This window comes from Pseudomonas sp. PS1(2021) (assembly GCF_020405165.1).
Classification (GTDB): Bacteria; Pseudomonadota; Gammaproteobacteria; order Pseudomonadales; family Pseudomonadaceae; genus Pseudomonas; species Pseudomonas aeruginosa.
In genome coordinates this window covers 3,935,906-4,049,398 of the sequence record NZ_CP084484.1, presented here as the reverse complement: position 1 = coordinate 4,049,398, position 113,493 = coordinate 3,935,906, and the positions used below count along the sequence as shown (strand labels likewise).

The window sequence follows — 113,493 nt, the reverse complement described above, 5'->3', positions numbered from 1 at the left end:
GTCAATCATTCGTCGCTTGATTGTCGACAATCGTCTAATGCATCGCTGGTCTATGCTTTCCCCTCCAGCCGCTGTGCCAGGAGAGAGTTTCGTGGGCATCTATGACCGTTACGTGTTGCCGCGCCTGATCGACTTCGCCTGCGGCATGGGCGACGTGATGAAGCAGCGTTCGCTGCTGGTGCCGCGCGCCCATGGGCGGGTGCTGGAGATCGGTCTGGGCACCGGGCTCAACCTGGGCTTCTACGACGCGGCGAAGGTGTCGGCGATCGTCGGCGTCGACCCGGCCGCGCAAATGCAGGCGCTGGCCCGCGAGCGCGCGGCGCAAATCGGCATCCCGGTGGAAATGGTCGCCCTCGAGCTTGGCGAGATCCGCGCCGAGGCGGAAAGCTTCGACACCATCGTCTGCACTTTCACCCTTTGCTCCATCGCCGCGCCGCTGCCGGCGCTGGGCGAGATGCGTCGGGTGCTGAAGCGTGGCGGCGAATTGCTGTTCTGCGAGCACGGGCGCGCGCCGGACGCCTCGGTGCTGGCCTGGCAACGGCGCCTGACGCCCTGGTGGAAACCGCTGGCCGGCGGTTGCCATCTGGACCGCGACATGCCGGCCTTGCTGCGCGAGGCCGGCTTTCGCATCGACGAGCTGGAACAGGGCTACCTGCCCGGGCCGCGGCCGATGACCTACGTCTACCGCGGCGTCGCGCGCTGAATCCGGGCGGCCCTCAGAGCGCCTTGGGCAAGGGCGCGAACAGCGCGTCGATATCGGCCTCGTCGAGCTTCCAGCCGTCGCCGTTGCCTTCGCTGAACAGGCCGTCGGCGAGGGCGGCCTTTTCCTGCTGCAGGTGCTGGATCTTCTCTTCCACCGTGCCGCGGGCGATCAGCCGGTAGACGAACACCGGCTTGTCCTGGCCGATGCGGTAGGCGCGGTCGCTGGCCTGGTTCTCCACCGCCGGGTTCCACCAGGGATCGTAGTGGATCACGGTGTCCGCCGCGGTCAGGTTGAGGCCGACCCCGCCTGCCTTCAAGCTGATCAGGAACACCGGCACCTTGCCGCTCTGGAAGCGCTGTACCGGGGCGCGGCGGTCGCGGGTCTCGCCGGTCAGCAGGACGTAGTCGACGCCGCGCTGGCGCAGGGCGTCCTCGATCAGCGCGAGCATCGAGGTGAACTGCGAGAACAGCAGGACCCGGCGACCCTCGGCGATCAGTTCGTCGAGCATGTCGAGCAGGTAGGCCAGCTTGCCCGAGCTGAGCGCCCGGCCGCTGCGCGCGCCGTCTTCCTGGCGTTGCAGCAGGCGCGTGTCGCAGCAGACCTGGCGCAGCTTGAGCAGCGCCTCGAGGATCACGATGCGGCTGCGCGCCAGGCCGCGCCGGGCGATCTCCTCGCGGACCTTGCGGTCCAGCGCCAGGCGCACGGTTTCGTAGAGTTCGCGTTGCGCCTCGCTGAGTTCGACGAACTGGGTGAACTCGCTCTTCGGCGGCAGTTCCGAGGCCACCTGTTCCTTGGTCCGTCGCAGCAGGAACGGCCGCAGGCGCGCGGCCAGGTGACTGAGGCGTGCCTCGTCGCCGTGCTTCTCGATCGGCGTGCGGTAGTCCTGGGCGAACTGGCGGGCGTCGCCGAGCCAGCCGGGCATCAGGAAATGGAACAGCGACCAGAGTTCGCCGAGGTGGTTCTCCAGCGGCGTGCCGGTCAGGCACAGGCGATGCCGTGCCGCCAGCTCGCGGGCGGCGACGGCGGCCTTGGTGGTGGCGTTCTTGATGTTCTGCGCCTCGTCGAGGATCAGCAGGTGGAACCGCCGCTTGCCCAGCTCGGCGGCGTCGCGTGGCAGCAGGGCATAGGTGGTCAGCACCAGGTCGTGCTCGTCGATGCGGGCGAAGTCGCGGCGCCGGCCGGCGCCGTGCAGGGCCAGCACGCACAGATCGGGGGCGAAGCGCTCGGCCTCGTCCAGCCAGTTGGGGATCAGGCTGGTGGGCATCACCACCAGCGCCGGCGTGTCGAGCCGCCCGGCCTGCTTTTCCAGGAGCACGTGGGCCAGCGACTGCAAGGTCTTGCCCAGCCCCATGTCGTCGGCCAGCACGCCGCCGCTGTCGAGTTCGCGCAGGGTCTGCATCCAGCTCAGGCCTTCGAGCTGGTAGGGCCGCAGTTCGGCGCGCAGGCCTTGCGGCGGGGTCGCCGGACGAGCCTGGAAACTGCGTAGGCGGCGGGCGAAGTCGCGCAGGTTGTCGCCGCCTTCCCAGGCCAGCGGCAACTCGTCGAGATCGGCCAGGCGCGCCGCGTCCGGTGCGCCCAGGCGCAGCTTGCGCTGCGGTTCGGGGTCGCCCAGGTAGAAGTCGGAAAGCGCCGCCAGCACCGGCTTCAGGCGGCCGAAGGGCAGCGCCACGCGCAGCGGCGGGTTGAGTTCCAGGCGCAGCACCAGTTGCTCTTCGTCGGCGTGCCGGGCGAGGGCGCGCGGATCGAGCAGGGCCGGACTGCGGCGGATCAGTTCGGTCAGCGCCGGCAGCAGGCTGACCCGCTGGCCGGCGACCTGGATGCCCAGTTCCAGCTCGAACCACTGGCGGTCGTCGGCTTCCTCGACCTCGGCGTACCAGGCGTCGATGGGCGTCAGGTCGTAGGCGAAGTCGGCGCGGATGTCGATGAACCAGCCTTGCTGGCGCAGGCGCGGCAGGTCGTCCTGCATGAAGTGCAGCCAGGCGTTGTCGCCGGGCAGTTCGAACATCTCGCCGGCGCTCTCCTCGAGCGCGTCGCTGCGCCGGGTCGCCGGCTTGAAGCCGAGGCGGCGCAGGGTCTCGCGGTATTCCTGCTCGTGCGCCGGACGCCGTTCGATACGCCGCTGGGCCTCCCGTGGCTCGCTGCCGGGACGCCCGGAAACCGCCTCGCCGGCATAGATGAAGGCCAGCGCCGCACGGTGCCGGGAAATGCTCTGCATGCGTCCGCTGCGCAGGTCGTAGCCGCTGTGCACGTGGCTGCCGAGGGTCAGCCGCGCATACGGCCGGGCCGGGTCGATGGCCAGGCTGAGCTGGGTGTCTGGGGCGGAGGGTGAAGTCATCCGGTATGTCCTTCGGCGAAACCAGCCGAAACCGCAAACAGCCGATATTACCAAGCTCGGCGCGCTTGCGCAGAGCGGAGATGGACGTATGGCGCGGCGGACGAATGCGACGGGATACGACCCGCACTCGTCGGACCCCGGCAATCCCTGGCGCGACGCGACCTGGCGGTCGTCTGGAGCAAGTACAAATGCGAACGTAATTGAGATACAGTCGCAAACCTTCCGAATCGACGACCGCCTCGCCACCCGCGAGCGCGGCGTCGCCGTGCCAGCCAGACGAGGTAGCGACGATGCAAGGCCCTGTTTCCACGCGGGACGCCGCCCCATGACCAGCCAGGCCCTGGCCGGCGGACTGTCCGTCACCGGCCGCATCCTCGTCGCGGTCCTGCTTGGCTACGCGCTGGCCTATGCGGTCACCGCCTGCCTGAGCATCTACCTGCCGCTGCCGCGTCCCGACCGGGTCTCGTTCGGCAGCCTCGGCTGCTTCGCCGTGTGGGTCGCGGCCATCGTCTACGTCTTCGCCGCGCGCAGCGCCTGGCGCGCCTGCTGGGTGCTGGCGCTGGCCAGCCTGGCGCTGGGCGGCCTGGCCTGGCTCGGCCTCGACTACGGAGCGCGTCCATGAACCTGCGTCAATCGATGTCCGGCCTGCATACCTGGTCGGGGCTGCTGGTCAGCTGGCTGCTGTTCGTCATCGTCTTCGCCGGCAGCCTGGCCAGCTTCGACAAGGAGCTGACCCGCTGGATGCAGCCGGACCTGCACCTGCCCGGCGCGCAGTCGCTGGGCGCCGACCAGGTGCGCGACTGGTTGCGCCAGCGCGCCCCCGATGCCCATGCCTGGTGGATGCTGCCGCCGAGCGAGCGGGCGCCCTACTGGAACGCCGGCTGGGAGCCACGCGACGGCAGCGAGTTCAAGGTCTTTCAGCTGGACGCGGTGAGCGGCCAGCCGCTGCCGAAGACAGTCGGCGGCGAGTTCTTCTTCACCCTGCACTACGACCTGCACGCCGGCATGGTCGGCCTGTACATCGTCGGCATCGCCGGGATGCTGATGCTGGTGGCGCTGGTCAGCGGGACCATCGTGCACCGGCGGATCTTCAAGGACTTCTTCACCCTGCGCCCGCAGGCGGCGCGGCAGCGCGCCTGGCTCGACGCGCACAACGTGCTGGGGGTGATCGGCCTGCCGTTCCACCTGATGATCGCCTACACCGGCCTGGTGATCTTCATCGTCTACTACATGCAGGCGGGCCTGCAGGTGGTCTACCAGAACGATGGCGAGCGCTTCTTCCATGAAGTGCAGGGCTCCTACGAACGCGAGGAAGTCGGCCGCCCGGCGGGGCCGCCGGCGTCCATCGACGGCCTGATCGTCGAGGCCGGCAAGGTCTGGGGCGACGGCGGCGCGCCGGGCTGGATCAGCGTCCACCATCCCTATGACGAGGCGGCCACCGTGGACATCCGCCGGCGCGACGCCTCGCGCATCCTCGACGACCAGCGCACGGTCAACTTCGATGCCTCCAGCGGCGAACTGCTGCATGCCCAGCCGTCCTATGCGCCCGGCTACGCCACCTACGGCTGGCTGACCGGCCTGCACATGATCCAGTGGGGCGGCCAGTTGGTGCGCTGGATGTACCTGTTGCTCGGGCTGTCCGGGGCGATGATGATCTTCGGCGGGTTGCAGGTCTGGCTGGCCAAGCGTGAGGTCCGCGGCAGTCGTGGCGTTGGTCTGGTGCGGGCGCTGAACCTGGCGGTCTGCGGCGGCCTGCCGCTGGCCAGCCTGGCGCTGCTGTGGGGCAACCGCCTGCTGCCGACGCAACTGGCCGGCCGCGATACCTGGGAGATCCGCGTGTTTTGCGCCAGTTGGGCGCTGGTCGCGCTGTGGGCCATCGTCCGCCGCAACAGCGGGACCCTCGGTCGCACGCAACTGCGCCTCGCCGCCGTGCTGGCGCTGGGCCTGCCGCTGCTCGGCCTGCTGCGTAGCCCGGAAGGCAACCTGTTGGCCAGCCTGCAGCGCGGCGACTGGGTGCTGGCCGGCGTCGACCTCAGCCTGCTGGGCCTCGGCCTGCTCTGCGCCTGGCTAGGTTGGCGACGTCGGCAAGCGTCGAGCAAGCCCGTCCGGCGACGCCTGAACGTCCAGGAGGTGGCCTGATGCTGCTGGTCTTCGGCCTCAACCTGCTGGCCTTCACCGCTCTCTGCCTGGCCATGAACCGCCACCACAAGAACCTTCTCGGCCACGAGCCGTCGGTTTCCCGGGTGCTTCTGCTACGCGGCGTGGCGCTGCTCGACCTGGGCCTGGCACTGGCCTTCTCGATCCACCGGCAGGGCGTGGAGATCGGCATCGTCTTCTGGTCCTGCCTGCTGATGCTGGCGGCCGGCACGCTGGTCCTGCTGCTCGCCTGGCGGCCACGCTGGGCATTGCCTTGCGCCGCCGGAGTGCCGTTGCTCGGCGGGGTGCTGGCGCTGCTGCGCTGAAGGGCGCGCCGCCCATCCGTGCCTCGGGGGCGGTCCGGTCCAGCGTCTATGCTGGTGGTCGTGCTTTCCCCCGGAGGTATGCGCCATGCACACGCCCGCCAGCAACACCGTCGCCAGCGTCATTCCCTGCCTGCGTTACCGCGATGCGCCGGCCGCCATCGACTGGCTGTGCCGGACCTTTGGCTTCCAGCGCAAGCTGGTGGTGCCCGGCGAGGACGGACAGGTGCTCCACGCCGAGTTGACCTACGCCAGCCCGAACGGCGCCAACGGCATGCTGATGCTCGGCTCGAGCGTCCGCGACAACGCCTACGGTCGGCTGATGCGGCACGTCGACGAAGCCGGCGGCAATACCCAGAGCCTCTACCTGGTGGTCGCCGATCCCGACGCCCTGTTCCGCAGCGCCCAGGCCGCCGGCGCCGAGATCGTCATCGACATCAAGGACGAGGACTACGGCGGTCGCGGCTTCACTTGCCGCGATCCGGAGGGCCACGTCTGGAGCTTCGGCAGCTATGATCCCTGGGCATGAGGCCCCGTCCATTCACCACAGGAGACGCTGCATGAAAACGCTCACGCTGATCGATGGCCAAGAGGTCGCCGCCATCGGCCAGGGTACCTGGCATATCGGCGAGCAGCCCGGCGAACGCAAGCGCGAGGTCGCGGCGCTGCGCGAAGGCATCGAGCTGGGGATGACGCTGATCGATACCGCCGAGATGTACGCCGAGGGCGGCGCCGAAGACGTGGTCGGCGCGGCTATCGCGGGACGCCGCGAAGAGGTCTTCCTGGTCAGCAAGGTCTACCCGCACAACGCCAGCCGCGAGGGTCTGCCGGCGGCCTGCGAGCGCAGCCTGCGCCGGCTCGGTTGCGAAACCATCGACCTCTACCTGCTGCACTGGCAGGGCCGGTATCCGCTGGAGGAAACCATCGAAGCCTTCGAGCGGTTGCGCGACCAGGGCAAGATCCTGCGCTGGGGCGTGTCCAACTTCGACCTGGGCGACATGTACGAACTGGACGGCAGCGCCTGTGCCGCCAACCAGGTGATGTACAACCTGGAGGAACGCGGTATCGAATACGACCTGCTGCCCTGGTGCCAGGAGCGCGGCATGCCGGTGATGGCCTACTGTCCGGTGGGGCAGGGCGGCAGGCTGCTACGGCACCCGGCGCTCGGCGAGATCGCCGCGCGCCACGACGCCAGCAGCGCCCAGGTCGCCCTGGCCTGACTACTGGAGCAGGGGGTGATCGCGATCCCGAAGGCGGTGACGTCCGCTCACATTCGCCTGAATGCAGCGGCGGCCGACCTGGAACTGAGCGCCGATGACCTGCGGGCGCTCGACCAGGCGTTTCCGCCGCCTACCCGCAAGCGAAACCTGGCGATCGTCTGAGTGGAGTACGGGAGAAACGGCCTGCGCTTGTTTCCCCTGGCCGCGGGAATATGACGAAGTTGCCGAGGAAATATTTAAAAAGGAATAAGTAAATATTTATTTCCTGCGTGGGAACTTTCTTCAACTTAACCTGTATTTTTCGCTGTCCCACAAAAAAGCCCCGTCGGGGACGGGGCTTTTCCTTGCATTCGCGCTGATGCTTGCATGATTCAGGCAGCCAGTGTTTTCTTGCGAACTCGATTGATCACTTCTTCCATTTTGCCGGAGTCGTCGTACTGCTCCGGATACAGGCGCTCGCTGTGGCAGGCCACGCCATGCTGGTCAACGATGGTGAAACTGAAGTTTCCTTTACGAGTTGCCTGGATCAGGCAGTCGAACGGCGCAAATGCGGCGGTTAGGGTGCGAATTGCATCCTGAGTACGATGTTGAATAGACATATTCTTATGTTCCTTTACTTTCACGCTTATGGAGCAGCGTATATTGCAAATGTTCCCGCTCCGTGACAGTGCCAAGAAAGCTTTGTGTCGGGGGAACGTACTGGTTATGCCGGCTTTTTTCGAAAAGAGCAAGCTGGCAGTTCAGGTACTAATCAGAGGATCGATTGGCAGGAAAGTTTCCAGGCCAGGATCCTGATCAATCTGCGGGTGGTATTGCGGGACGCCGGTCTTCCCATCGGCCCTGCGTGGCAGGGGATTGCTTCAGAAGAGTGGCGACCGAAGAACCATCGGAAGGCTGTAACCCTGATGGTAGAGCCCTTTTCATCTGTGGGCCCGGTCGTGGGGTAAAGCCTGATTGACTTTCAGTTTGGTACGCAGTCCCGGATTGTATATCTTTCGACGAAGAAAGGCCAGGACATTTTTTGAGCAGATGTCGCCCCGGCGGCGGGAATGTTTGAGCATTTGTTTCGGCGGACGCCTGCCAACCGGGCAAAGGTTATGGGCCTGGCGTCGGCGGCGCGTGGCAGGATTGCCGTTCCATCGCCGCGCCGAGGTTATTCATGCCGTCGCCCGCTCGCACGCTGCTCCTGGCCTTCGTGTCCGCCTGGTTCCTGCTGGGTGGGCTGGGCCATTTCGTCTTCACCGATTTCTTCGTCGGCATCGTCCCGCCCTACGTGCCCTGGCCGCTGGCGGCGGTGTGGGTCAGCGGGGTCTTCGAACTGCTCGGCGCCGCCGCCCTGCTGGTGCCGGCATGGCGCCGGCTGGCGGCGTGCGGGCTGTTCATCCTGACCCTCTGCGTGACCCCGGCCAACCTCTACATGTGGCAGCACCCCGACCTGTTCCCATCCTTCCCGCCGACGCTGCTGGCCGCTCGCCTGGCGCTGCAGGCGTTCCTCCTCGGCTGCATCCTGGCGCTGATGCTGGCGCGGGACGAGGCGCCGCTGGCACGACGCTAGGCGCAGGCGAAAAAAAGCCACTGTGCGGGGGTGGACAGTGGCCGGGAATGCCAGGAGATGGAGGAGCAATCGGACCTGGCGTGGATAGAGTAGTAGCCGCTCTGTCGAGGGTCTGTATGGCTATTGGTGAACTTTGTGAAGAAGTGCAAAGTAGAGCGGCCAACGGACGAACGGTGTTGCACGCGGCGGGACGCTCGCGGTAGTTTTTTCCCATGATCACGTTTCCCGTGGTCGCCCTCGAAGCCCGGCCCCAGCGCCGGGCTTCGTCGTTTCCGCCCGCCGCGCAACCGGACGCAGCGGGCGGCGACCGCTGCGAAAGGCTCTGGGGTGCGCCCGCACGGCGTCCGGCCAACTTAAAGTTCGGTTGTGCCGACTGCTGTCATAACGCCATCGTTCAGTGGCCTCGGTGAGCCCCCGTACCCCCAGTTCGCTGGGGCTTGCCTTTGGTGTATCCCTTTTGCCCGGCCGCGTGCCGGGCTTTTTTATGCCCGGTCTTCTTCCTTCCGGTTTAGCCGGGGCCCGCGTTTCCTTGGCCGGCCCCTGAACCTCATCGCTGCATCGACGTCCCTAGCTACAGGCGAGCCTGTGGCCGGAGGCTTTCCATCATCCGCAAAAAGGTGAAAACCATGCTGACCATCGACTACAACAGCTATCGCACCACTACCCCCTACGGCAAACGCGTGCGCTTCCTGGTGCTGCACTACACCGCGCTCGACTTCGCCGCCTCGGTCAAGGCGCTGACCACCGGCGCCGCCAGCGCCCACTACCTGATCCCGGCGCCGCACGACCCCAGCTACAAGGCCGCCGGCTTCAAGGGCCAGCGCATCTTCAACCTGGTCGCCGAGGAAGACCGCGCCTGGCACGCCGGCGTCAGCGGCTGGGCGCGCCGCGACAACCTCAACGACACCTCCATCGGCATCGAGATCGTCAACCTCGCCCGCGACGACGACGGCGTGTTCACCTTCCCCGACTACGAGCGCTCGCAGATCAACGCACTCAAGCAACTGGCGAAGAACATCCTGCAGCGCTACCCGGACATGACCCCGAAGAACGTGGTCGGCCACTCCGACATCGCCGTCGGGCGCAAGTCCGACCCGGGTCCGAAGCTGCCCTGGAAGGAACTCTACGAGGCCGGTATCGGCGCCTGGTATGACGACGCCACCCGCGATCGCTATCGCGAAGGCTTCGAGCGCGACGGCCTGCCGCCGCGCGCCGACCTGCTGGAGGCGTTCCGCCTGTACGGCTATGCGCTGCCGGCGACGGTCGACGACGCCTACTTCGCCAGCCTGCTGCGCGCCTTCCAGATGCATTTCCGCCCGGAGAACTACGACGGCGCGCTGGATGTGGAGACGGCGGCGATCCTCTACGCTCTGAACGAGAAATACCCGGCCTGAGCCATTCACCGCGAGCGGCCGCTCGATGCGGCGGCCGCTTCCTTGCCCACCCCCATGGAGGACTTGCCATGACTGCCGTCGCACAGGTCGTCGCCAAGGCGGAAATGCTGATCCGCCGCCCCATCGCCGAGGTCTTCGAAGCCTTCGTCGATCCGGCCATCACCGCCAGGTTCTGGTTCAGCCGCGGCGATGCCCGCCTCGAAGCCGGGAAACGGCTGCGCTGGCACTGGGACATGTACGGGGTTTCCCAGGAAATCGAAGTGAAGGACCTGCAGACGAACCGCCGCATCCTCATCGAATGGCCGAATGGCGACAGCAACCCTTCCCAGGTGGAGTGGCTGTTCGAGGAACTGCCCGGCGCCGGGACCTTCGTCAGCATCCGCAACAGCGGTTTCGTCGGCACCCCGGAAGAGGTCATCCCGCGGGTGGTCGACGCCACCGAAGGTTTCACCCTGGTGCTGGCCGGGCTCAAGGCCTGCCTGGAGCATGGCATCGCCTTGAACCTGGTGGCCGACCGTTTTCCCCGCGGTCTCGATGGCTGAGCATTGCCTGAGTGCGCGTCCCGCACCGCGCAGCGTGCCCTCAGGCAATGCTCAGCCGAACGCGAAGTCGGCCAGCAGTTGCAGGTTCAGGCCGACGATCGCCAGCGCTACCGCCCAGGCCAGCCACCGGGTCCCGGCACCGATCGCCAGCGGGCCCATCAGGCGCCGGTCGGAAACGAACTGTAGCAGCGGGATCACTGCCAGCGGCAACTGCATCGACAGGATCACCTGGCTGAAGATCAGCAGCCGCGCGGTGCCATCCTCGCCGTAGAGCAGGGTCACCAGCAGCACCGGCAGCACTGCGACGCCACGGGTCAGCAGGCGCCGCGCCCAGGGCGCCAGGCGCAGGCGGAGGAAGCCCTCCATGACGATCTGCCCGGCCAGGGTGGTGGTGACCGTCGAGTTGAGGCCGGACGCGAGCAGCGCCACGGCGAACAGCAGCGAGGCGAGTTCCAGGCCGAGCAATGGCGAGAGCAGCGCGTGGGCCTGCTCGATATCGACCACCTCGGTGTGCCCGTTGCGGTGGAACACGCTGGCGGCGACGATCAGGATCGCCGCGTTGACCAGCAGCGCCAGGGTCAGCGCCAGGCTGCTGTCGGCCACCGCCCAGCGCAGCGCCTTGCGCTTGCCGGCAAGGCTGCGCGGGTAGGCGCGGCTCTGCACCAGCGAGGAATGCAGGTAGAGGTTGTGCGGCATGACGGTCGCGCCGACGATGCCGATCGCCAGGTACAGGGCAGCCGGGTCGCTGAGCACCCGCGGGCTCGGCAAGAACCCTTGGAGCACCTCGCCGAGTTCGGGACGCGAGAGCAGCAACTGTACCGCGAAGCAGGCGAAGATCAGTGTCAGCAACGCCACCACGAAGGCCTCCAGCGGCCGCTGGCCACGTCCGATCAGGACCAGCACCAGCAGCGCGTCGCCCACGCAGAGCAAGGCGCCCCAGGCCAGCGGCAGGCCGAACAGCAGCTTCAGGGCGATGGCGGTGCCGATCACCTCGGCCAGGTCGCAGGCGATGATCGCCGTCTCGCAGGCCAGCCACAGCAGGCGGCAGGTGCTCGGCGAGTAGCGTTCGCGGCAGGCCTGGGCCAGGTCCAGGCCGCTGGCGATGCCCAGGCGCGCGGACAGCGCCTGCAGCAGCATCGCCATCAGGCTGGAGAGCAGGATTACCGAGAGCAGCAGGTAGCCCAGTTGCGCGCCGCCGGCGACGTCGGTGGCCCAGTTGCCCGGGTCCATGTAGCCCACCGCGACCAGGTAGCCGGGGCCGGCGAAGGCCAGCAGGCGGCGCCACCAGTGGCCGCCGCCGGGGACTTCGACCGGCTGGGCGCGACCGGGCTCGGCGGCCTGGGGGGCCGGGGTATCCTTCGCGGACATGACGAAGCTCCTGCCGGACGCGTGCCGGCGCTGCGCGCGCCTTTCCCGGCGCGCCGTGGCGCGCGGGTTGGGCGAGCGGTTCAGGGGGCAGGAAGGAGGAAGTCGGTCAGGCCGAGGCCGCCAGTTGCCGGTGCAGGTCCAGCAGGTCGCTGGCGATCAGGTCCCAGTCCTGCTCGGCGGCGAGGTCCTGGGACTGGCCGGGGCCGTATTCCAACGGCCGGGCGATGAACGCGGTCTTCAGGCCGAGGGCGCGCGCGGCCTTGAGGTCGTAGTTGTGCGCCGCGCAGAGCATCACCTCCTGCGGCGGCAGGTCGAGCAGGCGGCAGGCGCCGAGGTAGACCTGCGGGTCGGGCTTGTAGTGGCCGAACAGGTCGGCGCACAGCAGCATGTCCCAGGGCAGCCCGGCGTGCCGCGCGACGTCGAGCATCAGCGCGGTGTTGCCGTTGCTCAGCGCGGCGAGCCAGTAGTCGGCCTTCAGCGCATGCATCCCGGCGAGCGTGTCCGGCCACGGCCGCAGGCGGTGCCAGAAGCCAGTGATACGTTGCAGCAGGGCCTCGTCCAGCGCCAGGCCGAACTCTCCGGCCAGGGCCTCGAGACTCTGCCGGTGCAACTGGTCGAGGTGCTGCCAGGGCGCCTGGCCGTTGCGTACCCGGTCCATCGCCGGCTTGTATTGCTGGCGCCAGCGGTCGGTCAGTTCCACGCAGGGCAGGGTCCCGCCGAGTTCGCGCTCCAACGCCTGGAACTGCTCGATCAGGCTGGAACGCCAGTCCACCAGGGTACCGAACACATCGAACAGGATCGCGCGCATCGTGCCTCCTCGGCCGTGGCCGTCATCGCTTCAGTGCTTCTGTGGCAGCGCCGTGGGCAGGCCGCGGCCGCTCCAGGCAGTGACCACAAGGGCTACCGCCGCCATCAGGCAGAGTGCCAGCCAGCCGGGGACGAAGCTGTGGCTGAAGTCCTTGAGCAGCCCCAGCGCCGGCGGCGCGAGAACGATCGCCAGCTGGTTGATGGCCATCGCCAGGCCGAGGGCGAAGCCGGTCTTGCCGACCGGCGCGGTATCCGCCACATAGGCCACCCAGGGACCGTACCAGCCGAAGCCGAAGAAGCCCAGCCAGGCCACTACCAGGCCCATCCCCAACGGTGATTGCAGGGGCAGCAGGACCAGCGCCAGCAGGCCGAGGATCACCGCGCCGAGGCAGACCATCACCGGGAAGTAGCGCCCGGCGCGGCAGCGGTCGCTCCAGGCGGCCAGCAGGATGCGCCCGGCGACGCCGCTGCCCTGGGCGACGAACAGCAGGGTCGCGGCCATGCCGATGCCGATCTCCAGGGTCTCGTGCAGGTAGAGTACGGTGAACACCAGGATGCCGTACTGCACCGAGATCAGCGCCACCCCGGAACAGACGATGTTCTTCATCGCCGGGTCGGTGATCATCGCCAGCCGCGACTTCACCACCGCGCCCAGGTCGCGTTCGGCGGGGTTCGCGCCGGGCGCCGGGGCGTCCGGCGGGGTGCGGTAGAAGAGCATGAAGGCCAGCGCGCCGAGGAACGCCACCAGGCCGCCGGCGAGGAACGCGCTGCGCCAGCCGTAGACTCCCGCCAGGTACGGCAGCAGCGCGGCGGACAGCGCGCCGCCCAGCGGCAGCCCGGCCTGGCGGATGCCCATGGCGAAGCCCAGCTGGGTCTTGGCGAACCAGCGCGACACCGACTTGCTGCCGCCCGGCTGCGCCGTGCTGTAGCCGGCGCCGACGACCACCAGGAACAGCAGGATGGTCAGGTAGTCGGTGGCCCACAGCGAGGCGCAGAGGGCCAGCGCGACGATCAGCGTGCCGAGGCCGACCACCAGCCGTTCGGAGTAGCGGTCGAGCAGCTCGCCGGCCACCAGCAGGCCGACGATCGGCACCAGCTGCGCCGCCGACACCAGCAGGCCGATCTGTAGCGACGAGAGTTGCAGGTCGTTCTGGACGAACACGGCGATCGCGCCGATGCCCTGGACGAAGAAGCAGGCGCAGGCCTGGGCGAAGGTGGCGATCAGCAGGATGACCCAGCGGTAGCGCTGGGTCGGGTTCGCGGCGAGGGCGGCGGTCACTGGACGAACTCCCGTGCGAGGGTGAAGTTGGCTTCGCCGAGCGGATGCAGGCGCTGCAGCGACAGGTATTCGCCGAGGGTGCGTTCCATGCCCATGCGCTGGAAGATCCGTTCGCCGTCGAGCTCGGCCTCGGCGCCGTTGGCGCGCAGTTCGTCGAGAGCCTGGCGCAGCAGCTGGCAGTTGTCGCTGAGCGTCACCCGGCCGTCATCGTCCACCGCGTAGGGCGTGTCCTCCATGCCGACCCGCAGCACGTCGACCTGGCTGTCCGCCTGCGCGGCATAGGCGGCCAGCCGGCGCACCGCGCAGAGCGGGGTGCCGGCACGAGGGCCGACGTCGAGCGGCCGGAAGTGCTGCGCGGCATGCTGCGGCATCACTGCCGCGCCGACCGTGATGCTGACCTTGCGCTTGCGCACGCAGGGTTCGCCGATGTCGTACTCCAGGCTCTTGGCGCTCTCGATCACCGCGCGGAACTGCTGGTAGGTTGCCGGGAACGGCAGGCGTGGCGAGAAGCCGAACAGCAGGATCACGTTCAACTGGCCGGAACCGCCCAGGCGCAGGCGCGGGTGCTCCACGGCGAAACGGGTCATGGCGTAGCTGCGCACATGCTGCACCCACTCCACCTCGTGGAACAGGCCGAGCTTCTGGCGCGCCTGGATGGCGTTGCGGTAGACCTGGAACTGGGTCATCGGCGAGGTCACCCCGTAGTCGGCGCCCTTGCTGGTGGAGTGGGTCTGCAACTCGGCCTTTTCCAGCGCCGTGGACGGCTGGTAGTCGCGCAGGTCGGCGAGGAAAGCCGGGCTCGAGGCATAGTCGAGGTCGAGCTTGCGCCTTTGCTTCTCCAGCTCGCAGATCACCTGCAATTCGATGGCCGCCTGGATCGTCACGAAGTGCGCACCACCCAGGTGCAGCGGGATGGCGCAGTGGCTGACCCGCTCCCACTCGCCGAAGCGGCGGATGTTCTCCTGCACCTCGCTGCCGTTGCGGCTGGCGCCGAAGCTCAGCATCAGGTCGGGGAAGCGGTTCTGCAGGGCGCGGCTGACCGCCTGGTAGATGTCGTTGTCGGTGGTCTGTTCCTGGGTCAGCGGGTTGCGCGCGTGATAGTGGTAGTAGCGGCAACCCATCTCGTAGAGCTGGCGCGCTTCGTCCAGCAGTTCGCCGGGGGCGGTGCGGATGGTGGCGCCGGTGCAGATGCTGTCGAGTAGGCGGTCGCCGGTGGCGGCGTGGTTGCGCGGGGTGAACTTGGCGCCGGTGGAGGCGCATCCGAGAATCAGGGTTTTCCGGGATCCGGTCATGGTCGTCTTTCCTCCATTCATCATTCCATTGAGGGCGGAGCGGTCCGCGGCGGACCGAAAGGCTGCCCAGGGCGTCGAAAGTCGTCGGTGTCTCAGGCAGGTGAAAGATGTCGCTGGCGGGATCGTTATGCGTTGTTCTACGAGAGGGATTTAAACCGCATGGCGGCGGCCGTGCGCGGCGCATTCGGCAACGCTCGTTGCCGCCGGCACAAAGACCTTGCGCAAATCGCCCGGCGTTGCGCCAACCGCCGGCACGGCGGCGCAACGTTGCCATTCGCGCAAGGTCGCTCAACTGGCGGCGCGCTGTCGCAGACAATCCTCCAGGGCCTCGCCGAGGCGCTCGATCTCGCCGTCGTCGGTCAGGTAGTGCGGAGTCAGGCGCAGGACCCCCGGCAGCGCCTGCTCGCGCAGCGCCCAGCGGGCATACTGCGGGCCGATGTAGGAGGCGTTCACGCCGCGCGCGTGGAGGCGCTTCAGCCATTGCTCGCCGCTCAGTTCGGGGGCCGCGTAGGTCATCAACGCGCTGGCGTGCGGCCCTTGTTCCAGCGGCGTCCAGCCGAGCCGGCGGTAGAGCTGCTGGGCGATGCGTTCGCGCAACTGGCGGTTGCGTCGGGCGATGCGCCGGACATCGGTCTGCAACAGGTAGTCGCAACTGGCCTTGAGCGCCAGGCGCAGCCCCGGGTTGAACTCCGAGCATTCGAAGCGCCGCGCGTCATCCCGCGCCTGCAAGGCGAAGGCGTCGCTCCATTGCGCGCCGCCGACGTCCAGCCCGTCGGGCAGGGCCAGGCGCTCCAGGGCACGTTCGCCGAGATAGAGCACGCCGAGTCCCTTTGGCCCGCGCAGCCACTTGCGTGGCGGGAACACCAGCACGTCGCAGCCGGTCGCCTCCACCGCCAGCGGCAACTGGCCGACCGCATGGCTGGCATCGAGGAAGAACAGCCCGTCATGGGCGCGGATGCGCTCGGCCACGCCCTCCAGCGCGGTAGCCGCGCCATGCCCGGTGGGCACCGCGCTGAGCGACAGCAGCGGCGTCTGGCCGGGGGCGAGGTCGTGCAACTGCTCGTCAAGCCGTTGCAACAGCTGTGCGGCGTCGCCGCGTGCGTCGATCAGGCGCAGCTCCAGCCCGCGCTGCTGGCGCGCGGCGAGCAGGCACAGGCTGTTGGAACCGTATTCGTCGAAGCTGCTGATCGCCCGTATCCGTGGATGGGCGGCCAGGGCCGCGGCAAAGGCCACCGACCATGCGCGGCTGGCGCAGTCGAGCAGGGCGATGTGCCGTGGCTGGGTGCCGAGCACTCGCGCGACGCTGTCGCGGACCGCCAGCAAGGGCTCGGCGAAATGCTCGGCGGCGCGCTGCACGCCCCAGCGCCGCTCGGCTTCCAGCCAGCTGTCGAGGGCCTCGTAGAGCACCTGCGGCGGCAGACTGGCGGAGCCGTGGGCGAAGTGCGCGTAGCTGCCCCAGGCCGGGGTCTCGCGGCGCAGGCGCAGCAGTTCGTCGGCACCGAAGGCGTCGGGGGCGGCGGGGAAGAGCGCGCTCATGGCCGCACCGCCGCGATCAGTTCCACCTCCACCGCGGCGCCGCGCGGCAGCTCGGCCACGCCGACGGCGGCGCGGGCGTGGCCGCCGCGCGCGCCGAGCACCTCGTCGAAATACTCGCTGGCGGCATCGATCACCGCCGGCTGCTGGACGAAACCCGCCGCGCTGGCGACGTAGCCGGTCACCTTGAGCAGCCGCTCGACCCGTTGCAGGCCGCCCAGCGCCTCCTCCAGCGCCAGCAGGCAGCACGCCGCGCAGAGCCGGGCGGCCTGGCGGGCCTGTTCCAGGTCGAGTTCGCTGCCGACCTTGCCGGTCCAGCGCAGCTCGCCGTGCTGGCGCGGCAACTGGCCGCTGACGTAGGCGATGCCGGCGTGGAGCACCACCGGCTGGTAGGCGCCGCCGGCGACGATGGCCGGAGCGGGGGATGTCTGCATGGTCCTGTCCTCGTGGCGGACCCGCCCGGCCACGATGCTCGGGCGGGTCGATGGCTGGAAAAGCGCGACCTCACTACTGTGGGCCGGTTTTCCCGGTCTGTTTTGCGGGAGTCGACGAGCTGCTTGCCAAATCGGCAAAACAAACCGAACTTTAGCCTTGCAACAGGCACCGCCGCGCGAAGTAGACTGAAAACGCCCGACCGTTGAGGAACGCGCAACGATGATCGACCTGGTGATGCTCAAGGACTTCCTCGTCCTCTGTCGGATCAAGAGCTTCAGCCGTGCGGCGCAGGAGTGCCATGTCTCCGTGTCCGGGTTGAGCCGGCGTATCCAGACCCTGGAACAGTGGCTCGGTGCACCGGTGTTCGAGCGCCACAAGCACGCCCTCGAACTGACCGAGGCCGGCCGCCAGTTGCAAGGCGTGGCGCAGGACGCGGTGCGCGCCCTGGACAACCTGCGCCAGTCGATCCGCGAGCGCGACGAAGACGCCCAGCGGCGCATCCGTTTCTGCGCCCCGCACATCCTCTCCTCGGTGTTTTTCCCGCACTGGATTCCGCGTCTGCAGGCGGACTTCCGCAGCGCCAAGTTCAGCGTCGACTGCGATTACCTGCCGCAATGCCTGTCGCGCCTGCGCGACGGCTCGGTGGACTACGTGGTGGCGTTGCTCGACGAAGGCGAGGCGGTGTCGCGCCGCCTGGGCATCGACAGCGAAGCCGAGTTCCAGCGCCTGGAGCTTGGTCACGAACAACTGGTGGCGGTCTGCGCGCCGGACGCCGCCGGCCAGCCGCTGTTCAACCTCGACCGCCTGCAGACCGAAGCGCTGTCGTTCCTCGGCTACTCCGAGGAATGCCACCTGGGCTGGGCCCTGGAACCGCTGCTGCGCGACAGCGGCCTGTTCCTCCAGCGCCATCACAGCTCCAGCCAGACCGAGGGGCTGCGCTTCTTCGCCCAGTCGCGTCTGGGCGTCGCCTGGCTGCCGCATACCCTGGTCCGCGAGGACCTCGCCAGCCGTCGCCTGGTGCGCGCCGGCGGCCAGCGCTTCGACGTGCCGTTGCGCTACACCCTGATCCGTCGCCGCCTGCCGCTACCCGGCGAGGCCGAACGCCTGTGGACCTTCCTCGGCGAGCTGGCGCGCCCGGCGCCGCGCTATGCGGTGGTCGGCGCGGCCTCCTGAGCCGCCGTCTCGGCCAGCAGGGCGCGGCGGAATTCACCGACCAGGTCGTCCTGCGCCGAACCGCTGCGGCTGACCATCACCAGCTCGCGCTGGAATTCCAGCGCGCCCAGTTCGATCACCCGTACCCGCGCCGGCTCGCGTAGCCACAGCCCGGCCCGGGGCAGCAGCGCCACGCCGAGGCCGTTCTCCACCATCCGCGCGATCGCGTCGATCTCGTCCAGCTCCATCACCTGGCGCGGCCTGAGCTGCTGCGCCTCGAGGAAATCGCCCACCAGGCGACCGCCGAAGGACACATGGTCGTAGCGGATGAACGGTTGCGTGCGCAGCAATTCCAGCGCATCCGTCGCGGTGCATTGCGGCGGCGCGATCAGCACGAACGGCTGGCGCTCGACCCGTTGCGCGGAGAGCCCGCGCGGCAGGTTGAACGGCGGGCGGATGAGGATCGCCAGGTCCAGTTCGGCGGCGTCCACCTGGTCCAGCAGGTGCAGCGAGACGCCCGGCACCACCTGCGGCTCGATGTGCGGCGCCTGTTCGGCGAGGCGCTTGAGCACCTCCGGCAGCAGCCCGGTCTGCGCCGTGTTCACTGCACCGATGCGCAGGCGTCCGCGCGGGCTGTCGCCCTGGCCGATGCCGTCGAACAGCGCGAGGATCTGCTCGGCCGTACGCACCGCCTGCCTCCCGGCCTTGTTCAGGTGTGCCGCGCGCGGCGTGCGCTTGAACAACTCGACGCCGACGCTGCGTTCCAGCGCGCGGATCTGCGCGCTCACCGCCGACTGCGTCAGCCCCACCTGTTCCCCCGCCGCGGCGAAGGAGCCCCGGCGCGCCACGGCGACCAGGGTGCGGAGTTCGCGGATCATCCAAGCCTCGAAAAAAGTGTTGCTCAGGCGAAATATTATGCGCTTTCCATCGAAATCGGCACGGCAAATAATCCCGGCACACCCACAGAGGAACCGCGCCATGAGCCTGATGCCCTTCCACCTCGCCATCCCTGTCCACGACCTGCCCGCCGCCCGGCGCTTTTACGGCGAGGTCTTCGGCCTGAGCGAAGGCCGCTCCGCCGAGCACTGGGTCGACTTCGACTTCTTCGGCCACCAGTTGGTCATCCACCAGCACCCGCAGACCGACTCCCAGCGCCACGCCGGCAGCAACCCGGTGGACGGCCACGACGTGCCGGTGCCGCACTTCGGCGTGGTCCTCGCCTGGGACGACTGGCACGCCCTGGCCGAACGCCTGCAGCAGCGCGGCACCCGCTTCGTGATCGAGCCCTACATCCGCTTCAAGGGCCAGGTCGGCGAGCAGGCCACGCTGTTTCTCTTCGACCCCTGCGGCAACGCGCTGGAGTTCAAGAGCTTCCGCGACATGGGCCAGTTGTTCGCCAAGTGAGATTGCCGGCGCTCCACCTTACTGTGCGCAGTCCGTGCAGAACTCCAGCGCCGCGCAGCTGGACTGCTCGTCCGGTAGGCTCGATGTCGCGCACTCTTTCTTGCGCACCACGCTGCCCAGCGGCGCCAGCTTGAACCGCTCCGGCGGCGGGCTGGCCGGCTTTGCGCTTGTCGTCCCGTCGAGGTCGGGCTTGAAGGCGTGTTCAAGGTCGCCCAGGCGTTCGTCCAGGGTGGCGGAGGAGGCGAGGGCGGGCGTCAGGGCCAGGATGAGCAGGAGAACGCGGTAGGGCATAGGGTTTCCGGTGTGGGTGGCGATGCGCTGGAGCCGAGCACGGCATCCCCGCATGACGAGGAATCGAAGCGGCCATTCAAGGCGATTGCGTGTTGGCGATGGGATGCGCTCGCCCTCTGTTTGGCATTTTGTGAAGCGCTTCGCACCTTGCCCGAGCGGCACCTTGTCCGGGCAAAACCGTCACCGCACAGTCCCCTTCCACCTTCATCCCCCTGCGACGCACCTCGCAATGCAACCAGCATCCCGGCTGCGCCACCCTCTACCTGGACTGCAGCGCAGCCAGCGAAGATCTGTTCGACACCGCCCGCACCCGTCTGGAGTCGGCGATCGGAACGCTGAGCGTCCTCGACCTGCTCGACGAAACCGAAGAACCCGGTGAAAGCACCTGCCGCATCACCGGCTCCTTGCTGTCGCTGTTCGAGGCGGAATACGCACGCAGACACCGATAACCGACGGAGGCGGTGCCCCCGGCGAGGCCGGGGGTTGGAGGAGTCTCTAATGTGAGCTGGTATGTCCATTGAGCCGAATTCACACAGGCCTTAACTATGAGCGTCTGTGCCGTACTATCCGCCTTGTCTGGCTAGGCTGTTGTGGTGAATTGGGCATGCCTTTTCGCTACATGCCTAACGATCTCAAGTAGGTATAGGTTTCTGGTAGAGGGGCATTGCTCCCGCTCTTTGCCAGGTTCGATTTTGGGCAGGTGCCTGATAGGCTGTCGCTCAACCATCATGAAAGGACTCTGCAGCTATGCCCGCCGTTATCGCTGAGAATGATGTGTCGATCTGGGACGACGAAACTGGAGCTGTCTACCACTACCCAAGGCGATACAGCGCCATCCTTAAGCCAGGGGTGCAGGTGGTTTACTACAAGGGCAAGCTGACAGATAAGTCTTTTGCTGATCAGCGCCTCAGTGCTCAGCCGCATTACTTTGGTATTGCGCGTATCGGCAAGGTTTACCCTGACCCTGAAAGCTCGAAAGGTGATCTCTTCGCGTTGATCGAGAGTTTTCAGCCATTTGAGCAGGCAGTCCTGGCAAAAGAAGGGAATAGCTACCTTGTAGTGGTCTACTGATCCCGGACACCGATTTAGGCGAGAATCCTCGCCGTGAGAGAGGTGTCTGATGAGCAAGCAACGACGTACGTTTTCCGCCGAGTTCAAACGAGAGGCCGCGGCCCTGGTGTTGGACCAAGGCTACAGCCATATCGACGCCTGCCGTTCGCTGGGGGTGGTGGATTCGGCCTTGCGCCGTTGGGTGAAGCAGCTCGAGGCGGAGCGCCAGGGTGTGACCCCGAAGAGCAAGGCGTTGACGCCTGAGCAGCAAAAGATCCAGGAGCTGGAAGCCCGGATCAACCGGTTGGAGCGGGAGAAAGCGATATTAAAAAAGGCTACCGCTCTCTTGATGTCGGACGAACTCGATCGTACGCGCTGATAGACCAGTTGAGTGAGCAGGAGTCGGTGGAAGTGGTCTGTTCAGCTTTCGATGTGGCGCGGTCTTGCTACTACGTCCACCGTCTTCGACGGCGGCGTGTCGATGCTCGCCGCGTGGCGCTACGCAGCCAAGTCAACCAGTTGTTCAGCCAGAGTCGGGGCTCGGCCGGCAGCCGCAGCATTCTGGGCATGCTGCGCGAAGAGGGCGTGACCATCGGCCGTTTCCGAGTGCGTCGGTTGATGCGTGAGCTAGGCCTGGTCAGCAAGCAACCGGGCTCGCACGCCTACAAACAGGCCACGGTTGAGCGGCCGGATATCCCGAATCGGCTGAACCGCGAATTCGCGACCGAGCATCCCAATCAGGTGTGGTGTGGCGACATCACCTACGTCTGGGCGCAAGGCCGTTGGCACTACCTGGCCGCGGTGCTGGATCTGCATACCCGGCGGGTGATCGGCTGGGCGTTCTCGGCCAAGCCGGATGCCGAACTGGTGATCAAGGCCCTGGACATGGCCTACGAACAGCGCGGCAAGCCACAGCAGGTGCTGTTCCATTCAGACCAGGGCAGCCAGTACGCCAGCCGCCTGTTTCGGCAACGGCTCTGGCGCTATCGGATGCAGCAGAGCATGAGTCGCCGAGGGAATTGCTGGGATAACTCGCCGATGGAGCGCCTGTTCCGCAGTCTGAAGTCGGAGTGGGTCCCGTCAACGGGTTACCTGACGGCGCAGGAGGCCCAACGGGACATCAGTCATTACTTGATGCACCGCTACAACTGGATCAGGCCGCATCAATTCAACGACGGGTTACCACCTGCGGTGGCCGAAGAAAAACTCAACCCACTGTCCGGGATGGGTTGACCACTACAACCTAGAGCCCATTCCGCCATCGAAGGCCAGCAACTACTGGCGTAGTGGTGTCCGGGAGATTGGACAGGTCACCTTTGATAGCATCCTGGCAAGGGCCGAGATTAAGCCTTTGCAGGTTGCCGAGAGTTGGGGCGATAGAGCTTTGGGGGGCTTCGAGTCTCGCACCGAGGGCAGTCTGTCCACCTACTACGGGGTCCGCTACGAGCGTGACCCAACGCTGCGTCTCCAAGCAATTGCGATTCATGGTGTAGCTTGCAAGGCGTGCGGTTTTGATTTCGGAAAGGCATACGGCGAGTACGCGAAGGGTTTTATCCACGTTCACCACACGCAGCCCATTTCTGAGTTCGAAGCCCCCAAAGCCGTGAACCCTGAAACTGACCTGGTGCCCCTCTGTGCAAATTGCCATGCAGTTGTTCATCGCAGGCGTGATCGAACTCTTAGCGTCGATGAGCTGAAGGGGCTTGTTCGTGGGAGGTGGGTTTGCGCGGAGGCTGATGTAGTCGTTTAGGTAAGGAAAAAGAAGGAAAAAGGGGACATATTTATTTTTCTGTCAGGCTCGCCTCATAGGGAGTTTAGCCTTGACGAGCACTTTTGATCCCAGAAAACGTAAGCCCCTACAGGCGCTCCGGCAGCGTATTCGTCGCGTCCAGGTAAGGCTCAGCGCTGAGCAGTTTGTCGCGCCACCGGGGAATCTCGCTGTCTTCCACATCCAGCCGTTTCAGCCATTGATCGGCCGCCCAGCCCACCAGCCGCAATTCGCCGTCGTGGGAGCCGCCGTGTAGCGAGCCGATGGTTTCATAGCGAATGCCTTTGAGCGCGTGGTTCAGCAGCACATACGGAGCGGGCCTGGAGTCTTCCGCATCACCCGCGATATAGGGATAGGCACCGGCCTGGATTACCACGCCATCGCCGTAGCGGTAGAAGGCAAAGTGGCTGGAGGGCAGTTGCGCACGCAGGGCATCGAGCCCGCCGGCCAGCGCCAGGCGCTCGTTGTTCAGGAGGGTTAGCCAACTGACAGTTTTGATTCTTGTAGGTTTGAACTCGGGAGTATTGGCCAGCAGACAAGCCGTCCCTACATCCAAACCCGGCATACGCGCCGCCATAAAGGCTTCGGAGGGCTCGTCATTGTCCCAACTGGTCGGCGAGAGATTGTAGGCATGCCCCGCATACCCCTGCTCCGGCTCTAGTCGCCGTGCGAAGTCAATAAACAGCTGTAGGAAATCCAATGGCTGCCGCTCTTGATATAGCAGAGGTACGGAGAACTCCAGAACACTAAGATCATGCCCCATTTTGGCTTGCCAGCTCCGCTTGCCGTAAATATCAAACAGCCAGGCGCCTGCATCGCGGGATTTCTTGCCGCTGGTGTAGCAGAAGCTGAGATGATCGTCTTCATCCATTGCCCCCATCATCTCGCGCAGTGGTTGGGTGTCACGGTATGCGGTCAGTGGCTTTCCTTGTGCAGGCTCTTCACGCCAGAGCCAGGTGAGGTGAGGCTCTGCCAGGCGCTCGAACTCATCGAAGCATTGGCATAATGACTCACGTACCAGTGGGGTATGGGCCTTTTTGAAGTAGAGAGTGCCGCGTAGGCAAAGCACAGCACCGATATAGTCTTCGGGGCCGCTCTTCATCAACAGGTTGCCGGCTATTTCCAGTAGATGGGGTTGCTTGGCTAACTCTGCAGCCAGATCGAATGGCTGTTCCATGGGCTTTTCCTCTTGATCAATAGGCGGGAATCATCGGGCGAGGGGAACGGCCTCGGGTCAAGACGAACATCACTCCACCTGCGATGGCGACGGCCCACCCTGCTTGCTCTACTGGCACCTTGGATCGTTGATTTTCCTGGCCACAGTCGCAGTCGGAGGGTTTCATTTCAACAATCTTGTTCTTGTTGCCGGCAATCGCTGCATAATCCTCAAGTTGTTCCCTATTATGTGGGTCAGGCGGAAACTTCATCTCCACCACCTGCTTGATATTGTCCTGGGTTGGCGGCCTGTTGGGATTCTGAACGATGATCACGTCGGGCCTGCGAATCATTCCTTTCCCTGGCTTGAACGGCGGATGCTCCGGATCTTCATCCCAATACTTGCTGATCCATCCCGGTATCCAGCCATGTGGACTGTTACCGGTCTGGCTATCGAGAATCGGCTGCGGTGGGTTCTTGGTCATGTCGTAGCTGACCTCGGGCTTTTAGGGGCTGCGTCCCTGGAGAACTTCGTCCAACTCTCCCAGCCGCTGTGCCACGCACGCCTGCTTGAGGCTTTTGCCATCCTGGCTGAGGTTGGGCGTGCTGCTGCAATGGCAGACCGCCGAGCACAGCACCTTCTTGTCCTGCGGATCGAGCCTGGGTTCCAGGGTGCCGACGGGGTTGGTCCTGCCTTCGGGGCTCATGCCTCCCCGGGACAGGCTGGGCTGGTCGCTCATGCGTCGCACCTCTGCACCAGGTCGATGTAGAGGATCTCCGCGGTGGGGCGCTCGATCCAGGAGGTCATGCCGTCGGCATCCGTGGTGTCGAACGCATTCCAGCCGCCACTCGACCAGACCCTGACCCGGCGTCCGGCGACGGGCTTGCCCGTTTCGTGGTCGATGAGCTGGAAGCGCCCGGAACAGGGCACGCTGTTGCGGTTAAGGGGAAGGGCGGGAGCGCGCGGGGCGGGCGTGAAGACGTCGCCGATGAGTACCGTCCCCGAGCCGCCGATCACCACGTTGCCGTGCGCCCCGATACTACCCAGCGTCACCGCCGGCAGGCCGTTGATGAGTACCGTCGACGAAACGGCTGAGATCATCGGGCTTCCGCAGGCTGAGGCGTCGCCTTGCCGTGCTGCCGGCAGGCCGTCGAAAACGACGTCGGGAGAGCCCTGGACGATGGGGTTGCTGCCATGCCCTGGCACTGGGCAGGTCGTTGGATCGGTGACGCGGGCGGCGGGTTTTCCACTCATGTGCGGGTCCTTGCATCAGTGAGATGTGCTGGCCGCTCTGGCGGCCAATTCGGGATTGAACGAGTCGGCACCTATCGCCAGCGGAAGAAACGCAGAAGGGGACTTCTCCTTGTCCCACCTCCCGGCATTGGTTTCTTCTCCGGCCCGCCGAGGACCGTAGCGAGGTGCGCCGGTCAGTCTTGAGGGTGCGACGCGGAAGCGCCGGCTACCTGCAGCGCTGCAACTTCCAGCCGGGCGTCGCGGCGGGTCTGCTCCGTATGGCCCTGGATGATGCCGGGAATCAGGAAGGCATCGACGATCCACCAGATGCCGGTAATGATCAGGGGGAACAGGGTGAAACAACCGATCAGCGTGATGATCAGTTGGGTAACCGCCGTGCCGGTTTTCCCCAGGTAGAAGCGGTGTGCGCCGAAACCGCCCAGGAAGAACCACAGAAGATAGGCGGTGCCGGTGGATTTCTGGGCGTTGGAAACTTTCTGCTCCACGAGCATTTCAGACTGTAGTGACATGAGTTTTCCCACTGATCCATGCGGAAGACATGGTGGGAATTGAAACGTTGCCAACGGTGTTTTTTCAAGCGTCCAGTCTGAGGATGTTTTTGATTTGTAGTTTTATTGCGGGGCTCTGGAAGAGTCGGCCAGGAGTCGGAACTCCTGGACTTCGTAGAAGTGCTTAAAACAAACTGGCGAGTGGCTGGAGTTTATTGGCGAAAGGCGTCCGGCCGGGCGCCTTTCGCTTTTGTCCGTTAACTTCATAGTGGCGTGGTTTCGAACTTTATCTTTTGATAGTTCTCGAAAATGAACCTGTCTTCCGGCGACAGGGCCGTTTCGTCGAAGGGCAGGATCGCGCCGTCATGCATGACCTTGTAGTCGCGAGAGGTGATTTTCGTCTCCGCCGTGGTGAATGTACTCATGAAGCGCTTATGGGCATCCTCCTGGAACTCCTTCCTGTGCTGGAGGAAGTAGGCGAAGTCCATGTGCCCAACCATGAAGACGATGCTCCAGTCCTTCCTGGCGGCTATGTCCCATTTCCACATGGCGGAGAGTTTCCGCCTAATGGCCTGGTCGGACTCCCTCAGGGCCTTCTTGAGACAGTCGAAGGCGTAGGTACTGTCTATGTCGAATTCGCAGATGGTCAGGTAGTTCACGAACTTTTCGCCGAAGACACAACTGGAGCCGAGGGTGAAAACCTCGTATCCCGGGTAATACCTGCGAAAGAAATCAAGTTCCGTCAGGAACCAGTCTTCCAGTGCGGGTCGGCTGCTCTTTCCGTAGACGTTCTTGACGATGTCTGGCGTATATTCGAACCCTTCGCTGGTGCAGGTCAGAACGTTCTTCTCATCTTTGGCAATGACTATCCTGTTTTTTGCTCCTTTCGGTTCCTTTTTCATTTTTCTTGTCCTTCGAGCGTCTGTGGAGGCCGGTTTATCGTGATTTGGAATCTCTGTTTTAGGTTTCGCTTTCCAGGGATATAAGACGCCTGCTTACCCTGGTAGTGAGTGTCTAGCTCAAATTCTTTTTCTGTGCTTGACGAAAAGTATGCGTCGGTTTCTCGGAGGCTCGTTTTCTTGGACGGGGAGTTTCGAACGTGAATCCATGAATGTTTTCCTGCCAGCGTTCCAGAGCCTTGTTGGCGGCGGAATCGAACGGTCTCATTAACAGATTCGGGAAATATCATTCCGCGCGTCCGCAGCCAAAAGGGCGGGCTGGCGAAGCTCGCCGGGTGCCGGTCACGGTAGGGGAGGGAGCAGCAAGGCGAGCCGGCAACAGGAAAGGCCCGGCGCTGGAGGAGCAGGCAAGGAACTGGGCAAAGAAAAAGCCCCTGAAATTCACTAGGAAAATCAGGGGCTTATCGTTTGCGTTTGGTGGAGCCGGGGGGATTTGAACCCGCGTCTAACCCTTATGATTCAAGACGTCCAGACGAAAAGCTGGCATAAAGCTGTCATATGTCGCGGAGCCATGTTGAATGTGCCATTCTTAGACCTCTTCAAGCTGCTTCATCGCCCTCAGCATCCAGTCGGAAGGAATCCAAATGGCCGTGCCCATCGCTGTAGCACCTGGCGGAGACAATAGTGGTGTACGTAATGCGTTCGACGACCACGGCGCATACCTGAAATCGCTCACACCAGAAATTGTCATAGCACTATGTGGCCCGATGGGCACTCCACTCCATGAAGTAGCCAAGACGTTCCAAGAGCTAATTCGTGGAACAGATTTTGGATACGAGGAGGTGAAAATATTACGTTTAAGTAAAGAAATTCGCCGATTAAAGGGCTTGGAAGAAGAGAAGTCGATTGAAAGGCTAATTGATGCCGGTAACGAGCTACGCCGAGATTATGGTAATGCTATTCTCGCGAAATTGGCGATTCAAGATATTTTGTTGTCGCGAGCAACTCATCAAGAGCTTCATGACTCAGAACTTAGGCAAAAAGATCCTAAGGCGGCAGCTGATCCAGCAGCAGTAATGCCTCGGGCCGCCAGGAAATGTTGTCACATAATTGATTCAATAAAAAATATTGATGAGCTGACACTTTTACGGTCTGTTTACGGGGACATGCTACATGTTGTCGGTGTGTACTCTCCTATCGAGATGCGACTAGAACGTCTAGCACGGATAAAAGGTCCTAGCGATGAAGTTCACAGGCTTATTGATCGGGACTCAGGGGAGGAAGTCAAATATGGCCAAAGCGTTGAAGATACATTCCCTAGATGTGACTTTTTCTTGAGGGTTGATTCGGCTACAGATTCGCAGCGAAACACACGGGTTCGACGCTTTTTAGAATTGATGCTAGGCACCAGGATTATAACCCCTACCGTCAATGAACGTGCTATGTATGCAGCATACTCGGCTGCGCGTAACTCTGCTTGTCTTTCTCGGCAGGTAGGTGCAGCCATAACAAATGCTGAAGGCGAGATACTTGCTTCTGGCTGGAATGATGTGCCAAAGGCATTTGGTGGTTTGTATCATACAGTCGATCAAAACTCTTCTACCGATGATGATCGCAGATGTTGGAACATTGAAGGTGGTCGCTGCTTTAATGATGATGAAAAGACTGCAATTGCTAATGCCATGGTTGACAGGCTCATTGTGAATGGCCTGGTTGAGGAAAAAAAGCGTTCATCTGCATTTGAAATGCTTAGAAAAGATTCTCAGCTCAAGAGTCTTATCGAGTTCTCACGTGCGGTTCATGCGGAGATGCACGCTCTTCTGACTGCAGGGGAGACAAAGGGCGGGCAGATTAGAAATGGGAAGCTATTCGTTACCACTTATCCTTGCCACTCATGCGCAAGGCATCTCGTTGCAGCAGGTGTCAAAGAAGTGTATTTCCTTGAGCCATACAGGAAAAGCTTAGCGACTAGATTGCACTCAGACTCCATCACAGAGCGAGAGAGCGACGACTCCAAGGTCCGAGTGATGCCCTTCGACGGTGTCGCCCCATCCCGATTTCTGCGGTTTTTCTCAGCACATCCAGGCGGCAGGAAAGACCCGAAAGGTATCATGCACGTCCACGAGGCTTCACCCGTGACAGCGATCACTCTTGAGGCTATACATACGCTTGAAGCATTCACCTTAAGGGCATTAGAATCCGCCGGCCTGAACAAACGGTGACCAACAATGTCAGACAGAGACCTGCCTCTTCTAGGGAATATCATGGAACAGCACGTGCAGCTTTCCTTGGATTTTCAGTCTGTTACGGCGCCGTCCGGTCAGTGCTTGTCGACTGTCCCAGCCACCGCTAGCGCTCCGCGCTACTCCTCCGGCGATGTGGCGCCGCGCTCGAATGTCGTGCAGTTCAGGAGTGATCGCGCCGTGACTGGCTCACATTCCGGATCAACGGCAGCAGCGGATCCCAGCGCAGATCTTATCAACCGGATCCTGAGTAGCGTTCGTTTCTACGAGTAACTGACTCTGCTTCATCGTTGGGAGCCCAAAGCCTTTCGGCTTTGGCTCCTGCATAGATATCTGCGTTCGGCATCCACCGTCCGTATACTCTCGCGATCATAGTCCAGTCGCCATGCCCCATCTGTTTTGATACCCACATCGGATGTTCTCCTGCGGAGAGCATCATTGAGGCGTAGGTATGCCGTGTCTGATATGGGCGCCGGTAACGGACGCCAGCCTTCTTCAGAGCATGCGTCCAGAGCGTCTTGCGTATAGGCTGGTCGCCAGTCCAACGCTCACTGGTTCGCGGGTTCTGGAAGACCTCCAGGCCAGCCAGGAAAGTGAACGTCTTCTGCGCTGTCAGTGCATCGAGCGCTGGCCCAAGCAGCTTGATGCTGCGCTTACCGGAAATTGTCTTGGTCACCTCAGCCTTGCCCTTAGCGTCTTGGGTCATCGCCCGACTGACGTGCACCTCGTTGCGGATCCAGTCGATGTCGCCCCAGTCCAATGCCACTAACTCGCTGGTGCGCATGCCGGTCCAGAACGCGAATTGCACCAAGTGTCGGCCCTGACCATCAAGCGCGGCTAGGATGGCTCTCTGCTCCTCGGGGGAGAAGGGATCAACGTCGTCCTCACGCACCTCGCCCTTACGTGCGTAGGTCCACCCGGCTAGCGGGTTGAGGTCGAGAAGCTCTTCGTCGATGGCCTCGTTCAGCGCCGAGCGAAGGCAGCTTTGAATGTTGCTCAAGGTCTTGTTGCTGACTTGCAGTGTGTCCAGCCAGTCCTTCACCGCCTTGCGCTTGAGTTCAACCACCAGACCGTCACCGAGCGCGGGAATCAATCGCAGCTCTACGATCTTCCTGTAGCCTTCCCATGTGCTGCTGGAGACGTGCTTTTTCTTTCCGGCTAGCCATCGGATGAGGAAACCGGCCACGTTTTCCCGGCAAGCCTCTGGCGAAAACTTTGCTGCACGTGGGGAGCCGGGGAAGGTAGCTGAATAATCAAAGACGCCTGTGGCGATGGCTTCCTCGATAGCAATCTTGTGCCGCTCGGCGAGCTTCAGATTAGTGGCGGTGGGCTTGCGCGAGATGCGCTCACGGCACCGAACTCCACGGTACATGAACGTGATTTCGATACTCGAGTCCGAGACCGCCCGAACTCCCCGCCCATCTCTACCCATGACTCATATCCCTCCACATCAATTAGTACCCGACCATCTGGGGCCTTGATCCAAATTTCCCCGAGTCGCCAAATTCCGTCGCGAAGCTTCGAGCGGATAGCGTCTTCGGAGTAGCCAGACTCGCTGGCAAATTTCCTGACGGTTACGTAGCGCATGCGTCGTTAGTCCTGGCTATTCAGGGTTAACGATTACGTGTAGGCCGCGTATCGATTTGCCGATGTTGGTTTGGATGAACACGTTGTCCGATTTGTCGTAGAGAGCTTGCTGGCGCAAGCAGCGTCTAACAGTACTGTTGGTCATATCCGACTCCCTTTAACTATTCGGATACAGCCTACGGACGGCTCCCAGGCGTGTGTTTCGCTTTCACGCAACAAAAGCGGCGGAAATTAGAAATCTGGGAATCCCCTACCAGGGGTATGCACAAGCCGCATGACGAAATCAGATTGCTTGCTGCTCTGGAAGCCCAAGGCCAAAGTCACCTCGGATGCAGCTTTTTCTGCTCAAATGCGATGCGGTTCATTACGCAAACTGGAATTGCGAACCCTTGGATATTGGTTTTGAGAGTTTCGTAGCCGTCTTCGACGATGCCGCAGGGCACTCCCCGCCGGAAGCGCATTCCTCTGCCGATGTAATTGCGAAGAATGATTTCCCAAGACTCATCGTCATAGTAGGCGCCCGTGATATCAGCCCAGTTGGCCGTAACACCGCATCCAACAATTCCATCAGATGTCAGGCAGAAAATTTCTACTTGATTTTCCTGTGTAACAGGTATGGCGTAAATTCGGCCGTTGGGCGCTATGGGAGGAAACGTCTGCCCGTTACCGAGATGACGAAATTCCATGGTGGATCTCCGGTGAACTGAGTTGCATAGCACCCTATGCCAGGTCATGGAAAACCCAAGCCGGTACAAATCGCATACAGGTTCAGTTGGGTTTCCAGAGGGCCTTCATAAGCTGTGGCAATCAAAACAGGGAGTGGCGCCATGGGTAACAAATCAACAACGATCCGAATCGTAAGCGTTCATTCCACGACGTACTGGACTTACTTTACGTCCCGAAGGGGCCTTAGCAATTCCGGTGAGACCTTGTACTGTTTCGTGCCGTTCTCGGCCAGGACGATCACGCTCTTGCGGTTGATCTTGGTGACGATCCCCATAGTCAAGCCAGTTCGGCTTTCGAAGGTCACCTTCAGCCCCACGTGCAGCCGACTCAGCGCCTGCAGGTTTTCTTGATCTTGCAGTTCATCAATGCGCCGGCAGATCATTCGGTTCAGCTCCAATAGCTGATCGATGCTCATGTCTTCAATGCGCATGGAGGGTGCCCTTTGGCTGTGCGGTCTGTCGATCAGAATGGCGCGGATCGATCAGCGAGCGTAACGGATTATCGGCGAACCGGGTCTTCCAGAGCCGAGGCGTCAGGTCAGCGACCTTGCTGGCCGGGTGCTGACTGATGCGCTGCAGCACGTCCACCAGATAGGTGTACGGGTTGATGTCGTGCAGTTTGCACGTAGTGATCAGGCTCTGGATGATGCCCACGTGTTCCGCGCCGAGTTCAGTCCAGCAGAACAGCCAGTTCTTGCGTCCCATGGGAATGGGGCGCAGGGCCCGTTCCAGGTGGTTGGTGTCTGGCTGGACGTCTGGGTCTTCCAGGAAGACGGTCAGGCTGGCTTCACGGCTGAGCACGTAGTTCAGTGCTTTGGTCAATAAATCACTGGGCAGCAGACCGCCCTGTGCCAGTTGATCCCGGCACCATTGGAAGAAGTCGCTGACCACCGGCTTTGAGTGGAGCAGCCGGTACTGGCGTTTCTTTTCGCCGGTCAGTTGCTGGACGCGGATCTCTTCTTCGTTGGTGTATAGCTTGGCAATCTGCTGAAGGGCTTCGGTGGCAGTTATCGGGTGGTCCTTCTGCGCCTCAATGAAGTAACGACGACTGTGCACCCAGCACTGCGCGTGGATGATGTTCTGCTGTGCGGCGGCATAGCGGGCATAAGCAGCATAGCCGTCACTGATCAGAGTTCCGCTGAACTGTTCGTTCAGTACCTGCTCGATATGGGCTCGGCCTCGACTGTTCGAGTAAGTGAACACCACTTCATCGGCATCGCCGTATAACGGCCAGAACCAGCCGGATTTCATCTTGCCTTTTTGTGGGCCTGCCCGACCCTGGTGGCCAGCTTTAATCGGCGTCTCATCCATCGCCAACACCCGGCTGCGCAGAACATTGTCGGTCTGGGCATCCACGATCGGCCGCAGCAGATCAATAGATCGCTTGATCAGATTGGTGAGGGTGCTGCGGCTGAGGGTAATACCCGCTTGCTGGATGCGTTGGTGTTGGCGATACAGCGGTAGGTGAAACTGGAACTTGTCGACCATCAGACCCGCCAACAAGCTGACGTCGGCCAGGCTGTTGTCCAGTACGTTGGACGGGGCCGGCGTGGTCACGGGCTTGTCGCTGCCCTTGCGCCGAAATACGGGGCGTTCCACTTGCAACACCACGTAACTGGACGTCCGCTGGGCCAGCCGATAGGTCGTTTTGGTGCCAAGGATGTCGTACTGGTCGGCGTCGGGGCCGCTTAGCTCCGGCGGCAGGTGTTCAACAACTTCCACTGGCACGTCCGCTGTAAAACGCAGACCCGTATCGTTCAGGCAGTCGTCGTCCCGCTGTTTCTTTCCGGTGCCTCGCTGATAAGCCCGAACCGGGCGTTTCTCCGCATCGAGAGGCTTCTCCGGGCTAGCCGCATCATTCGATTGGAACAGGCCGCCCTGCTCCGGGAGGTCATACACCTGCTTCTCGGACTTGGGGCCGAACAGCTGCTTCTTGAACCAGTCCAACTGCCGCTGCATGACCTGTAGCTGCTCACGCAACAGGGCATTCTCCTCGGCCAGTACCGAGTAGGAAGGGGCGTTGGAATAGGACGCGGAAGCCATTGAATTCATGGCCGATATTATACCGGAACACAACCCGCTACGTGCCCCGAAAACGCTTGAACTGACGGTACTTTTGCACCTCGATACCGTCAATCAGCAACTGGAGATCAGTCAGGTTTAAGGGCGCTGTCCCGAAGAAGACGGCCGTACCCGGAACTGCCCCTGCTCCAGTCGCTTGGCCCACAGGCAGTAGCCCGTGGGCGTGAAATACAACATCTTCATTTGGGTCTTGCGACGGTTAACGAAGACAAAATACTGCCCGCTGAGCGGATCTTGCTTGAGTTGATTGCGGACCAGAGCGCTCAGCCCCGGAAGGATTTACGCATATCCGTGGGCTCGGTGCACAGCCAGATCCGGGCCTGGCTATCCAGACCGATCATCTGATCTGGCTCAGCCTTAGCTCAACACCATTACCCAGGCTCAGCACGATATTCCAGCCGCTTCCGGGAGAGGCCGAGTCATCCATCAGCGATGACAGATCCAGGAAGCTGGCATAACCAGAATCCGCAGCCTCACCGACCGGCTGACTCAACAGGCGCTTGCGCCAACTACAGAAGCTGGCATAACCGAGTTTGTGCTCCTTGCAGAACTGCGTGGCCGACAGGCCGCTGTCACGCTGCTGACCGATTAGGACTTGCCACTGTTCTGCGGTGCGGTGTTTTCTCATGGAAATAACCTCGCGTTGTTGAATGCGAGGTCACTCTAGGGCGGAAGTCAGCGGGATGGCAGGATGTCTTGGAATGAACGCTTACCTCTTAGCAGCCTTGCGCTCGATATCGAGCAGCTCACTGTTGGTCCTGTACTCCTCCAGGGCTATGTAGTGCTGATTTCGCTCTCTTATCTCCAATGCGTCCAACGGACGAAGCGCTTGCTTGAGTGCTGGTGTTTTCATCGCAGACGGCCGTCCGATGATGACTCCCCACTGGTTGGGAACGACAGCCCAATCATCATGCTGTTTCGGGTGTATGGTGAATTTGCGCCCAACCACTGCGCTTACAGCAACTACAAGCGCGACCCCAACAAAATCCGGCGGGCATTGGGTGCGTTCAGCGACATCCCGCACGTATTCTTGAAGAACAGCAGGCAGTAGCTCTCCACGCCAGGGCATAACCCTGGCCAATCCGTTCGGCAGTGGCTTTGGCACAATGGTTGGGTTCAGATATGAGGCGCGTGCCGCCTTGGGCATTTCTGCCAAAAACGACGGTATCTGCTCGTGTGCGGTCATTGCTCATCTCTCTCGGAGAAAGCCCGAATGACTCCGTCACGCTCGCTGATCTTGCTCTCCAGCCAGGCTTCCACCTCTGCGACGACGAAATAAACTCCAGCCTGTTTGCTCGGACCGAATTTGATAGGGCGAGGGAAGCTGGGATCGGTTTCACGCAGCTTTTCGAGGCCAGAGCGGCTCTTGTCAAAACAATGCTGCAGCGAGGTGTGACTGATCAGGTACTTCTTGGGGGCATGTGTCGGCATGTGTGGGTCTCTGTGTGTAAGCCGACACAGATTTAATACCCCTGGCAGATCGCTGTGGTGCGATTTCAAACCGAAAAATCGTCGGAAATTACGATGCCGGTTGAGGCGAAGGGGACACAGCCGCAGATGAGGAATGGGTTGGGAAGGCTGTCATAAAGCTGGCATTACCCAGCCAAAACAGCCCATCCGGGCACAAAAAAGGCACTTGCGAAAATCGCTAAGTGCCTAATTTGTAAGGATTATTTGGTGGAGCCGGGGGGATTTGAATCCTAAGACACAAAGACCCAGCTCAAATCAGCGTTTCGGGCACTTGGCTCCAGAAAGCTGATTTGTAGGATTTCACTTAGTCGTTGAGCAGTATAGGAACCTTGAGCCTTCCGTCAAGAGCGCATCCAAATCGATTTTCACTTCAAAGGCTTAGCGCGGTACAGGGAGAGTTTTTTGCGTTCAAATCCTTTCTGGGGAGTTGAACTGACTGGATTGATCAAGGCGTTTTGGTTCAGGTGGTTGCCCCGATCAGTCCTCTAAACGCTTTGCTCATGACGTCATGCGACAGGCAGGGCAGCCAGTTCTGCCTGGTTGCCTGCTCAATCATCCGTAACATTCTGCACTTTTCCGAAGGTATCCCAGTGTCCGACCAGTTCATCAACGCGGTCTGGAGTGCGTTCAGTTTTGCTCAGCACTAGGCACCGCGTTGAGCCAACGTATTCCTCGACTAGATAAAGGGAGTCACCAACATCTACACCGAGCTCTTGGAGGACCTCATCGGGAATGCGAATGGCGCCATCACCATCCCAATCCTCGATCACGACTTTTAGCGTTTTCATGTAAATACCTTGCTCCAATTTCGGCTTGCCAGTGACTGGCAGGCTTCTCGCGTACCGCCAAAGCATCTCCGAGATACTGTCTGCATGTCGGCTTCAGTGACATAAGTGATGCTGTTCCCATCCTGGTCAATCAGCACGCCCCCTGCGCCAATTAGCAGCGCATGACCTGCAGCCACATCGTGTGCTGAAACCGGCACAAGCGATACGCCTGCATCCCCATCACCTGCTGCGACTCGTGCCAACCGATAGGCGATGCTGGGCATCGCCACAAAGCAACCTGGTGAGCACAATTCAGAATTGATTTCGGGCTTGTTCGTTGCCGCAGTGCTGACCATAACTCTGCTGTCTTGATTCCATTCTTTTTGGGTGAGTGTCGCTTTAATGGGGCTCCCATTGCGAAGCACACACGGTGCCCCTTTTGCCCATGCGACGCAGTCGGAATCACCATCCAGCAAAACAGGTGCATAGACCACGCCAAGCACCGGTTGGGCATCCTCAAGCAAACCGACAGATATTGCAGAGCCTTTGTGGCCTTTCAGGAAGTCTGCAGTCCCATCATTGGGGTCAACAACCCAGCAATACCTGGCTCCTGTGAGCCTATGGCCTGTTTCCTCACCCCAGAAATCACAGTCGAGCAGCTGCAGTAACCGCGGCTTTAGCAGTGATTCAATTTCAACATCGACATCTGCTTTATCGCCTGAGCCGCGAGGTCCTTCTGGGCGCTGCCATTCAGTAATGAGCAGCAGGCCAGCGTCTTCGACTAGTTGGACGACCTGTGCAAGAAGGCTTTCGTAATCCATAAGGCTTAATATTGAGTGTTCGCTTTCTGTCTGAGGGCGTGAATGGTTGGGTGTGAGATCATCAATTCCCATGGCGCGATTTCCAGAGGGTGAACTCGGATGGCCGTAATCCGTAACGCGCCAGCACCCCTTCGTGCAGTCGTCGGAGCTCTTCAACGATCAGGGCTTGTACTTCTGGCTGCTCAGTGTCTGAAACATGCTCAGCTACTGCGTGTTGAATGCAGGTCAGTGGATCAAGCTCAGGATGAGTGACGACCTCTCGAATGGTCGATTTGATGAAGTCCCGCCAGGTCAGTCTAAGTGGGTCTGGTTCAGCAAGGTCTTGCTTGATTGCCAGGTACTCCTGCGTTGAGCGTTCATAGGCCCAGAGGTACAGGTCGCGCAGCAGCTCTACCCGGGTCATTTCGTATACGCCCAACGTGGCGCGGCTGTAGGCCTGTTCGGGTACATCCAGAAATGTCAGCGGACATAGGTTGGCGCGAAACAGTGGCAGGTTCGCTGCCAGTCTGGAGGTGCGCTTGTTGATGTCGGCAAAGGGCTGCAGGTAGGGCAGGTGCACCATCATGAAGAACGACTGCTCGAACGGATCAGTAATCTGATTGGCCTTGCTAAGCAGAACCTCCAAGGTGTCCTCAATCTGTTGTGGTGTTGAGAGAGGGCGATAGGTGCTTTTCCCAATGTCGACGGCATGCTGCCGGATGCGGCCTTCATCTGCAGGATTTGGGAGCAGGTTCTCGGCCAAGGCGCTGTGCAGGTTCATCAATGTGTAGCGGTTGAACTCTGCACTTTCAATGTTCTCGACCAACAGCTCGATTGCCGTTTTATGGTTCAAGATCATCTGTGTTTCGATGGCTGCTTTACCTTGTGCGGCCTTTCCATGCTCAATCAGCTGTCGCGTATCGAGTCGCGAGTAGGTGTTCCCCTCCAGGTGACTCGATGCCCACGATAAATCAATCAGCAGGCGATTCAGGACTGCGCGGCTGTACGTGCCTGCAGGCTCCAAGGCATCTGTGGTTTTGCCCATTCTGTGCAGTTGGCGCCGCAGTGATTCTGGCAGGTAGCTCGTTGCGTTCGGCTGGTAGGTGTCAAGAAAGTCGCGCTGGTAGCCTACGGGCTTGCGCGCTTCAGGTGGTTGGTTGATGTAAGCGAGGATGTCTCGGCTGTCTGCCGACAGCGGGATAAAGGACGGAAAGCTATCAGTGTCCAGGGTGCTGGTTTCTGCTTGGATAGCAGTTCCGAAATAGCGCCGTGCTCTACCTTCACCCTGCGCTGAGATCTGACCGCTTGCTATCAGCTTTGCAATCAGTCGCTGCGCTGTTCTCCGAGCAATGTCGGGGTGTTTGGCCAATAGCTCAGTCAGCGTCAGACCGTTCCCAGATGCCTGGATACTGTTGAGTATGTCTGTGGAGGAGGGCATAGCTTAGGTGGCGCCGTTTGAATGCTGTTGGCGCAATTATGGCGCAGTTTTCTGAACTGCGCCAATTGGAGTGGCGAATTTGGCGCAGTTCTAGGCGATCTGCGCCATAGCGAGGGCCGAGGGGGCTGAGCGAGGGGTAGTAGTTCAGATGTGCTGGGGCCCTGGATATTGGTACGTCCATGACCAATGAACCCTTGTCGAGGTCATCCGTAGGTAGTTGGCCCTGCGCCTAATGCTTGGAGTCTATTTGGCCCCTCCCAGATCAGCCGGGTGGCAGTTGCCTAATCCTCTGTTCCAATTCGATTGCCAAGGCTTCCGCAGTAAAGTGAGTGGCATTCACTAAAATGTCTGCATGCGCCATTAGCTCTTCAAGTACGCACTTACGAAAGCCGGGATCAAATGTTTCCATATCCTCTGCGGTTGCACCACGAGCAAGGAGGCGTTGTTGGCGGTCAGGCTCGTCGAGCAGAAGCAGGATAGTGATATCTGGCTGGGGCAGGCTCTTGCTCAGAGCTCCCAGATCAGCCGATACACCACGAGCTTTTGCATAGGCCAGTGTCGAGGCCCAGTAGCGATCCATAAACACCCACTCGCCACGTTCAACCAGGCTGCGTGCATGACTCCCCTCGCTGGAAACGCTGGCTGCATAGAACAGCGCCTTGGCAAGTTCATCATGGGCAAATGCCTCTAGAATAGCTGGGCGGCTACTACGCAATGCGGGGCCAGGGGTACTCATTGCGTGGCCCGAAAAACGCGCGGCCAGTCTGTTCAGAATCGTAGATTTTCCCACGCCGTCGAGGCCCTCAATAGCAACAAATCCAGCCATTTCAGTTCTCCTCCAGCTGCTTGGCAATACGAGCCATTTCGGCATATTCCGTCTCAGAGAAGCCATTACTGGCGACTACGATGGGAATGGTTTGGTCATCGCTTTCCTTGAATCCATAGAGCTGTTTCTGCTCGTATAGTGGCGTCCCTCTCAGCAACATCAGTGGCCAGGCCCTTACCCGAGGCACCCGCCGCTGCACACACCAATCAACACTGCTACGGAAGCTGTCCAATGTTTGATTGGGCAAGCCGTAAATCAGTGAAACCTCAAAGTCTATTTGCCGTTCATGTAACTGACGGATTCGGCTGCAGACGATACCCAGATGGTTGGGCCTTTTGATTGCTCGGTACTCGGCCTCTATGGTGGTCTGCAGGCCGAACTCAAGGGTGACATTGAGCCCCTCAAGCGCATCCAGAAATTCCTGGGTGCAGGTCTCGAAGCGGCATTGCAGAGAAAGGTGCGCAGTTACACCCGCCGCTTTAGCGCTGTTGAGGATCTGAATGGCTCGCTTGGCATCATTGTGAAAAATCGGATCCAGCACCGAGATGCGCTTTACCTTCGCAGCAGCAAACATCGCGAGCTCTTTCTCCAGCCGATGGCCATCAAACCATTGGTGTTTGAGACGTATGCCTGGCTCGCGGTGCTGGCAGAACGAGCACTTGAACGGGCAGCCGCGCTGAGTCTCCCAACGGATGCTGCTCTGTAACCCAGCTGTTTCCAGCAGGTACGGTGAGGGTAGGGTCAGCAGATCGTGATCTGCCTTACGGCCTAGATCTGGAGTACCGGCGATGTGGATGCCGCAGTCATCGGGTGTGGTACCGCAGGCCAGTGCAACCATGGCCATCTCGCCCTGCCCACGAACGAAATATCTTACTAACGGATATGTGCATTCCAATTGGCCCTTGGCCATGTAGGAGATTTGCGGTCCGCCAAGGACAATCTCTGCTCCAGTGTCCTGAATCGAATGAGTCAGGGCGCGAACCTTTGCGTCGTTCCAGACAAAGGTACCGAAGCCAACCAAGCAACCAGGACCGGCCTGCGTGATGGCTTGCAGCAAACGAGCCTGTACCTGCCCCAGTGAGAAAGCAGGGCTGTTCACTTGTGCGTCGATGATCTGAAATGGCACACCGGCTGCGCGCAAAGCCGCAGCGATAGAGGCGATCCCTAATCCGGTTTTACCGTCCTGCGGCCGACGCCAATCCAATGAAACCAAGATTACCGGCCTCATGGCATCAGCTCCTGGCCAGCGTGCCGGTATCGTTCAGCGTGGCCACGCAAGCGTTGCCTTACATCGCGGCGGAAGTTCTGGAATGCGCGGCAATCTCCGGGCGTGCTAGGGATGGTCTGAAAAAGACTTCCCGAATCTGGTGAAATACGCCGATCCCGTTGCCCGAGTTTCCCGATGAAGCAAATGACCTTCGCCGACGCCGAGTACGCCGGCAAGCGCAAGCAGACCCGCAAAGAGTTGTTCCTGATCGAGATGGATCAGGTGGTGCCGTGGAAGGGTTTGATTGCCCTGATCGAGCCGCACTACCCCAAGGGTGAAGGTGGTCGTCCGGCGTATCAGCTGATGGCGATGCTGCGCGTACATTTGATGCAGAACTGGTTCGGCTACAGCGATCCGGCGATGGAGGAGGCGCTGTACGAGACCACAATCTTGCGCCAGTTTGCCGGGCTGAACCTAGAGCGTATTCCCGACGAAACCACCATCCTCAATTTCCGTCGCCTGCTGGAGAAGCACGAGTTGGCGGCCGGGATTCTGGCGGTGATCAATGGTTACCTGGGCGATCGGGGTCTGTCGCTGCGCCAGGGCACCATCGTCGATGCCACGCTGATCCATGCGCCGAGTTCGACCAAGAACAAGGACGGTAAGCGTGACCCGGAAATGCACCAGACCAAGAAGGGCAATCAGTATTGTGTGTCACGAACACAGGTCGGATGACCTGTGCTGCTGTGCCGAAGATGGAAGTAGGCCTTCCGAAGTCGGCTTGCAGGAGCGGACTTCAAACCACCCGGTGCTGCTGCATCCAAAAGGTGTGGTGGTGAGCGACCGAGGAAAAGTCATCCCTGAGGATGGCAGGTGAGTATGGAGAAGATGAGCGAAAGCAAACCGTCCGATGACGCATCGTTATGCCCAAGGTGCTGCCGAAACTGAGGTGGAGTACTGGCTTCAGGACAAGTCGGGGCGTTACCTGCTTACGGACCCGATGGCAGCCGGTGTATAGGCGGCATGATCTTCATACAGGCTTTGGTACGGAACGTGAGAACCTTGTTCCAGATGCGAAGGAAAATGACAAATGGCCAACACCATGAGGAAGAATACCGATGCTGGAACGAGGGGCGGAGCCTCCCGTAGTAGCGATGAAGTCTCTGTAATGGAGGTGGAGCGAAGGGGCGGCGTTATCCGGCCGACGAGCGTTGCCAACCTCCGGGGATGAGTGGCGTGAGCTCGGCGAAACCTTATGACATAGCGAAACGCACGGTATGGGACGCCTACCAGCAGGTCAGGGCCAACCGCGGTGCTGCCGGCATCGACGATGAAACCATCGCCGATTTCGAGCGGATCTGTCTAAGAATCTCTACAAGCTGTGGAATCGGATGTCGTCGGGGTCGTACTTCCCGCCTCCGGTCAAGCAAGTAGAAATTCCCAAGGCATCGGGAGGCACGCGCAAGCTGGGAGTGCCCACGGTTGGTGATCGTGTCGCGCAAACCGTGGTCAAGCTTCTCATCGAGCCGGAGCTGGACTCGATCTTCCACTCGGACTCCTATGGGTACCGGCCGGGACGATCAGCGAAGCAGGCGGTGGCGATCACGCGTGAGCGCTGCTGGCGATACGACTGGGTGGTGGAGTTTGATATCAAGGCAGCCTTCGATCAGATCAATCATGGGTTGCTGATGAAGGCGGTGCGCCTGCACATCAAGGAGGACTGGATACTTCTGTACATCGAGCGGTGGCTGGTTGCGCCGTTCGAAACGGATCACGGCATGCGCGTCCCACGCGAACGCGGCACCCCGCAAGGTGGAGTGATCAGTCCCTCCTGATGAATCTGTTCATGCACTATGCCTTCGACACCTGGATGCAACGTACCAGCCCCAACTGCCCGTTTGCCCGCTACGCCGATGATGCGGTGGTGCACTGCCGCAGTCGAAAGCAAGCGGAGTACGTGATGCGCTCCATTGCTTCACGGCTGGCTGCCTGTGGCTTGACGATGCACCCCGAGAAATCGAAGGTCGTGTACTGCAAGGACAGTAACCGTCGCGCAGGTTATCCGCATGTGAGCTTTACCTTCCTCGGCTTCACCTTTAGGCCGAGGAAGGCGCTCAGCAAACAAGACCAGCTCTTCACGAGCTTCCTTCCGGGAGCGAGTGCGGATGCCTTAAAGCGGATGCGGCAAGCGGTACGCAGGTGGCGACTCAATCGCCAAACCCACGTGACGCTGGTCGACGTGGCTCGGCTCTACAATCCAGTGATACAGGGGTGGTGGCAATACTATGGCTCGTTCTATCGGACAGCCATGCTTGGCATCTTCCAGCACATTGACCGCGCGCTTGAACGCTGGGCCCGACGAAAATACAAGGCTCTTCATAGGCGCAAGCGGCGCGTTAGCCAATGGCTGGACAAGATGCGGACTGTGGTACCCCGGCTGTTTCATCACTGGCGAGTGACCGGGCAGCAAGGTTGGATAACGGGAGCCGTATGACGCGAGAGTGTCACGTACGGTTCTGCGAGCGGCTGCGGGGGCAGTTCCCGCGGCCGACTCACCACTTTGGCATGAAGGCCCACATCGGCGTCGATGACGAATCAGGCCTGGTGCATAGCGTTGTAGGTACGGCGGCCAACGTGGCGGACGTCACCCAGGTCGACAAGTTGCTGCATGGCGAGGAAAACGTTGTCTGCGCCGATGCGGGTTATACCGGCGTCGAGAAGCGTGCCGAGCATGATGGCCGCGAAGTGATTTGGCAGGTGGCAGCACGGCGCAGCACTTACAAAAAGCTGGGCAAGAGCAGCGCGCTGTACAAAGCCAGACGCAAGATCGAGAAAGCCAAGGCTCAGGTACGGGCCAAGGTTGAGCACCCGTTTAGGGTGATCAAGCGCCAGTTCGGTTATGTGAAGACGCGCTTCCGTGGCCTGGCGAAGAACACCGCGCAGTTGATGACGCTGTTTGCTCTGTCGAACCTGTGGATGGCGCGCCGACATTTGCTGACCAATGCAGGAGAGGTGCGCCTGTAATGCAGGAAATGGCCGCCGCGAGGTGTTCTCGGCGGCTAGAAACACCGAAATAAGCGGGTTATCTGATCGTTTTTGATCGATTTGCCGCTTTCAAAATCGGCGGAGGCTGAAGTCAGCCAGAAATGCATGGCTACTTCAGACCATCCCTAGGCACTACATCAGCGCTGCTGGTGGGGTGTCAAGTTACGTAGGGAGGTTACTTGTTGCCAAGGTGAGTTGCCAGCCGCAATTAATGGTAACTGCTACAAGGTCATGAGGAGACGGGTGGCATGATTATAAAAAAGCGTTATGCCAGGATACTGGGGCAGGAGGGGCACAGCTGCTCACGTGATGTTGACAATGAGGGTGCGATAAGCCTGTTGAGCTTTTTTGCACATCGCCAAATTCTGCACATCCTGCCAACAGGACCGAAAAGAAGATAATAGAAGATATTTTCATGGGCATGTTTAGCTTGCTCTAGTTTTGTTGTTTTTTTTGGAAGCCTTGCTCGATGAAATATACCCTCATGGTAGTTGGAGTCAAGTGCAAATTTTGCCGCTCGTCGGGATGCTGGATTCTATTGCTTCAACGGGTCCACGCATTGCGGGGGATGCATGGAGGTGCTGTCTAGAGAGCGCTCAATGAAGGCTATCATGTCCAATGGGCGTGGACTCCTGGCTATGGTTATCATCAGCGTGCGATTATTTTTCGGTAGGCGTTTGGCGCAGCGGCGAGCGGTATTCTTTATGGCCCTGTGAGTTTGGTGAATTTGTGCGCTTAGCATTAAAGCAAATATTGCATCTTGATGAGTCATGGCGCTGTTCTCTACGGTTACGTCTTTGCCGATCTGTTCTTTGTGTTGGGTGTTTACTGTGGTGCTTAGGTTGTGTTGTGTGGCCGCGCTATATCAGGTATGCAGGATTCTAAGCGCAGCCTCTTGGAGTAAGGTCGTAGCATCTTCAATTGTGAGAGCGGCACTGCTTTTTGCTTGTTTGCTCATTTCAGTCAGCATTGACAGAATCAGGTGTGTGATTGCTTGGGGGAAGACGGGGCTGAATGATTGAGTCCGTATACCGTGCTGAATTATTTCGTCGAGTAGGGCGGTGTACTCTGCACGGGTGGCTTCAATGACCTTTTGTTGCCTTGGATGTAGGTTTCTGAATTCGAGTTGTGCAATGGAGAGACGTTGTGGGTTCGAAGCATTGAAGCTGAAATATGAACGGATGTAAGCAGAGAGCTTGTGGTCAGGGGAGCCACCTGTAGGTAGATCAATTTTAATGGCGTCGAGCAAGTCTGTTTCGTATTCGTCGATTAGCTCGAACAGCAACTCTTGCTTGCCCTCTATGTGGTTGTAAAGTGACCCGGGCTGCATCCCCAATGTGCTAGCCAGTTTTCGCAAGCTGACATTATGAAAGCCTAGTTCGCTGAACAGCGTCAGGGCAACCTGCCTCACCAGTTGATGTGAGGAGGCATGGTCTACGCTAGAAGGCACTCTTCCTGTCATTGGCAACAGGTTACAAGTCGCTGTAGCGGTGTTCATCACGACCGTCCAAGAGTTGATGAAGTGCCGACTGACTAATAAACCGCAATGTGTAATTAGCCAGTGTGGGCACTTAAGTAATGTTTAAGGCCTTGCAAGCGCCAATGCGATACCTTGACCTCCACCGATACACAGGGTGGCCAAGCCTTTCTTAGCGTCGCGTCGGATCATCTCGTGAATGAGGCTGACCAATACACGGCAGCCAGATGCACCTATTGGGTGACCGAGAGCGATAGCGCCGCCATTGACATTGACCTTGTCGATATCCCAATTCAGCTCCTTGCCGACTGAAAGAGCCTGAGCGGCAAACGCCTCGTTGGCTTCTATAAGGTCAAGATCGTCCAGAGACCAGCGAGATTTCTCCAGGCACGTTTTGCTGGCGGAGACGGGACCGATGCCCATGATCTGCGGGTCAACACCGGCACTGGCATAGGCCTGGATGGTTGCCAGCACCGGCAGGCCGAGAGTCTTGGCTTTTTCTGCACTCATCAAGAGTACTGCGGCTGCACCATCATTGATGGTTGAGGCGTTGCCGGCGGTTACGCTGCCATCCTTCTTGAATGCTGGCTTGAGCTTGGCGAGAGATTCGGCGGAAGTTCCGGCTCGTGGCTGTTCGTCAGTGGAGAAGAGCAGTGGCTCACCTTTGCGCTGAGGAATTGCCACCGGGGTGATTTCGCTCTTGAAACGACCGGCTTCGATGGCGGCGCAGGCCAGGCGCTGGGAGCGTGCGGCGTAGGTGTCCTGTTCCTCACGGGTCAGTTGGTAGCAGTCGACCAGATTCTCCGCGGTGATGCCCATGTGGTAGTCGTTGAAGGCATCGAACAGGCCATCCTGTAGCAACGAGTCGGCGAGCTGGGCGTGACCCATGCGCAGGCCAGTACGAGCTTTGGCCAGCACATAGGGAGCCTGGCTCATGCTCTCCATGCCGCCGGCTATCACTACTTCGGCGTCGCCGCAGCGGATCGCCTGGGCCGCCATGCTGACGGTTTTCAACCCCGATCCGCACAGTTTGTTCACGGTCAGGGCGGGCACGCTATGCGGCAGGCCGGCGTTGATTGCAGCCTGGCGAGCTGGGTTTTGTCCACAACCCGCGGTGAGTACCTGGCCGAGGATCACTTCATCGACGCTGGCCGGGTCCAGACCAGTTTTCTCCAGTAGGGCACGAATCACGATACTGCCCAACTCGGCAGCGGTAAAACTGGCCAGGCTGCCTTGGAAGGTACCGATGGCGGTACGGGTTGCGGCCACGATGACGACGTCCTGCATGTTTACCTCCGAATAAAAAGCGTGGTGCCATGTCTTTGCGGGAAGACACCACGTTCTGCCATACGGCAGAAAACTTGTTGTTTAGGGAGCCAGTTCTCTGGAGGACATGAGCTAGTGCCTGCCCAGCGCCCGTGCCACCCGCGAGCCGTTGGGCTTGTCCAGCACGGCGCAGATGCGCGCACCGGCGGCGACCAGCAGGTCCATGTCGATACCGGTGTGGATGCCGAGGCCGTCGAGCAGGTAGAGCACGTCCTCGGTGGCGACGTTGCCGGTGGCGCCCTTGGCGTAGGGGCAGCCGCCGAGGCCGGCCACCGAGCTGTCGAAGACATTGATGCCTTCCTCCAGGCTGGCGTAGATATTGGCCAGGGCCTGGCCGTAGGTGTCGTGGAAGTGCCCGGCCAGCAGGTGGCGTGGCACCTCGCGGCCCACCACGTTGATCAGGTGGCGGGTCTTGCCGGCGGTGCCGGTGCCGATGGTGTCGCCCAGGGAGATTTCGTAGCAGCCCATGGCGAACAGCTCGCGGGCCACGCTGGCGACCTGCTCGGGCGCCACTTCGCCTTCATAGGGGCAACCCAGCACGCAGGAAACGTAGCCGCGCACGCGGATGCCGTGGGCCTTGGCAGCCTCCATCAGCGGTACGAAGCGTTCCAGGCTGTCCTTGATCGAGCAGTTGATGTTCTTCTGCGAGAAGGCCTCGCTGGCGGCGGCGAACACCGCGACTTCTTCCACGCCGGCCGCGAGGGCGGCCTCGAAGCCTTTCAGGTTGGGTGCCAGGGCGGCGTAGGTGACGCCCGGCTGGCGCTGGATGCTGGCGAACACCTCGGCGGAGCCGGCCATCTGCGGCACCCACTTGGGCGAGACGAAGCTGCCGATTTCCACGTAGCTCAGGCCGGCGGCGCTGAGGTCGTCCACCAGGCGCACCTTGTCGGCGACGCTGATGGGTTGCTTCTCGTTCTGCAGGCCGTCGCGGGGGCCGACTTCGACGATCCTGACTGATTCTGGAAGGTTCACTCGATGCCCTCCAGCTCCACCAGTACGGTGCCTTCGCCGACCATCTCGCCTTCGCCGCAGTACAGCGCCTTGACCGTGCCGGCATGGGGCGCGCGGATGCTGTGTTCCATCTTCATCGCCTCCAGCACCACCAGGGCGCTGCCGGCCTCGACGCTCTGCCCAGACTCGACCAGCACGCGGACGATGCTGCCGTTCATCGGCGCGGTCAGGCCGCCATGCTGATGGTGGCTGGCCTCGGCTTCGGCGATGGGGTCGAAGCGGCTGACCGCGTGCAGCTCGCCGTGCCATTGCAGGTGCAGGGTGTCGCCCTGGCGGATGGCGTGCAGGCGGCGTTGCAGGCCCTGCTCGTCGACCTGGCTCAGGCTGTCGCCGTGCAGGCGGGCGCCGCCGTTGGCGCGCACCTTGCGCTCGTGGCCGTTGCAGGACAGGTGCAGCTCGATCTCCACTGGGCCGCCGGCGCGCCAGCCGCTGTTGCTCGCCCAGGGCGAATGGGCGTCATCGTGGCGCTGGCGCAGCGGTTCGCTCTGGGCGAAGGCCTCGGCGGCCGCTTGCCAGAAGGTCTCCGGCAGTTCGCCGGGGGGCGGCAGCAGCACGTCCTGGTGGCGCGGGATGAAACCGGTGTCCAGTTCGGCGGCGGCGAAGGCCGGGTGGGCCAGCACGCGGCGCAGGAAGGCCAGGTTGGTACGCACCCCTCCGACCAGGGTCTCGTCGAGCATGGCCAGCAGGCGCAGGCGCGCTTCCTCGCGGTTCTCGCCCCAGGCGATCAGCTTGCCCAGCATGGGGTCGTAGAAGGGCGACACAGTATCGCCCTCGGCCACGCCGCTGTCGGTGCGGCGGCCGGGGCCGGCGGCGGCCTCGCGGTACAGCGCCAGGGTGCCGGTGGCGGGCAGGAAGTCGTTGTCCGGGTCTTCCGCGTACAGGCGCACCTCGATGGCGTGGCCATTCAGCGGCACCTGTTCCTGGCTGATCGGCAGCGCCTCGCCACGGGCCACGCGGATCTGCCAGGCCACCAGGTCGAGGCCGGTGATGGCTTCGGTGACCGGGTGCTCCACCTGCAGGCGGGTGTTCATTTCCATGAAGAAGAAGTCGCCACGGGCGTCGAGCAGGAACTCCACGGTGCCGGCGCCGACATAGCCGATGGCCTGCGCGGCCTTGACCGCCGCCTCGCCCATGGCGCGGCGCAGCTCGGGGCTCAGGCCGGGGGCGGGGGCTTCCTCCACCACCTTCTGGTGGCGGCGCTGGATCGAGCAGTCGCGCTCGTTGAGGTACAGGCAGTTGCCGTGCTGGTCGGCGAATACCTGGATCTCCACGTGGCGCGGCTGCAGCACGTATTTTTCCACCAGCATGCGCGCGTCGCCGAAGGCGGCCTGGGCTTCACGCTGGGCCGAGGCCAGGGTCTCGGCCAGTTCGCTTTCGCGCTCGACCACCTTCATGCCCTTGCCGCCGCCACCGGCGGTGGCCTTGAGCAGCACCGGGTAGCCGATGCGCTCGGCGGCGGCGCGGAAGCTTTCCAGGTCCTGGGCCTCGCCATGGTAGCCGGGCACCAGGGGCACGCCGGCTTGCTCCATCAGCGCCTTGGCCGCGGACTTGCTGCCCATGGCGTCGATGGCGCTGGCCGGCGGGCCGAGGAATAGCAGGCCGGCTGCCTCGATGGCGCGGGCGAAGCCGGCGTTCTCCGAGAGGAAGCCGTAGCCGGGATGGATGGCCTGGGCGCCGCTGGCCTTGGCCGCGGCGATCAGTTTGTCGATCAGCAGGTAGCTGTCGGCCGGCTTGGCGCCGCCCAGGTCGATGGCCAGGTCGGCCTCGCGCACGTGGCGCGCGGCTGCATCGATGGCGCTGTGCACGGCCACGGTCTTCAGGCCCAGGGCCTTGGCGGTGTGCATCACCCGGCAGGCGATCTCGCCGCGGTTGGCCACCAGCAGGGTGTCGATATGCTTGAGGCTCATGCTTGGTGCTCCTGCCAGCTCGGTTTGCGTTTGTCGAGGAAAGCGCGCAGGCCTTCCTGGCCCTCGGCGCTGACGCGGATGCGGGCGATGGCGCTTTCGGTGTAGCGGCGCAGGGCCGGGCTCAGCACACCGCTGCCGACTTCGCGCAGCAGGTCTTTGCTGGCGCGCATGGCCTGCGGGCTGTTCTGCAGCAGGTTGGCGATCCAGGCTTCGACCTGGGCGTCCAGCTCGGCGGCCGGGTAGCACTCGGCGAGCAGGCCCAGTTCACGGGCCTGGCCGCCGCCGAAACGCTCGGCGGTGAGGGCATAGCGGCGCGCGGCGCGCTCGCCGATGGCCTGCACCACGAAGGGGCTGATCACCGCCGGAGCCAGGCCGATGCGCACTTCGGACAGGGAGAACAGTGCGTCCTCGCTGCCGATGGCCATGTCGCAGCAACCGACCAGGCCCACCGCGCCGCCGAAGGCCGCGCCCTGGACCACGGCCAGGGTGGGGATCTTCAGGCCGTGCAGGTTGTACATCAGCTCGGCCAGCTCGCGGGCGTCGCCGAGGTTGGCCTCGTAGTCGAGGCCGGCGGCCTGCTGCATCCAGGCCAGGTCGGCACCGGCGGAGAAGTGTTTGCCGCGTCCGCGCAGCAGCAAGAAGCGCAGCGAACTATCCGCCGCCACCGCGTCGAGGGCGAGGATCAGCTCGCGGATCATCTCGGCGTTGAAGGCGTTGTTCTTCTGGGCGCGGTTCAGCCACAGGGTGGCGAAACCGCGCGGGTCTTGTTCCAGTTGTACGGTGGTGAAGTCGGTCATAAAAGCTCCTATGGCTTCAGGCCACAGGCTTCAGGCGGCAAGCGGTTTGCCTGCGGCCTGTAGCCTGCAGCCTTACATCCTGAACACGCCGAAGCGGGTCGGCTCGATCGGCGCGTTGAGGCTGGCGGACAGGGCCAGGCCGAGCACCTCGCGGGTCTGCGCCGGGTCGATGACGCCGTCGTCCCACAGCCGTGCGCTGGAATAGAAGGCGTGGGCCTGGCGCTCGTACTGCTCGACGATGGGGCGCTTGAGGCGTTCCTCTTCCTCGTCGCTGTAGTGCTGGCCGGCACGCTCGGCCTGTTCGCGCTTGACCTGCACCAGTACGCCTGCGGCCTGCTGCGCGCCCATCACGCCGATCCTGGCGTTGGGCCACATCCACAGGAAGCGCGGGTCGTAGGCACGGCCGCACATGCCGTAGTTGCCGGCGCCGAAGCTGCCGCCGATGATCACGGTGAACTTCGGCACCTTGGCGCAGGCCACCGCGGTGACCAGCTTGGCGCCATGTTTCGCAATGCCACCCGCTTCGTACTTCTGGCCGACCATAAAGCCGGTGATGTTCTGCAGGAACAGCAGCGGGATACCGCGCTGGCAGGCCAGCTCGACGAAGTGCGCGCCTTTCTGCGCGGCCTCCGCGAAGAGGATGCCGTTGTTGGCCAGGATCGCCACCGGGTAGCCCTGGACATGGGCGAAGCCGCACACCAGGGTGGTGCCGAACAGCGCCTTGAACTCATCGAACTGCGAGTCGTCGACGATGCGCGCGATCACCTCGCGCACGTCGAAGGGCTGCTTGGCGTCCTGCGGGATCACCCCGTACAGCTCCTCGGCGGCGTAGCGCGGGGCGACCGGCGCGCGGCATTGCAGCTCGCCCAGCTTGCGCCAGTTGAGGTTGGCCACGCTGCGGCGGGCCAGGGCCAGGGCGTGCTCGTCGCTGTCGGCGTAGTGGTCGGCCACGCCGGAGACCTTGCAGTGCACATCGGCGCCGCCGAGGTCCTCGGCGCTCACGACTTCACCCGTTGCGGCCTTCACCAGCGGCGGGCCGGCGAGGAAGATGGTGGCCTGCTGGCGCACCATGATGGTCTCGTCGCTCATGGCCGGCACGTAGGCGCCGCCGGCGGTGCAGGAGCCCATGACCACGGCGATCTGCGGGATGCCCTGGGCGCTCATATTGGCCTGGTTGAAGAAGATCCGGCCGAAGTGCTCGCGGTCGGGGAACACCTCGTCCTGGCGCGGCAGGTTGGCGCCGCCGGAGTCCACCAGGTAGATGCACGGCAGGCGGTTGTCCAGGGCGATGGCCTGGGCGCGCAGGTGCTTCTTCACCGTCAGCGGGTAGTAGCTGCCGCCTTTCACCGTGGCGTCGTTGGCCACGATCATGCATTCGACGCCTTCCACCCGGCCGATGCCGGCGATCACCCCGGCGGCGGGCACGTCCTCGCCGTAGACCTCATGGGCGGCCAGCTGGCCGATCTCGAGGAAGGGCGAGCCGGGGTCGAGCAGGCGGTTGATGCGCTCGCGCGGCAGCAGCTTGCCGCGCGCGGTATGGCGCGCCTGGGCCTTCTCGCCGCCGCCTTCGTGGAGGCGGGCGAGCAGGGCGCGCAGTTCGTTCACCTGCTCGAGCATGGCCGCGCGGTTGCCGGCGAACTCGGGGGAACGGGGATTGATCTGGGTGTGCAGGATCATGGCTTCTCCATGAGCTGCAAGCTACAAGCCTCAAGCTGCAAGAGAGCAGCGGGGCTCTTGCTTGCAGCTTGTAGCTTGCGGCTTGTAGCTGCCGTTATTTCGTTTCGTTGAACAGCTCGCGGCCGATCAGCATGCGGCGGATTTCGCTGGTGCCGGCGCCGATCTCGTAGAGCTTGGCGTCGCGCCACAGGCGCCCCACCGGGAACTCGTTGATGTAACCGTTGCCGCCGAGGATCTGGATCGCTTCGCCGGCCAGCCAGGTAGCCTTCTCCGCGGCATACAGGATCACCCCGGCGCAGTCCTTGCGGACCTGGCGGACATGATCGGTGCCCAGGGCGTCGAGGTGCTTGCCGACCGAGTAGAGATAGGCGCGGCTGGCCTGCAGGGTGGTGTACATGTCGGCGACCTTGCCCTGGATTAGCTGGAACTCGCCGATACTCTGGCCGAACTGTTTGCGGTCGTGGATATAGGGCACGACCACGTCCATGGCCGCCTGCATCAGGCCCAGCGGGCCACCGCTGAGCACGGCGCGTTCGTAGTCGAGGCCGCTCATCAGTACCTTGACACCCTCACCGACCTGGCCGAGCACGTTCTCTGCGGGAACCTCGACATCCTGGAACACCAGTTCGCCGGTATGCGAGCCGCGCATGCCCAGCTTGTCGAGCTTCTGCGCCACGGAAAAACCAGGGCTGTCGGTTTCGAGGATGAAGGCGGTCATGCCCTTGGCGCCGGCGGCCAGGTCGGTCTTGGCGTAGACCACCAGGATGTCGCAGTCGGGGCCATTGGTGATCCACATCTTGTTGCCGTTGAGCACGTAGCGGTCGCCGCGTTTCTCGGCGCGTAGCTTCATCGACACCACGTCGGAGCCTGCATTCGGTTCGCTCATGGCCAGGGCGCCGATATGCTCGCCGGAGACCAGCTTGGGTAGGTACCTGGCCTTCTGCTCGGCAGTGCCGTTGCGGTTGATCTGGTTGACGCAGAGGTTGGAATGAGCGCCGTAGGACAGGCCGATACCACCCGCCGCGCGGGAGATTTCCTCCATGGCGACCATGTGCGCCAGGTAGCCCATCCCCGAGCCGCCGTACTGTTCGGGAACGGTCAGGCCGAGCAGGCCCATGTCGCCGAACTTGCGCCACAGGTCCATGGGGAACTGATCGGTGCGGTCGGCTTCTTCCGCACGTGGCGCGATCTCCTTGGCGGCGAAGCCGGCGACCGAATCACGCAGCATGTCGATTTCCTCACCGAGGAAGAAGTTCAGGCCGGGCAAGTTGCTCATGGTTCCAATCTCCTGTTGTCATTATCGATGTTGGGGGTGTCATCCCGGGCCGCCACGAGTGTGTCTCGGCAGTGTTGTTCGGCCTTGTCCAGTTCTCGCAGCATCTGCTGGATGTCGAGCAGTTGCCGCTCGAGTTGCTGGCGGCGTCCGGCGATCTTCTCCTGGAGGTGGCCCAACTGCCTGTGGTTGCCTCCGGAGGGGGCGTACATATCGATCAATTCCTTGCACTCGGCCAGTGAGAGGCCGATGCGCTTGCCTCGCAGGATCAGCTTCAGGACGGTCCGGTCGCGCGGTGCATAGACACGCTCCAGACCACGCCGAGCGGGCGTCAGCAGTCCCTGTTCCTCATAGAAACGGATAGTGCGCGTGGTCACTTTCAGCTCGCGGGCGAGCTGGGAGATGCGGTAGTTCCCGGACATGCTCACGCGCCTTCTGCCCGCGTCGAACCCGGCGGATGCTGCCTGACGCCTTCGGACCGACGATCAAAGCTGGGTCGCATGAATGCGTACCGCCTGGCCGGCGTCATCGAACGGCTGGCCATTACGCCATTGATCCAGCAGGCGTGCCTTCTGCTCCTGGGCGTGGGCCAGGTAGCGCTCCTTGACCGCGCCGTAGCCGCGCACCGCATCCGGCAGCTCGGCCAGCTTCACGGCAAGTTCGAGCTTGTCCTGGCTGAGCGACGCCAACAGTTCGTCGAGGAGCTGTTCGTAGCCGAGCAACCACTCGCGCTCCACCTTGCGCTCGTGGGTATGGGCGAAGGGATCGAGCCAGGTATTGCGCACGCGCCTCAGTTTGGCCAGGAGCTTGAAGCCTTTGAGCATCCACGGGCCGAAGCTGCGCTTGGCCGGCTCCACGCCCGGCGTGGCCTTGTTCAGCAGCGGCGGGGCGAGGTGGAAGTTCAGGCGATAGTCACCCTCGAAGGTCGCCTCGATCTTCCCGAGGAACTCGCCGTTGGTGAACAGGCGGGCCACTTCGTATTCGTCCTTGATCGCCAGGACCTTGAAGTAATGGCGCGCTACCGCCTCGGTGAGAGCGCCGGGCTGGCCGATCAGGGCGCTTTCCGCGACGCAGAAGCGCTCGACGCGCTTGCGGTAGCGTTCGGCGTAGGCCGTGTCCTGGTAGTCGCTGAGGAACTCGCTGCGACGGGCGACGATTTCGTCGAGGTTTTTCGAGAGTTGCCGGTCGCTGCTCTCGACCTTGCTCGTGGCGAGCTTGCCTTGTACCCGGGGCAGGTCGACGGCGGCTCGGCGGCCCCAGACGAAGGCGGTACGGTTGAACTCGACCGCCGTGCCGTTCAGTTCGATGGCTTGCAGCAGGGCGGCCTCACTCACCGGTAGCCAGCCTCTCTGGTAGGCGTAACCGAGCATGAAGGTGTTAGTAGCGATGGAGTCGCCCATCAACGCGGTAGCAATCTTGCTGGCGTCGATGAAGGTCGCCTGACCATCTCCGACTGCCTCGTTGATCTGTGCGGCCATGCCCTCGGTACGGAACTGCGGATCCGGGTTGGCCTGCAGGTTGCCGCTCTCCGCCTGTCGAGCGAAGGTGCGAACGAAGGCGCTGGTGATGCTTTCCTCGCTGTTGACCAGGGCGTGGGTCACGCCCTGGCGTAGCTTGGCCAGGGTCTCGCTGTTGGCGCTGACCACCAGGTCGCAGCCCAGCAGCAGGCTGGCTTCGCCCTCGGCGATGCGTGGCGCGAACAGTTGCTCCTGGCGGGCGGCGATGCGGATATGCGACCACACCGCGCCGCCTTTCTGCGCCATGCCGGCCATGTCCAGGTTCAGCGCACCTTTGCCTTCGAGGAAGGCGGCCATGCCGAGCAGGGCGCCGATGGTGACCACGCCGGTGCCGCCGACACCGGTGACCAGGATGCTATAGGGTTGCTCCAGACTCGGCGCCACCGGTTCAGGCAGCTCCCAGACGTCCTCGGCGTTTTGCGCCAGGGCCTTGGGCTTGCGCAGCTTTCCGCCTTCGACGGTGACGAAGCTCGGGCAGAAACCGGACAGGCAGGTGAAGTCCTTGTTGCAGGAAGACTGGTCGATCTCGCGCTTGCGGCCGTATTCGGTTTCCACCGCGACCACCGACATGCAGTTGGACTTGCTGCTGCAATCGCCGCAGCCCTCGCACACCGCCTCGTTGATCACCACCCGGCGTGCCGGGTCGGGGAACTTGCCGCGCTTGCGCCGGCGACGCTTCTCGGCGGCGCAGGTCTGGTCGTAGATCAGCGCGGAGACTCCTGTGAACTGGCGCAGCTCGTCCTGCACTTCGTCCATCCTGTCACGGCGGTAGACCGGCACGCCGGGAGCCAGGTCTTTCACATCCCGGTACTTGTCCGGGTCATCGCTGACCACCACGATCCGTTGTACGCCTTCGGCGGCGAGCTGGCGGGAAATCTGCGGCACGGTCAGCGTGCCGTCCACCGGCTGGCCGCCGGTCATCGCCACTGCGTCGTTGTAGAGGATCTTGTAGGTGATCGACACTTTGGCCGCCACGGAGGCGCGGATAGCCAGCAACCCGGAGTGGAAGTAGGTGCCGTCACCAAGATTGGCGAACACGTGGCGGGTTTCCGTGAACGGCGCCTGGCCGATCCAGGCCACGCCTTCGCCACCCATCTGGCTGAAGGTCTGAGTCTGCGGGTAGATCCAGGCGGCCATGTAATGGCAGCCGATACCGGCCAGGGCTCGGCTGCCGTCCGGGACCTTGGTGGAGGTATTGTGTGGGCAGCCGGAGCAGTAGTGCGGCACGCGTTCCATCAGGTTACCGAACTGCTGCTTGCAACCGAGCTGGGCTTCCAGCACCGCCAGGCGCACTTGCAGCGAGCCATTCGGATGCAGGCGCAGGATACGCCTAGCCAGAGCTCGGGCGATTTGCGCCGGTGTCAGGTCGTTGATCGCCGGCAGCAGCCAGTCGGTGTGCGGCAGGCTCCACTCACCCTTATCGTCGAATTTGCCGACGATGCGTGGGCGCACGTCTTCGCGCCAGTTGTACAGCTCCTCCTTGAGCTGGTATTCGATCATGTGGCGTTTTTCCTCGACCACCACGATCTCCTCCAGCCCCTCGGCGAACTGGCGCACGCCCTCGGCCTCCAGTGGCCAGACCATGCCAACCTTGTACAAGCGCAGGCCGATCTGCTGTGCCAGCTCCTCGTCGATACCGAGGATGTTCAACGCCTGGCAGACGTCTAGGTAGGACTTGCCGGAGGTGATGATGCCGATGCGTGCCTTGGGCGAATCGAACACGATACGGTCGAGGCGGTTGGCCCGCGCATAGGCTAGCGCCGCGTACAGCTTGTGTTCCAGCAGGCGCTGTTCCTGGGCAAGGGGCGGGTCCGGCCAGCGGATGTTAAGGCCGCCCTCCGGCAGTTCGAAATCGGGAATGACCGGCTGCACGCGATTGATGTCGAGATCGACGATGGCCGCGCTTTCCACCGTATCGGCCACCGCCTTGAGCGCCACCCAGCAACCGGAATAACGCGACATGGCCCAGCCGTGCAGGCCGTAGTCGAGATACTCCTGCACCCCGGACGGCGCCAGCACCGGCATCATCACCGCCTTGAAGATGTGCTCGGTCTGGTGTGGCAGAGAGGAGGAGCGGGCGCCGTGGTCGTCACCGGCGATGGCTAGCACACCGCCGAACTTTGAGGTGCCGGCGGCGTTGGCATGGCGGAACACATCGCCGCAGCGGTCCACACCTGGGCCCTTGCCGTACCACATACCGAACACACCGTCGTACTTAGCACCCTGGAACAGGTTGACCTGCTGGGTTCCCCACAGCGAGGTAGCGGCGAGGTCTTCGTTCACGCCGGGCTGGAACAGCGTGTGATGCTGCTTGAGGTGATCGCGAGCCTTCCACAGCGCCTGGTCGAAACCGCCCAGCGGCGAGCCTCGGTAGCCGGAAATGAAGCCGGCGGTATCGAGCCCGTTGGCGAGGTCGCGCTGACGCTGCATCAGGGGCAGGCGCACCAGCGCCTGGACACCGGTCATCAGGGCTTTTCCGGTCTGCTGGACGTACTTGTCTTCCAGCGAGGGCGATGTGCTCATGGCTAACCTCCAATTGTTCTTATCGATGCGGCCAGTCTGTGGAGGGCGCATTATGATTTTGAACAAATTATTGGCTTGTGTTCAGATATCTTGAAGCAATAAAAATATGTTTCAGGTATTTGATAATCAAATACCTGGTGCGGATTGCCCGTGCATTTCGACGATAGCCTTTTGCATTTCGGCAATAGTCCGATTCGTTGTCTGCATCCCTCGGCTCCCGTTTACTCGTGTTGCGCTCCAGTCGAGAGCGCCGCCCCCGATGGCGGAAAAACAACAATGAGTGATACGGAGATTTCTGATGTCGAGTGCCAACCTGATCGGTAGCCATCTGGCGATTGGCGTGGTGGCGGTCCTGTCCTGTGGCGGCCTGCTCCAGGCGAAGGAGTTCGAGACCGCCAACCCGGACCTGAGCCTGCGCTGGGACAACACGCTGCGTTACAACCTGGGTTTCCGCGCCGAGGGCCGGGAGCGCGCGCTGGCCAACAACGCCACCTATGACGAGTCCGACTCCAGGTTCGACCGTGGTGACGTGGTGACCAACCGCCTCGACCTGATGAGCGAGTTCGAGCTGGCCTACCAGCAGTACCACGGCTTCCGTGTCAGCGCCGCTGCCTGGTACGACCAGGCCTACACGGATGGCGAGGTGAAGACCGCCCAGGGCAATGTCTACTATCCCGGGGCTTTTCCGGGGCCGAGCACGCCGAGCTACCGGGGTGGTGACTACTCCGGCTTCACCAAGCGCTACCACCGGGGACCCAGCGGAGAACTGCTGGACGCCTTCGCCTTCACCCGTCTCAATCTCGGCGATGTGCCGGTCAGCCTGCGCGCCGGCCGACATACCGTCTACTGGGGGAGCGGCTTGCTGATTGCCGGCCACGCCGTTTCCTACTCGCAGGCCCCGCTCGATGGGCGCAAGGCGGTGAGCAACCCCGGTACCGAAACCCGCGAGATATTCCTGCCGCTGACCCAGCTTTCGGCCCAGGCCCAGGTTACCGACAGGTTGTCTCTCGCCGCCCAGTATTTCTTCGAGTGGGACACCACCCGTGCGCCGGAAGGCGGCACCTACCTGGCCTCGGCCGACGTGGCCCTGGAAGGGCCGAACCAACTGCCGATCGCGCCCGGTTTCACACGCCCCCTGATCGACCCGCTGACCCCGGGCGACCGTGGCAACTGGGGGGTGATGGGGACCTACAGCCTCGATTTCCTGCATTCGGATATCAGCGCCTACTACCGTGAATTCGATGACTACAACCCCTGGGGCCTGCAGGTCGGTAGCAGCTTTGCCCGCTACGTCTATGCCGAGAACGTCAAGCTCTACGGGCTGAGCTGGTCGGCCGGACCGCTACTGGGGGCGGCTCGCTAGGGGTGGATCTGTCCTACCGGCGCAACGCCTCGCTGATTTCGAGCAATTTCAGCGCGCAGGACAACCAGGGGGCGCGAGGCGACACCTGGCACCTGGTGGTCAACGGTCTATGGCTGCTACCGCGTACGGCCTACTTCGACACCGGCAATTTCATCGCCGAGATGGCCTACAGCCGCGTGCAGCGTGTAACCGATCACAAGGACCTCTTCAAGGGCGAGGGTTACGCTGGCTGCCCGGCGGGCCAGGACAAGGCCTGGGGGTGCGCCACGCGCGACTACCTGGGCGTCGCCTTCAGCTTCGCGCCACAGTGGCTTGGCGTCTTCCCCGGCTGGAACATTTCCGCGCCGATGAGCTTCGACTATGGCGTATCGGGCAATGCCGCCACCGGCGGCGGCAGCGAGGGCAAGTACAGCTACAAGATCGGTGTCAAGGGCACGCTGGACGAGCGCTACGACGTGACCCTGGCCTATATCGGCTACGGCAGCCCACGTAAGTACGCAGACATCCCCGGTGTGGGCAAGACCGTGGTCGGTGGCTCCGGCGATATCGGCCTGTCCGACCGCAACTGGATCTCGCTGACCCTGAGCACCGCGTTCTGATCCGCCGCCGGCCGCGCGGCCGGCGCAACGCCATGACATCGCGTGCGCGACGAGGTCGCGTCCTGTCCGGCGTTTCCCAAGACTATGAGTGGAGGTTTCCATGCAACCGAACATCTACACGATGGGCCTGCTCGCCATCGCTCTGGCCGGCTCGGCGCTGGGTGACGACAGCTATTCGCCCAACGATCTCGGCGGCAAGCTGACGCGCTTCGGCGCCATCGCCGCCGGCAACGCGGAGGGCACCATTCCTCCCTACGAAGGGGGGCTCAAGGTACCGGCCAGCCTGCAACCTGGCGATGGCAGCTGGCCCAATCCGTTCGACGGGGAGCAGCCTCGACTGCGTATCACCGCAATCAATGCCGACCAGTACGCAGACCAGTTGTCCGCCGGGCAGATGCGGCTGCTCAAGCAGAATCCCGACACCTACTTCATGGATATCTACCCGACCCACCGCACCGCGGCCTTCCCCGAGGCGTTTCTCGCCGCGACCCAGCGCAACGCCAACGATCCTGAGTGCAGGTCGTTCAACGATGGCCTCTCCATTGCCGAGGCCTGTCGCGGTGGCCTGCCGTTCCCGCTGCCGCAGGACGGCCAGCAGGTGATGTGGAATTACATCCTTAACTATCAGGGCGTGAACGGCTGGGACTGGAATCACAGTGCCTATGTGGTCAACCAGGGCCGCCCGACCCTGACCAATACCAATCGCTCCACGGGCGAGAAGCCGTTCTACCAGCTCGATGTGCCCGGGCGCGATGCGAAGATCGCCCAGCGCATCTGGTCGCGCATCGTCGCGCCGGCGCGCACCGCCGGGCAGGCGTCCGGCTATTGGGACTACCTCGATCCGGTGGCGAACGCGCGTTATGCCTGGAGCTACTCCACCGGCCAACGCCGCGTGCGCAAGGCCCCGGAGTTTGCCTACGACACACCCAATTCGGCGTTCGGCGGAGTGGCCTTCTATGACGAGATCTTCCTCTTTTCCGGAAAGATGGACCGCTTCGACTGGAAGCTGCTGGGCCGCCAGGAAATGTTCATTCCCTACAGCAACTACAAGCTGAAATGGGGCTGCGACATGGACACCAAGCTGATGGCCAGGCACATCAACCCGGCTTGCGAGCGCTGGGAGCTGCACCGCGTCTGGGTGGTCGAGGCCACGCGCAAGGAAGGCATGCGCCACGCGCAGAAGACGCGGCGCTACTACATCGACGAGGACACCTTTGGCGCCGCGCTGTATGACGCCTGGGACGACGCCGGGGAAATGTTCCGCGCCGGCGCGCAGTACAACATCCAGGCCTACGGCACACCGAACAACCCGCAGCAGGATGCCTACTCGCTGTACGACTTCACCCGCGACCAGTACGGCATGTTCGGCAACGGTCCGAGCCGCTATCGCGTCGCCCCGGTCGCCGAGCGCGAAGCCAATCCACAGACCATTGCCGGCGGGCAGACCCGCTGAGGAGAGCATGATGCAGCGTCTCGAAGCAAAGGTCGCCGTACTCACCGGTGCCGGTAGCGGAATCGGCCGGGCCTCGGCCCTGCTGTTCGCCGCGCAGGGTGCCCGGGTGGTAGTGACCGACCTGCAGGAAGCGGCGGCCCTGGCGGTCGCCCAGGAGATCGCCGAGGCCGGCGGCAGCGCCATCGCGCTGCGGGTCGACGTCGGCGTGGAAGATGACTTGCGGCGCATGGTCGCTGACACGCTGCACGCGTTCGGGCAGATCGACGTTCTGTTCAACAACGCCGTCAACAAGAATCCGGCAACCGTGCGCGACGTGGATTTCCTCGCGTTCAACGAGGAACTGTTCCACCGCAACATGCGGGTCAACGTGCTCGGTGGCGTGCTGGCCTGCAAGCACGCCCTGCCGCACATGCTTGAGCGGGGAGAGGGCTCGATCATCTTCACCTCGTCGACCAGCTCGATCGCCGGCGAGGTCGCGCAGTTCAGCTACGGCGCCTCTAAGGCGGCCTTGAACTGGTATGTGCAGAGCATTGCCGCGACCTTCGGCAAACGCGGGGTGCGCTGCAACGCCATCCTGCCAGGGGTGATCCGTACCCCGGCGATGGTGAGCTGGGCCAACGCGGCAATGCAGACGGCCTTCCTGGACATCCACAACGTTCCGCGTCTCGGCGAACCGGAGGACATTGCCGGCATGGCGCTGTACCTGGCTTCGGACGAGTCGCGCTATGTCAATGGCGCGCTGCTGCGCGTCGATGGCGGCATGAGCTGCGGCACGCCAATGGTGCCGATCGTGCGCACCTACCTCTGAATCCCTTCATCAGGAGCTGAATATGGGACTGTTACAGGAAAACTTCATCCGTGAATTCTGCGCCGCCTGGGGCGACGGCAGCGCCGAGTCGCGGCCGCAGGTCGACAAGCTCGTGTCGATGCTGGCCGAAGACGCCGTCTGGCAACTCTGGGTGCCGGGCGGCCCGGTGATTCGCGGGCGTGTCGCACTGCGCCGGGAAATCGAGCGGCAGATGCGCTACACCAGCCACAACCTTTGCACCATCCGGCACATGCTGTCTTCGGACACCCTGGTGATGACCGAGCGCGACGACTACGCGCTGTCCAGCGGCAAGCCGATGCCGCACTCGATGGTGGCGGTCTACGAACTCGACGAGCAGGGCCTGATCAAGGCCTGGCGCGAGTATCTGGACACCGCCGACCTGGCCCGGAAAAAAGGCGTGGCCCTCGACCAGGTGGGTGGCCCCGGCCTGCCCCCCGTGCAGCACTGAGCCCTTGCGGAGAAACCCATGCAATCGTCAGATACGCAAGACAGCGCTGCGGCGCTCATTGAACAGAAGCTGCGGCGCTTCGTCGAACAGCTCGTTGGGGGGCGGGTCATCTCCATGGATCGTCTGCCGCGATGGCGCCCGGCCTGGAACCTGGACGTGCGCCGTGGTGGCGAGCGCCTGCGCCTGCATATTCGTGGTGAGCGCGGTGGCGACGTCAGTCCCTTCCCGGAGCTGCGGCGGGAGGCGGAAATCCTCATGCTGCTCGGCGCCCAGGGCATTCCCGTGCCGCATATCCATGGCTTCTGCGAGGACCCGCAGGCCATCATCATGGAGCGGGTCGCCGGGACGCGCGACCTCGGCGCCGCGGCCAACGACGAGCAACGCCGTGATCTGGCCCGCCAGTACGTGCGCGCCATGGCTGCCATGCACCGACTGCCGCTGGAGCCCTTCGTGGCCAAGGGCGTCCGCTTACCGCAGGGCGCCGACGAGATCAGCCTGGCCGGGCTGGACGCCTATTACCCCTTGTACCTGCGCAACAAGAGCCGAGCCCAGCCGCTGGTCGAGTTCGCCCTCGGCTGGCTGCGCCGCAACGTGCCCCGGCATCGTACCCGGGCGGCGTTCGTGCAGTACGACTCTGGCCAGTACCTGTTCGAGAACGGTCGGGTCAATGCCCTCTACGATTTCGAATTCGCCATGATTGGCGACCCGCTGGCGGACCTGGCCTCGGCGCGCATGCGCGACAACTACGAGCCGCTGGGCGAGACCTTCAGTGAACTGTACCGCTATTACCAGGAGGTCAGCGGCGAGGCAGCCGATGCGGATGTGGTGCGCTACCACACGGTGCTGTTTTCCACCGTCAGCACCATGCAGTTTTCCGCTACCGTTGCCACGCCGCAGCCCGGCGACCCGCACGACACCTACATCGAGTTCGACCTGGCCCTGCGTCGTGTCGTCGTGCACGCCCTGGCCGAGGCGATGGGCATTGCCATAGAGGCGCCGTCACTGACACTCGTCGAGGCGGGCGCCAATGCCCAGTTGCTGACGATGCTCGTCGACGCGGTCGGGCAGATCGAGGTGGGCGACGACTTCCAGGCCTCCCGGCGTACCGCCGCGCTCAAGCTGGTCGAGTACCTGGGTCGCGCTGATGCCATGGAGGTGGAACTGCGGCGCCTGGAACGGGAGGACGCCGAGGCACTGCTGGGACGGCGCTTCGAGGATCCCGCACAGATCGACGTCGCCCTCGAGGCATTCGTGCGGGAAGCCGGGGCCGAGTACGACGAGCGCCTGCTGCGCCTGTTCATGGCCCAGGTCGAACGGCGCGTGCAGGTGTTTGGCGGCACGGCCATTGGTGCTTCGGCCAGCCATATCGACCTGCCTGCCATCGAGGCACGCTGAGGTCCCATTCTGCGAACAGAGGAGCTAGACACATGTCGCACGCACAAACACGCGCCGGCGATACGCTGGCGTTCAAACGGCAATACGGGCCCTGGGCATTGATCGCCGGGGCATCGCACGGGGTAGGCGCGGCATTCGCCCGGCAATTGGCGGCACTCGGTCTGAACTGCGTGCTGGTTGCGCGGCGCCAGGAGGCCCTGGAAACGCTGCGCAGGGAACTGATAGCGGAGCATGGCGTCGAGGTGCTGGTGGTCAGCCAGGACCTGTCTCGGGCGGATGCCGCGGACCGCCTGTGCGCCGCCGTGGCGCAGCGCGAGATCGGTCTGCTGGTCTACAACGCCGGCGGTGACCCGTTCATCACGCGCTTCCTCGCCACCACGCTGGACAAGTGGGACTCGCTGCTGCGCCTCAACGCGTCTACGCCAATGGCGTGCTGCCACGTCTTTGGTGGGCGGATGCTGTCCCGTGGCCGTGGCGGGGTGATCCTGGTCGGCTCGCAGGCTGCCCTGGGCGGTATCCGCAAGCTGGCCATGTACAGCGCCAGCAAGGCATTCGCGCTGAACCTCGGCGAGTCGCTGTGGGCCGAGTGGCGGGAACGTGGCGTGGATGTCCTGAACCTGCTGATCGGCACCGTGGATACCCCGACCATGCGCGAGGCGATGCTCCGGCTGAACATCCCCGACGCCTCGAGCATGCCGCTGCCCCAGGCCGAGGACATCGTCGCCCTGGCCCTGCGCGAGCTGCCTAACGGGCCGACCCTGGTTCATCCCGACGACCTGGAGGGTGACGAGCCGCAGCGCCGGCCGGGTAGCGCGCGGCGTACGCACACCCTCGACAAGAGCGCTGAGGCGGCGCTCTTCATCGGCGCGGACTGACAGCATGGAGGTTTGCACATGAGGCATTTCGACAATCGGGAGTTCAAGCGCGGCTGGCATGTGCTGGTGCTGGCCATCGTCGGCGTGGCCACCAGTTCCAGTTCGCTGCTGCTGTACAGCTTCAGTTCCATGGTCATCCCGCTGGAGCAGGCCATGGGCTGGGCGCGCAGCGACCTGCAGGCGGCGATCACCGCACTGTCCCTGGGCACCATAGTCGCCGCGCAACTGGCCGGCTGGCTCAACCTGCGCTACGGCCTGCGCGCCGTCACCCTGGTGTCGCTGGTCGTGCTGAGCCTGAGCCTGTTCATGCTGGCGCGCATCGGCGGCTCGATCTGGATGCTCTACCTGGGTTTCTTCCTGGTGCCCCTGGCCGGTGTCGGGACCCTGCAGATCACCTGGTCGCACCTGGTCAACCTGTGGTTCGAGGAGAACCGCGGCTTCGCCCTGGCGATCATTCTCAGCGGTTCCGGGCTGGCGGCGATCATGCTGCCGCTGATCACCAGTTGGGCCATTGGCCGCTGGAACTGGCAGGCCGGTTTCATTGCCCTCGGCCTGTTGCCAGTGCTGCTGGCCCTGCCACTGGCGTTGCGCTGGCTGGTACCGGTGGTGGCGGTTGGCGACGCCCGCGCGCAGGCGCCGATGGCGGAGGCGGTGCGTCGCCCCGGCATCCTGCTGCGCGACGCCCTGGGTTCCTGGCGCTTCTGGATCTGCAACCTGTCCATGACTCTGGTGGTGGCCTGCGTGGTCGGTATGGTCACCAATATCGTGCCGTTGTTGCAGGATCGCGGCCTGAGCGCATCCCAGGCCAGCCAGGTGTTCAGCAGTTTCGGTATTTCGCTGATCCTTGGCCGGCTGGTGGTGGGTTACCTGATCGACCGCCTGTGGGCACCGGGCGTTGCCGCCCTGGCCTTGCTGCTGCCTGCCTTCGCCTGCCTGATTTTCGCCTACACCGAAGCCAACCTGCTGCTGTTCATCCTTGCCACCTTGCTGGTGGGCATCGGTGCCGGTGCCGAGTTCGATATTGCCGCTTTCCTTATCGCCCGCTACTTCGGCATGCGCGATTACGGCCGGCTGTTCGGCGTGCATCTGGGGCTGATCACCGCCGGTGCGGCCGCATCGCCGCTGTTGTTCGGTGCCTTGCTCAGGGACACCGGCAGCTACACGGCCATGCTCGGTTTCTGTTTCGCCTGCTTCGTGGTAGGCCCCTTGCTGCTGCTGACCCTGGGTGGCTACCCGGTGTTCAAACGCGAAGCGTTGCCGGCGCAATGAGCCTGTTCGTTAAATATCTGGACAAATTTTAATAATGTGTTCAACTTTGTTCCATCCCTGAACAACAAGATAGAGAAGGAGGTTGTCATGCGTGCTGCCATCATTTCCGAACGCAACGCCCCGCCGGTGGTGGGTGATTTCCGTGAGCCAGAGCCGCAGGACGGTGCGGTACTGATCGACGTCGACACTGCCGGCCTCGGTGGCTGGGATGTGCTCGGTGCCTATCGCCTGGGTGTGGAGTATCCCTGCGTGATTCGTGGCGAGGGTGTAGGCCGTGCGACTGATGGCCGGCGCGTGTACTTCGGCGAACGCTCGGTGGCGCCGTTCGGCGCCTGGGCCGAGCGCACCCTGGTGCCCGCCGCCGAGGTGTGGGAGGTGCCGGACGAGGTGGACGACAAGACCGCCATCAGCATGGGTATCGCTGCCACCGGAGCCATAGTGCCGCTGGAGAAGGCCGCGATCCAGAAAGGCGAGAAGGTGCTGATCCTCGGCGCTACCGGCACCCTCGGCCAGATCGCCCTGCAACTGGCGCGCAACATGGGCGCCGGCAAGGTGGTGGGCGCGGCGCGTTCGGCCCCAGCGTTGCTGGGCCTGAAGTCGCGCGGCATAGCCGACGAGGTGGTGACCCTGGGTGGCGCCGATGATGTGGCCGCATTGAAGGACGCCGCCGACGGCGGCTTCGACGTGGTCCTCGACCTGGTCTGTGGCCAGCCGATGCTCACCGCGCTGAAGGCCACCAACTGGGGCGCGCGGATCATGACCATCGGCACCGGGGCGGGGCGGCAGGTCAACCTGGACATCGCCGACCTGCTGTTCCGCTCGCTGTCCTGCATCGGCACCGGCCAGCGCCCACCGGCCGAACGCGAGCAGATCTGGCGACGTCTGCTGAAAATCGCCAAGGAGCAGGAAATCCAGGTCGACTATCTCGACTACACCCTGGATCAGGCGGCTGAGGCCTGGGCTACCCAAATGGCCGGTCCGCACGCGAAGATTACGGCCAGCATAAAGCGCTGATCCATGCCGTGGCCCGAGCGCCATGAGCCTGTGGGAGTGGTCTCAGCCGCGAAGCTGCCATGTACTTATTGTGGTCGCAACGGATCGCCACTTCCATAAAGGTTGTTTTCGACCTGCTAACTTGTGCGACTTCAGCGGCTGCGCTGCCGGCGGAACTCCTCTGGCGTCAGTCCCACTTCCTTGCGAAAAGCCGCGGTAAAAGCCGCGGCATTCTGGAAGCCCGCGCCATAGGCGACCTGCTTGATCAACAAGCGTGGATCGGTGAGTAGCGCCATGGCCTTCCTGACCCGGATTTCCGCCGCATAGCGGCGCAGGGTCTTGCCGGTGGTGTTCTTGAAGCGGGTCGACAGTTGTCTGGCCGGCAAGGAACAGGCCGCCGCCAGGCATCGCAGGGAGGTGTCCTCATCCGGGCCGGCCTCCAGCATGTCCCGTAGCAGTCGGAGTTGGCCGGGGCTGAGTTTGCCGTCTTCCTCGCCGCCGCGGTCGCGGAGAAACTCCCGGTGCAGCTCCAGGGCGATGCTGGTCAGCAGGCATTCGATGTGCAGTTCGCTGGCGAAGCCGGGGGCGGCGATCTCTTCCGCCAGGCGTTGCAGGGTAGCTTGCAGGTAGAGGCTCTGCAGGTTGAGCATTTCCTCGCAGGCGCGGCTGTTCCAGTCCCAGTGGAAGGCGGCCAGCGCGCCCAGGTCTGTCGGGTCGAACATGCAGATCAGCGACTTCTGCTGATAGGCGCCATGCTTGAGATGGAATTCGGTACCATGAGGAATGAACAGAAGCTGGCCAAGTGGCTTGAAACGGTGCGCGGCATGGCCGTCGAAACTGCCGAAATTGTGTGCGGTGCCGTTGTAGGCGAGGCCGGATGGCGTCAGCAGCATGCGTACCAGGCAATTCTTCTGGAGCTTGATCAGTGCCGTGCCCGCGCTGGACCAGTGGGCGTGTTCCAGGCGAATGTCGAAACCCTGCTTGCGTAGCGAGGCTTCGGTCCAGAAATCGCCGCTATGTTCGGATTCGTATTCCTTGTAGCTGATCGCGTTCATTTTCAACCTTCAGCAATTCTTGTTTTTGGCGCTGAAATTCGAACGGTCGCGAAACCGTCGGGCAGATCGGAACCGCAGTGCAGCCGGTCTGGCCCCTGTCACTGCCCGAGTTTACTCAGCGTGTCGGTGAGGGCGATTCATAAAAATGAGAGACAGGTATTAGAAAAGCAGATGGCGAAGGGCAAAGACATTTCCATGCGACAGCTCCGCTACTTCGTAGCGGCGGCGGATGCCGGTCAGTTCTCCCAGGCCGCGCTCAAGGTGCATGTCTCTCAGTCGGCGATCACCGCGGCGGTCCTGCAGTTGGAGGAGACGTTGGGCGTCAGCCTGTTCGAGCGCCTGCCCTATGGCGTGGCGCTGACCGCCGAGGGCCACAAGTTCGCCCAGCACGCCCGGCATATCCTCGACACCCTGCAGGATGCCCTGAGCGAACCCCTGTTCCTCAGCCACGCGATGCAGGGGGTGGTCCGGGTCGGTGCGTCCTACACGGTGCTCGGGTACTTCCTGCCTGCGCTGCTGGCGCGCTTCAAGCGTAGCTATCCGCAGGTGGAGATCGACCTGATAGACATGGACCGCGAGAGCATCGAGGCCGCGGTGGCCGATGGCCGGCTCGACCTGGGGCTGGCCATCATTTCCAACAGCCCGGACCTGTCCCGTTTCGAGCACCATGTGCTGATCCGTTCGCGCCGCCAGCTCTGGCTGGCCAGTCAGCATCCGCTGATGGCGGCGACCTCGATCAGCCTGGAGGATGTCGCCAGGCATGCCTATATCCTGGCGACGGTCGACGAGGGCAGCGTATCCACCAGCCGTTACTGGGAGACGCGTGGCTTGGCACCGGACGTGGCGTTTCGCACCTCCTCCATGGAGGCCTTGCGCGGCCTGGTCGCCCATGGTTTCGGCGTCACCATTCTCTCCGACATGCTCTACCGCGCCTGGTCCCTGGAGGGCAAGAAGATCGAGGCGCGCCCGCTGGCGGACGCCATTCCGCCGATGGAGCTGGGGCTGATCTGGCGCCCCGAGACTGCCTTGCCGGAGCCCGCTCAGGCGTTCCGGCAGTTCCTGATCATGACCTGCGCCTCCTGACCGAGGGACTAGCAGGTCGATGTCCCACCCCGCACGCGAGACTTTGGGGCATATGCCACCACCTCCGCCATTACGGGAGGGCGCGCGCAGGGCAGGAGAGGGTGGTTCGGCCTGATCCGGGCCGCTAGCGTTTCTCCAGCTCGGCCTCGATGGCCTGGAGCAGGCGGGAATCGTCCGCCGCCACATCCGGGGCGAAACGACCGACCACCTGGCCGTCGCGGCCGACCAGGAATTTCTCGAAGTTCCACAGCACCGCCGGTGCCGGGTCGGGCTCTATGCCGTAGCCCTTGAGGCGCTCGCGCATCGGTCCTTCGCCGGTCGTCTGGGGTTGCGCCTCGGTCAGCAGGCAGTAGAGCGGGTGACGGTCCGCGCCCGTCACCGCGATCTTCGAGAACAGGGGGAACTGCACGGCGTAGTTAAGGCTGCAGAACGCCTTGATTTCCTCGTCGCTGCCCGGCTCCTGTTCCCTGAAGTCGTTGGCCGGAAAGCCCAGTACTTCGAGCCCGACTTCACGCTTGTCTTCATAGAGCTTTTCCAGGCCCTCGTATTGCGGGGTAAGTCCGCACTTGGACGCGACGTTCACTACCAGCAACACCTTGCCCCTGAAGCGGTCGAGTGTCAGGGGGGCTCCATCGATTGTTTTGAGTGGGATGTCGTAAATCGTCTGGGTCATGCCGTTCTGCTCCTTGCGGTTTTGGGGGGTATTTCTCAAGCGTTTTCGTTGCGCTTGCGGGCGGCTTCGGCGAAGTCGCTCTTGAGGGTGGGAAAGTAGGCGATCTGTCCGCCCATGCCACCGCTGATGTCGATGGAGGCTGCGCTGATGAAACTGGCGTAATCGCTGGCCAGGAACAGGGCCATGCCTGCGATGTCCTCGGGTTTACCGAAGCGGCCTAGCGGCACCACCTTGAGCACCATCGCGTCGAATTCCTCACGGCTCACGCCCGGAGGCATCTCCTTGTAGTGGCGGTCCCATTGCCCGGTGTCGATCCAACCCATGTTCAGGCTGTTGACCAGGATATTTTCCTTCGCCAGGGACATGCCCAGCGAACGTGACAGGGCGACGCAGGAGGCCCGGTTGATCACCGAGGGAATGCCGTCCGGCGTGGGAATGGTGCCGGCCAGGGCGTTGATCTCGATGATCCTGCCCCAACGCTGCGCACGCATGTGCGGCACCACCGCCTGGACGAAGCGGAAATGGCCCATCTGCAGGATGTTGGCATGCTCGAGAATGTCTTCCGGTGTCAGGGTGTCCAGGTTTCCGCCCTTGCCCTGGCCTGCATTGTTGACCAGTACGTCCACGCCTCCCCAGCGCGCGGCGACTTCGGCGACAAAGGCCTTTACTCCCTCGGTGTCGGTGACATCGACGGCACGGGCGATGACTGCCTGGGCGGTTGTTTCCAGTTCCCGACCGGTCGTGACCACGGCCTCTTCGCTACGGGCGCAGATGGCTACCCGCGCGCCTTCGGCCGCGAATGCCAGGGCAATCGCCCGGCCGATACCGCGTGATGCACCGGTGACGATCACGCGTTTACCACTGAGATCGATGTTCATGGATTCTCCTCGGGGTGAGGCCGGCCACACGCGTGGATGCGCGATGCCGGCCAGGGTAGGCACAGCTGAACTAGCGCCATTTAATCCCAGCGAGCGATATTTTTAAAAGCAGATATTGATCATTTTTTGTAGTTGTGTTCATTTTCATGGGGCCTGCTTTGCCGTCATGAGCGAAGCGGGTGGATCTTCCTCTGGTATTCGGGGCGCAGGATCGCTTGGTGAGGAAAGTCCGAGTAATGGCCGATGCGTTGCTATATTCTGTATGCAGAATCACAATCTGCATGTGGAATTTTAAAACATTATCGGCTAGGGTGTTCGCAGGAAGGTGGAACGGTTTTCTCGTTGCTGTGCAATAAAGCGCCGAAAACTCTAGGAAAATATGCTGGGCTAGGGTTTGTTCATCCTCCTAAGTTACTGAAAACAAAAATAAAAGGATCCGAGATGAAAGCGATCAAGAAGTTTGGCGGGAAAGCAGTCTCGCTCAGCGCTCTGGCGTTGGCCATCATGGGTGCTGCTGGCGGGGCGACGGCGATGTCGTTCGACGTGGGCAACCCGGATATCAACCTGCGCTGGGACAACACCGTGAGATACAACCTTGGCGTCCGCATGGAAGAGCAGGACTCCAAGATCATGAACAACCCGAACTATGACGAGTCCAACGGCAAGTTCGACAAGGGTGACATCGTTACCAACCGCCTTGATCTGCTCAGTGAGATCGACCTGTCCTACCGCAATGATTTCGGCGCACGGGTCAGTGCCGCAGCCTGGTATGACCACGCCTATCGTGATACCGACGTGAAAACCAGTGTGCCGGGTTATGCGGGCAGCTACAGGAACGGACGCTACAGTTCCGAGGCCAAGCGTTACGTCCATGGCCCTTCGGGCGAAATCCTCGATGCTTTCATCTGGACCAACTTCAGCATCGGACAGACCCCGGTCAACCTGAAGGTCGGTCGGCATGCCAACTATTGGGGGGAGGGGCTGTTGTTCGGTGCGCATGCGGTTTCCTACTCGCAGGCTCCTGCCGACGGCATGAAGGCGGTGACCAGCCCTGGCATCGAAACCAAGGAAGTGTTCCTGCCTATAGGCCAGATATCTGCCAAGGCTCAGGTGTCGGACAACCTGTCGGTGGCCGGGCAGTATTTCTACGAATGGGACAATACCCGCCTCCCATATGGCGGCACATACTTCGGTGCGGCGGACTTCTTTTTCGAAGGCACCCACCAGATGGCCGCGGCCCCGGGTTTCAATCTGCAGCACGCGACCTCCAAACGCGGTCGCGATGGTGAGAACTGGGGGGTGATGCTCAAGTACAACGCCGAGCCGATCGAAACCACCTTTGGCGCCTATTACCGCCAGTTCGACGACTATCAGGCGTGGGGCGCACCGCAAACCGATATTGCGGCGGGGACGTACCGTCTGGTCTACCCGCGTGACGTCAGACTCTATGGCATCAGCGCCTCGCGTGCCATCGGTTCGGCAGCGGTCGGTGCCGAGCTGTCCTACCGCAAGGACGGCGCGCTCAACTCCACTGGCATCAGCCTGGTGGATGACAACGGCGCACGCGGCGACACCCTGCACTTCGTGGCCAACGCCGTCTACGGTATGCCGCGCAACTTTATCGCCAACAACGCCACCCTGGTTGCCGAATTCGCCTACAGCCGCTTGCAGAAGGTGACGGAGCACAAGGAGCTGTTCAAGGGGGAAGGCTATACCTGTAATGATCTGCAGGGCCCTGCAAACAATGGTCGGGGCAACAAGTCCGATGGTTGCTCGACCAAGGACTACTACGCCGTTGCGGTGAACTATACCCCGGAGTACGCGCAGATCCTTCCGTCCTGGAGCCTGAAGGTGCCACTGACCGTCAACTACGGCCTGAAAGGCAATGCTGCTACTTCCGCGGGCGGTAGTGAAGGTGCGCTGTCCTGGTCGGTCGGTGCCACGATGACCTACCGCGAGGAGCATGAGTTCACCCTGCGCTACGCCGACCTTTCGGCCCAGGAGAAAAATACGCTCAATGCCCATGGTCAGCGGCAGGTCGACGGTAACGGCAACGTGGGTGGTACCGATCGTGCCTGGTTGACCTTCACTTACAAGACCTCCTTTTAATAAGTCCAATAACGGAGACTGGTTATGAAACTCCAACTCGCTTTGAGTCTCGCCCTGACAGGGCTGTCCGCGTGCGCCTTCGCTGCCGTCACCTCGGAAGAGGCCGCCGAACTGGGCAAGTCCCTCACTCCCTGGGGAGCGATCCAGGCAGGAAACGCCGAAGGTACTATTCCAGCCTATGAAGGTGGCCTGCGCCAGGCTCCGGCCGGCTTCAAGCCGGACAGCGGCTTCTGGGTCGATCCCTTCAAGGATGAAAAGCCGCTGTTCCGTATCACCGCGGCGAATGCCGAGCAGTATGCCGATCAGTTGAGTGAGGGCCAGAAGGAGCTGCTGCGCAAGAACCCGGATACCTGGTACATGGACATCTATCCGAGCCACCGTACCACTGCCTATCCGCAGGAGGTGGTCGACGCCACCATCCGTAATGCCACTACCTGCAAGATCGAAAAGGACGGGCTGGCGGTAAGTCCCGACTGCCGCGGCGGCCTGCCGTTCCCGATCCCGAAGACCGGTAACGAGGTGATGTGGAACCAGCAGTTGCGCTACAAGATCGGCCCTGGCTACAGCACCACTAGGTCGTCCAACAGCTGGGTAATCGACAGCAATGGGCAGGTGACCAAAGTTGCCGAGCAGGCGACCTTCGAGGAAACACCGTACTACCAGGTCACCCAGGCGGATCGGGATCCGCAGATGTACGCCCGTGTCTACTCGCGCAACGACTTCCCCGCGCGCCGTTCCGGCGAGGTCATCGTGCTCAACGACTACCTCGACCCACAGGCCAAGCCTCGCCGCTCCTTCAGCTACACCCCGGGGCAGCGCCGGGTCAAGCTGGCGCCCGAGTTCGCCTTCGATACCCCGGTGGCCAGCCAGGGGGGCGTGACGCTGTTCGACGAACTGCAGATGTTCTCCGGCGCCCAGACCCGTTTCGACTACAAGCTGGTAGGCCGCAAGGAAATGTATATTCCCTATAACGCCTACAAGGCCTATTTCGACTGCAAACAAGACGAGCAATTTCTCAAGAACCACGCCAATCCGGCTTGCGAGCGTTGGGAACTACATCGTGTCTGGGTGGTGGAGGCCACGCTCAAGCCCGGTCAGCGCCACGTCTACAGCAAGCGTACCTACTACCTCGACGAGGATACCTTCGGCATCGGCCTGTACGACGCCTGGGACAAGAGCGGTGCGTTGTACCGCGCGATCTTCCTCAGTGGCGTGCAGATATATGACAAAACCATCCCCTATAACGTGAAGAACTTCACCTACGACTTCAACAAGGGCAACTACGCCCTGCTCAACGATGCGTTGAAAGGTGGCTACTGGTTCTTCGACAAACCGTTCACTGAACGTGAGATGAACCCCGAGGCCATTGTGTCGAGGGTCACCCAGCGCTGACCCTGTTCGGCCTTGCCCACCTGCACGATTGCAGGTGGGCAGGAATTATAAGAATGCAGGTGGGCACGCATGTGTTCACCCTGCAAATCCTGGTTGAGGACAATAACAATGACTAGCCCCGGCCTTGCAGCACCAGTTTTTACGGCTGGCTGTCGACGACTGCTTGGCATGGCCATGCTGCCTTTGCTGCTGAGTTCTTTTGCTTGCGTGGCTGCAGTGGGCGGCGACCCGCTGCGCGAACCCGCCATGCTGATGGAAAAGCAGGTCCAGGCCCCCCTGGTCGACGTGACGTACACCGGCGAAGCCCTGTTGGGCGTAGGTCTGCGCGGACTGATACAGCGCTCCGAAGATGGCGGGAAGACCTGGAAGCAGGTCCCGAGCCCGATATCCGGCGACCTGGTCTCGGTACGTTTCAGCGATGCCCGCCATGGCTGGATTGCCGGTCATGATTCCGTGCTGTTGCACACTCGTGATGGAGGAAACAGCTGGCAGGTCCAGCTCGATGGCCGTCGCCTGCTGACTCTGTTACGCGATTGGTACGGGCGGCTCGCCAAGTCTGGAGATCCTGCCGCCGACGCGATGCTGCGCGAGATCGACATGGCGATGGCCACGTCGGCGACACCCGATGTGCTGGCGTCCCCCTTCCTCGATGTGCTGTTCGACAGCAGAGGCAATGGTTTCGTGGTCGGCGCCTTCGGCATGATCCTGCGCAGCCGCGATTACGGCGCGACATGGGAGCCTTGGGTAGAGCGCACGCCCAATGAACGGCGCATGCATCTGTACGGGCTGGCTGAACGCAATGGCGTGTTCTATGCGAGCGGTGAGCAGGGCTTGCTGATGCGCCTGGAACCTCACGCGCAGCGTTTCGTCGCATTGGACAGCGGTTATGGCGGCACCCTGTTCGGCGTACGGGCGTATGGCGGCCTGCTGTTGGCGTATGGCCTGCGCGGAAACCTGTTTGCCAGTCGCGACGACGGCCAGCACTGGCAGAAGATCGAGACGGGGCTGGGCTCCAGCCTGGTGGGCATCGTGGAGCGTAATCGCCAATTGATCGTGGTTGGCCAGGACGGGCGGATGCTGGTGCTTGATTCCGACAGCCTGGTGGTCACTCCCTTGCAGTCCGTACAGGGCGGTGAGGTCTACGCGGCCAGTTATTCCGGTACAGGCCGGCTGGTCATGGCGCGTTTCTCCGGCGCTCGACTTGTCGAGATAGCCAAGGCGGACTGAGTCCGCCAGTTGGCCCCTAGAAAGAGAGCGAAGAAATGGTAGAGCAGAAATATAACAGCGGCATGCCGGTGGTCCCCGACCTGAGGGACTTCGACATGTCATCCGGCGGGCTCTTCGAGCGGATGATCTTCAATAACCGTGCGCTGGTGGTGGTTGCCTGTCTGCTTGCCACATTGATCCTGGGTTTCTTCGCTTCCCGCCTGGAGGTGAACGCCAGTTTCGAGCGGATGATCCCGAGCTCCAGCCCGTACATCAAGAACTACCTGGCTTATAAGGATCAACTGCCGGGGCTGGGCAACAGCATCCGTGTGGTGGTTTCGAACAAGCAGGGCGATATCTATGAGCCGGAGTACCTGCAGGCGCTGCAGGAGGTGAACGATAAGCTCTACCTGATCCCCGGTGTTGATCGCTCCTGGATGAGATCGCTGTGGATGCCGATCGTGCGCTGGAAGGAGGTGACCGAGGAGGGCATCGACGGCGGCGCGGTGATGCCCGCCGACTATGACGGCAGCGAGGCTTCGATCGATACCCTGCGCCATAACATCGCCCGTGCCGGCATCGTCGGCAGCCTGGTGGCCAACGACGCCCGCTCGAGCATGATCGTCGCGCCTTTGCTCGACACCAACCCGCAGACCGGCGAGCCGCTGAGCTACGGCGACTTCTCCCGGCAGTTGGAAGAACAACTGCGATCGATGGAGAGCGACAGAGTCGGCATCCACATTGTTGGTTTCAGCAAGCTGGTTGGTGATCTGATCGATGGTCTCTACGCTGTGATGCTGTTCTTCGGTGCCTCGGTGGTGATTGCCGCACTGTTCGTCTACTTCTACACCCGCTGTCTGCGCAGCACCCTGCTATTGGTCGGTATCGCCGTGGCCGGCGTAGTCTGGCTGCTCGGCCTGATGGAGCTGCTCGGCTACGAACTCGATCCCTATTCGATTCTGGTGCCGTTCCTGATCTTCGCCATCGGGGTATCCCACGGTACGCAAAAGATGAACGGCATTCTCCAGGACATCGGCCGCGGTACGCACAAGTACGTTGCCGCGCGCTATACCTTCCGCCGCCTGTTCCTTACCGGACTGACCGCGCTGCTGTGCAACATCGTCGGCTTCGCCGTGCTGGTGATCATCGACATCCCGGTGATCCGTGACCTGGCCCTGACCACCAGCATCGGTGTGGCCGTGCTGATTTTCACCAAGCTGTTGCTGATCCCGGTGGCGCTGTCCTATATCGGGGTGAGCAAGAAGGCCGCGCTCATCGCCATCGAGAAGGACCGCGCCGGCGAGCAGAATCGTGGTTTCCTTGGTCGCGTCTGGCACGGCCTCGACCGCTTCACCGAGCGCCCCTGGGCGATCGCGGTAATTGCCCTGTCGGTACTCGTTACCGCCTTTTGCAGCGTGGTCATGCTTGATCTCAAGATTGGCGACCTCGACCCCGGCGCTCCGGAGCTGCGCCCCGATTCGCGCTATAACCGCGACAACGCCTTCATCACCGCCAACTATGGGCTGTCCAGCGACCAGTTCGTGGTGATCATGAAGACCAACGACGACGGTTGCCGCCTCTACCAGCCGCTGCAGGTCATGGACCAGTTGGCCTGGCGGCTACGCCAGACCGAAGGTGTGCAGACCACCAATTCGCTGGCCGAGACCGTGCGCTTCTTCACCGCCGGCATGGCCGAGGGCAGCGGTAAATGGCTGACCATCAGCCGTGACCAGGCGATCACCAATTCGTCGGTCGACGCGGCGATGATTTCCTCGCCCGGCATCACCAACCAGAACTGCTCGGTCACACCACTGGTCGCCTACCTGGCCGATCACAAGGCCGACACGCTCAGCCGTGTGCTGCATGTCGCCGAGGATTTCGCCCGTGAGCACAATATCAGCGACGGCGAGCAGCCGGTGGAGTTCCTGCTCGCCGCCGGCAGCGCCGGGATCGAGGCCGCCACCAATATCGAGGTGGAGAAGGGCATCGTCACCATGTACCTGGCAGTGTATGGCGCCACGGCGCTGCTCTGCCTGCTGACCTTCCGCAGCTGGCGGGCCACCCTGGTGGCGCTGATTCCGCTGGTCATGACCACTATCATCTGCAAGGCGCTGATGGTCTGGCTGGGCATTGGCCTGAAGGTAGCCACCCTGCCGGTGATCGCGGTCGGGGTCGGGGTTGGGGTCGACTACGCCCTGTATCTGCTCAGCGTGCAACTGGCCGTGCAGCAGCGTGGCGGCAGCCTGGCGGTGGCCTACCGCCGCTCGCTCGACTTCACCGGCCGGGTGGTGGCGCTGATCGGCCTGACCATGGCCGCGGGTGTGATCACCTGGGCCTGGTCGCCCATCAAGTTCCAGGCCGACATGGGCATCCTGCTGACCTTCATGTTCCTCTGGAACATGCTCGGAGCGCTGGTGCTCATTCCCGCACTGTCCCATTTCCTGCTCCGCTCCAAGACCAGTACCGAATCGCCCGAGATGGAATACGGCGATGAGGAGCTGGAGGTGCCGGAGCAGGCCGAAAAAGCAAATGTCCAGGCGATTGCCGCACATTAATTGAAGCGAGGCGCAGGTGATGGGGACGGCCGCTGCGGCGGGCCGCCCCGTGCCATGGCCGGCGATTGGAGGTAAGTCCCATGTTCGAGTTGTTGATGAGTGCTGACATGATGGTTCCGGATCCCGACGGGATGACGGAGAAACTGGTGGACAAGCTCGGTGTCTACAAGCACGAGCGCTGGCGCCAGGCGTTCGACAACCATCCTTACATCGCGCACTTCCTGCGCGTGCACAAATCCCTGGCGGTGGCGCCGACCCGTATCGAGCCGCAGTGGCACCTCGACAAGCCGAATCCCGGCGACCCGCTGTTCCACGATTTCCTGGAGAGCCTCAAGGACTACCAGGGCCACCACCGGCCGATGATCACCCACTCCATCGTTCTTGCCCTGCATCGCGAGAAGTTCGCCGTGCTGGTGGACAAATTGATGCGCCGCCGCCTGCCGTTCCGCATGGCGCAGCGCACCCCGGAGATGCCGTTCGACCGCCTGTGGCTCGGCGCCACGCCGGAGAAGCCCTACTACCAGCCCTCGGTCGACGGAGGCCTGTGCATCGAGATCATGGAGACCGAGCCGTTGCAGATGCCGCCGGAAACCTACGCCCTGCCGCCGGCCCAGCCCCGCGACCTGGCGCCGGGCGGCATGGTTCGGGTGACTGCCCGCGGCTTCCTGGTGCGTGACTTGGACGAGACTTTGCGCCAGGTTTCCGCCAACCTCGACTGGGAGCCCAATGGCCCGGTGGAGCACCTGCGCGAAGAAGGCTATCGGCGTGCGCGCATGGGCTTCACGGTAGCCAACAGCGCGACCCTCGATGTGATTGAGGCTACCTATTGGAATACTGATGCTGGCCATTACCTGAACAACTGGGGGCCGGGCCCGTATTACATCCGCATCGGCGTCAACGACCTTTCTGCCAAGGCCGAAGACCTGCGCGCGCGTGGCACCGCCTTCGAGTGGGTCGAGTCGTCCGAGGCGGTTGGCGGCAGGTCGCTGATCAAGGTCGATCCGAAAGAGCTGGACGGCCAGGTGTTCGAGTTCGAGGAGATTCAGGTATGAGCGCCGACCAAGGCCAACTGGATTCGCTGACGATCAACGAATCGGTGCGTGTCGAGCGAGGCGCCACGCTGGGCTGGATCGTGCTGACTCGCCCCGGGCAGATCAACGCCATCAATGACGATATCCGCCAGGGCGTGCCCCAGGCGCTGGAGCTGCTGGAGCGCGACCCGCGGGTACGCGTCATCCTGATTCGCGGCGAGGGCGAGCGGGGTTTCTGCGCCGGTGCGGACATCAAGGAAAAGCGCGGCGAGGAATCGGCCATCCAGGTCCGCCAACGCATGGAGCGCTCGCGCTGGATAGAGGCGCTGGACAGCGTGGCCAAGCCGGTGATCGCCGCCATTCATGGCTACTGCATGGGCGGCGGCCTGGAGCTGGCGTTGGCTTGCGATATCCGCTTCGCCGCGCCAAACGCGGTGTTCGCTCTGCCGGAAACCGGCCTCGGCCTGATTCCCGGCGGAGGCGGTACCCAGCGCCTGGCGCGGGTGGTGGCGCCGGGGTTGGCCATGGACCTGCTGCTCACCGGTGAGCGGCTGAACGCCGAGGAGGCTCGTCGGGTTGGGTTGATCAGTCGTATGGCGCGCGAGGCGGACAACTGGCTCGACGAAGTCACGGCCCTTGCCCGGCAGATTGCTGCCAAGCCGCCGGCGGCCTCGGCCTATGCCAAGCAGGCGGCGCGCGCGGCGCTGGAACTGGACCTCAAGCGCGGTCTCGATCTGGAGCTGGATTTGTTCGCCCTGCTGGCGCCGACCAAGGACAGGCGCGAAGCCGCACTGGCATTCGCCGAGCGCCGCGAACCGCGCTTCACCGGCGAATAGCCGCCGACCCCACCAGAACAGGAGAGAGCACAGCCATGAGTACAGGAAAACTTGCTGGACGGGTTGCCATCATCACCGGCGCCGGCGGTGGCCTGGGCGCCGAGTGTGCACGGGTGCTGTCGGCGCACGGCGCCAGCATCGCGGTGGCCGACATCAATGGCGAAGCCGCCGAGGCGGTGGCCGAGTCGCTGCGGGTGGCGGGTGGCCAGGCGCTGGGCATCCGTACCGACGTGTCGTCGGAGGATGAGGTGCAGGCCATGGTGGCGCAGGTCAAGGAACGCTTCGGTCGTATCGACGTGCTGCACAACAACGCGGCGGTACTCGATGGCGAGCAGCGCCAGCGCGACCGTGACCTGGCCAACCTGGACATGGATGCCTTCGACCGGGCCATCGCCGTCAACCTGCGCGGCGCGGTGCTGTGCACCAAGCATGTGATCCCGGTGATGCTGGAGCAGGCTAGCGGCTCGATCATCTTCGCCACCTCAGGTCTCGGCGTGCAGGGTGATATGTCGCTTTCCGGCTACGCCACCTCCAAGGCCGCGCTGCTGATGCTGCCCAAGTTGGTGGCGGCACAGTACGGCAAGCGTGGAATTCGCGGCAACGCCGTGCAGATCGGCTTGGCACCGCAGCATCCGCTACCCGACGCGTTGCTGGAGATCATGCGTGACAACCATTGCACGCCGGAGCTCGGCACCCCGCGGCAGATCGCCGATGTGGTGGCCTTCCTGGCGTCCGACGAGTCCGCGTTCGTGACCGGCAGCACGCTGGTGGCTGACGGTGGCTTCGGCAGCCACACGCCTTCCCTGGTGGCGGTACGCAAGCTGTTCGAGCAGATGGGGCGCAACAGCATGTAAGGACGCCGGAGGCGCAGGGAGGGGGCTGTGATTCACTGGCTGCCGCGCGGCGCCAGTGGCGTGACGCCGGCTTCCGCCAGGCGCCTGCCGGCGGTCATCCAGGCCAGTGCGGCAACGCCCAGTGACAAGGTCATGGCCAGCGCTGCGCCGGAGGCAAGCAGCAGAGGGGTGTGCCAGAAGAAGGGTGCGATGAGCGCTGCCAGTACGGCGTTGAACCCGGTCTGGATGAACAGTTGCAGCGACGAGCCAAGCCCGCGCCGGTCCGGCACGCAGTCCAGCCCTGCCAACACGATGGTGGGCTGGACCAACGCCATGCCGAGCGTGTAGATGAACAGATAGGGCAGATACCATCCGTATGCCGCGGGGGCCCAATAGCAGATGGCGAGGTTCCACAGGCTGGCCAGCGCCATGATGGTGAAGCCCGTGACCAGGCTGCGGCCGGACGACCAGCGTTGGGCGAAGCGACCGGACAGGTAGGAGCCGAGCATCATGCCGGCGGTGGCCGGGCCGAACAGCCAGATGAAATCGGTTTCCTGCAGCCCCAGGTGGCGCATCAGGAACACGGGGGCGGACAGCACGTAGATGAAGAACCCGGCGAACATCAGGGCGAAGGTCACCGCCCAGAGCATGAAGGTGTCGTTGCACAACACTTGCCGATAGCCCGCCAGCAAGGCCGCGCCGGAAAAGCGCTGGCGTTTGCCCGGAGGCAGCGTTTCCGGCAGGTAGAACAGCACCATGACCAGCAGGGCCGCCCCCATGGCCGCGAGCAGGCCGAAGTTCGCTCGCCAGCCCGCATGCACCTGCAGCCAGCCGCCCAGCACCGGGCCGATGGCGGGGGCCAGGGCGAACAGCATGACCACCAGCGCATACAGGCGTAGGGCGGCGGCGCCGGCGTAGAGGTCGCGGATCACGGCCCGGCCGACCACGATGCCGGCCCCGGCGGACAGCCCTTGCAGTACCCGGCAGACATACACCTGCTCGATACGCGTGGCGCAGGCGGCGCCGATGGATGCCAGGGCGAACACCAGTAGGCCGGCGATCACCACTGGTCGCCGCCCCAAGCTGTCGGAGAAAGCGCCATGCCAGAGCGACATGAAGGCGAAGGCGGCGAAATACAGGGACAGGGTGATTTGCAACTCGACGTCCGTGACGCCGAATACCGCCTTCATCTGCTCGAAGGAAGGCATGTAGATGTTGATGGTGAAGGGGCCGAGCATCGCCAGACCAGCAAGCAGGATGGGCAGGAGTCTTGCCGTGGCGGGTGAAATCAAAGGAGGCCTTCCGTCGTTGGGTCGCCGGCCGTGTCACATGCCGGGGCGATCGAAGTTTGGCCTATGTTAGACAAAAATAAATAAAGTGTCTTAATTGTTTCTGGGCATGCTTTACCTGGCGGCGCAAGGTCAGCGCGTGGTGGATCCTTTTACTGGCGGTAAAACGGATGCTCACCCACTCGCTGACGGTTATTGCTAGCGTGACATTCCCTGCGGGCCGCCAGACGGCGTCCAGCCGCTTGCGAGCAAGACGGTAGCGGCCCGGCGACTGGGTTGCCGGGGCCGCCAGGAACTAACCCTAAACAGCGATGAACAAGAACAATCAAGCCATGAACAATTACAACACGGACTTCGATGCGATCATCGTCGGCGGCGGCACCAATGGGCTGTCGGCCGGCTGCTATCTGGGTATGGAAGGCAAGAGGGTGCTGGTGCTCGAAGCGCTGGACAAGGTCGGCGGCATGGCTTCATCGGGCTACCTGATCCCCGAGGCGCCACAGCACCTGGTGCACCCCTGCGCCATGGACATGATGTCCATGCGCGTGCATGCCCATGTACCCCGTGAACTGGAACTCGAACGGCACGGTTTCAAGTCGATCGAATTGTCGCCGGGGTACGTCTACCTGCACCCGGATGGCACCTCGCTGGTGTTCTGGCGCGACCGGCAGCAGACGGCCGCGGAAATCCGCCGCTACAGCGCCAGGGATGCCGAGGCGTTCCTCGAGTTCATGGAGGTCATCGACCTGTTCCTCGACATCGCCCTGCCGATGATGCGAGTCGATCCGGCGCGAACCAACCTGATGACCAAGCTGAAGGTGCTGGGCACCGCGCTCAAGCGACGCAAGCTCAAGCCCGAGCTGATGGCGCTGATGACCGGCTCGGCGCACCAGGCCGCGCGCGAGCGCTTCGAGCACCCGGTGACCATTTCCGCTATGTGTGCGCTGACCGGCCTGGCCGGTGATATCAGCGCCGACGGCGGCGGTATCTACTACGCCCTGTTGGGCTTCCTCCACCGCTTCGGGGTCGGTCGGGTGATCGGCGGCATGCAGCAACTGAGCAATGCCATGCGCGCGCGCCTGGAGGAACTGGGCGGCCAGGTCATGACTTCGGCCCGCGTCGAAGAAATCCTCGCCAGTCTGGGCAAGGTCCGGGGCGTCCGGTTGGCCGACGGGCGTGAATTCACGGCGCGCGCGGTCATCGCCGGGTGTCACCCCAAGGTCGCGCTGGAAATGGTTAGCGCCGGGGAAATGCCGAGGAATCTGCTGACTCGCATCGCCATGGCGCCAGCTAACGCAAGGGGCTCGGGCCCTCTCAAGGTCGACCTAGCGCTCGATGGGCAGATCTCTGTACCCCGTTTCGAAGCGGCTAGGGGCGACGGTGTCGACCTGCGGAAGGCCTGCCTGATGATCGGCACGGAAGAAGCGGTGCTGGAAAACTTCGCCGCCAGCGCCCGTGGCGAAGTGCCACGCCTGCCATACATCACCATGGTTGCGCCCAACTCAGTGGACCCCTCGCAGTCGCCGCCGGGCCAGGACGTGCTCTACGTCTATCCGCCGGTGATGCCGGTCAATCCGCGCGAGGGGTGGGATGCGCTCAGGGATCGAGTGGCCGATCAGGTGGTCGAGCAATTGTCCGAATACGTCGAGGGTATCCAGGGGCATGTGATCGGCCGCTGGATCGAGGCGGCGCCTGACTTCACTGCCCGCCTGAACACGGTGAACGGCTGCGTGGTGCATATCGATACCACCTCCATGCGCTCCAGCGCCATGCGCCCGGCTTATGGGCTGGGTGGCGACACGCTGCCGGTCGAAGGACTGTACCTAGGCAGTGCCGGCATTCACCCGGGCGGCGGCGTCAACGGCATGGCCGGGCGGTTGGCGGCCGGCCGGGTGAAACGCTACCTGGCGAAAACTGGGCAGTAACGGCGGGCATCGAGTGGTGCGACCGCGGCGGCCTCAGTCGCTGCGGTCGTTCTGGTTCTGCGCAATGCTCGCCAGAATGAAATCCACCGAATACTGGCGCCACGTGGTCATTCCTTCCGCCGAGCAGGTATCCAGGCCGGCTAGGGCGGACATCGAGTAGCGGTTGGTGAACCAGCCGGTGGTGAGTAGCGCGGCTGTGGCGAGAAACAGGCGTGGGTTGATGCCGGTCTTGAAAACGCCGCGTTCCGCGCCGTCGCGGAGAATGCTATCGAGCTTGTCGATCAGCGCTGGCGCTAGCTCGAGGAAGCGGTTGCGAGGCGTCTGGTGGGTGTCGTGGTAGTGGATGCCTTCCAGGGCCAGGGCGCCGAGTAGCGGGTCATGACGGTACTGGTCGAAGAAGTGGTTGAGCATCGCGCGCATGGCCTGCCTGGGAGCCAGCGAGTCGATATCCAGCTCCACTAGCTCGGACATGACACGCTCGGAGCACTCGTCCAGCACGGCGACGAACAGCCCTTCCTTGGAGCCGTAGTAGTGGTAGATCAGTTGCTTGGTGATTCCCGCTTCACGGGCAAGCTCCTCCATGCGAACGCCTGCAAGACCCTTCTCCGCGAACTCCAGGCGTGCGGTTTCGATCAGGCGGCGGATCGTATTGCGTTTCCCGGGTTCGTTCTGCCCAGCAGGTTTCACTCTTTTCCCCTTATGACTGCAATGGTCGATGCACTTCGTTTGACCCTGGGTAAAACGAATCGAGTCGCAGAAAAAGTGCAGCTCGTTAGTATCCCAGAACAGTGGTTCCGAGAGGATACCGTTACTTGCGATTGGGTGAGCGAACCGGCGTGTTTCCAAATGAAAACCGCAATGGGGCACTCGTCTCCGTCAGCCTGATGGCCTGTCGCCGTACCGGCTTCACTCGACTTCCGACAACAACAATTCCACAGAGTGGTTGAATACTATGAGTACCAACACCGCCTCCGCCCTAGATCTCAAGAATAACTACTCCGCCGTTTCCGAGACCTATCGTGGCACCGATCTGGATATCCATGCCGTGTGCCGCGAGCAGCTCCTGAAATCGCCGATCTACGAGGGTGACTTCATCGCCCAGTTTGGCGTGCCGACCAACGCCGGCATCCAGCAGGGTACCCGGCCGACGTTCGCTTTGTTCAAGTACCAGGACGTGATGGCGGTGCTGCGCGACGGCAATACCTTCACCAGCGGTTTCATCGCCGAGGGCCTGGGTGCCTTCTTCGACGGCCTGGTGATCCTGGCCATGGACGGTGAGCCGCATCGCAAGGTGCGTGCACTGCTGCAACCTGCCTTCATGCCCGAGAGTGTGAACAAGTGGCGTGGGCAGATCGACGAGGTGATCCGCGAGGAATTCCTCAAGCCGCTGGTACCGCAGAAGAAGGCCGACCTGATGGAGTTCGGCCTGGAACTGCCGATCCGCATCATGTACGCCCTGATGGGCTTCCCCACCGACGACCCTTCCAAGTACAAGCAGTATGCCGCCTGGGCGCTGGCCATGGTTGGTGGCAACCAGATCGATCCGGCGAAGATGGAAGAAGCCCGCAAACGGGCCGGCATCGCGGTTAAAGGCCTGTACGACGCCATCCAGGAAGTCGTGGTGCGCCGTCGCGCCGAGGGTAGCCAGGGCGACGACGTGGTCGGTCGCCTGCTGCGCGCCGAATATGAAGGGCGGACGCTGGACGACCATGAGGTGATCACCTTCACCCGTTCGCTGCTGCCCGCCGCCGGTGAAACCACCACGCGCATGTTCAGTTCGGTGATGGCGCTGCTGCTCACCACCCCGGGCCTGCTGGAGCGGGTCAAGGCCGATCGCTCGTTGATTCCCAAGCTGATGGACGAAACCACCCGCTACGAGCCGGTGGCCACTTTCAAGGTGCGCGAGACCGCCAAGGACGTCGAGTTCCACGGCGTGAAGATTCCCAAGGGTTCCTTCGTGCAGTGCATGGTGGTGTCCGCCAACCGTGACCCGGACGCCTTCGAGAACCCCGACGTCTTCGACATCGACCGCAAGCTCAAGCCTTCCTTCGGCTTTGGTTTCGGCCCGCATATGTGCATTGGCCAGTTTATCGCCAAGGTTGAGATCAACTGCTCGATCAACGCCATCCTCGATCTGTTCCCCAATATCCGTCTGGACCCGTCGAAGCCTACTCCCGTCATCGAGGGCGCGCAGCTGCGCGGCGTTTCCACGCTCCCGGTGATCTGGGACTGAACCCGGTCACGCCTCGCGAACCTTTCGACAACAACGACAAGAGACGAATGCCATGAGAACGTTCAAGACGATCCCCGAGCGCGGTGATTTCGGTTTCCAGCAACTGGTCGGACCACACAAGGTGACAGGCGCGGCGATGGCCGGCAGCCGTGGCTTCTTCGGCTTGCGCCTGAGCAAAAGCTCGCCATTCGGTTCGGTGCGCGACGAGGACGGCAACATCTATTCCTTCGTGCGCTCTCTGATGGCCCCGGGCGGTACGCCCAACCCGACCAAGTTCTACTACCTGAACAACCATGTGGATGGCGTCAACCTGCGCATGGACCACGAGAAGATGGCCCGCCAGGCGCTGACGCCACTACCGGTACAGACCCTGGAAGGTGACACAGTGCGCTGGACCAACCAGCCCGGCGAAGCGGGAAACGGCTGGGAAATCACCGCTAACAGCGAGCGCCTGACCTGGCGCGAGAATGGTCTGTTCCAGCTGGAGGGCCGCCTGCTTGGCCCGGGCCTGCAGTGGTATTTGCCCGGTGTGGAGTGGGGCACCTTCTACGTCTCGCAGCTGTGGGAACTGGCCGGTGTCTGCGAGGGCCGGCCGGTGAAGGGGGCTATGGCGCTCGACCAGTTCTATATGGCCGAGGGTGGCGCGATTCACTTCCAGAAGGACCTAGTGGTCAACAACAACAAGCACGTGATCTGGTGGTCGTTCGCCAATCTGTACGAGGACGGCAGCTGGGAGGCGGGCTCCTTCATGGTCGGCCATGATCACCTGGGTTACGCGATCTTCAGCAACGACAAGGGCGAGGTGCGCGTGACCACCGATATCGAGGGGCAGGCCAGGCACAAGGACGGCAGCTACTTCCTGGAGTCGGCGCGGATCGTCATCGAGGGCGAGGAAGAGTGGGAATTCCTTCCCGACCCCAGGGGCGAAATGATCGACTTCGTTGGCGGTTTTCCGATCACCGCGCAGCAGGAGGGGCGCTGGCGCCGAGTCGGCGATACTCGCGAGCCGTCGCACTGGCTGGGCTGGGGGGAGTCCGACCGGCGCAACGGTTCGGCGCGCAACGTACCAGGCCGAGATATCTGATCCGAGCTGACGAGCCTCCCACGGCCCGACCGCCGCGGGAGGTTTTTCCGAACAAGAACAAGAGCAGAGGAAGCAGGCGATGAGGTTCAAAGACAAGGTGGTGCTGGTCACCGGCGCCGGGCGCGGCATGGGGCGTGCCATCGCTCTAGCCTACGCCCGGGAGGGGGCCAGGGTGGTGGTGTCCGCACGTACGCCACGCCATGGCGAGGAAACCCTCGCACAGATCGCCGCGCTGGGCGGTGAGGCCCATCTGGTCGGCGGCGACATCGCCGACCGTGCGGCGGTCAAGGCCATGGTCGAGGGCGGCGTGGAGCGCTTCGGTGCGCTGGATATCCTGGTGCATTGCGCCGCCGATACCGCGTCTGGGCTGATCGCCGAGATGGCGGACGATACCTTCGATCACCTGGTGCGTAGCAACATCCAGTCACTGTTCTGGCTGGCGAAGGACGCGGCGCCCCATCTTTCCCAGGCGCAGGACAAGGGCCGGATCATCTTCATCTCCTCCGGCGAGGCCAATCGCAAGTACACGCCAACGCTGATCCCCTACAGCTCCAGCAAGGCGTTCATGAACGCCTTCGCCCGTGGGTTGGCGGTGGAGTTCGGCGCGCTGAACATCCTGGTCAACGTGATCGAGCCGGGGTTGATCGGCACCGATCATATGTTCGAGTCCCTGGGTGAGGAACTGCCACACCGCCTGGCCGAGCGTTTCCCCGTGCCCCGCCTGGGACAGTCGGCCGATATCGCCGCCGCCGCGCTATTCCTGACTTCCTGCGAGGCCTCCTATATCACCGGCACCTCGCTGCTGGTCGACGGTGGCGCGACTATGGTGGCCATGCCCAAGGTCGAAGAAATCCTCAAGGGGCATTGAGCCCGGACCGTACGGCCGGACTGACACGGCGGGCCGAGATAGGAGTCCTCATATGTCCGATACATCCATTTCGCCCCAGCGGGCGGCCATCGACCTCACCGAGTTCAAGCGCGGCTGGCGCATCCTGCTGCTTGGCCTCGTCGGTATCTGCACCAGTATCAGCGCGGGTCTGCTCTACGGCTTCGGCACCCTGGTGATTCCCCTCGAACAGGCTTTTGGCTGGAGCCGGGGTGAACTGCAGGCGTCGATCACCTTCCTGTTCGCCGGCGTGGCGATCTCTACCCAACTGGTCGGTCCGCTGTACCGCCGTTTCGGCCTGCGGCGGGTGGCGATAGTGTCGATCGTGCTGCAGGTGATCGGCTATGCGGCGATCACCCGGATCGAGCATTCCATCGGCTGGTTGTACCTGGCGTTCTTCGCCATGCCGCTGGTTTGCGCGGGAACCATCGCCATTACCTGGACGCAACTGGTCAACCTGTGGTTCGAGCGCAACCGTGGCCTGGCCCTGGCGGTCATTCTCTGCGGTACCGGGCTGATGGCGGTGGTGCTGCCGCCACTGCTGGCCAGGCTGATCGCCCAGTTCGGCTGGCAAGCGGGCTTCTTCACCCTGGCGGCGCTGCCGTTGCTATTCACCTTGCCGATGGCGTTGTTGTGGATGCGTCTGCCGGGCGAGCTCGAGCCGGCGTCGCCGGGGGGCAGCGAGACGGTAGCGCAGCTGGACGGTTTCAGCTTCAGCCAGGCACTGCGCTCGCCGGTCTACTGGAGTTTCAACGTTGCCCTGATCCTCTCGGTGTGCCTGACCGTCGGCATGGTCACCAATATCGTACCGATGCTGCAGGGCCAGGGGCTTTCCGCCCAGGCGGCGAGCCAGGTTTTCAGCAGCTTCGGCATTTCCATCATCGCCGGGCGCTTGCTGGTGGGCTATCTGCTGGACCGCTACCCGCCGATCCTGGTCGCGGTGATCAGCCTGGCGCTGCCGGCCATAGGTTGTGTGATTTTCTTGTTCGCCGGCGTGCAAAGCCTGGCGCTGCTGGTGCTCGCCACCCTGTGCATCGGCGCCAGCGCCGGCGCGGAGTTCGACCTGGCGGCGTTTCTCATGGCGCGTTATTTCGGGCTGCGCGAGTACGCGCGGATCTTCGGCCTGCACCTGGCACTGATCACCATCGTCTCGGGGCTGATGCCGGTGTTTTTCGGCTACCTCTACGAGGCCTACGACGGCTATTCGGCGGTGCTGCTGTGCTGTCTGGCCTGTTCCATCATCGGCCCGTCGATCCTGCTCTGGTTACGGCCGGCAGCGGTGGTCGCGGTCCAACAACAGCACGCCTGAACACTGGGCAGGTGTGTGAAAGTCCGGCGGGCCTGGCCCGCCCATGGCAACCGAGGAGAAATCAATGAGTGCGCAAGAAGCCATCGAGCATTTCCTGCATGGTCAAATCGAATGCTGGAACAACGGTGACAAGGAGGGGTTCTTCGAGCATTACCGCCGGATGTCGCCCGCCGGCCTGAGCATCGAGTACGTCGGCCGTGCCTTGCCGACCGACCCCTGGCAGATCCTGGAAGGCATGTGGGAAAACCAGCAGCCGCGTTTCCGCGTGGAGGTAAAGGAAACCATCATCAACGGCGAGGAAGCCGCCTGCCATCATCGCAACGCGTTGCGCGACGGCAGTGGCGGTATCGAGACCATCGAACTGTACCGTTTCCAGGACGGCAGGTTGTGGGTGCGTTACTTCATCAAGGCGTGAGGAGGCAATATGGGGCGCGACCCTGGTCGTGCCCCATCCGCACTGGGTGACCGTCAGCGCTTCACCCGGGCTGTCCTGCGCGCGGCCAGCCAGCCCTTGAGCAGGATCAGCGGCAGGCGCAGGATCAGGCCGATACCGAGCAGGCGGGCGGCCTGCCAGCAGTCTTCCGGGTTGACCAGGATGGTGGTGGTCATGGCGCCCATCACCTTGCCCTTGATCACCAGTCGCTCGTCATCGCGCGTGATGGACTTGATGTCCACCATCTCCACACCTTCCTTGCTGAACATCTTCATGCTGCGCTCGCTCCTGCAAGGGGTGGTCAGGCACCGATTAGTTCGTCGAAGTCCAGGCCGGATTCCTCCAGCAGCACCCGCGCCACGTTACGTCCGGAGGCGGCGGTGACACCGCCACCGGGGTGGGTGCTGGCGCCAGCCAGGTACAGGCCGTCCACTGGCGACTTGTACTGGGCGTAGCCGGGGGCTGGGCGGTTACCGGCGATCTGCCAGGAGTAGGAGCCGAAGTGCAGGATGTCGGCGCCGATCATGGCGTTGTTGTGGCGCTCGATATCCAGCGCGGGGTCATCCACGAGAAACCGATGATGTTGTCGTCGTCCATGTTGGTGGTGAGCTTGCGCAGGTCGTCTAGGAAGGCGTGGGCCACCTCCTCGCCGATCTCGTCCCAGCGCTGTGCGCCACCCTTGAGATTGTAGGGGCAGAAGGCGTACATGTTGAGCACGCGCTTGCCTGCCGGCGCGCGGGTCTTGTCGTAGGTGTCCTGGGTCACGTAGGCGATGAAGTCGCGGCGCGGGATGCCATATTCCAGGTCGCGGAAGGCCCGGGCGAACTCCTCGGGGTCGGAGTGCGAGCGCTCCACCCAGAAGAAGTCGTCCACCGCAGGGCCGACCTTGTAGCGCGGTGCTTCGTGCAACGCGACATGCATGTTGAATGGCTGGAAGCTGCTGTGCTTGAGGGTGCGGATGCGCCGCTCGAATCCCTCGGGCAGTTCGCAGCCGGGGACCATGGAGGGAAATACCTGCTTGGCGTGCAAGGTGGAGATCACGCCTTTGCGAGCCAGTATTTCCTCGCTGCTTTCGAGGATCACGCCGGTTGCTCTGCCGCCCTCGATCTTGAACTGTCTGACCGGCGCTTCGGTGCGCACCTCACCGCCATGGTGTTCCAGACAGGCACGCAGGGCATCGGCGAAAGCGCCGGAACCGCCGACCGGGATGCCTACCCCATAGCGATGCATCAGCGGCAGGATGATGTAGAAGCCGAAACCGGTACCGTTGTCGAACGGATTCATCATCGCCTCGGAGGCGTAGCGGGCCAGGGCGATCTTGACCTTGTCGTTCTCGAACCATTCGCTGATGTAGTCCCAGGCGCTCATCGCCTGGGTGCGCATCAGTTCCTGGCCAACCAGGCTCTGCTCCATCATCAGAGCCTGGTGCGAGGCGCTCGGCGGTGTGTTGAACATGCCCATGACCAGCATGTCGAGGTTCTGGAACACCTGGTGGTTGAAGCGGCGGTAGGCGTCGGCGTCACGCTCGGAGAACTTGGCGATGGCCTGGCAGGTGCGCTCCAGGTCGGTGTAGAACTCCAAGGTGCTGCCGTCGTCGTAGAAGATCGCGGTCATCTTGTCGGGGTTGATGTACTTCAGGCCGAACTTCGCTTTCAGCTCCAGTTCATCGTTGCGCAGCAGCGGATTGGCCTGTAGCAGGGTATGCGCCACCGAGCAGACGTCGTGCTTGAAGCCGGGTACGGTCAGCTCACGGGTCATCACCCCACCACCGACCTTGTCGTTCTTCTCCACCACGCACACGCTCTGTCCGGCCTTGGCCAGGTAGCAGGCGGCGACCAGGCCGTTGTGGCCGCCACCGGCGATGACGATGTCATAGGTCTTGCTCATCTTCTTGTCCTTTTTCTGTCGATTGTTCGTCGAATTGCCACGCCGCCTTTGGCGGCGCGGTGGTTCAGTCGTCGGGGTACCGCTCCATAGGCATCACGCTCGGCCCGAGAATCGGCCCGACTCGTTCGTGGCCCCAGACGCTCAGTTGCTCGGGATTCAGCTCGAAGCCGTCGTGGTGCCAGGGCTCCAGTTCGTGGATGCACTCCACGGCGAAGCCAGACGGGGTGAAGTGGTAGAAAGACAGGTGCGGGTCCTGGCTGTGCTGGCCGAGGGTCATCATCATCGGCAACTCGCGCTGGCGCACGATGTCGTAGGTTTCGCCGAGGTCGCGCAGGCTCCTGACGAACAGTCCGATGTGCTGTACGCCTTTCATGCCGGGCGCGTGGCCGAAGGCAATATCGTGGCTGGTGTGGTTGTTCAGCTTGGCGCGGAAGAAGCCGGTGCGGCCCTTGCCGGCGCCCGCGCCGTACCAGTGGAAGCCCATCAGCTCGATGAAGAAGGATTCCAGTTCAGGGCTATAGTCAGGCGTCATCAGGACGATATGGCCGACGCCGCGCTCGTCGGCGACGAAGCCGCCGTGCGGCCGACCGGGGGTGAACGAGTGCGGTGTCCATTTCTGTCCGTAGAAGAGTTCGTGCTGGTAGCCCGCCGGGCAGCGGAAGCGCACCAGTTCGCGCACTCCGCGTATCGCGCGCAAGGCGTCATCGCCGATTTCCAGGGCCACCCCGGTTGCGCGAAAGCGCGCCACGGCGGCGTCGAAGGCCTGCCGTCCGCGGGCTTCCCAGCCGATATAGGCGATGCGGTCGATGGGACCGGGGTGAAAGGCGATGCGGTGACGGCGGTCGTCGCTGCGCAGGTACAGTGAGTCGGGGTCGCCCGCCGGGGCGTTGCCCAGCCCCAGGCCGAGCACCTGCGGTGCGTACTCGCGCCAGGCGTCCAGGTTCGGGCTGGTGAAGCCCAGGTAGCCAATGCCGATGATGTCCATGCTGGCCTCGTGTCGTGGTCTTGAACCGTCCCCTCCCGGCCTTTGCCCGGGAGGGGCGCCTTGGCCTTTCTACAATGCGGTCTGGGCGTCCGCCTGGGCGAACATCGCGTTGATGTCGCCGGAAGTCACCGGCTGGCCTTTCTCGCGCTTGGGCGCGGCGCCGCCCATACCCAGCGCCGGCTCGGTGCTGACGTGCGTGGCCTGAGCGCGCAGGGCTCCGACCGTGCAGTTCTCCCGGCCAAGGATGGCGAACGGATCGTAGGAGAACTCACGCATGGCATTGAGGTGGGTGACCTTGTCGATGGTCTCCTTGGGCAGGCGCTTGAGGCTCTCCCAGGCGACTTCCGGCGAGTGCGGCCAGGTGCAGTCGGAGTGCGGGTAGTCGCATTCCCAGGTGACCATGTCCTCGCCCACGTCCGGCAGGTTGCGCAGGCCGAAATCATCCTCGATAAAGCAGGTGATGAAGTGCTTGCGAAAGATGTCGCTGGGCTTCTTGCCGCCAAAGTCGGCATTGGTCCAGGCATGGTGGTGGCGGTGGGTGAAGTCGGCGCGCTCCAGCAGGTAGGGGATCCAGCCGATACCACCTTCGGATAGGGCCATGCGCAGGTCGGGGAACTTCTTCCACATCGGCGCCCAGATCCAGTCGGCCGCCGAGTTGGCGATGGAGATCGGCATGGAGGTGATCCAGGCGTCGATCGGCGACAGGTCGGAGGCGTGCTCGGCCTTGATGCCGGTGCCGATATGGCAGCAGATCACCACGTTGTTGTCGGCGCAGGCCTTCCACAGCGGATCCCAGTAGTCGCTATGGATCGACGGGAAACCGTGCAGCGCCGGGTTATCGGAGAAGGACAGGGCATGTACGCCGAGTTTCGCCAGGCGGGTGACCTCGGCGGCGGCGGCCTGCATGTCCCACCAGGGCACCAGCATCAGCGGGATGAAACGGCCTGGCGCGGCATTGCACCAGTCGTGCAGGTGCCAGTCGTTGTAGGCCTGGATCGCCGCCAGGGATACGTCACGGTTCGGGTGGTTCTGGAAGCGCTGGCCGGCAAAGCCGGGGAAGGTGGGGAAGCAGATCGAGCCGAGGATACCGTTGGCGCTCATGTCGTCGACGCGTGCCTTGATGTCCCAGGTGCCACGGCGCATGTGCTCGTAGCCCAGCGGCTCCATGCCGTACTCCTCCTTGGGCCGGCCCACCACCGCGTTGAGGCCCATGTAGCCGGTGGCCTGGCCTTCGAATACCCAGACGTCGCGACCGCCGTGCTGCTCGACGCGCGGCTGAAGGCCCTTGAAGCGCTCCGGCATGTGGCGGTCGAAAGCCCCGGCCGGTTCGATGGCGTGGTCGTCCACGCTGACGAGGATCATGTCTTCGAGTTTCATCTGTTGTTGTTCTCCATGGTTGGCCGCAGTCACTGCGGCCATTGTCCAAGTGGGTCGATCAAAGGAAGATGCCGAGGTTCGGTGTGCCGATCACTACCTGATCCAGCATGATTTCCCGCCGCGCCAGTTTCAGTTGGCCGCTCTCGCGGCGCAGGATGTCCTGGCGTTCGCAGGGAATCAGGTCGAACGTGTCGAAATCGAAGCGGCTGCGGGTCACCAGCAGGTAGCTCAGCACCTTGTATTCATCGGCCTTGTCGGTGCCGAACACGCGGACATTGCTGACCAGGCGTTTGGTGCGCGACGGCGGATCCTCGCCCCAGGCGCTGCGGGTGTCGGTGATGCGCATGATGCGCACCATTAGCGAGGCATGGTTCTCGTGCAGGTGCTGGACGTTGCGCACCACGGTCTGCTGTTGCTGACGGTTGGGACGGGTCAGGCGCAGCGGTGCGTTGTACTCGATATCCTGGGTCAGGATTTCGCTCCACTGCTTGAGTTGCAGGGTGTCCAGCAGCTCCGCTTCGTCGTAGAGGAAGTCGACGATCTCGCTATGGAGCGGGCTGCCGCTGGCGATGCGCTTGCTGCGGTCGGTCGGCGGCAGGGGGGTGGGGGCGAGCAGGGTCTGTAAATCGTTCATGGTGGTCTCCGTGAAGCTGTGCGTGCCATCGGCCGCGCTGTGCAGCCGGGCAGGGTGTACAAGGGTGGGTGGTCAGGCCGTCATCAGCGCATGCCAGTATTTCCACCATTGCCACTGGGTATCGTCCTTGGTGAAACCCTCGCCGACATGACCGGGGCCGGGCCAGTCTGCGGGCTTGGCGTCTTCTGCGTACAGGGCCTGATACTTCAGGGTGATGTCCTCGCTCATCGCCCCCTTGGCCGCCAGCGTCATATGTGGCCAGGTGTCGGAGTCGTCCTGTTCGACCATGCCGGAGGTGCCCAGCAGCTGGATCGACTGGCGCAGCATGCGCGCCTTGATTTCCGGCGGGGTGTCCTTCTCGGCGAGGATCCAGTTGACGAATTCCAGCTTGTCCGGCCCCTTGGGCACGTAGGCGTGCAGGGCCATGGCGCCGAGCACGGTGCCGTCCGGCTGCGGCAAGTAAATGAACTCGAACAGGCCATTGGGGAAGAAGTTGCCCACCTGCGGCGGACGCCAGCTCATGACGTGCAACTGCTCCGGGGTGAAGCGCTTGAGTAGCTCCGGCACCATTTCCCGGGTAATGCCCGGCGGCGGCAGCAGGGTGAGCTTTTCCTCGGCGCTCATGCTCGACGGGTCGCGCCCGGTGAGGCGCTGGATCTTGCGGTCCAGTTCGATGCAGCGCATGGTGTGACCATGCTCGGTCCAGACTTCGACGCCATACATTTCCGGGCTGAGGTCGGCGCCCTTGCCTTCGGCATCCGGCTTCTTCGCGTAGGGGCCGACCTCGCCCAGCCAGCGGTGCAGGGTCAGGGTGTGGAAGCCGTCCGAGGCGGACTGCTCGCAGGCGGTCTTCCAGTTGGCGCGGATGGTGAAGCGCTGCGGCGGGCCGAGCACTTCCATGCCGGCGGTGGTGCGGCACCAGAGGGTGTCGAAATACCACTTGGCATCGCCGAGGAAATCCTCGAACGACGGGCCCTCGATGTTCCAGGTGGCGAAAATCAGACCGCCATAGAGTTGCACCCGGGCCTTCTTGAGGCCCAGCTCTTCCTTGCTTCTGATCTTGCCGTGCATGCACTCCTTCTCCATCGGCGCGGCGATGAAGTCGCCGTTGGGCCTGAAGGTCCAGCCGTGGTAGATGCACACATGGGCGGCGGCGTTGCCGCCATCGGCGGTGGAGATCTTCATGCCACGGTGCGGGCAAACGTTCAGGGAGACATGGATCTGCCCGTCACTGGAGCGGGCGACGATCACCGAGTCGGAGCCCATGTCGCGGACGATAAAGTCGCCCTTGTCGGGAATCTCGGTCTCGTGGCCGAGGAAAACCCAGGTTCTGGCGAAGATTTTTTTCATCTCCAGGGCGTAAAGCTCGGGGTCGGACAGCACCCGCATCTTCACTTCATGTTTTTCCAGATCGATCAGGTCCGAAATCCTCGTACCGTCGCTCAGCGCCGGGTTGGTAGTGCTGGTCATAGTCGGTCTTCGCTCTTGTTGTTGTTTGATATGAACAAAAAATAGATTTTTGTTCAGTTACGAGCCGATTATCTGCCCCGTGGATGGCATGTGAATTGATCTGGGTCAACGACTGCTCAGGGCTGGAAACTACCGGTCAGGCACGCTTCCGCTGCCGCTGGACAGCCTTGCAGGTCTATGGAATGGAGCTTGTGGAGGATGGTGTGGTGGGTTCGCCGGCTGCCGGGGCGTTGGCGGAAGAATGCAGGTGTCGATTTTTGTGGGCAATATTATTTAAATTGTTCAGTTATTTTCTGGCGCCAGCGTCCACGCTTCACTGACCGGGGCGTTGGCGCAGGTACAGCACCAGGGTAAGACCGAGGGTCGAGAGCAGGGCCGAGCAGAAGAAAATCCATGACAGGCCGAAATGGGCGGCCACCAGCCCCATCAGCGGGCCTGCCAGCCCCACGGCCAGGTCGAAGAACAGCGAGAGGGTGCTCAGGGCCGAATTGCGGTTGGCCTCCGGCGTACGCGCCAGGGTTTCCACCGCCAGCCCCGGATAGACCCAGGAAACGCCCAGGCCGGTCAGTGCCGAGCCGAGGATCGCCTGCAGGGGCGAAGGCGCCAGCCAGATGAGCAGCAGACCCAGAGTCTGCACGGCCATGCAGAGCGTGACCACCCGGTAGCCGCCGAAGCGCGGCAGCGCATTGGGCGAGGCCAGCCTGGCGCAGATGAAGGCGACGCCGAAGGCGCTCAGACAATAGGCCGCGTTGGCCCAGCCCAGGCTGTCGAAGTACAAGGCGATGAAGGCGGTCAGACTGCCGAAGCCCACCGAACTGCAGGCGACGGCCAGGCCGTTGGGCAGTACGGTGAGGAATACGCTGTGGAACGGCAGGCGCACGCCCGACAGCAAGGGCGCGGGAGGCCTCGTGCGGGCGAACAGCAGGGGCAGGCAGCCGAGCAGGATGATGCCGATACCGATGCCGGCGAGCCCCAGGTGATCCCGTATCAGTACCCCGAGTGGCGCGCCGATGGCGGTGCCGCCATAGGCGGCGATACCGTTCCAGGACATGACCTGCGCGGTGCGTGCCGTACCGTGCAGGCCGATGGCCCAGGTGCAGCAGGGCGTGGAGATCAGGGCCGAAGAGATGCCCTGGAGGATGCGCCCGGCCATCAGCAGCGCCAGGCCGACCCAGGGGGAGGCCGGCAGGATGATCGCCAGGGCTGTCAGCAGGCCACTGCCCGTCAGCACGGCCAACCCCGCCATCACCGTGCGCTTGGCACCGAAACGGTCGGCGAGCTGTCCGGCCAGTGGGCGCGACATCAGGGTCGTCAGGTATTGCGTGCCGATCACCAGGCCAGCCACCGCACTGCCGAAGCCCAGGGTGTTCAGCACATGGCCGGGCAGCACGGCCAGCGGCAGTCCGTTGCTGATGAAGGAGGCGAAATTGAAGCAGACGATCGAGATGATCGACAGGCCGGCGGGGAGCGATTGGCTGCGGGCTTTCATGGCATGTCGCCTTGTGCGGACGCGAAGTCAGCGAAGGCCCGGTCGCCGAGGGGCCCGGGGTTGATGGGGCGGCCAACGATGTGGGGCAGGGCTCTCGGTGGCCTGTGCCACGCCCGCGAGCGGACGCGGCGCAGGGCGGTCAGTCGCGGTTGGCGGCTTCCCAGACCTTGAGCTCGAAGCCCTCGGCGGCCGCTTCGGCGGCCGTCAGCCTGGGCGGGCGGGAGAGGATCTTGCGCGCGGCCATATGGTCGCCCGGCCGGTTGCAGGACTCCACCGCGACCAACTGGTCGTCACGGAAGCACAGCACCGAGAGCTGGTGGGCTTCCGTCGAGCCGAGGGTGACGGTGCTGTCATAGCCGCTGGAAAGCCCGGCGATCTGCAGCTTGAGGTTGCCCTGGTCGGTCCAGAACCAGGGCAACGCCCCGTATGGGGCCGGCTTGCCGAGCAGCCGAGCGGCCACGTTGCGTGCCTGGTCGGCGGCGTTCTGCACGGATTCCAGGCGGGTCGGCCGCTCGCCGTTCTGCAGGCAGGGGAAGCAGGCGACGTCGCCGAGAGCGGAGATGTGCGGATCGGAGGTCAGCAGATTGGCGTCCACGCGGATGCCGTTCTCGATGGCCAGGCCCGCTTCGCTGGCCAATTGGGTGTTGGGGATCACGCCGATGCCGAAGACCACTAGGTCGGCCGGCAGCTTGCGTCCGTCCGAGGTTTCCACGCCGCTGACCTTGCCATCGCTGCCTTCGACGCGGGTCAGGCCCTGGCGGAAGTCGAATTTCACTCCCCAGGCCTCGTGCGCCTGGCGAAACAGTTGGGACATCTCCGTCGAAACGGCGCGCGCCATCGGCCGATCGCCGAGCTCCAGCACATGCACGCTGGCGCCCAGTTCGGCGGCTACCGCGGCGAATTCCAGGCCGATGAAGCCGGCGCCGACCACCACCACGTTGCGTACCTCCCTCACCAGCGGGGCGAGGGCGTCGGCATCCTGCTTGGTCTTGACGCCGAACACGCCTTGCAGCTCGGCACCGGGCACCGGTAGCGGACGGTTGTGCGCGCCAGTGGCCAGTACCAGGTGGTCGTAGGCGACCGCCTCGCCGGAGGCGAGCAGGACGCGGCGGTTCTGCCGGTCGATGGCCGTTGCCTGATTATGCACCAGGTCGATGCGCTGGGCAGTGAAGAAGTCGGCTGGACGGAACAGCAGGGCGTTCTCGTTGATCTTGCCGAGCAGGTAGGCCTTGGACAGCGGTGGTCGCTGGTAGGGCAGGCCGGGCTCGTCGCCGATCAGCGTGATGCTGCCGTCGTATCCCTCCTGGCGTAGCGAGGCCGCTACCTGGAAACCGGCCTGGCCGGCACCGACTATGACTACTGAAGCGAGTGACATGGGGACCTCTTCTTAGAATTGTGATGCGGGCAGGTGCAGCACCAGGCCGTCGAGCTCTTCGGTCATGAACACCTGGCAGGTCAGGCGGCTGTTGTCGCGGCGCTCGAAGGCGCAGTCGAGCATGTCGTTTTCGGTGCTATCCAGGGCCGGGAGGCGGTTCAGCCAGGCCTCGTCGACGTAGGCGTGACAGGTGGCGCAGGCGCAGGCTCCGCCGCAGTCGGCGGGGATGCCGGGCACCGAGGCGAAGGTGGCGGCCTGCATGACGGATTGGCCAACGTCAGCGGATACCTTGTGTGCGGTGCCATCGTGCTCGATGAAAGTCAGTGTGGGCATGGTCTTCTCCTGGGATGCTCGGGTCAGGGGTGGGCCGCTATCGGCGTCGGTTCGAAGCGCGGGACGCGGCCCAGGGTCAGCAAGAGCAGGGGGCCGATCAGGCTGCAGGCAATGGCGTAGATCAGCATGGGTGAGTAGGAGCCGGTGCGGCTGAGCAGGAAGGCGAACAGCAGCGGGGCGAGAGCGGAGGCCACCGTATTCAGGCCTTGATGCACGCCGAACAGTCGCCCGTATTCGCGCAACCCGAAGTAGCGGGCGACCAGGAAGGCGGCGATGTCGAACTCGGCGCCAGCACCGAAGCCGACTAGGATCGCCGCCAGCAGCAGTGGAGCGAATTCGACGGTGCCGCCGAGGTAGATCAGGCAACCGATGGCCGGCAGGGACAGGCTGACGGCAGATACCAGCGGTGGCCACATGCGATCGAGCAGGTAGCCGATGAGCAGGCGGCCGAAGATCAGGGCGATGCCGAAGCCACTGAAGATCAGGTTGGCCTCGCTGGCCGACAGCCCCTTGCTCTGCAGCATGGGCACCGTGCTGGTGACCATGCCGATGATCGAGGAAATCACCAGGGCCAGGGCCAGGTTGCAGGTCCAGAACTTGCTCGAGCGCATGCCTTCGCGAAAGCTCATGCCGGGCAGGTTCTGCAGTTCCTTGCCGTGTCCCTGGGCGGCGCCACCGCTGCTGGAAATCCTGAACCACAGCAGGGTCAGCGGCAGCAGGACCAGCAGATTGAGCAGGGCGAGGATGACGAAGGCGGCGCGCCAGTCCCACTGCTCGATGCCCCAGGACATCAGTTGCGGAATGGTGGCGGCGGTCAGCCCGGTGCCGGACAGGCCGATCGCCAGGGCCAGGCCGCGATTGCGGTCGTACCAGAGGCTGAGCAATTGGGTCCAGGTCACGGCGAGTGCGCCCATGCCGACCAGGGGAAGGACGGCGAAGGCCAGATACAGCGACCAGACCGAGCCCTGCAACTGGGTGGTGGCCAGGTAGCCCAGCGACAGCATGATCAGCGAGGCCACCGTCATGCGTTTTATGCCGAAGCGTAGGTTGAACCAGCCGACCAGTTGCAAGGCGATCACCGCGCCGCCGAACAGGAAGGAGATGGCTACCTGCTGTTCGCTCTTGCTCCAGCCGAAGGCCTGTTCCAGCGGCACGACCAGGGTGCCGAAGCCATAGAGCAGCGACGCATTGATACTGATGGCGATGCCGACCACGGAGAGCAGCAGGACTCTCCAGCCTTGCCGGAATTCGCTGAGGTCGATCGCCGCTTCGTTTTTGGAAGAAGGCATGGTCTGGCGTCCTTATTGGATTTATTCGGCCAAGCACCGTAGGGGGCTGATTTTTTTGATCCGTATTCCGATAATAGAATCGAATGCTGTATAGAGAATATTGCGGGGTGGATGGTCTGTCTAGTCATGCCATGCCGATCCATAACAACAAGAGGTCGATATCCATGCCATTCCTGAGAAATCTATCCATCGGCGCCAAGCTCCTGGTGCTCCCCACTTTGATCGTGCTCGCTCTGCTGATCATCTCGGCGGTGGCCTACCGGGGGCTGGCCACGCAGCAGGCGGTGATCGAGGAGATCGACCACTTGCGCTTCCAGCAGTACAGGACGGTGCTCGAGACCTCGACTGCTTCCCAGGCTGCGATGGTTGGCGCTTATGCCATGGGCGCGCGCATTCTCGAGTCCAATGGCGAGGCGTTCTCCGAGGAACTGGAGTCCTACCTCGAGGATATGCAGGCCAGCGTCGATGACATGCGCGCCGGGTTGGACAAACTGACCCGCGAGACGCGCCTGGGCGAGGAGGAAAAGATCCTCGTGCGCGCGGTGGAAGATCAGGCCGGTGTGTTCGGCGAGGGTCTGGCCGATTTCAAGCGCGCCGCGCTGGAGGAGCAGTTGCAGGCGGCCTCGCTGCTGGGCCGGGTGCGTGCCGAGTACTACGGCCTGCAGGGCCAGTTCAATCGCCTGCTGGGCCTGCAGGCGGAGTTGACCGCCAGCGCCTTCGCCGAAGCCGGCGCCATGGTGCGGCAGGTGTCGCGGATCCTTGTCGGCGTGCTGCTGGCAGCCATCGTCCTGGCGTTGCTGGTCAGCCTGCTATTGCGCGGCCAGATCGTCCGCTCCATCCGTGAAATCGAGCAAGCCTCGATAAAATTGCGTGACGGCGACCTGACCCAGCGTGTGCGGGTCATCGGCCGCGACGAGATCGCTCACACGGCGCAGGCCTTCAACGAACTGATCGACGGCTTCCAGCAGGCCATGCGTCAGGTCGCCAGTGTGGCGGCGTCGGTCAGTGCCTCGGCCGAGGAACTGGTGGGAACCTCGACCAGGGTGGCGGAGAGCTCCACGGCCCAGGCCGGCGCGGTAGGCGAGGTGTCGATGACGATGGAGCAGATGAGTGCGGGCATCGCGTCGATATCCAGGCACGCGGAGAGCCTGCGCAGTTCCGCCGAGGCCAGCTTGCGCGGCTCGGAGGATGGGCATCTGGCGCTGTCGCGCCTGCTTGAAAAGATCGACAGCGTGCGTCATGCGTTCTCCGCCATTCGCGGTTCGGTGGGCGATTTCGTCGAGAGCACCACGGCGATCACCACCAGCATCACCCAGGTCAAGGACCTGTCCGCGCAGACCAACCTGCTGGCGCTCAATGCGGCGATCGAGGCGGCACGTGCTGGTGAGAGCGGGAGAGGCTTCAGTGTGGTGGCCGACGAGGTGCGCAATCTGGCGCAGCGTTCGGCGCTGGCGGCCAATTCGATCAATGAGCTGACCGTGAGGCTGGAGAGCCAGTCCGAGGTCGTCGACGAGGCCCTGCGCGCAGGGACAGTGGCGCTGGACGACAGTGGCAGGTTGCTAAGCGAACTGGAAAGCACCTTGCAGCAGGCGGCGGAGCTGGTTGGCGACTCCACGCGCGGAGTGGAGCAGATCGCCGATGCGGTGCGGGTGCAGAGCGAGGGCGGGCGGGATATCGCGTCGAACGTGGAGCGAATCGCACGTATGGCGGGGGAAGGGGATGCGATCACTCACAGGGTTTCCAGCGCCGTGGCGGGCCTGCGCGAGCTGTCCGAAGAGCTGAATCTGGCGATGAGTCGCTTTCGTTTCGAGGCGTGACGACAGATGTGCGCCGACCGTTCATCGCGGAAGAGCGGTGCTCTGCGCAGCTTGATTTGTTTGTTTTTGTACAAAAAATATATTTTGTGTCTATTTTATACCTGATTTTCCTCTGTATTCGTTCGTTTTGAGTCAGCTAATCTGGCTGAAATTTTTAACATATAGCTGATTTTTAAGGATTATTTCTGATGGTTTGGATGGGTTGAACACGGGTTGTTTACAAATTTTTTGAAAGTGTTCATTATTTTCCTGGCCTGCCTACATGAGGAGAACCAAGATGAGTTCGAATAAAGCGCGGTTCGAGGTCGTGGTCGACCGCAGTCGGTGCTGTGGCTATGGCCTCTGCGCCGCCATCTGCCCCAGCGTCTATAAACTGGATGCCGATGGCCTGGTGTACGTGGATAGCAAGGTCGTTCCCCCGGAGCTGGAGGACGAGGCGCGTGAAGGCGCCGAGGCGTGCCCGGCCGAGGCGATCTGGCTCGAAGATCTCAAGCCCGACAGAGAATGATTGATGTGGTCGTTGCCGTATGAACGTGAATAAGAACAAAAAGTGGAGGGTGCTATGAGCGGGCGTCTGGACGGTAAGGTGGCGTTGATCACGGGAACCGGAGGTGGTCAGGGCAGGGTGGCGGCATTGCGCTTCGCCCGTGAGGGCGCCATTGTCGTGGGCTGTGACTGCAATGCCGCGGCCCATGAGGAAACCGTGGCCCTGCTGCGGGCGGAAGGACTGAGCCTGTATGGCCAGGCCCCCGTGGACCTGGGTGACCACGAGCAGGCCCGGGCCTGGGTCGAGCAGGCCGCCGCCGAACATGGCGGCATCGATATCCTCTACAACAATGCCTCGGCCGCGCGTTTCGGCAAGGTCAACGAGTTTTCCATCGAAGACTGGCATTACACCATCCGCAACGAAATCGACCTGTTGTTCTACACCACCAAATATGCCTGGGATCACCTGGCCGAGCGCCGTGGGGTGATCATCAACGTGTCGTCCACGGCCGCCTGGGGTGGCTCCAAGGTGGCGGGCATCGCCGCCCATGCCGCAGCCAAGGGTGCGGTGGTTTCCTTCACTCGCCAGTTGGCGGTGGAAGGTGCGCCGCTCGGCATCCGCGCCGTCAGCCTCAGCCCCGGCTTCGTGGCCACGCCCGGTACCGAAGCGTTCCTGAAGAATCCCGAGATCCGTGCCGCTCTGCTCGACGGCGTGCTGATGGACCGTCCGGGCGAGCCCGAGGAAGTGGTGGCCCTGGCGCTGTTCCTGGCTTCCAGCGAGGCATCCTTCGTCACGGGCTCCGATTTCGTCATCGATGGTGGTCTGCTGGCCATCTAGTTTCAGGCGGCCGCAGCAGTCGGCCGCGCGTCCAAACGACATGCGAACAATAAGGTGAAGTCATGGATATCATCGGCATCGGTTATATAGGGTTCGAGACTGCGAATCTCGATGCGTGGCGCGAATACGGCCCACAGGTCATGGGCTTCGGTATCGGTAAATCGCCGGAGAGCGACCCGCAATCGCTGTATTTTCGCATCGACGACCGTCGCCACCGCTTCGCTTTCCATCCCGGCAAGGTCGATCGCCTGGCCTACATCGGCTGGGAGGCGGTTGGGCGCATGGCGTTCGAGGACGGTTTGAGGAAGCTAGAAGCAGCCGGCGTCGAGTTCACACGTGGCGACGCCGCTTTTTGCGAGTTGCGTGGGGTGCGAGAGGTGGTGCGTTTCCGCGATCCGGTGGGTTACCAATACGAGCTGTTCTACGGTCAGAAATGGACGCCACGCTCGTTCATTCCCGGGCGGCCGCATTCCGGTTTCCTGGCCGACGAGCGTGGTGCCGGGCACGTAGTGCTGATCACCCCGGAATACACCCCGGAACTGGAGAGTTTCCTGCTCGATGTGATGGGCTTCCATTGGTATGGCGCGGGTGCCGGCAAGGGGCGTACCGGCTTCTTCCGCGCCAAGCTGAACAACCACACCAGCCATGACATCGCCTATGGCCACGGCCCGGGGCGCATGGGCGTGCAGCACGTCGGCCTGTTCGTGCGCAATGTGCGCGACGTCGGCGAAACCTACGACATCGTGCGCAAGCGCGAGCTGCCGATGATGATGACCCTCGGTCAGCACAGCCAGGATCCGCACCTGTCCTTCTATCATTTCACCCCATCCGGCTTTGCCTTCGAGACCATCGCCGAGATCGAGCCCTGGCAGGGCGACCCCTTCGAACTCAACCCCGAGAGCCTGAGTCTGTGGGGACACGAGATCGTCGGGCCGATCCTCGGGCCGAGCGTGCGCACCCCCGAGGAGGTGCTGGACGCCGAGTACCTGGCCGCCAAGAAGCACTGAACGTGCGTCTGGCGAGGGTCGAGTCGGGCGGCGAGGCGTTCTGGGCGCTGCTCGACCCGGACCTTCAGCGCCTGCGTCGCATCCGCGAGCCGTTCTCCGCCTGGGCGCCGGCCCTGGGGCAGGGGCGGGCTACCCGTCTGGGGCTCGATGACGAGCGTTTGGAGCTGTCGGCTTGCCGCCTGCTGCCACCCCTGCAGCCGGGCGCGCGGGTCTTCGGCGTGGGGCTGAACTACCGGAGCCACCTGGAACGCCTGGGTAGTTCGCCGCCGGCCCATCCGCTCGCCTACCTGAAACCGGATTCCGCCCTGGTTGGGGCGCACGACGAGGTCGCCTATCCGGCCCTGACCGGGCAGCTCGACTACGAGGTCGAGCTGATCGCGGTGGTCGCCCGGCCGCTGGGCGACGAGCCCCGGGCCAGCGCCTGCCTGCTCGGCTATACGGTCGGCAACGATGTCAGCGCGCGGGACGCGGGCCGGCGCATCGCCCGCCTCGATCTGCTGACCCAGAAGGCGATGGACCGCACCACGCCGGTCGGTCCCTGGATCGTCACCCTCGACGAACTGGGTGGCCCCGGGCAGCCGGAGCTGGATATGAGCCTGAGTGTGAATGGTGAGTTACGCCAGCAGGACAACAGTCGCCAGATGATCTTTCCCGTCGACGAGCTGCTCAACTATCTCGATGCCCGCATCAGTCTGCGCCCGGGCGATCTGGTGTTCACCGGTTCGACCCACGGGGTGGGGCTGGAAGATGGCCGCTTCCTGGCGCCGGGCGACCTGGTGGAGGCGCATATCGAGGGGCTCGGCACTCTATGCAATCGCATTGGTACGCAGCGCGTCCTGAGTCCCGCGCGTGGTGTCGGACGGCTGGGATGGCCCACAGGCGAATGAACATGCACAGGCAAACTTCTTCCGCCCCGGCGGACTCGCTGACGGCTTCGGAGCAGGCTTCATTCTGGGCGCCATTGCGCCATCGGTTGTTCGTCGGGCTATGGCTCGCCTGCGCCATCGCCAATCTGGCGATCTGGATGCAGACGGTGGGCGCGGCCTGGATTATGACCCAACTGACGGCGTCGCCGCTGATGGTTTCCCTGGTGCAGACGGCAATCACCCTGCCGGTCTTTCTATTCGGCTTGCCGGGCGGGGTGCTGGCCGACCGGATGGACCCGCGGCGCCTGCTGCTGGTCACCCAGTCGGCCATGCTGGTCGCGTCCGCGGCACTCTGCCTGTTGGCCTGGGGCGACCTGCTGCAGGCCTGGTCGCTGCTGTTGTTCACCTTCATCCTGGGCAGCGGCAGCGCCTTGGGCATGGCGGCCTGGATGACTACGCTGGTCGGCGTCATCCCTCGCGAGCAGGTGCCGGCGGCGGTATCCCTCTGCGGCATTTCCATCAATGCCACCCGCGCCCTGGGACCGGCCCTGGCCGGCGCTTTGATCGTCTGGTGGAGCACCGCCTCGGTATTCCTGGCCATTACCCTATGTATGGTCGCGGTGATCGCCTTCATCTTCGTGCGTTTGCCGGCCAGTGCGCGGACGGAAGGCTTGCCGCCGGAAACCTTGACCGGCGGTATGCGTAGCGGCCTGCGCTACATTCGTCACTCGGCGGTGCTGTCCAGCGCGCTCAAGCAGGTATTCGTCTTTACCAGTTGCGCCAGCGCGCTGTGGGCGCTGTTGCCGCTGGTAGCCAAGGATGAGCTGGGCATGGACGCCGGTGGCTACGGTCTGCTGATGGCGTTCATGGGGGCCGGCGCGGTGCTGGCTGCGTTTGGCCTGACCAGCGTCTATCAGCGTTTCCCTCTGCGCCGGCTGATCGCCGTCGGCGCCGCCGCCTTCGCCACGGCAACCCTGGCGGCGGCGTTGTCGCACAGCCAGGCGGTGGTATGCGCCATGCTGGTGCTGGCCGGTATGGGCTGGATGGCGGTAAACGCAACCATCTCCACCGTGGTGCAGACCTACGCGGCGAACTGGGTGCGCGCCCGGGTCGCCTCGGTGTATCTGCTGGTTCTGATGGGCTCGATGGCATTGGGGGGCGCCCTGTGGGGTGTCCTGGCGCAGTACCTGGGGTTGGGCAATAGCCTGCTGCTGTCGGCGTCGAGCATCCTGCTCGGGTTGTTGCTGACGCGTCGCGGTGAGATCGTCATGGGCCGGGAGGCGGATTTCGCCGACGCGCAGCAGACCGACAAGTTGGTGTTGGCCGGGGAGGTGGCCCATGACGACGGCCCCGTGTGCATCGAAGTCAGTTACCGGGTGGCGGCTGCCGAGCGTGATGCGTTCCTGCACGCGGTCTATGCCATCGGCCAGACACGGCGGCGTAATGGCGCGCGCAACTGGCGTCTGTACCGTAATCTGGAGGAAGCCGACCACTATAGCGAGCGCTTCATCGTCGAGTCGTGGCTGGATTACCTGCGCCAGCGCGGGAGACTGACCCAGAACGACGAAGCTCAGGAGTTGGCCCTGATGCGATTCCGCGATGGGCGGCGGGAGATCAAGCGCTATATCTACCAGGCGCCGGTGAAGCAGGTCTGAGGCCTGTTAGTCTCTATATTAAATTTGCCGTGCCTAAGTGTTCTCGGTATAGAATTACAGCGTCAAGCCAACCGAGAAAAAGCGCATGGATACTCCAGAGACCGTGGAAGTCGGCGGCGACCGCAAGGCAACGGGTGCGGTCACGGTAAAGCCGGTCGCCAACGCGATCCGCATCCTTCGTCACTTGAGTCAGAGCGGGGCGCCGGAGCGCTCGGTGGACATCGCCCGGCGGCTATCGATCAACCCCAGCACCTGTTTCAACATCCTGCGCACCCTGGTGATGGAGGATGTCGTCGATTTCAATCCGATGTCGAAACGCTATTCGGCGGGGCTGGGCTTGGCCCGCCTGGTTGGGCAGTTGGTCACTCAGGGGCAGCGTGTGCAACTGGTCAAGCCGCTGCTGCAGGAGTTTGCGGCCCGTATGCGGGTGACCATTACCCTGTGGCGGCGTATGGGGGAGGACCGCATCGTGATCGTCAGCTCGGCGGCCAGTCCTGCCGATGTCCGCATCGACATGGCCGAAGGACAGCGCTTTCCCATGCAGATGGGGGCCAGCGGACGGTTGTTCTCGACGCAGCTGGACCTCGACACCCCGGAGTTCGAGGCCATCTACGAGCGGATTCGCTGGGCGCGCCCACTACCCATAGAAACCTACCGCGAGGAAGTGCGGTTGGCGGCGGAGCGGGGCTGGGCGATGGACGATGGCTATTTCTCGGTCGGCATCTTGGCCGTCGCCGCGCCGGTCTATTCCCCCGAAGGGTCGATCGACTTCACCGTTTCCGCCGTGATGTTTCGCGGTCAGCGCGATGATGAAGGGATCAAGGAGCTGGCTGGCGCGCTCACCGAGTTCTGCTCCGAGCTGGCCGACGTCCTGTTCTGACGCCGGCCGGGCATGGCTTACTCGCGGACCAGCAGCAGGCTGCCGCCCAGTGGTCCGCCGCCTGCGGCAACCACGGATACACGATTCTCCGCGGTCTGACGCCCTTCGGCGCGTCCCCATAGCTGCAGGCATGCCTCGTGGACGTAGCCCAGGCCATGGGTGCGGCCGCCGGACAGCTGGCCGCCGTTGGTGTTGATCGGCAGCCTACCGTCCAGGGCGATGCGCTGGCCTCCTTCGACAAAGGCGCCGCTCTCGCCCACCGGGCACAGGCCCAGTGCCTCCAGCCAGATCATGGTGAGGATCGAGAAGCCGTCGTAGAGCTGTGCCGAGTCGACATCGTCCGGGGTGTAGTCGGTGCGCTGCCACATCATCCGGGCAACATCGAAGGCCGCCATCTCGGTCAGGGAGATCTGATCCCAGGACCAGGGCTGGTTCAACGCGGCGCCTATCGCCTCGATGCGTATCGGCGCATGACGGCCATCGCGCGCGGCATCGCGGCGCGACAGGACGATGGCAGTGGAGGCATCGCAATGCACGTCGCAGTCGAACATGCGCAGCGGCGTGGAAATCATCCGCGACTGCATGTAGTCGTCCAGCGACATGGGGGTGCGGTAGATGGCCTTGGGGTTGCGCATGGCGTTCTGTCGGCAGGTCAGCGCGATCTGCGCGAGCTGTTCGGGTCGGGTGCCGTATTCGTGGAAATGACGCTGCGCGTACAGCGCCATCAGGTTGATGCCGGACAGCACATTGAAGGGCGTGAACCACTGCCAGGCATAGCTGCTGTCGCGCCCCTGGGTCTTGTTGCTCAGGGCACCGGCCTGTTTGTTGTGCAGACGCGCCGAGGCTTCGGTAATGGTGCGGAAAACCAGGACGTGCCGGCACAGGCCGGCGGCGATGGCCATGGCGCCATTGATCATGCCGGCCAGCGGACCGGGGCCCTCGTAGCCGGCGCCGAACCAGTTGAGGTTCAGGCCCAGGGCGCTTTTCAGGGCGCTGGGGCCGACCGGCGAGAAGGGGTCGCCATTGTTGTTGTCCCCTGGCCAGCAGGCCACACCATCGATGTCGTGGCGCTCCAGGCCGGCGTCGGCGATGGCTTCCAAGCAGGCATCAAGGGTCAGGCGCATGGCCGATTTGCTGGATGGCCGGGCCACCTCGGACTGGCCGATGCCGGTGATGGCGACATCTCTCTCGTAGCGCTGCTCAATCATCATTGATCCTTCTCGAACAGGGGCAGCCAGACATCCTCGACGTTCAGGAAGCTGACCCGTACCGGCATGTCGATATGCACCCGCTGTGGATCCATGCCGACGATGTTGCTGACAAAGCGCAGGCCCTCCTGCTCGGCCAGCTCGATGATGGCGACCACGTAGGGCACTTCCAGGTCGCTGTTCCACGGCTGGTAGTTGAGGGTGTAGCTCAGCACCTTGCCCTTTCCGGAAACCGCGCACGGCGCGACATCGAGGCTCGCACAGCGTGGACAGATCGGGCCGGGCGGGTGGAAGAAGCGCGTGCAATCGTTGCACTTATGGATCTGCAGTAGGCCGTGCTCGCCGCCCTGCCAGAAGGCACGGTTGTCGGCGTTGAGGGCGGGCAGTTTTCTGGACATTCGCGGAACCTGCAGGGGCACTGGCTTGGGGTGCCAATGACTTTAACAATTGTACATATTTTTGAAAAGTGTCATATATTGTTTGTCGAGGCGAGCACATACAGCCAGTCTCGCGCTAAACAACAAGAGGATTTCTTTGCCATGTCCCGGCCTTTGCAAGACAAGACAATCATAGTCACCGGCGGTTTCGGCGCTCTGGGTAGCGCCGTGGGCCGCCTGCTGCTGGAGCGCGGCGCGCAGGTCGCGCTGCTCGACCGCGCCGAGGCGCCCGCCAGCCTGGGTGAAGCTCCGGGCCTGCTGCCGCGGGGAGGCGTCGACCTGACTTCCGCCGACTCGGCACAGGCGGCCGTGGCCGAGGTGGCCGGGCATTTCGGGCGGATCGATGGGTTGGTCAACGTGGCCGGCGGCTTCGCCTGGGAGACCCTGGAAGGCGGTAGCCTGGAAACCTGGGACCGCCAGTACCAGATCAACCTGCGCACCGCGCTGGTGAGCAGCCAGGCGGCTCTGACCCATTTGCTCGACGCGCCGGCCGGGCGCATCGTCAACGTCGGCGCACTGGCGTCGCTGAAGGCTGGGCTGGGCATGGGCGCCTATGCGGCCTCCAAATCCGGCGTGGCGCGCCTGACCGAAGCCTTGGCCGAGGAGCTGAAGGACCGTGGCATCACCGTCAACGCCGTGCTGCCGAGCATCATCGACACCCAGGCGAACCGTGCCGACATGCCGGAGGCCGATGCCAGTCGCTGGGTCACGCCGGAGGCCCTGGCGAAGGTGATAGCCTTCCTGCTGTCGGACGACGCCGCGCCTATCACCGGCGCCTGCCTGCCCGTGGGTGGCCGGGTATGACGTCCGCTTTCCCCTGCTGGTACTCGACGGGAGTACAGGAAGCATGAGATTGGTCACCTTTACCGATGGCAGCGGCTTCGAGCGTGCCGGGGCGCTGCTGGAGAACGACCAGATCGTCCTCGACCTGCAGGCCGCCTGTCGGGAGCTGCAAGGGCACGAGCGAGCCGAACTGGCCAGCGTACTGGCGCTGGTCGAGGCCGGCGAGGACGGCCTGGCCCTGGCCCGTTCGCTGGTGGAGCGGGTGCCTGCCCAGGCGGTGCGCGAGCGCGCCCTGGTGAAGCTGCGCGCACCGATCCAGCCGCCGCCGCAGATGCGCGACTGCTCCTGCTTCGAGCTGCACCTGCGACAGAGCTTCGCCGCCGCGCGCCGCGCCCGGGCGCTGCGCACGCCGGACCCGGAAGTGACCCTCAAGGCGATGAGTACCCGCGCCGACGAGCGAGTCATAGAGACCTTCAACCGCCAGCCCATCTACTACAAGTGCAACCGCTTCGCAGTCATCGGCATCGACGACGAGTTCCAGTGGCCTAGTTTCAGCAAGGCGCTGGACTTCGAGCTGGAGTTCGGCTGCTACATCGGCAGGCGCGGCAAGGACATCAGCCGCGAGGCGGCTCGTTCGCACATCGTCGGCTACACCATCTTCAACGACATGAGCGCGCGTGATGCCCAGGCGGCGGAGATGCCCGGCATGCTCGGCCCGGCCAAGAGCAAGGACTTCGACACGGCGAACATCATGGGGCCGTGCCTGGTGACGGCCGACGAGCTGGGCGACCCCTATGACCTGAACATGGTCGCGCGGGTCAACGGCGAGGAGTGGGGGCGGGGCAACACCCGCGACATGCGCTGGGCCTTCGAGGACGTGATCGCCCACATCTCGCGTTCGGAAACCCTCCATCCCGGCGAATTCCTCGGTTCCGGCACAGTGGGCAACGGTTGTGGCCTGGAGCAGCTGCGCTACTTGCGGCCGGGCGACCTGGTCGAGCTGGAGGTGGATGGCATCGGAGTGCTGCGCACCCGGGTCGGCAGCGCCGGGCAAGTTGTTACCTGATGTGCCCGAATTACCTGCCCCGGGCACAGGAAGCCGGCGGTAGCGGGCATGCCCGGGGTGGGGAAGGAGGAATCACCCAGTTTTTGCGTGGTGATTTCTATGTACATTTTTATGAAAAGTGTCTTATATTTTGCTTCGGCTTAATATTCGCCGTAGTGCCCTGAACAGGAGGCAATCATGCTAACAAGAACAAGCCCTGTATTGTCCGACGGAACCAAGGTTTCCGACCTCATCTATCCCGATACCCGTGAAGTGCAGATGCGCGTGCTGTCGGACCGTGAGATCTACGAGCTGGAGATGGAGAAGATCTTCGGCAAGATCTGGGTGTTCCTCGGGCACGAGTCCGAGATCCCCAATTCCGGCGACTTCGTGGTCCGCGACATGGGCTCCGATTCGGTGATCGTTGCCCGTGGCAAGGACGGCGAAGTCTACGTGAACCTCAACGTCTGCCCGCACCGTGGCATGCGTATCAGCACGGCCGACTGCGGCAACACACAGATCCACAAGTGCATCTACCATGGCTGGGCCTTCCGACCCAACGGCGACTTCATCGGTTCGCCGGTCGAGCGCGAGTGCATGCACGGCAAAATGCTACCGAAGGAGGAGTTGGGTCTGAAGAAAGCCCGGGTGACGCTCTACGGCGGTCTGATCTTCGCTACCTGGAATGTCGATGGCCCGTCGTTCGACGAGTTCCTCGGCGATGCCAAGTGGTACTACGACATGCTGTTCTGCCGCTCCGACAAGGGCATGGAAGTGCTCGGCCCGCCGCAGCGCTTCATCGTCAACGCCAACTGGAAGACCGCCGGCGAGCAGTCCGCCGCCGATGGTTTCCACACCCTGACCTTGCACCGTTGGCTGGGCGAGGTGGGCAACTACGCGAAGAAAGGCGAAGGTGAAGGCGAGGGCGCCGATCTCAGCCCCGAGATGATCGGTGTGGAAATCAGTTCGCCGCACGGCCATGCTCTGCGCTGCATCGACCTGGCGCGCAAGATCAAGCGCCTGACCGGCCTCGATCCCGCGCAGCTGTCCGTGCAGGAGAAGCTGGACGCGCTACCGCCTGCCGGCATGACCCGCGACATGGTCGAGCAGCTTTACCGCAACCTGAGCGAGGAGCAGCTCGAGGTACTGACCAGCATGCCGCCGCAGGTAGGTGGGATGTTTCCGAACATTCTCTTTGGTTTTGTCTATATTCCCCAGCCGGACGGCGGTGTGGTCGGTTCTATGACCATGCATGCCTATGTGCCCCAGGGGCCGGACAAGCTCGAGTTCGTCAACTGGATCTTCGCCGAGAAGGATGCGCCGGCCGAATTGCGCGAGAAGATGCTGAAGCAGACCATCCAGCTGTTCGGCACCTCCGGCATGGTCGAGCAGGATGACTCGGACACCTGGCCACATATGACGCTGGCCGCCAAAGGAGCGATGGGCCGCCAGATGACCTTGAAATACCAGGCATGCTACGAGACTGGTGCTCCCGAGGGCTGGCCGGGGCCGGGTATCGTCAACGAGGGTTTCACCAAGGACGACACCCAGTGGCATTGGTGGCAGTACTGGCACGAGCTGATGACGGCTGAAGACTGATCGTCGCCCCTGGCACAACAACAATTTCAGGAGTTACTCATGGCCCAAGTACAAGAGCGTGGCGCCGACCAGATCCAGCCTGGATCCCCGGTTGGAATCAAGCGTGTCCCGGTTGGTTCCGATGTCTATAACCAGGTGGTGACCTTCCTCTACGAGGAGGCAACTCTACTGGACCAGATCCGCCTGCAGGAGTGGAGCGCGCGCCTGGCAACCGATCTGGTCTACACCGTTCCGCTGCGACACACCCGTCTGCAGTCCGAGCTGTCCACCACCATCGTGCGTAGCGTGCAGCACTATCATGACGACTACCGCTCGATCATGGGACGGATCCTGCGTCTGTCTGGCAAGAGCGCCTGGGCGGAAGACCCGCCCTCCCGTACCCGTCGGCTGGTAACCAACGTGTTCGTGGAAGAGACGGAAAAAGGTGACGAGTTCGTGGTGACCAGTTACCTGTTGCTGACCCGTAACCGCTTCAAGGATCACCATGTCGACATCATCAGCGGTGAGCGCCGGGATGTGCTGCGCCTGACCGAAGATGGTTTCAAGCTGGCGCGCCGCGAGGTCATCCTCGACCAGGCCGTGCTGGGGACGCCGAACCTCGCCGTGTTCCTCTGATGGCCTTGGCCTGCCCCTCGTTAGGAGGGGCGGGCCTGTTCTTTCCCGGCCAGCCAGTTCTGGTCATCCATGCACAGCGCCGACGCCGCTTCGCTGAAGTCCCAGGTGGAGCCCTTGATCCGCAGCGCTTGTGTGGCCCGTGCTGGTTGCTGGCTGTAGCAGCGGCCAGTACTGGAGGCATGCACCTGAGCATCCAGGTTGTTCATGCGGCCCAGCGAGATCTGTATGCAGCGGCGTAGCAGCAGTGCGGCTTCCGCTTCCTCTTCGGACAGATTGTTGAGCGCCCAGCGAGCCATTCCTTCACGCAGGTTGACCCCGCAGTAGGGGGGCGGTCCCTCGATGGTCGAGCCATGCACGTCCCAGCTGAGCAGGGTGGCGCCGTCGCGCTGTAGGACCGGGTTGGTGCGTTCGTCGATGCGGTCTGGAACCTGGATGTCATAACGACGCTGCGTCGTTCCTCGCGCCGCGTTGGCGATGGCCAGGCCGGCCAGATCGAGCAGATGCGTGCATTGGTGCTGGGCATCGGTCTGCCGGGTCACCGAGTGGGCGATCTGGCTGAGCGGCATGCCGACCAGCTGCTGCAGTTGTTCGGTGGCCTGTGGGCAGGCGGAGTAGGGGTAGCGCACGGCCTCGCCGCCGATCTCGCTCACGATACCGTCGCAGTGGCGCAGCCAGACGCGGAAGTGATGGAAGTCGTCCTCCAGGGTCGCACGTACTTCCCTTGTGGCATCCTGTACCGTCGAAACGATTTCCACCCGGCGTCGGAACATACTGGCCATCGTGTTTTTCCTTGTGCTGTTTTCGCGGGTGCTTGCCGCTGTGGATTGCAGTATATTTGAACACTATATGTAAAAATGTTCACTTAAAAACAAGAGGGAATTCGCTATGAAGCTGTTGCAAGAGCAGGTGGCGCTGATCACTGGCGCCGGCGGTGGTATCGGACGAGGAGTGGCGTTGAGTTTTGCCAAGGCGGGTGCCGCGGTGCTGGTCGCCGAGCTCGACGAGGCCAGCGGCAAGGCTGTGGAGCAGGAGTTGCAGGCGCTGGGAGCGCGCGCCCTGTTCGTCAAGACCGACGTGACTCGCAAGGCGGATATCGAGACGGCCATCCAGCTGGCGGTAGAGCAGTTCGGCGGCCTGGATATCCTGGTCAACAATGCCTTCGCTCCCACACCCAACGTGTTGCTGGAGGATAAGACCGACGAGATGCTGGCCCGCACCCTGGATTCCACCCTGTGGGCCGCCTGGTGGTCGATGAGGGCTGCCCTGCCGCATATGCGCGCACGCGGGGCCGGCAAGATCATC

General features: G+C 63.1%; 101 protein-coding genes and 8 pseudogenes (1 of these 109 running past the window's edge). 53 read left to right on the top strand and 56 right to left on the bottom strand.

The window, feature by feature from the left end; genetic code table 11:
- The first annotated feature begins 52 nt into the window (after positions 1-52).
- On the top strand, positions 53-703 hold the full coding sequence (locus LE197_RS19500) for a class I SAM-dependent methyltransferase (protein ID WP_003118644.1): 651 nt from the start codon (positions 53-55) through the stop codon (positions 701-703).
- A 13-nt stretch (positions 704-716) separates the two neighbouring features.
- On the opposite strand, the gene LE197_RS19495 is transcribed toward LE197_RS19500, so the two are convergent.
- Positions 717-2,708, bottom strand: coding sequence for a DEAD/DEAH box helicase (locus LE197_RS19495; RefSeq protein WP_073666422.1), 1,992 nt, complete (start codon positions 2,706-2,708; stop codon positions 717-719).
- A gap of 655 nt (positions 2,709-3,363) precedes the next feature.
- Here LE197_RS19495 and LE197_RS19490 point away from each other — a divergent pair.
- The 5 genes and pseudogenes from LE197_RS19490 to LE197_RS19470 all read left to right on the top strand — a co-directional run bounded on the left by LE197_RS19490 (position 3,364) and on the right by LE197_RS19470 (position 6,879).
- The gene (locus LE197_RS19490) at positions 3,364-3,660 is read left to right on the top strand and encodes a DUF3649 domain-containing protein (RefSeq protein WP_016561570.1); all 297 of its coding nucleotides are present in this window, start codon (positions 3,364-3,366) and stop codon (positions 3,658-3,660) included.
- Positions 3,657-5,177 carry a PepSY-associated TM helix domain-containing protein gene (locus LE197_RS19485; RefSeq protein ID WP_003103038.1) on the top strand — a complete coding sequence of 507 codons (1,521 nt, stop codon included), beginning with the start codon at positions 3,657-3,659 and terminating at the stop codon, positions 5,175-5,177. Before LE197_RS19490 ends, LE197_RS19485 begins: the two co-directional genes overlap by 4 nt.
- Positions 5,177-5,500: a DUF3325 domain-containing protein gene (locus tag LE197_RS19480; RefSeq protein WP_003145747.1), complete on the top strand. Its 324-nt coding sequence runs from the start codon at positions 5,177-5,179 to the stop codon at positions 5,498-5,500. Before LE197_RS19485 ends, LE197_RS19480 begins: the two co-directional genes overlap by 1 nt.
- Positions 5,501-5,585: 85 nt before the next feature.
- Entirely contained in the window at positions 5,586-6,026 is a 441-nt protein-coding gene (locus LE197_RS19475) for a VOC family protein (protein ID WP_003085641.1), read from the top strand.
- A 31-nt stretch (positions 6,027-6,057) separates the two neighbouring features.
- Positions 6,058-6,879, top strand: a pseudogene (locus tag LE197_RS19470) (aldo/keto reductase).
- 209 nt (positions 6,880-7,088) lie between these two features.
- Here LE197_RS19470 and LE197_RS19465 read toward each other — a convergent pair.
- Positions 7,089-7,316 (bottom strand): hypothetical protein, encoded by a 228-nt coding sequence (locus tag LE197_RS19465; RefSeq protein WP_003085644.1) that lies wholly within the window; start codon positions 7,314-7,316, stop codon positions 7,089-7,091.
- A 560-nt stretch (positions 7,317-7,876) separates the two neighbouring features.
- Between LE197_RS19465 and LE197_RS19460 the strand changes: the two genes are divergently transcribed.
- From LE197_RS19460 to LE197_RS19450, 3 genes are all read left to right on the top strand, one after another.
- Positions 7,877-8,272, top strand: a complete 396-nt coding sequence (locus tag LE197_RS19460) for a hypothetical protein (RefSeq protein ID WP_003114197.1) — start codon at positions 7,877-7,879, stop codon at positions 8,270-8,272.
- Between the two features lie 626 nt (positions 8,273-8,898).
- Positions 8,899-9,666 carry an N-acetylmuramoyl-L-alanine amidase AmpDh3 gene (gene ampDh3, locus LE197_RS19455; RefSeq protein ID WP_003114198.1) on the top strand — a complete coding sequence of 256 codons (768 nt, stop codon included), beginning with the start codon at positions 8,899-8,901 and terminating at the stop codon, positions 9,664-9,666.
- 68 nt (positions 9,667-9,734) lie between these two features.
- On the top strand, positions 9,735-10,208 hold the full coding sequence (locus LE197_RS19450) for an SRPBCC family protein (protein ID WP_003085649.1): 474 nt from the start codon (positions 9,735-9,737) through the stop codon (positions 10,206-10,208).
- A 51-nt stretch (positions 10,209-10,259) separates the two neighbouring features.
- Here the strand turns inward: LE197_RS19450 and LE197_RS19445 are convergent, their stop codons facing one another.
- The 6 genes from LE197_RS19445 to LE197_RS19420 all read right to left on the bottom strand — a co-directional run bounded on the left by LE197_RS19445 (position 10,260) and on the right by LE197_RS19420 (position 16,921).
- Positions 10,260-11,576, bottom strand: coding sequence for an Nramp family divalent metal transporter (locus tag LE197_RS19445; RefSeq protein ID WP_003114200.1), 1,317 nt, complete (start codon positions 11,574-11,576; stop codon positions 10,260-10,262).
- Between the two features lie 106 nt (positions 11,577-11,682).
- Positions 11,683-12,384 carry a haloacid dehalogenase type II gene (locus LE197_RS19440; RefSeq protein ID WP_003106623.1) on the bottom strand — a complete coding sequence of 234 codons (702 nt, stop codon included), beginning with the start codon at positions 12,382-12,384 and terminating at the stop codon, positions 11,683-11,685.
- A 30-nt stretch (positions 12,385-12,414) separates the two neighbouring features.
- The gene (locus LE197_RS19435; protein WP_003114201.1) at positions 12,415-13,662 is read right to left on the bottom strand and encodes an MFS transporter; all 1,248 of its coding nucleotides are present in this window, start codon (positions 13,660-13,662) and stop codon (positions 12,415-12,417) included.
- The gene (locus tag LE197_RS19430; protein ID WP_023109139.1) at positions 13,659-14,954 is read right to left on the bottom strand and encodes a 3-keto-5-aminohexanoate cleavage protein; all 1,296 of its coding nucleotides are present in this window, start codon (positions 14,952-14,954) and stop codon (positions 13,659-13,661) included. Before LE197_RS19430 ends, LE197_RS19435 begins: the two co-directional genes overlap by 4 nt.
- A gap of 288 nt (positions 14,955-15,242) precedes the next feature.
- Positions 15,243-16,490 carry an aminotransferase class V-fold PLP-dependent enzyme gene (locus LE197_RS19425; protein WP_003114203.1) on the bottom strand — a complete coding sequence of 416 codons (1,248 nt, stop codon included), beginning with the start codon at positions 16,488-16,490 and terminating at the stop codon, positions 15,243-15,245.
- Positions 16,487-16,921, bottom strand: coding sequence for a RidA family protein (locus LE197_RS19420; RefSeq protein ID WP_003114204.1), 435 nt, complete (start codon positions 16,919-16,921; stop codon positions 16,487-16,489). The genes LE197_RS19425 and LE197_RS19420 overlap by 4 nt, the downstream gene beginning before the upstream one ends.
- 220 nt (positions 16,922-17,141) lie before the next feature.
- On the opposite strand from LE197_RS19420, the gene LE197_RS19415 reads away from it, so the two are divergent.
- Positions 17,142-18,095 (top strand): LysR family transcriptional regulator, encoded by a 954-nt coding sequence (locus LE197_RS19415; protein ID WP_003085661.1) that lies wholly within the window; start codon positions 17,142-17,144, stop codon positions 18,093-18,095.
- Here the strand turns inward: LE197_RS19415 and LE197_RS19410 are convergent.
- Positions 18,068-18,952: a LysR family transcriptional regulator gene (locus LE197_RS19410; RefSeq protein WP_003114205.1), complete on the bottom strand. Its 885-nt coding sequence runs from the start codon at positions 18,950-18,952 to the stop codon at positions 18,068-18,070. The genes LE197_RS19415 and LE197_RS19410 overlap by 28 nt on opposite strands.
- Before the next feature lie 100 nt (positions 18,953-19,052).
- Between LE197_RS19410 and LE197_RS19405 the strand changes: the two genes are divergently transcribed.
- Positions 19,053-19,478 (top strand): VOC family protein, encoded by a 426-nt coding sequence (locus LE197_RS19405; RefSeq protein ID WP_003114206.1) that lies wholly within the window; start codon positions 19,053-19,055, stop codon positions 19,476-19,478.
- A gap of 18 nt (positions 19,479-19,496) precedes the next feature.
- On the opposite strand, the gene LE197_RS19400 is transcribed toward LE197_RS19405, so the two are convergent.
- A complete protein-coding gene (locus LE197_RS19400; RefSeq protein WP_003085667.1) occupies positions 19,497-19,769 on the bottom strand; it encodes a hypothetical protein in 273 nt (90 codons plus the stop codon).
- 206 nt (positions 19,770-19,975) lie between these two features.
- Between LE197_RS19400 and LE197_RS19395 the strand changes: the two genes are divergently transcribed.
- The 4 genes and pseudogenes from LE197_RS19395 to LE197_RS19380 all read left to right on the top strand — a co-directional run.
- Positions 19,976-20,218 carry a hypothetical protein gene (locus LE197_RS19395; RefSeq protein WP_042115131.1) on the top strand — a complete coding sequence of 81 codons (243 nt, stop codon included), beginning with the start codon at positions 19,976-19,978 and terminating at the stop codon, positions 20,216-20,218.
- A 298-nt stretch (positions 20,219-20,516) separates the two neighbouring features.
- Positions 20,517-20,825 (top strand): annotated as a pseudogene (locus tag LE197_RS19390) (restriction endonuclease); the annotation flags it as partial.
- Between the two features lie 64 nt (positions 20,826-20,889).
- Positions 20,890-22,052, top strand: a protein-coding gene (locus tag LE197_RS19385) for an IS3-like element IS222 family transposase (RefSeq protein ID WP_086937300.1) whose coding sequence is annotated in 2 segments (ribosomal slippage) — positions 20,890-21,145 and positions 21,145-22,052 — 1,164 coding nt in all. Because the reading frame shifts where the segments join, the coding sequence is not laid out codon by codon here.
- Between the two features lie 10 nt (positions 22,053-22,062).
- A pseudogene (locus LE197_RS19380) lies at positions 22,063-22,569 on the top strand (HNH endonuclease); the annotation flags it as partial.
- A 106-nt stretch (positions 22,570-22,675) separates the two neighbouring features.
- Here LE197_RS19380 and LE197_RS19375 read toward each other — a convergent pair.
- The 5 genes and pseudogenes from LE197_RS19375 to LE197_RS19350 all read right to left on the bottom strand — a co-directional run bounded on the left by LE197_RS19375 (position 22,676) and on the right by LE197_RS19350 (position 26,387).
- Positions 22,676-23,764, bottom strand: a complete 1,089-nt coding sequence (locus LE197_RS19375) for a DUF3396 domain-containing protein (RefSeq protein ID WP_023084913.1) — start codon at positions 23,762-23,764, stop codon at positions 22,676-22,678.
- 16 nt (positions 23,765-23,780) lie between these two features.
- Positions 23,781-24,482: pseudogene (locus LE197_RS37165) on the bottom strand (VRR-NUC domain-containing protein).
- Positions 24,479-24,997 (bottom strand): PAAR domain-containing protein, encoded by a 519-nt coding sequence (locus LE197_RS19360; protein ID WP_010895523.1) that lies wholly within the window; start codon positions 24,995-24,997, stop codon positions 24,479-24,481. The pseudogene LE197_RS37165 and the gene LE197_RS19360 overlap by 4 nt, the downstream one beginning before the upstream one ends.
- 173 nt (positions 24,998-25,170) lie before the next feature.
- A complete protein-coding gene (locus tag LE197_RS19355; protein WP_003140884.1) occupies positions 25,171-25,506 on the bottom strand; it encodes a TM2 domain-containing protein in 336 nt (111 codons plus the stop codon).
- Between the two features lie 242 nt (positions 25,507-25,748).
- Positions 25,749-26,387: a hypothetical protein gene (locus LE197_RS19350; RefSeq protein WP_003114214.1), complete on the bottom strand. Its 639-nt coding sequence runs from the start codon at positions 26,385-26,387 to the stop codon at positions 25,749-25,751.
- Between the two features lie 641 nt (positions 26,388-27,028).
- Between LE197_RS19350 and LE197_RS19345 the strand changes: the two genes are divergently transcribed.
- On the top strand, positions 27,029-28,606 hold the full coding sequence (locus LE197_RS19345) for an anti-phage dCTP deaminase (RefSeq protein WP_124122810.1): 1,578 nt from the start codon (positions 27,029-27,031) through the stop codon (positions 28,604-28,606).
- A 256-nt stretch (positions 28,607-28,862) separates the two neighbouring features.
- Here the strand turns inward: LE197_RS19345 and LE197_RS19340 are convergent, their stop codons facing one another.
- The 13 genes from LE197_RS19340 to LE197_RS19280 form a co-directional block, all read right to left on the bottom strand.
- Positions 28,863-30,059 carry an Arm DNA-binding domain-containing protein gene (locus LE197_RS19340; RefSeq protein WP_058177693.1) on the bottom strand — a complete coding sequence of 399 codons (1,197 nt, stop codon included), beginning with the start codon at positions 30,057-30,059 and terminating at the stop codon, positions 28,863-28,865.
- A 475-nt stretch (positions 30,060-30,534) separates the two neighbouring features.
- On the bottom strand, positions 30,535-30,900 hold the full coding sequence (locus LE197_RS19335; protein ID WP_071566483.1) for a hypothetical protein: 366 nt from the start codon (positions 30,898-30,900) through the stop codon (positions 30,535-30,537).
- Between the two features lie 200 nt (positions 30,901-31,100).
- Positions 31,101-31,370, bottom strand: coding sequence for a hypothetical protein (locus tag LE197_RS19330; RefSeq protein WP_003458515.1), 270 nt, complete (start codon positions 31,368-31,370; stop codon positions 31,101-31,103).
- Positions 31,360-32,991 carry an IS66 family transposase gene (tnpC, locus tag LE197_RS19325; protein ID WP_004423346.1) on the bottom strand — a complete coding sequence of 544 codons (1,632 nt, stop codon included), beginning with the start codon at positions 32,989-32,991 and terminating at the stop codon, positions 31,360-31,362. Before tnpC ends, LE197_RS19330 begins: the two co-directional genes overlap by 11 nt.
- Before the next feature lie 108 nt (positions 32,992-33,099).
- Positions 33,100-33,279 (bottom strand): IS66 family insertion sequence element accessory protein TnpB, encoded by a 180-nt coding sequence (gene tnpB / locus LE197_RS37340; RefSeq protein WP_226034107.1) that lies wholly within the window; start codon positions 33,277-33,279, stop codon positions 33,100-33,102.
- 79 nt (positions 33,280-33,358) lie between these two features.
- Positions 33,359-33,649, bottom strand: a complete 291-nt coding sequence (tnpA, locus tag LE197_RS19315; protein ID WP_004423344.1) for an IS66 family insertion sequence element accessory protein TnpA — start codon at positions 33,647-33,649, stop codon at positions 33,359-33,361.
- 81 nt (positions 33,650-33,730) lie between these two features.
- Positions 33,731-34,207, bottom strand: coding sequence for a DUF3987 domain-containing protein (locus tag LE197_RS19310; protein ID WP_226033695.1), 477 nt, complete (start codon positions 34,205-34,207; stop codon positions 33,731-33,733).
- Complete coding sequence (locus LE197_RS19305) at positions 34,204-34,452, bottom strand: helix-turn-helix transcriptional regulator (RefSeq protein WP_016253800.1); 249 nt, start codon at positions 34,450-34,452, stop codon at positions 34,204-34,206. Before LE197_RS19305 ends, LE197_RS19310 begins: the two co-directional genes overlap by 4 nt.
- Before the next feature lie 587 nt (positions 34,453-35,039).
- Positions 35,040-35,279, bottom strand: a complete 240-nt coding sequence (locus LE197_RS19300) for an AbrB/MazE/SpoVT family DNA-binding domain-containing protein (protein ID WP_041476652.1) — start codon at positions 35,277-35,279, stop codon at positions 35,040-35,042.
- The gene (locus LE197_RS19295; RefSeq protein ID WP_041476671.1) at positions 35,276-36,079 is read right to left on the bottom strand and encodes an inositol monophosphatase family protein; all 804 of its coding nucleotides are present in this window, start codon (positions 36,077-36,079) and stop codon (positions 35,276-35,278) included. Before LE197_RS19295 ends, LE197_RS19300 begins: the two co-directional genes overlap by 4 nt.
- A gap of 61 nt (positions 36,080-36,140) precedes the next feature.
- A complete protein-coding gene (locus LE197_RS19290) occupies positions 36,141-37,427 on the bottom strand; it encodes a Fic family protein (RefSeq protein ID WP_226033694.1) in 1,287 nt (428 codons plus the stop codon).
- A 331-nt stretch (positions 37,428-37,758) separates the two neighbouring features.
- Positions 37,759-38,322: a dTMP kinase gene (locus LE197_RS19285; protein ID WP_071537053.1), complete on the bottom strand. Its 564-nt coding sequence runs from the start codon at positions 38,320-38,322 to the stop codon at positions 37,759-37,761.
- 1 nt (position 38,323) lies between these two features.
- Complete coding sequence (locus tag LE197_RS19280; protein ID WP_052168375.1) at positions 38,324-39,550, bottom strand: B12-binding domain-containing radical SAM protein; 1,227 nt, start codon at positions 39,548-39,550, stop codon at positions 38,324-38,326.
- A 174-nt stretch (positions 39,551-39,724) separates the two neighbouring features.
- Between LE197_RS19280 and LE197_RS19275 the strand changes: the two are divergent.
- The 3 pseudogenes from LE197_RS19275 to LE197_RS19260 all read left to right on the top strand — a co-directional run.
- Positions 39,725-40,237 (top strand): annotated as a pseudogene (locus LE197_RS19275) (IS5-like element ISPst5 family transposase); the annotation flags it as partial.
- A gap of 519 nt (positions 40,238-40,756) precedes the next feature.
- Positions 40,757-42,023, top strand: a pseudogene (gene ltrA / locus LE197_RS37160) (group II intron reverse transcriptase/maturase).
- Positions 42,024-42,082: 59 nt separating this feature from the next.
- Positions 42,083-42,553, top strand: a pseudogene (locus tag LE197_RS19260) (IS5 family transposase); the annotation flags it as partial.
- Between the two features lie 886 nt (positions 42,554-43,439).
- Here the strand turns inward: LE197_RS19260 and LE197_RS19255 are convergent.
- From LE197_RS19255 to LE197_RS19215, 9 genes are all read right to left on the bottom strand, one after another.
- The gene (locus LE197_RS19255) at positions 43,440-44,072 is read right to left on the bottom strand and encodes a TetR/AcrR family transcriptional regulator (RefSeq protein WP_079384982.1); all 633 of its coding nucleotides are present in this window, start codon (positions 44,070-44,072) and stop codon (positions 43,440-43,442) included.
- Positions 44,073-44,156: 84 nt separating this feature from the next.
- Positions 44,157-45,338: an acetyl-CoA C-acetyltransferase gene (locus tag LE197_RS19250; protein ID WP_034031003.1), complete on the bottom strand. Its 1,182-nt coding sequence runs from the start codon at positions 45,336-45,338 to the stop codon at positions 44,157-44,159.
- A 111-nt stretch (positions 45,339-45,449) separates the two neighbouring features.
- Positions 45,450-46,349, bottom strand: coding sequence for a hydroxymethylglutaryl-CoA lyase (locus LE197_RS19245; RefSeq protein WP_034031004.1), 900 nt, complete (start codon positions 46,347-46,349; stop codon positions 45,450-45,452).
- Positions 46,346-48,295 (bottom strand): acetyl/propionyl/methylcrotonyl-CoA carboxylase subunit alpha, encoded by a 1,950-nt coding sequence (locus tag LE197_RS19240; protein ID WP_034031005.1) that lies wholly within the window; start codon positions 48,293-48,295, stop codon positions 46,346-46,348. The genes LE197_RS19245 and LE197_RS19240 overlap by 4 nt, the downstream gene beginning before the upstream one ends.
- The gene (locus tag LE197_RS19235) at positions 48,292-49,092 is read right to left on the bottom strand and encodes a gamma-carboxygeranoyl-CoA hydratase (protein ID WP_034031006.1); all 801 of its coding nucleotides are present in this window, start codon (positions 49,090-49,092) and stop codon (positions 48,292-48,294) included. The genes LE197_RS19240 and LE197_RS19235 overlap by 4 nt, the downstream gene beginning before the upstream one ends.
- 72 nt (positions 49,093-49,164) lie before the next feature.
- Positions 49,165-50,769, bottom strand: coding sequence for a carboxyl transferase domain-containing protein (locus tag LE197_RS19230; protein WP_034031007.1), 1,605 nt, complete (start codon positions 50,767-50,769; stop codon positions 49,165-49,167).
- A 94-nt stretch (positions 50,770-50,863) separates the two neighbouring features.
- Positions 50,864-52,045 carry an isovaleryl-CoA dehydrogenase gene (locus LE197_RS19225; RefSeq protein ID WP_034031009.1) on the bottom strand — a complete coding sequence of 394 codons (1,182 nt, stop codon included), beginning with the start codon at positions 52,043-52,045 and terminating at the stop codon, positions 50,864-50,866.
- Positions 52,042-52,464, bottom strand: coding sequence for a MerR family transcriptional regulator (locus tag LE197_RS19220; protein ID WP_034031010.1), 423 nt, complete (start codon positions 52,462-52,464; stop codon positions 52,042-52,044). The genes LE197_RS19225 and LE197_RS19220 overlap by 4 nt, the downstream gene beginning before the upstream one ends.
- A 63-nt stretch (positions 52,465-52,527) precedes the next feature.
- Positions 52,528-56,082, bottom strand: a complete 3,555-nt coding sequence (locus tag LE197_RS19215) for an indolepyruvate ferredoxin oxidoreductase family protein (protein ID WP_034031011.1) — start codon at positions 56,080-56,082, stop codon at positions 52,528-52,530.
- A 298-nt stretch (positions 56,083-56,380) separates the two neighbouring features.
- Between LE197_RS19215 and LE197_RS37335 the strand changes: the two are divergent.
- The 8 genes and pseudogenes from LE197_RS37335 to LE197_RS19175 all read left to right on the top strand — a co-directional run bounded on the left by LE197_RS37335 (position 56,381) and on the right by LE197_RS19175 (position 65,327).
- Positions 56,381-58,044 (top strand): annotated as a pseudogene (locus LE197_RS37335) (DUF1302 domain-containing protein).
- Positions 58,045-58,144: 100 nt separating this feature from the next.
- A complete protein-coding gene (locus LE197_RS19205; protein ID WP_034030788.1) occupies positions 58,145-59,497 on the top strand; it encodes a DUF1329 domain-containing protein in 1,353 nt (450 codons plus the stop codon).
- A 10-nt stretch (positions 59,498-59,507) separates the two neighbouring features.
- A complete protein-coding gene (locus LE197_RS19200) occupies positions 59,508-60,305 on the top strand; it encodes an SDR family NAD(P)-dependent oxidoreductase (RefSeq protein WP_034030789.1) in 798 nt (265 codons plus the stop codon).
- A gap of 22 nt (positions 60,306-60,327) precedes the next feature.
- Positions 60,328-60,774 (top strand): nuclear transport factor 2 family protein, encoded by a 447-nt coding sequence (locus LE197_RS19195; protein ID WP_034030790.1) that lies wholly within the window; start codon positions 60,328-60,330, stop codon positions 60,772-60,774.
- An 18-nt stretch (positions 60,775-60,792) separates the two neighbouring features.
- Positions 60,793-62,169 (top strand): phosphotransferase family protein, encoded by a 1,377-nt coding sequence (locus LE197_RS19190; RefSeq protein ID WP_034030791.1) that lies wholly within the window; start codon positions 60,793-60,795, stop codon positions 62,167-62,169.
- A gap of 32 nt (positions 62,170-62,201) precedes the next feature.
- The gene (locus tag LE197_RS19185; RefSeq protein WP_052168377.1) at positions 62,202-63,044 is read left to right on the top strand and encodes an SDR family NAD(P)-dependent oxidoreductase; all 843 of its coding nucleotides are present in this window, start codon (positions 62,202-62,204) and stop codon (positions 63,042-63,044) included.
- Positions 63,045-63,062: 18 nt separating this feature from the next.
- Positions 63,063-64,313: an MFS transporter gene (locus tag LE197_RS19180; protein WP_034030792.1), complete on the top strand. Its 1,251-nt coding sequence runs from the start codon at positions 63,063-63,065 to the stop codon at positions 64,311-64,313.
- A gap of 87 nt (positions 64,314-64,400) precedes the next feature.
- Positions 64,401-65,327 (top strand): quinone oxidoreductase family protein, encoded by a 927-nt coding sequence (locus LE197_RS19175; RefSeq protein WP_034030793.1) that lies wholly within the window; start codon positions 64,401-64,403, stop codon positions 65,325-65,327.
- 131 nt (positions 65,328-65,458) lie between these two features.
- On the opposite strand, the gene LE197_RS19170 is transcribed toward LE197_RS19175, so the two are convergent.
- Positions 65,459-66,361: a helix-turn-helix domain-containing protein gene (locus tag LE197_RS19170; RefSeq protein ID WP_034030794.1), complete on the bottom strand. Its 903-nt coding sequence runs from the start codon at positions 66,359-66,361 to the stop codon at positions 65,459-65,461.
- 171 nt (positions 66,362-66,532) lie between these two features.
- Here LE197_RS19170 and LE197_RS19165 point away from each other — a divergent pair, with 171 nt between their 5' ends.
- Entirely contained in the window at positions 66,533-67,444 is a 912-nt protein-coding gene (locus LE197_RS19165) for a LysR family transcriptional regulator (protein WP_034030795.1), read from the top strand.
- Between the two features lie 124 nt (positions 67,445-67,568).
- Here the strand turns inward: LE197_RS19165 and LE197_RS19160 are convergent, their stop codons facing one another.
- Together LE197_RS19160 and LE197_RS19155 are read right to left on the bottom strand one after the other, a co-directional pair.
- Positions 67,569-68,117, bottom strand: coding sequence for a glutathione peroxidase (locus LE197_RS19160; RefSeq protein ID WP_034030796.1), 549 nt, complete (start codon positions 68,115-68,117; stop codon positions 67,569-67,571).
- A 35-nt stretch (positions 68,118-68,152) separates the two neighbouring features.
- Complete coding sequence (locus LE197_RS19155; RefSeq protein ID WP_034030797.1) at positions 68,153-68,995, bottom strand: SDR family oxidoreductase; 843 nt, start codon at positions 68,993-68,995, stop codon at positions 68,153-68,155.
- A 441-nt stretch (positions 68,996-69,436) separates the two neighbouring features.
- Between LE197_RS19155 and LE197_RS19150 the strand changes: the two genes are divergently transcribed.
- The 7 genes from LE197_RS19150 (at position 69,437) to LE197_RS19120 (ending at position 78,978) form a co-directional block, all read left to right on the top strand.
- On the top strand, positions 69,437-71,104 hold the full coding sequence (locus LE197_RS19150; protein WP_034030798.1) for a DUF1302 domain-containing protein: 1,668 nt from the start codon (positions 69,437-69,439) through the stop codon (positions 71,102-71,104).
- 24 nt (positions 71,105-71,128) lie between these two features.
- Positions 71,129-72,496: a DUF1329 domain-containing protein gene (locus LE197_RS19145; RefSeq protein WP_034030799.1), complete on the top strand. Its 1,368-nt coding sequence runs from the start codon at positions 71,129-71,131 to the stop codon at positions 72,494-72,496.
- A gap of 168 nt (positions 72,497-72,664) precedes the next feature.
- Positions 72,665-73,723: a YCF48-related protein gene (locus tag LE197_RS19140; protein ID WP_079384981.1), complete on the top strand. Its 1,059-nt coding sequence runs from the start codon at positions 72,665-72,667 to the stop codon at positions 73,721-73,723.
- Positions 73,724-73,758: 35 nt separating this feature from the next.
- Entirely contained in the window at positions 73,759-76,257 is a 2,499-nt protein-coding gene (locus LE197_RS19135; protein ID WP_034030801.1) for an efflux RND transporter permease subunit, read from the top strand.
- An 80-nt stretch (positions 76,258-76,337) separates the two neighbouring features.
- Positions 76,338-77,309: a lactoylglutathione lyase gene (locus LE197_RS19130; protein WP_034030802.1), complete on the top strand. Its 972-nt coding sequence runs from the start codon at positions 76,338-76,340 to the stop codon at positions 77,307-77,309.
- Positions 77,306-78,124 carry an enoyl-CoA hydratase/isomerase family protein gene (locus tag LE197_RS19125; protein ID WP_034030803.1) on the top strand — a complete coding sequence of 273 codons (819 nt, stop codon included), beginning with the start codon at positions 77,306-77,308 and terminating at the stop codon, positions 78,122-78,124. The genes LE197_RS19130 and LE197_RS19125 overlap by 4 nt, the downstream gene beginning before the upstream one ends.
- 35 nt (positions 78,125-78,159) lie before the next feature.
- Positions 78,160-78,978, top strand: coding sequence for an SDR family NAD(P)-dependent oxidoreductase (locus LE197_RS19120; protein WP_034030804.1), 819 nt, complete (start codon positions 78,160-78,162; stop codon positions 78,976-78,978).
- Positions 78,979-79,010: 32 nt separating this feature from the next.
- Here LE197_RS19120 and LE197_RS19115 read toward each other — a convergent pair whose 3' ends face one another.
- The gene (locus LE197_RS19115; protein ID WP_071537088.1) at positions 79,011-80,249 is read right to left on the bottom strand and encodes a multidrug effflux MFS transporter; all 1,239 of its coding nucleotides are present in this window, start codon (positions 80,247-80,249) and stop codon (positions 79,011-79,013) included.
- A 329-nt stretch (positions 80,250-80,578) separates the two neighbouring features.
- Between LE197_RS19115 and LE197_RS19110 the strand changes: the two genes are divergently transcribed.
- A complete protein-coding gene (locus LE197_RS19110) occupies positions 80,579-82,171 on the top strand; it encodes a phytoene desaturase family protein (RefSeq protein WP_121142632.1) in 1,593 nt (530 codons plus the stop codon).
- A 33-nt stretch (positions 82,172-82,204) separates the two neighbouring features.
- Here the strand turns inward: LE197_RS19110 and LE197_RS19105 are convergent, their stop codons facing one another.
- Positions 82,205-82,753: a TetR/AcrR family transcriptional regulator gene (locus LE197_RS19105; RefSeq protein ID WP_228778328.1), complete on the bottom strand. Its 549-nt coding sequence runs from the start codon at positions 82,751-82,753 to the stop codon at positions 82,205-82,207.
- Between the two features lie 370 nt (positions 82,754-83,123).
- On the opposite strand from LE197_RS19105, the gene LE197_RS19100 reads away from it, so the two are divergent.
- The 5 genes from LE197_RS19100 (at position 83,124) to LE197_RS19080 (ending at position 88,098) form a co-directional block, all read left to right on the top strand.
- Positions 83,124-84,404, top strand: coding sequence for a cytochrome P450 (locus LE197_RS19100; protein ID WP_034030808.1), 1,281 nt, complete (start codon positions 83,124-83,126; stop codon positions 84,402-84,404).
- A 52-nt stretch (positions 84,405-84,456) separates the two neighbouring features.
- The gene (locus LE197_RS19095) at positions 84,457-85,488 is read left to right on the top strand and encodes a hypothetical protein (RefSeq protein ID WP_034030809.1); all 1,032 of its coding nucleotides are present in this window, start codon (positions 84,457-84,459) and stop codon (positions 85,486-85,488) included.
- A gap of 79 nt (positions 85,489-85,567) precedes the next feature.
- Positions 85,568-86,356 carry an SDR family NAD(P)-dependent oxidoreductase gene (locus tag LE197_RS19090; protein ID WP_034030810.1) on the top strand — a complete coding sequence of 263 codons (789 nt, stop codon included), beginning with the start codon at positions 85,568-85,570 and terminating at the stop codon, positions 86,354-86,356.
- A gap of 52 nt (positions 86,357-86,408) precedes the next feature.
- The gene (locus LE197_RS19085) at positions 86,409-87,683 is read left to right on the top strand and encodes an MFS transporter (protein ID WP_034030811.1); all 1,275 of its coding nucleotides are present in this window, start codon (positions 86,409-86,411) and stop codon (positions 87,681-87,683) included.
- A 64-nt stretch (positions 87,684-87,747) separates the two neighbouring features.
- Entirely contained in the window at positions 87,748-88,098 is a 351-nt protein-coding gene (locus LE197_RS19080; RefSeq protein WP_034030812.1) for a nuclear transport factor 2 family protein, read from the top strand.
- Positions 88,099-88,151: 53 nt separating this feature from the next.
- On the opposite strand, the gene LE197_RS19075 is transcribed toward LE197_RS19080, so the two are convergent.
- From LE197_RS19075 to LE197_RS19025, 11 genes are all read right to left on the bottom strand, one after another.
- Complete coding sequence (locus LE197_RS19075) at positions 88,152-88,391, bottom strand: hypothetical protein (protein WP_034030813.1); 240 nt, start codon at positions 88,389-88,391, stop codon at positions 88,152-88,154.
- Between the two features lie 26 nt (positions 88,392-88,417).
- On the bottom strand, positions 88,418-88,684 hold the full coding sequence (locus LE197_RS19070; protein ID WP_226033693.1) for a hypothetical protein: 267 nt from the start codon (positions 88,682-88,684) through the stop codon (positions 88,418-88,420).
- The gene (locus tag LE197_RS19065) at positions 88,639-90,003 is read right to left on the bottom strand and encodes a phytoene desaturase family protein (RefSeq protein ID WP_226033692.1); all 1,365 of its coding nucleotides are present in this window, start codon (positions 90,001-90,003) and stop codon (positions 88,639-88,641) included. Before LE197_RS19065 ends, LE197_RS19070 begins: the two co-directional genes overlap by 46 nt.
- Before the next feature lie 64 nt (positions 90,004-90,067).
- Entirely contained in the window at positions 90,068-90,988 is a 921-nt protein-coding gene (locus LE197_RS19060) for a VOC family protein (protein ID WP_034030814.1), read from the bottom strand.
- Positions 90,989-91,057: 69 nt separating this feature from the next.
- On the bottom strand, positions 91,058-92,365 hold the full coding sequence (locus LE197_RS19055) for an amidohydrolase family protein (protein WP_034030815.1): 1,308 nt from the start codon (positions 92,363-92,365) through the stop codon (positions 91,058-91,060).
- Positions 92,366-92,423: 58 nt separating this feature from the next.
- On the bottom strand, positions 92,424-92,999 hold the full coding sequence (locus LE197_RS19050; RefSeq protein WP_027897517.1) for a 3-phenylpropionate/cinnamic acid dioxygenase subunit beta: 576 nt from the start codon (positions 92,997-92,999) through the stop codon (positions 92,424-92,426).
- 72 nt (positions 93,000-93,071) lie between these two features.
- Positions 93,072-94,469, bottom strand: a complete 1,398-nt coding sequence (locus tag LE197_RS19045; protein ID WP_034030816.1) for an aromatic ring-hydroxylating dioxygenase subunit alpha — start codon at positions 94,467-94,469, stop codon at positions 93,072-93,074.
- A 313-nt stretch (positions 94,470-94,782) separates the two neighbouring features.
- The gene (locus LE197_RS19040) at positions 94,783-95,958 is read right to left on the bottom strand and encodes an MFS transporter (RefSeq protein ID WP_034030817.1); all 1,176 of its coding nucleotides are present in this window, start codon (positions 95,956-95,958) and stop codon (positions 94,783-94,785) included.
- A gap of 139 nt (positions 95,959-96,097) precedes the next feature.
- A complete protein-coding gene (locus LE197_RS19035; protein WP_034030818.1) occupies positions 96,098-97,333 on the bottom strand; it encodes an NAD(P)/FAD-dependent oxidoreductase in 1,236 nt (411 codons plus the stop codon).
- 12 nt (positions 97,334-97,345) lie between these two features.
- Positions 97,346-97,666, bottom strand: coding sequence for a 2Fe-2S iron-sulfur cluster-binding protein (locus LE197_RS19030; RefSeq protein ID WP_034030819.1), 321 nt, complete (start codon positions 97,664-97,666; stop codon positions 97,346-97,348).
- Positions 97,667-97,689: 23 nt separating this feature from the next.
- On the bottom strand, positions 97,690-98,955 hold the full coding sequence (locus LE197_RS19025; RefSeq protein ID WP_034030820.1) for an MFS transporter: 1,266 nt from the start codon (positions 98,953-98,955) through the stop codon (positions 97,690-97,692).
- Positions 98,956-99,119: 164 nt separating this feature from the next.
- Between LE197_RS19025 and LE197_RS19020 the strand changes: the two genes are divergently transcribed.
- The 7 genes from LE197_RS19020 (at position 99,120) to LE197_RS18990 (ending at position 106,504) form a co-directional block, all read left to right on the top strand.
- Positions 99,120-100,772: a methyl-accepting chemotaxis protein gene (locus LE197_RS19020; protein WP_034030821.1), complete on the top strand. Its 1,653-nt coding sequence runs from the start codon at positions 99,120-99,122 to the stop codon at positions 100,770-100,772.
- A 277-nt stretch (positions 100,773-101,049) separates the two neighbouring features.
- Positions 101,050-101,280: a ferredoxin gene (locus LE197_RS19015; RefSeq protein ID WP_027897510.1), complete on the top strand. Its 231-nt coding sequence runs from the start codon at positions 101,050-101,052 to the stop codon at positions 101,278-101,280.
- A gap of 54 nt (positions 101,281-101,334) precedes the next feature.
- Positions 101,335-102,096, top strand: coding sequence for an SDR family NAD(P)-dependent oxidoreductase (locus LE197_RS19010; RefSeq protein WP_034030822.1), 762 nt, complete (start codon positions 101,335-101,337; stop codon positions 102,094-102,096).
- A gap of 62 nt (positions 102,097-102,158) precedes the next feature.
- Positions 102,159-103,103, top strand: coding sequence for a VOC family protein (locus tag LE197_RS19005; RefSeq protein ID WP_034030823.1), 945 nt, complete (start codon positions 102,159-102,161; stop codon positions 103,101-103,103).
- 2 nt (positions 103,104-103,105) lie between these two features.
- A complete protein-coding gene (locus tag LE197_RS19000) occupies positions 103,106-103,990 on the top strand; it encodes a fumarylacetoacetate hydrolase family protein (RefSeq protein ID WP_034030824.1) in 885 nt (294 codons plus the stop codon).
- The gene (locus tag LE197_RS18995) at positions 103,987-105,624 is read left to right on the top strand and encodes an MFS transporter (RefSeq protein WP_052168378.1); all 1,638 of its coding nucleotides are present in this window, start codon (positions 103,987-103,989) and stop codon (positions 105,622-105,624) included. The genes LE197_RS19000 and LE197_RS18995 overlap by 4 nt, the downstream gene beginning before the upstream one ends.
- Before the next feature lie 85 nt (positions 105,625-105,709).
- A complete protein-coding gene (locus LE197_RS18990; RefSeq protein ID WP_034030825.1) occupies positions 105,710-106,504 on the top strand; it encodes an IclR family transcriptional regulator in 795 nt (264 codons plus the stop codon).
- 17 nt (positions 106,505-106,521) lie between these two features.
- Here LE197_RS18990 and LE197_RS18985 read toward each other — a convergent pair whose 3' ends face one another.
- Positions 106,522-107,712: a thiolase family protein gene (locus LE197_RS18985; RefSeq protein WP_034030826.1), complete on the bottom strand. Its 1,191-nt coding sequence runs from the start codon at positions 107,710-107,712 to the stop codon at positions 106,522-106,524.
- Complete coding sequence (locus LE197_RS18980) at positions 107,712-108,110, bottom strand: Zn-ribbon domain-containing OB-fold protein (RefSeq protein ID WP_034030827.1); 399 nt, start codon at positions 108,108-108,110, stop codon at positions 107,712-107,714. Before LE197_RS18980 ends, LE197_RS18985 begins: the two co-directional genes overlap by 1 nt.
- 141 nt (positions 108,111-108,251) lie before the next feature.
- Between LE197_RS18980 and LE197_RS18975 the strand changes: the two genes are divergently transcribed.
- From LE197_RS18975 to LE197_RS18960, 4 genes are all read left to right on the top strand, one after another.
- Entirely contained in the window at positions 108,252-108,953 is a 702-nt protein-coding gene (locus tag LE197_RS18975; RefSeq protein ID WP_034030828.1) for an SDR family NAD(P)-dependent oxidoreductase, read from the top strand.
- A gap of 43 nt (positions 108,954-108,996) precedes the next feature.
- A complete protein-coding gene (locus LE197_RS18970; RefSeq protein ID WP_034030829.1) occupies positions 108,997-109,998 on the top strand; it encodes a fumarylacetoacetate hydrolase family protein in 1,002 nt (333 codons plus the stop codon).
- A 177-nt stretch (positions 109,999-110,175) separates the two neighbouring features.
- Positions 110,176-111,576 (top strand): Rieske 2Fe-2S domain-containing protein, encoded by a 1,401-nt coding sequence (locus tag LE197_RS18965; protein ID WP_034030830.1) that lies wholly within the window; start codon positions 110,176-110,178, stop codon positions 111,574-111,576.
- A 39-nt stretch (positions 111,577-111,615) separates the two neighbouring features.
- Positions 111,616-112,191, top strand: a complete 576-nt coding sequence (locus LE197_RS18960) for an aromatic-ring-hydroxylating dioxygenase subunit beta (RefSeq protein WP_034030831.1) — start codon at positions 111,616-111,618, stop codon at positions 112,189-112,191.
- Between the two features lie 20 nt (positions 112,192-112,211).
- On the opposite strand, the gene LE197_RS18955 is transcribed toward LE197_RS18960, so the two are convergent.
- A complete protein-coding gene (locus LE197_RS18955; protein WP_034030832.1) occupies positions 112,212-112,970 on the bottom strand; it encodes a DUF2889 domain-containing protein in 759 nt (252 codons plus the stop codon).
- A 106-nt stretch (positions 112,971-113,076) separates the two neighbouring features.
- Here LE197_RS18955 and LE197_RS18950 point away from each other — a divergent pair, with 106 nt between their 5' ends.
- A protein-coding gene (locus LE197_RS18950) for an SDR family NAD(P)-dependent oxidoreductase (protein WP_034030833.1) crosses the window boundary here: on the top strand, positions 113,077-113,493 show its 5' portion. Its footprint extends 384 nt past the window's final position; the window shows 417 of its 801 coding nt (coding positions 1-417); the start codon lies at positions 113,077-113,079; its stop codon lies off the right edge, out of view.

Coding starts and splice junctions, on each gene's coding strand:
- LE197_RS19220 (WP_034031010.1), bottom strand. CDS start 52,464: ATGTCCGGGAACTACCGCATCTCCCAGCTCGCCCGCGAGCTGAAAGTG.
- LE197_RS19100 (WP_034030808.1), top strand. CDS start 83,124: ATGAGTACCAACACCGCCTCCGCCCTAGATCTCAAGAATAACTACTCC.
- tnpC (WP_004423346.1), bottom strand. CDS start 32,991: ATGAATTCAATGGCTTCCGCGTCCTATTCCAACGCCCCTTCCTACTCG.
- LE197_RS19175 (WP_034030793.1), top strand. CDS start 64,401: ATGCGTGCTGCCATCATTTCCGAACGCAACGCCCCGCCGGTGGTGGGT.
- LE197_RS19200 (WP_034030789.1), top strand. CDS start 59,508: ATGCAGCGTCTCGAAGCAAAGGTCGCCGTACTCACCGGTGCCGGTAGC.
- LE197_RS18975 (WP_034030828.1), top strand. CDS start 108,252: ATGTCCCGGCCTTTGCAAGACAAGACAATCATAGTCACCGGCGGTTTC.
- LE197_RS19495 (WP_073666422.1), bottom strand. CDS start 2,708: ATGTTCGAACTGCCCGGCGACAACGCCTGGCTGCACTTCATGCAGGAC.
- LE197_RS19010 (WP_034030822.1), top strand. CDS start 101,335: ATGAGCGGGCGTCTGGACGGTAAGGTGGCGTTGATCACGGGAACCGGA.
- LE197_RS19125 (WP_034030803.1), top strand. CDS start 77,306: ATGAGCGCCGACCAAGGCCAACTGGATTCGCTGACGATCAACGAATCG.
- LE197_RS18990 (WP_034030825.1), top strand. CDS start 105,710: ATGGATACTCCAGAGACCGTGGAAGTCGGCGGCGACCGCAAGGCAACG.
- LE197_RS18960 (WP_034030831.1), top strand. CDS start 111,616: ATGGCCCAAGTACAAGAGCGTGGCGCCGACCAGATCCAGCCTGGATCC.
- LE197_RS19055 (WP_034030815.1), bottom strand. CDS start 92,365: ATGAAACTCGAAGACATGATCCTCGTCAGCGTGGACGACCACGCCATC.
- LE197_RS19095 (WP_034030809.1), top strand. CDS start 84,457: ATGAGAACGTTCAAGACGATCCCCGAGCGCGGTGATTTCGGTTTCCAG.
- LE197_RS19025 (WP_034030820.1), bottom strand. CDS start 98,955: ATGCCTTCTTCCAAAAACGAAGCGGCGATCGACCTCAGCGAATTCCGG.
- LE197_RS19300 (WP_041476652.1), bottom strand. CDS start 35,279: ATGAAAACGCTAAAAGTCGTGATCGAGGATTGGGATGGTGATGGCGCC.
- LE197_RS19230 (WP_034031007.1), bottom strand. CDS start 50,769: ATGATCCTGCACACCCAGATCAATCCCCGTTCCCCCGAGTTCGCCGGC.
- LE197_RS18965 (WP_034030830.1), top strand. CDS start 110,176: ATGCTAACAAGAACAAGCCCTGTATTGTCCGACGGAACCAAGGTTTCC.
- LE197_RS19440 (WP_003106623.1), bottom strand. CDS start 12,384: ATGCGCGCGATCCTGTTCGATGTGTTCGGTACCCTGGTGGACTGGCGT.
- LE197_RS19460 (WP_003114197.1), top strand. CDS start 7,877: ATGCCGTCGCCCGCTCGCACGCTGCTCCTGGCCTTCGTGTCCGCCTGG.
- LE197_RS19405 (WP_003114206.1), top strand. CDS start 19,053: ATGAGCCTGATGCCCTTCCACCTCGCCATCCCTGTCCACGACCTGCCC.
- LE197_RS19090 (WP_034030810.1), top strand. CDS start 85,568: ATGAGGTTCAAAGACAAGGTGGTGCTGGTCACCGGCGCCGGGCGCGGC.
- LE197_RS19500 (WP_003118644.1), top strand. CDS start 53: ATGCTTTCCCCTCCAGCCGCTGTGCCAGGAGAGAGTTTCGTGGGCATC.
- LE197_RS19120 (WP_034030804.1), top strand. CDS start 78,160: ATGAGTACAGGAAAACTTGCTGGACGGGTTGCCATCATCACCGGCGCC.
- LE197_RS19170 (WP_034030794.1), bottom strand. CDS start 66,361: ATGAACGCGATCAGCTACAAGGAATACGAATCCGAACATAGCGGCGAT.
- LE197_RS19190 (WP_034030791.1), top strand. CDS start 60,793: ATGCAATCGTCAGATACGCAAGACAGCGCTGCGGCGCTCATTGAACAG.
- LE197_RS19350 (WP_003114214.1), bottom strand. CDS start 26,387: ATGAAAAAGGAACCGAAAGGAGCAAAAAACAGGATAGTCATTGCCAAA.
- LE197_RS19195 (WP_034030790.1), top strand. CDS start 60,328: ATGGGACTGTTACAGGAAAACTTCATCCGTGAATTCTGCGCCGCCTGG.
- LE197_RS19205 (WP_034030788.1), top strand. CDS start 58,145: ATGCAACCGAACATCTACACGATGGGCCTGCTCGCCATCGCTCTGGCC.
- LE197_RS19135 (WP_034030801.1), top strand. CDS start 73,759: ATGGTAGAGCAGAAATATAACAGCGGCATGCCGGTGGTCCCCGACCTG.
- LE197_RS19180 (WP_034030792.1), top strand. CDS start 63,063: ATGAGGCATTTCGACAATCGGGAGTTCAAGCGCGGCTGGCATGTGCTG.
- LE197_RS19485 (WP_003103038.1), top strand. CDS start 3,657: ATGAACCTGCGTCAATCGATGTCCGGCCTGCATACCTGGTCGGGGCTG.
- LE197_RS19240 (WP_034031005.1), bottom strand. CDS start 48,295: ATGAGCCTCAAGCATATCGACACCCTGCTGGTGGCCAACCGCGGCGAG.
- LE197_RS19085 (WP_034030811.1), top strand. CDS start 86,409: ATGTCCGATACATCCATTTCGCCCCAGCGGGCGGCCATCGACCTCACC.
- LE197_RS19140 (WP_079384981.1), top strand. CDS start 72,665: ATGGCCATGCTGCCTTTGCTGCTGAGTTCTTTTGCTTGCGTGGCTGCA.
- LE197_RS19285 (WP_071537053.1), bottom strand. CDS start 38,322: ATGGCTGGATTTGTTGCTATTGAGGGCCTCGACGGCGTGGGAAAATCT.
- LE197_RS19015 (WP_027897510.1), top strand. CDS start 101,050: ATGAGTTCGAATAAAGCGCGGTTCGAGGTCGTGGTCGACCGCAGTCGG.
- LE197_RS19065 (WP_226033692.1), bottom strand. CDS start 90,003: ATGAGCAAGACCTATGACATCGTCATCGCCGGTGGCGGCCACAACGGC.
- LE197_RS19005 (WP_034030823.1), top strand. CDS start 102,159: ATGGATATCATCGGCATCGGTTATATAGGGTTCGAGACTGCGAATCTC.
- LE197_RS19185 (WP_052168377.1), top strand. CDS start 62,202: ATGTCGCACGCACAAACACGCGCCGGCGATACGCTGGCGTTCAAACGG.
- LE197_RS19060 (WP_034030814.1), bottom strand. CDS start 90,988: ATGGACATCATCGGCATTGGCTACCTGGGCTTCACCAGCCCGAACCTG.
- LE197_RS19250 (WP_034031003.1), bottom strand. CDS start 45,338: ATGCAGGACGTCGTCATCGTGGCCGCAACCCGTACCGCCATCGGTACC.
- LE197_RS19155 (WP_034030797.1), bottom strand. CDS start 68,995: ATGAACATCGATCTCAGTGGTAAACGCGTGATCGTCACCGGTGCATCA.
- LE197_RS18970 (WP_034030829.1), top strand. CDS start 108,997: ATGAGATTGGTCACCTTTACCGATGGCAGCGGCTTCGAGCGTGCCGGG.
- LE197_RS19075 (WP_034030813.1), bottom strand. CDS start 88,391: ATGAAGATGTTCAGCAAGGAAGGTGTGGAGATGGTGGACATCAAGTCC.
- LE197_RS19400 (WP_003085667.1), bottom strand. CDS start 19,769: ATGCCCTACCGCGTTCTCCTGCTCATCCTGGCCCTGACGCCCGCCCTC.
- LE197_RS19035 (WP_034030818.1), bottom strand. CDS start 97,333: ATGTCACTCGCTTCAGTAGTCATAGTCGGTGCCGGCCAGGCCGGTTTC.
- LE197_RS19280 (WP_052168375.1), bottom strand. CDS start 39,550: ATGAGGCCGGTAATCTTGGTTTCATTGGATTGGCGTCGGCCGCAGGAC.
- LE197_RS19295 (WP_041476671.1), bottom strand. CDS start 36,079: ATGGATTACGAAAGCCTTCTTGCACAGGTCGTCCAACTAGTCGAAGAC.
- LE197_RS19045 (WP_034030816.1), bottom strand. CDS start 94,469: ATGACCAGCACTACCAACCCGGCGCTGAGCGACGGTACGAGGATTTCG.
- LE197_RS18980 (WP_034030827.1), bottom strand. CDS start 108,110: ATGTCCAGAAAACTGCCCGCCCTCAACGCCGACAACCGTGCCTTCTGG.
- LE197_RS19305 (WP_016253800.1), bottom strand. CDS start 34,452: ATGCCGACACATGCCCCCAAGAAGTACCTGATCAGTCACACCTCGCTG.
- LE197_RS19430 (WP_023109139.1), bottom strand. CDS start 14,954: ATGACCGGATCCCGGAAAACCCTGATTCTCGGATGCGCCTCCACCGGC.
- LE197_RS19255 (WP_079384982.1), bottom strand. CDS start 44,072: ATGAACACCGCTACAGCGACTTGTAACCTGTTGCCAATGACAGGAAGA.
- LE197_RS19310 (WP_226033695.1), bottom strand. CDS start 34,207: ATGACCGCACACGAGCAGATACCGTCGTTTTTGGCAGAAATGCCCAAG.
- LE197_RS19335 (WP_071566483.1), bottom strand. CDS start 30,900: ATGGAATTTCGTCATCTCGGTAACGGGCAGACGTTTCCTCCCATAGCG.
- LE197_RS19420 (WP_003114204.1), bottom strand. CDS start 16,921: ATGCAGACATCCCCCGCTCCGGCCATCGTCGCCGGCGGCGCCTACCAG.
- LE197_RS19105 (WP_228778328.1), bottom strand. CDS start 82,753: ATGGAGGAGCTTGCCCGTGAAGCGGGAATCACCAAGCAACTGATCTAC.
- LE197_RS19415 (WP_003085661.1), top strand. CDS start 17,142: ATGATCGACCTGGTGATGCTCAAGGACTTCCTCGTCCTCTGTCGGATC.
- LE197_RS19130 (WP_034030802.1), top strand. CDS start 76,338: ATGTTCGAGTTGTTGATGAGTGCTGACATGATGGTTCCGGATCCCGAC.
- tnpA (WP_004423344.1), bottom strand. CDS start 33,649: ATGAGAAAACACCGCACCGCAGAACAGTGGCAAGTCCTAATCGGTCAG.
- LE197_RS19375 (WP_023084913.1), bottom strand. CDS start 23,764: ATGGAACAGCCATTCGATCTGGCTGCAGAGTTAGCCAAGCAACCCCAT.
- LE197_RS19040 (WP_034030817.1), bottom strand. CDS start 95,958: ATGAAAGCCCGCAGCCAATCGCTCCCCGCCGGCCTGTCGATCATCTCG.
- LE197_RS19480 (WP_003145747.1), top strand. CDS start 5,177: ATGCTGCTGGTCTTCGGCCTCAACCTGCTGGCCTTCACCGCTCTCTGC.
- LE197_RS19110 (WP_121142632.1), top strand. CDS start 80,579: ATGAACAATTACAACACGGACTTCGATGCGATCATCGTCGGCGGCGGC.
- LE197_RS19475 (WP_003085641.1), top strand. CDS start 5,586: ATGCACACGCCCGCCAGCAACACCGTCGCCAGCGTCATTCCCTGCCTG.
- LE197_RS19080 (WP_034030812.1), top strand. CDS start 87,748: ATGAGTGCGCAAGAAGCCATCGAGCATTTCCTGCATGGTCAAATCGAA.
- LE197_RS18995 (WP_052168378.1), top strand. CDS start 103,987: ATGAACATGCACAGGCAAACTTCTTCCGCCCCGGCGGACTCGCTGACG.
- LE197_RS19450 (WP_003085649.1), top strand. CDS start 9,735: ATGACTGCCGTCGCACAGGTCGTCGCCAAGGCGGAAATGCTGATCCGC.
- LE197_RS19165 (WP_034030795.1), top strand. CDS start 66,533: ATGGCGAAGGGCAAAGACATTTCCATGCGACAGCTCCGCTACTTCGTA.
- LE197_RS19225 (WP_034031009.1), bottom strand. CDS start 52,045: ATGAGCAACTTGCCCGGCCTGAACTTCTTCCTCGGTGAGGAAATCGAC.
- LE197_RS19020 (WP_034030821.1), top strand. CDS start 99,120: ATGCCATTCCTGAGAAATCTATCCATCGGCGCCAAGCTCCTGGTGCTC.
- LE197_RS19355 (WP_003140884.1), bottom strand. CDS start 25,506: ATGTCACTACAGTCTGAAATGCTCGTGGAGCAGAAAGTTTCCAACGCC.
- LE197_RS19340 (WP_058177693.1), bottom strand. CDS start 30,059: ATGGGTAGAGATGGGCGGGGAGTTCGGGCGGTCTCGGACTCGAGTATC.
- LE197_RS19410 (WP_003114205.1), bottom strand. CDS start 18,952: ATGATCCGCGAACTCCGCACCCTGGTCGCCGTGGCGCGCCGGGGCTCC.
- LE197_RS19160 (WP_034030796.1), bottom strand. CDS start 68,117: ATGACCCAGACGATTTACGACATCCCACTCAAAACAATCGATGGAGCC.
- LE197_RS19465 (WP_003085644.1), bottom strand. CDS start 7,316: ATGTCTATTCAACATCGTACTCAGGATGCAATTCGCACCCTAACCGCC.
- LE197_RS19360 (WP_010895523.1), bottom strand. CDS start 24,997: ATGAGTGGAAAACCCGCCGCCCGCGTCACCGATCCAACGACCTGCCCA.
- LE197_RS18955 (WP_034030832.1), bottom strand. CDS start 112,970: ATGGCCAGTATGTTCCGACGCCGGGTGGAAATCGTTTCGACGGTACAG.
- LE197_RS19215 (WP_034031011.1), bottom strand. CDS start 56,082: ATGAGCACATCGCCCTCGCTGGAAGACAAGTACGTCCAGCAGACCGGA.
- ampDh3 (WP_003114198.1), top strand. CDS start 8,899: ATGCTGACCATCGACTACAACAGCTATCGCACCACTACCCCCTACGGC.
- LE197_RS19030 (WP_034030819.1), bottom strand. CDS start 97,666: ATGCCCACACTGACTTTCATCGAGCACGATGGCACCGCACACAAGGTA.
- LE197_RS19425 (WP_003114203.1), bottom strand. CDS start 16,490: ATGAGCGCGCTCTTCCCCGCCGCCCCCGACGCCTTCGGTGCCGACGAA.
- LE197_RS19145 (WP_034030799.1), top strand. CDS start 71,129: ATGAAACTCCAACTCGCTTTGAGTCTCGCCCTGACAGGGCTGTCCGCG.
- LE197_RS18985 (WP_034030826.1), bottom strand. CDS start 107,712: ATGATTGAGCAGCGCTACGAGAGAGATGTCGCCATCACCGGCATCGGC.
- LE197_RS19330 (WP_003458515.1), bottom strand. CDS start 31,370: ATGCGCATTGAAGACATGAGCATCGATCAGCTATTGGAGCTGAACCGA.
- LE197_RS19235 (WP_034031006.1), bottom strand. CDS start 49,092: ATGACCGACTTCACCACCGTACAACTGGAACAAGACCCGCGCGGTTTC.
- LE197_RS19345 (WP_124122810.1), top strand. CDS start 27,029: ATGGCCGTGCCCATCGCTGTAGCACCTGGCGGAGACAATAGTGGTGTA.
- LE197_RS19445 (WP_003114200.1), bottom strand. CDS start 11,576: ATGTCCGCGAAGGATACCCCGGCCCCCCAGGCCGCCGAGCCCGGTCGC.
- LE197_RS19150 (WP_034030798.1), top strand. CDS start 69,437: ATGAAAGCGATCAAGAAGTTTGGCGGGAAAGCAGTCTCGCTCAGCGCT.
- LE197_RS19490 (WP_016561570.1), top strand. CDS start 3,364: ATGACCAGCCAGGCCCTGGCCGGCGGACTGTCCGTCACCGGCCGCATC.
- LE197_RS19050 (WP_027897517.1), bottom strand. CDS start 92,999: ATGAACGATTTACAGACCCTGCTCGCCCCCACCCCCCTGCCGCCGACC.